This is a genomic window from Roseateles flavus, from assembly GCF_039872765.1.
GTDB classification, from domain to species: domain Bacteria; phylum Pseudomonadota; class Gammaproteobacteria; order Burkholderiales; family Burkholderiaceae_C; genus Roseateles_B; species Roseateles_B flavus.
Window position 1 is genome coordinate 615,996 of sequence record NZ_JBDPZC010000001.1, and the last position, 112,740, is coordinate 728,735.

General features: G+C 69.8%; 99 protein-coding genes, 1 pseudogene and 1 riboswitch (2 of these 101 running past the window's edge). Of the genes and pseudogenes, 66 read left to right on the forward strand and 34 right to left on the reverse strand.

Features of this window, described 5'->3' with window-relative positions:
* Positions 1–1,366, forward strand: partial view of a DUF1631 family protein gene (locus tag ABDJ40_RS02785; RefSeq protein WP_347605759.1) — the 3' portion only. Its footprint begins 1,091 nt before the window's first position; 1,366 of the gene's 2,457 nt are visible here — the last part of the coding sequence; its start codon lies beyond the left edge, outside the window; its stop codon occupies positions 1,364–1,366.
* Between the two features lie 83 nt (positions 1,367–1,449).
* Here ABDJ40_RS02785 and ABDJ40_RS02790 read toward each other — a convergent pair whose 3' ends face one another.
* The 3 genes from ABDJ40_RS02790 to ABDJ40_RS02800 all read right to left on the reverse strand — a co-directional run bounded on the left by ABDJ40_RS02790 (position 1,450) and on the right by ABDJ40_RS02800 (position 4,327).
* Positions 1,450–1,902, reverse strand: coding sequence for a Smg family protein (locus ABDJ40_RS02790; protein WP_183104031.1), 453 nt, complete (start codon positions 1,900–1,902; stop codon positions 1,450–1,452).
* A gap of 95 nt (positions 1,903–1,997) precedes the next feature.
* Positions 1,998–3,128: a DNA-processing protein DprA gene (gene dprA / locus ABDJ40_RS02795; protein WP_347605762.1), complete on the reverse strand. Its 1,131-nt coding sequence runs from the start codon at positions 3,126–3,128 to the stop codon at positions 1,998–2,000.
* 32 nt (positions 3,129–3,160) lie between these two features.
* Positions 3,161–4,327: a LysM peptidoglycan-binding domain-containing protein gene (locus ABDJ40_RS02800; RefSeq protein WP_347605765.1), complete on the reverse strand. Its 1,167-nt coding sequence runs from the start codon at positions 4,325–4,327 to the stop codon at positions 3,161–3,163.
* Positions 4,328–4,617: 290 nt separating this feature from the next.
* Between ABDJ40_RS02800 and def the strand changes: the two genes are divergently transcribed.
* The 12 genes from def (at position 4,618) to ABDJ40_RS02860 (ending at position 18,198) form a co-directional block, all read left to right on the forward strand.
* Positions 4,618–5,133, forward strand: coding sequence for a peptide deformylase (gene def / locus ABDJ40_RS02805; protein ID WP_347605768.1), 516 nt, complete (start codon positions 4,618–4,620; stop codon positions 5,131–5,133).
* Positions 5,134–5,138: 5 nt separating this feature from the next.
* Entirely contained in the window at positions 5,139–6,107 is a 969-nt protein-coding gene (gene fmt / locus ABDJ40_RS02810) for a methionyl-tRNA formyltransferase (protein ID WP_269632137.1), read from the forward strand.
* Positions 6,108–6,163: 56 nt separating this feature from the next.
* On the forward strand, positions 6,164–7,012 hold the full coding sequence (gene htpX / locus ABDJ40_RS02815; protein WP_347605771.1) for a zinc metalloprotease HtpX: 849 nt from the start codon (positions 6,164–6,166) through the stop codon (positions 7,010–7,012).
* Positions 7,013–7,047: 35 nt separating this feature from the next.
* Positions 7,048–7,488, forward strand: coding sequence for a hypothetical protein (locus tag ABDJ40_RS02820; RefSeq protein WP_269631966.1), 441 nt, complete (start codon positions 7,048–7,050; stop codon positions 7,486–7,488).
* A gap of 176 nt (positions 7,489–7,664) precedes the next feature.
* A complete protein-coding gene (locus ABDJ40_RS02825; RefSeq protein ID WP_347605775.1) occupies positions 7,665–8,435 on the forward strand; it encodes a head GIN domain-containing protein in 771 nt (256 codons plus the stop codon).
* 230 nt (positions 8,436–8,665) lie between these two features.
* Positions 8,666–10,507, forward strand: a complete 1,842-nt coding sequence (locus tag ABDJ40_RS02830; RefSeq protein WP_347605778.1) for a polysaccharide biosynthesis protein — start codon at positions 8,666–8,668, stop codon at positions 10,505–10,507.
* 84 nt (positions 10,508–10,591) lie between these two features.
* Positions 10,592–11,329 carry an AzlC family ABC transporter permease gene (locus ABDJ40_RS02835; RefSeq protein ID WP_347605781.1) on the forward strand — a complete coding sequence of 246 codons (738 nt, stop codon included), beginning with the start codon at positions 10,592–10,594 and terminating at the stop codon, positions 11,327–11,329.
* Positions 11,326–11,670 (forward strand): AzlD domain-containing protein, encoded by a 345-nt coding sequence (locus ABDJ40_RS02840; protein ID WP_347605784.1) that lies wholly within the window; start codon positions 11,326–11,328, stop codon positions 11,668–11,670. The genes ABDJ40_RS02835 and ABDJ40_RS02840 overlap by 4 nt, the downstream gene beginning before the upstream one ends.
* 118 nt (positions 11,671–11,788) lie before the next feature.
* Positions 11,789–12,982, forward strand: coding sequence for a phosphoglycerate kinase (locus tag ABDJ40_RS02845; protein WP_347605787.1), 1,194 nt, complete (start codon positions 11,789–11,791; stop codon positions 12,980–12,982).
* Between the two features lie 227 nt (positions 12,983–13,209).
* A complete protein-coding gene (locus ABDJ40_RS02850; RefSeq protein WP_347605790.1) occupies positions 13,210–15,534 on the forward strand; it encodes an NADP-dependent malic enzyme in 2,325 nt (774 codons plus the stop codon).
* Positions 15,535–15,909: 375 nt separating this feature from the next.
* Complete coding sequence (gene pyk / locus ABDJ40_RS02855; protein WP_347605793.1) at positions 15,910–17,340, forward strand: pyruvate kinase; 1,431 nt, start codon at positions 15,910–15,912, stop codon at positions 17,338–17,340.
* 99 nt (positions 17,341–17,439) lie between these two features.
* Complete coding sequence (locus tag ABDJ40_RS02860) at positions 17,440–18,198, forward strand: substrate-binding periplasmic protein (RefSeq protein WP_347605796.1); 759 nt, start codon at positions 17,440–17,442, stop codon at positions 18,196–18,198.
* Positions 18,199–18,208: 10 nt separating this feature from the next.
* Here the strand turns inward: ABDJ40_RS02860 and ABDJ40_RS02865 are convergent, their stop codons facing one another.
* Positions 18,209–19,228 carry an ATP-binding protein gene (locus tag ABDJ40_RS02865; RefSeq protein WP_347605799.1) on the reverse strand — a complete coding sequence of 340 codons (1,020 nt, stop codon included), beginning with the start codon at positions 19,226–19,228 and terminating at the stop codon, positions 18,209–18,211.
* A gap of 356 nt (positions 19,229–19,584) precedes the next feature.
* Here ABDJ40_RS02865 and fba point away from each other — a divergent pair, with 356 nt between their 5' ends.
* The 3 genes from fba to ABDJ40_RS02880 all read left to right on the forward strand — a co-directional run bounded on the left by fba (position 19,585) and on the right by ABDJ40_RS02880 (position 22,908).
* Positions 19,585–20,649: a class II fructose-bisphosphate aldolase gene (gene fba, locus ABDJ40_RS02870; RefSeq protein WP_269631957.1), complete on the forward strand. Its 1,065-nt coding sequence runs from the start codon at positions 19,585–19,587 to the stop codon at positions 20,647–20,649.
* Positions 20,650–20,775: 126 nt separating this feature from the next.
* Entirely contained in the window at positions 20,776–21,672 is an 897-nt protein-coding gene (locus ABDJ40_RS02875) for a phosphoribosylaminoimidazolesuccinocarboxamide synthase (RefSeq protein ID WP_347605803.1), read from the forward strand.
* Positions 21,673–21,795: 123 nt separating this feature from the next.
* Positions 21,796–22,908 carry a hypothetical protein gene (locus ABDJ40_RS02880; protein WP_347605806.1) on the forward strand — a complete coding sequence of 371 codons (1,113 nt, stop codon included), beginning with the start codon at positions 21,796–21,798 and terminating at the stop codon, positions 22,906–22,908.
* 69 nt (positions 22,909–22,977) lie between these two features.
* Here the strand turns inward: ABDJ40_RS02880 and ABDJ40_RS02885 are convergent, their stop codons facing one another.
* From ABDJ40_RS02885 to ABDJ40_RS02895, 3 genes are all read right to left on the reverse strand, one after another.
* Entirely contained in the window at positions 22,978–23,667 is a 690-nt protein-coding gene (locus ABDJ40_RS02885) for a glutathione S-transferase family protein (protein WP_347605809.1), read from the reverse strand.
* A gap of 144 nt (positions 23,668–23,811) precedes the next feature.
* Entirely contained in the window at positions 23,812–24,765 is a 954-nt protein-coding gene (locus ABDJ40_RS02890; RefSeq protein WP_347605812.1) for a complex I NDUFA9 subunit family protein, read from the reverse strand.
* Between the two features lie 52 nt (positions 24,766–24,817).
* Positions 24,818–26,896, reverse strand: coding sequence for a lytic transglycosylase domain-containing protein (locus tag ABDJ40_RS02895; protein WP_347605815.1), 2,079 nt, complete (start codon positions 26,894–26,896; stop codon positions 24,818–24,820).
* 24 nt (positions 26,897–26,920) lie between these two features.
* Here ABDJ40_RS02895 and ABDJ40_RS02900 point away from each other — a divergent pair, with 24 nt between their 5' ends.
* Positions 26,921–27,487 (forward strand): 5-formyltetrahydrofolate cyclo-ligase, encoded by a 567-nt coding sequence (locus ABDJ40_RS02900; RefSeq protein WP_347605818.1) that lies wholly within the window; start codon positions 26,921–26,923, stop codon positions 27,485–27,487.
* Between the two features lie 3 nt (positions 27,488–27,490).
* Here the strand turns inward: ABDJ40_RS02900 and ABDJ40_RS02905 are convergent, their stop codons facing one another.
* Positions 27,491–28,483: a LysR substrate-binding domain-containing protein gene (locus tag ABDJ40_RS02905; RefSeq protein WP_347605821.1), complete on the reverse strand. Its 993-nt coding sequence runs from the start codon at positions 28,481–28,483 to the stop codon at positions 27,491–27,493.
* Positions 28,484–28,615: 132 nt separating this feature from the next.
* Here ABDJ40_RS02905 and ABDJ40_RS02910 point away from each other — a divergent pair, with 132 nt between their 5' ends.
* Positions 28,616–28,975 (forward strand): DUF2917 domain-containing protein, encoded by a 360-nt coding sequence (locus ABDJ40_RS02910; RefSeq protein WP_347605824.1) that lies wholly within the window; start codon positions 28,616–28,618, stop codon positions 28,973–28,975.
* A gap of 2 nt (positions 28,976–28,977) precedes the next feature.
* Positions 28,978–29,445 carry a cupin domain-containing protein gene (locus ABDJ40_RS02915; RefSeq protein ID WP_347605827.1) on the forward strand — a complete coding sequence of 156 codons (468 nt, stop codon included), beginning with the start codon at positions 28,978–28,980 and terminating at the stop codon, positions 29,443–29,445.
* A 22-nt stretch (positions 29,446–29,467) separates the two neighbouring features.
* On the opposite strand, the gene ABDJ40_RS02920 is transcribed toward ABDJ40_RS02915, so the two are convergent.
* The gene (locus ABDJ40_RS02920) at positions 29,468–29,845 is read right to left on the reverse strand and encodes a TfoX/Sxy family protein (RefSeq protein WP_347605830.1); all 378 of its coding nucleotides are present in this window, start codon (positions 29,843–29,845) and stop codon (positions 29,468–29,470) included.
* Between the two features lie 70 nt (positions 29,846–29,915).
* On the opposite strand from ABDJ40_RS02920, the gene ABDJ40_RS02925 reads away from it, so the two are divergent.
* Both ABDJ40_RS02925 and pepQ read left to right on the forward strand, forming a co-directional pair.
* Positions 29,916–30,518: a 5-formyltetrahydrofolate cyclo-ligase gene (locus ABDJ40_RS02925; protein ID WP_347605833.1), complete on the forward strand. Its 603-nt coding sequence runs from the start codon at positions 29,916–29,918 to the stop codon at positions 30,516–30,518.
* Between the two features lie 106 nt (positions 30,519–30,624).
* Positions 30,625–31,974, forward strand: coding sequence for a Xaa-Pro dipeptidase (gene pepQ, locus ABDJ40_RS02930; RefSeq protein WP_347605836.1), 1,350 nt, complete (start codon positions 30,625–30,627; stop codon positions 31,972–31,974).
* A gap of 9 nt (positions 31,975–31,983) precedes the next feature.
* Here pepQ and ABDJ40_RS02935 read toward each other — a convergent pair whose 3' ends face one another.
* The 7 genes from ABDJ40_RS02935 to ABDJ40_RS02965 all read right to left on the reverse strand — a co-directional run bounded on the left by ABDJ40_RS02935 (position 31,984) and on the right by ABDJ40_RS02965 (position 39,662).
* Complete coding sequence (locus ABDJ40_RS02935) at positions 31,984–33,027, reverse strand: FemAB family XrtA/PEP-CTERM system-associated protein (RefSeq protein WP_347605839.1); 1,044 nt, start codon at positions 33,025–33,027, stop codon at positions 31,984–31,986.
* 174 nt (positions 33,028–33,201) lie between these two features.
* Positions 33,202–33,813, reverse strand: coding sequence for an OmpW/AlkL family protein (locus ABDJ40_RS02940; protein ID WP_347605842.1), 612 nt, complete (start codon positions 33,811–33,813; stop codon positions 33,202–33,204).
* A 148-nt stretch (positions 33,814–33,961) separates the two neighbouring features.
* Positions 33,962–34,819, reverse strand: coding sequence for a methylenetetrahydrofolate reductase [NAD(P)H] (gene metF, locus ABDJ40_RS02945; RefSeq protein ID WP_347605845.1), 858 nt, complete (start codon positions 34,817–34,819; stop codon positions 33,962–33,964).
* Positions 34,816–35,577, reverse strand: a complete 762-nt coding sequence (locus ABDJ40_RS02950) for a TlyA family RNA methyltransferase (protein WP_347605848.1) — start codon at positions 35,575–35,577, stop codon at positions 34,816–34,818. The genes metF and ABDJ40_RS02950 overlap by 4 nt, the downstream gene beginning before the upstream one ends.
* Before the next feature lie 189 nt (positions 35,578–35,766).
* Positions 35,767–37,188: an adenosylhomocysteinase gene (gene ahcY, locus ABDJ40_RS02955; protein WP_269631940.1), complete on the reverse strand. Its 1,422-nt coding sequence runs from the start codon at positions 37,186–37,188 to the stop codon at positions 35,767–35,769.
* A gap of 83 nt (positions 37,189–37,271) precedes the next feature.
* Positions 37,272–37,388, reverse strand: a riboswitch (S-adenosyl-L-homocysteine riboswitch).
* Between the two features lie 63 nt (positions 37,389–37,451).
* On the reverse strand, positions 37,452–38,570 hold the full coding sequence (locus tag ABDJ40_RS02960; protein WP_347605852.1) for a DNA glycosylase AlkZ-like family protein: 1,119 nt from the start codon (positions 38,568–38,570) through the stop codon (positions 37,452–37,454).
* Positions 38,571–38,651: 81 nt separating this feature from the next.
* Positions 38,652–39,662: a GGDEF domain-containing response regulator gene (locus ABDJ40_RS02965; protein WP_269631938.1), complete on the reverse strand. Its 1,011-nt coding sequence runs from the start codon at positions 39,660–39,662 to the stop codon at positions 38,652–38,654.
* Positions 39,663–39,960: 298 nt separating this feature from the next.
* On the opposite strand from ABDJ40_RS02965, the gene ABDJ40_RS02970 reads away from it, so the two are divergent.
* Together ABDJ40_RS02970 and ABDJ40_RS02975 are read left to right on the forward strand one after the other, a co-directional pair.
* Complete coding sequence (locus ABDJ40_RS02970; RefSeq protein ID WP_347605857.1) at positions 39,961–40,926, forward strand: chemotaxis protein CheX; 966 nt, start codon at positions 39,961–39,963, stop codon at positions 40,924–40,926.
* 52 nt (positions 40,927–40,978) lie between these two features.
* The gene (locus tag ABDJ40_RS02975) at positions 40,979–41,350 is read left to right on the forward strand and encodes a response regulator (RefSeq protein WP_183104062.1); all 372 of its coding nucleotides are present in this window, start codon (positions 40,979–40,981) and stop codon (positions 41,348–41,350) included.
* A 273-nt stretch (positions 41,351–41,623) separates the two neighbouring features.
* On the opposite strand, the gene metK is transcribed toward ABDJ40_RS02975, so the two are convergent.
* Positions 41,624–42,805 carry a methionine adenosyltransferase gene (gene metK, locus ABDJ40_RS02980; protein ID WP_269631936.1) on the reverse strand — a complete coding sequence of 394 codons (1,182 nt, stop codon included), beginning with the start codon at positions 42,803–42,805 and terminating at the stop codon, positions 41,624–41,626.
* Between the two features lie 179 nt (positions 42,806–42,984).
* On the opposite strand from metK, the gene ABDJ40_RS02985 reads away from it, so the two are divergent.
* From ABDJ40_RS02985 to ABDJ40_RS03020, 8 genes are all read left to right on the forward strand, one after another.
* A complete protein-coding gene (locus ABDJ40_RS02985; RefSeq protein ID WP_347605861.1) occupies positions 42,985–43,833 on the forward strand; it encodes a lysophospholipid acyltransferase family protein in 849 nt (282 codons plus the stop codon).
* Positions 43,830–44,705 (forward strand): LpxL/LpxP family acyltransferase, encoded by an 876-nt coding sequence (locus ABDJ40_RS02990; RefSeq protein WP_347605864.1) that lies wholly within the window; start codon positions 43,830–43,832, stop codon positions 44,703–44,705. Before ABDJ40_RS02985 ends, ABDJ40_RS02990 begins: the two co-directional genes overlap by 4 nt.
* Positions 44,706–44,722: 17 nt before the next feature.
* On the forward strand, positions 44,723–45,589 hold the full coding sequence (gene dapF, locus ABDJ40_RS02995) for a diaminopimelate epimerase (RefSeq protein WP_347605867.1): 867 nt from the start codon (positions 44,723–44,725) through the stop codon (positions 45,587–45,589).
* Positions 45,586–46,290, forward strand: coding sequence for a DUF484 family protein (locus ABDJ40_RS03000; protein WP_347605870.1), 705 nt, complete (start codon positions 45,586–45,588; stop codon positions 46,288–46,290). The genes dapF and ABDJ40_RS03000 overlap by 4 nt, the downstream gene beginning before the upstream one ends.
* Complete coding sequence (locus ABDJ40_RS03005) at positions 46,271–47,230, forward strand: tyrosine recombinase XerC (RefSeq protein ID WP_347605873.1); 960 nt, start codon at positions 46,271–46,273, stop codon at positions 47,228–47,230. Before ABDJ40_RS03000 ends, ABDJ40_RS03005 begins: the two co-directional genes overlap by 20 nt.
* A gap of 133 nt (positions 47,231–47,363) precedes the next feature.
* Positions 47,364–48,854 (forward strand): hypothetical protein, encoded by a 1,491-nt coding sequence (locus ABDJ40_RS03010; protein ID WP_347605876.1) that lies wholly within the window; start codon positions 47,364–47,366, stop codon positions 48,852–48,854.
* 32 nt (positions 48,855–48,886) lie between these two features.
* Positions 48,887–50,068, forward strand: coding sequence for a class I SAM-dependent rRNA methyltransferase (locus tag ABDJ40_RS03015; protein ID WP_269631929.1), 1,182 nt, complete (start codon positions 48,887–48,889; stop codon positions 50,066–50,068).
* 156 nt (positions 50,069–50,224) lie between these two features.
* A complete protein-coding gene (locus ABDJ40_RS03020) occupies positions 50,225–51,316 on the forward strand; it encodes a trypsin-like serine protease (protein WP_347605880.1) in 1,092 nt (363 codons plus the stop codon).
* A 90-nt stretch (positions 51,317–51,406) separates the two neighbouring features.
* Here the strand turns inward: ABDJ40_RS03020 and ABDJ40_RS03025 are convergent, their stop codons facing one another.
* Positions 51,407–51,874 carry an Lrp/AsnC family transcriptional regulator gene (locus ABDJ40_RS03025; protein WP_347607343.1) on the reverse strand — a complete coding sequence of 156 codons (468 nt, stop codon included), beginning with the start codon at positions 51,872–51,874 and terminating at the stop codon, positions 51,407–51,409.
* A gap of 164 nt (positions 51,875–52,038) precedes the next feature.
* Between ABDJ40_RS03025 and glmS the strand changes: the two genes are divergently transcribed.
* The 4 genes from glmS (at position 52,039) to ABDJ40_RS03045 (ending at position 57,008) form a co-directional block, all read left to right on the forward strand.
* Entirely contained in the window at positions 52,039–53,910 is a 1,872-nt protein-coding gene (gene glmS, locus ABDJ40_RS03030) for a glutamine--fructose-6-phosphate transaminase (isomerizing) (RefSeq protein ID WP_347605883.1), read from the forward strand.
* A 345-nt stretch (positions 53,911–54,255) separates the two neighbouring features.
* Positions 54,256–54,561, forward strand: coding sequence for a hypothetical protein (locus ABDJ40_RS03035; protein ID WP_347605886.1), 306 nt, complete (start codon positions 54,256–54,258; stop codon positions 54,559–54,561).
* A gap of 387 nt (positions 54,562–54,948) precedes the next feature.
* Positions 54,949–55,827 (forward strand): RNA ligase family protein, encoded by an 879-nt coding sequence (locus ABDJ40_RS03040; RefSeq protein WP_347605889.1) that lies wholly within the window; start codon positions 54,949–54,951, stop codon positions 55,825–55,827.
* A gap of 23 nt (positions 55,828–55,850) precedes the next feature.
* The gene (locus tag ABDJ40_RS03045) at positions 55,851–57,008 is read left to right on the forward strand and encodes an AAA family ATPase (protein ID WP_347605892.1); all 1,158 of its coding nucleotides are present in this window, start codon (positions 55,851–55,853) and stop codon (positions 57,006–57,008) included.
* A gap of 556 nt (positions 57,009–57,564) precedes the next feature.
* Here the strand turns inward: ABDJ40_RS03045 and ABDJ40_RS03050 are convergent.
* Complete coding sequence (locus tag ABDJ40_RS03050) at positions 57,565–58,005, reverse strand: hypothetical protein (RefSeq protein WP_347605895.1); 441 nt, start codon at positions 58,003–58,005, stop codon at positions 57,565–57,567.
* A 141-nt stretch (positions 58,006–58,146) separates the two neighbouring features.
* Between ABDJ40_RS03050 and truD the strand changes: the two genes are divergently transcribed.
* The 3 genes from truD (at position 58,147) to ABDJ40_RS03065 (ending at position 61,193) form a co-directional block, all read left to right on the forward strand.
* Positions 58,147–59,160, forward strand: a complete 1,014-nt coding sequence (gene truD / locus ABDJ40_RS03055; RefSeq protein ID WP_347605898.1) for a tRNA pseudouridine(13) synthase TruD — start codon at positions 58,147–58,149, stop codon at positions 59,158–59,160.
* Positions 59,161–59,583: 423 nt separating this feature from the next.
* Positions 59,584–60,054 (forward strand): hypothetical protein, encoded by a 471-nt coding sequence (locus tag ABDJ40_RS03060; RefSeq protein ID WP_347605901.1) that lies wholly within the window; start codon positions 59,584–59,586, stop codon positions 60,052–60,054.
* Entirely contained in the window at positions 60,051–61,193 is a 1,143-nt protein-coding gene (locus tag ABDJ40_RS03065) for a hypothetical protein (protein ID WP_347605904.1), read from the forward strand. The genes ABDJ40_RS03060 and ABDJ40_RS03065 overlap by 4 nt, the downstream gene beginning before the upstream one ends.
* Before the next feature lie 39 nt (positions 61,194–61,232).
* On the opposite strand, the gene ABDJ40_RS03070 is transcribed toward ABDJ40_RS03065, so the two are convergent.
* The 3 genes from ABDJ40_RS03070 to ABDJ40_RS03080 form a co-directional block, all read right to left on the reverse strand.
* Positions 61,233–61,862: a hypothetical protein gene (locus ABDJ40_RS03070; protein ID WP_347605907.1), complete on the reverse strand. Its 630-nt coding sequence runs from the start codon at positions 61,860–61,862 to the stop codon at positions 61,233–61,235.
* Entirely contained in the window at positions 61,859–64,957 is a 3,099-nt protein-coding gene (locus tag ABDJ40_RS03075; RefSeq protein ID WP_347605910.1) for a chitobiase/beta-hexosaminidase C-terminal domain-containing protein, read from the reverse strand. The genes ABDJ40_RS03070 and ABDJ40_RS03075 overlap by 4 nt, the downstream gene beginning before the upstream one ends.
* A gap of 272 nt (positions 64,958–65,229) precedes the next feature.
* Positions 65,230–65,739: an Lrp/AsnC family transcriptional regulator gene (locus ABDJ40_RS03080; protein ID WP_347605913.1), complete on the reverse strand. Its 510-nt coding sequence runs from the start codon at positions 65,737–65,739 to the stop codon at positions 65,230–65,232.
* Positions 65,740–65,854: 115 nt separating this feature from the next.
* On the opposite strand from ABDJ40_RS03080, the pseudogene ABDJ40_RS03085 reads away from it, so the two are divergent.
* From ABDJ40_RS03085 to ABDJ40_RS03105, 5 genes and pseudogenes are all read left to right on the forward strand, one after another.
* A pseudogene (locus tag ABDJ40_RS03085) lies at positions 65,855–67,031 on the forward strand (amidohydrolase).
* A 45-nt stretch (positions 67,032–67,076) separates the two neighbouring features.
* Complete coding sequence (locus ABDJ40_RS03090; protein WP_347605916.1) at positions 67,077–69,515, forward strand: diaminopropionate ammonia-lyase; 2,439 nt, start codon at positions 67,077–67,079, stop codon at positions 69,513–69,515.
* Between the two features lie 112 nt (positions 69,516–69,627).
* Positions 69,628–70,212, forward strand: a complete 585-nt coding sequence (locus ABDJ40_RS03095; protein ID WP_269631890.1) for a peroxidase-related enzyme — start codon at positions 69,628–69,630, stop codon at positions 70,210–70,212.
* Positions 70,213–70,286: 74 nt separating this feature from the next.
* Positions 70,287–71,537 (forward strand): alpha/beta fold hydrolase, encoded by a 1,251-nt coding sequence (locus tag ABDJ40_RS03100; protein WP_347605920.1) that lies wholly within the window; start codon positions 70,287–70,289, stop codon positions 71,535–71,537.
* A 133-nt stretch (positions 71,538–71,670) separates the two neighbouring features.
* Positions 71,671–71,946, forward strand: a complete 276-nt coding sequence (locus ABDJ40_RS03105; protein WP_269631888.1) for an HU family DNA-binding protein — start codon at positions 71,671–71,673, stop codon at positions 71,944–71,946.
* Between the two features lie 109 nt (positions 71,947–72,055).
* On the opposite strand, the gene ABDJ40_RS03110 is transcribed toward ABDJ40_RS03105, so the two are convergent.
* Positions 72,056–74,086, reverse strand: coding sequence for a DEAD/DEAH box helicase (locus tag ABDJ40_RS03110; protein WP_347605923.1), 2,031 nt, complete (start codon positions 74,084–74,086; stop codon positions 72,056–72,058).
* Positions 74,083–74,718 carry a TetR/AcrR family transcriptional regulator gene (locus ABDJ40_RS03115; protein ID WP_347605926.1) on the reverse strand — a complete coding sequence of 212 codons (636 nt, stop codon included), beginning with the start codon at positions 74,716–74,718 and terminating at the stop codon, positions 74,083–74,085. Before ABDJ40_RS03115 ends, ABDJ40_RS03110 begins: the two co-directional genes overlap by 4 nt.
* Before the next feature lie 141 nt (positions 74,719–74,859).
* On the opposite strand from ABDJ40_RS03115, the gene ABDJ40_RS03120 reads away from it, so the two are divergent.
* The 8 genes from ABDJ40_RS03120 to ABDJ40_RS03155 all read left to right on the forward strand — a co-directional run bounded on the left by ABDJ40_RS03120 (position 74,860) and on the right by ABDJ40_RS03155 (position 81,954).
* On the forward strand, positions 74,860–76,179 hold the full coding sequence (locus ABDJ40_RS03120) for an NAD(P)/FAD-dependent oxidoreductase (RefSeq protein WP_347605929.1): 1,320 nt from the start codon (positions 74,860–74,862) through the stop codon (positions 76,177–76,179).
* Positions 76,176–76,949: a DUF1365 domain-containing protein gene (locus tag ABDJ40_RS03125; RefSeq protein WP_347605932.1), complete on the forward strand. Its 774-nt coding sequence runs from the start codon at positions 76,176–76,178 to the stop codon at positions 76,947–76,949. The genes ABDJ40_RS03120 and ABDJ40_RS03125 overlap by 4 nt, the downstream gene beginning before the upstream one ends.
* The gene (locus ABDJ40_RS03130) at positions 76,946–78,217 is read left to right on the forward strand and encodes a class I SAM-dependent methyltransferase (RefSeq protein ID WP_347605935.1); all 1,272 of its coding nucleotides are present in this window, start codon (positions 76,946–76,948) and stop codon (positions 78,215–78,217) included. Before ABDJ40_RS03125 ends, ABDJ40_RS03130 begins: the two co-directional genes overlap by 4 nt.
* Before the next feature lie 128 nt (positions 78,218–78,345).
* Entirely contained in the window at positions 78,346–78,816 is a 471-nt protein-coding gene (locus ABDJ40_RS03135; protein WP_347607346.1) for a chalcone isomerase family protein, read from the forward strand.
* A gap of 8 nt (positions 78,817–78,824) precedes the next feature.
* Entirely contained in the window at positions 78,825–80,138 is a 1,314-nt protein-coding gene (locus ABDJ40_RS03140) for an MFS transporter (RefSeq protein ID WP_347605938.1), read from the forward strand.
* Entirely contained in the window at positions 80,135–80,698 is a 564-nt protein-coding gene (locus ABDJ40_RS03145) for a DUF3833 domain-containing protein (protein ID WP_347605940.1), read from the forward strand. Before ABDJ40_RS03140 ends, ABDJ40_RS03145 begins: the two co-directional genes overlap by 4 nt.
* Complete coding sequence (locus tag ABDJ40_RS03150) at positions 80,689–81,465, forward strand: SDR family NAD(P)-dependent oxidoreductase (RefSeq protein ID WP_347605943.1); 777 nt, start codon at positions 80,689–80,691, stop codon at positions 81,463–81,465. The genes ABDJ40_RS03145 and ABDJ40_RS03150 overlap by 10 nt, the downstream gene beginning before the upstream one ends.
* 39 nt (positions 81,466–81,504) lie before the next feature.
* Positions 81,505–81,954, forward strand: a complete 450-nt coding sequence (locus ABDJ40_RS03155) for a nuclear transport factor 2 family protein (RefSeq protein WP_347605946.1) — start codon at positions 81,505–81,507, stop codon at positions 81,952–81,954.
* Here the strand turns inward: ABDJ40_RS03155 and ABDJ40_RS03160 are convergent.
* From ABDJ40_RS03160 to ABDJ40_RS03175, 4 genes are all read right to left on the reverse strand, one after another.
* Positions 81,896–82,921, reverse strand: a complete 1,026-nt coding sequence (locus ABDJ40_RS03160; protein ID WP_347605949.1) for a diguanylate cyclase — start codon at positions 82,919–82,921, stop codon at positions 81,896–81,898. The two genes, ABDJ40_RS03155 and ABDJ40_RS03160, sit on opposite strands and share 59 nt — an antisense overlap.
* Entirely contained in the window at positions 82,914–87,773 is a 4,860-nt protein-coding gene (locus tag ABDJ40_RS03165; RefSeq protein WP_347605951.1) for a PAS domain S-box protein, read from the reverse strand. The genes ABDJ40_RS03160 and ABDJ40_RS03165 overlap by 8 nt, the downstream gene beginning before the upstream one ends.
* Before the next feature lie 5 nt (positions 87,774–87,778).
* The gene (locus ABDJ40_RS03170; protein WP_269631875.1) at positions 87,779–88,156 is read right to left on the reverse strand and encodes a response regulator; all 378 of its coding nucleotides are present in this window, start codon (positions 88,154–88,156) and stop codon (positions 87,779–87,781) included.
* A gap of 91 nt (positions 88,157–88,247) precedes the next feature.
* On the reverse strand, positions 88,248–88,763 hold the full coding sequence (locus tag ABDJ40_RS03175; protein ID WP_347605955.1) for a c-type cytochrome: 516 nt from the start codon (positions 88,761–88,763) through the stop codon (positions 88,248–88,250).
* 154 nt (positions 88,764–88,917) lie between these two features.
* Here ABDJ40_RS03175 and ABDJ40_RS03180 point away from each other — a divergent pair, with 154 nt between their 5' ends.
* Positions 88,918–91,473 (forward strand): cation-translocating P-type ATPase, encoded by a 2,556-nt coding sequence (locus ABDJ40_RS03180; RefSeq protein ID WP_347605958.1) that lies wholly within the window; start codon positions 88,918–88,920, stop codon positions 91,471–91,473.
* Between the two features lie 6 nt (positions 91,474–91,479).
* Here ABDJ40_RS03180 and ABDJ40_RS03185 read toward each other — a convergent pair whose 3' ends face one another.
* Positions 91,480–92,070 carry a lysozyme gene (locus ABDJ40_RS03185; protein WP_347605960.1) on the reverse strand — a complete coding sequence of 197 codons (591 nt, stop codon included), beginning with the start codon at positions 92,068–92,070 and terminating at the stop codon, positions 91,480–91,482.
* Positions 92,071–92,274: 204 nt separating this feature from the next.
* On the opposite strand from ABDJ40_RS03185, the gene ABDJ40_RS03190 reads away from it, so the two are divergent.
* Positions 92,275–92,523, forward strand: coding sequence for a DUF3297 family protein (locus ABDJ40_RS03190; protein WP_269631871.1), 249 nt, complete (start codon positions 92,275–92,277; stop codon positions 92,521–92,523).
* Between the two features lie 100 nt (positions 92,524–92,623).
* Positions 92,624–94,363 carry a hypothetical protein gene (locus ABDJ40_RS03195; RefSeq protein ID WP_347605964.1) on the forward strand — a complete coding sequence of 580 codons (1,740 nt, stop codon included), beginning with the start codon at positions 92,624–92,626 and terminating at the stop codon, positions 94,361–94,363.
* Between the two features lie 17 nt (positions 94,364–94,380).
* Here the strand turns inward: ABDJ40_RS03195 and ABDJ40_RS03200 are convergent, their stop codons facing one another.
* The gene (locus tag ABDJ40_RS03200) at positions 94,381–94,791 is read right to left on the reverse strand and encodes a PaaI family thioesterase (RefSeq protein WP_347605967.1); all 411 of its coding nucleotides are present in this window, start codon (positions 94,789–94,791) and stop codon (positions 94,381–94,383) included.
* A gap of 97 nt (positions 94,792–94,888) precedes the next feature.
* Positions 94,889–95,107: a DUF3079 domain-containing protein gene (locus tag ABDJ40_RS03205; RefSeq protein ID WP_347605970.1), complete on the reverse strand. Its 219-nt coding sequence runs from the start codon at positions 95,105–95,107 to the stop codon at positions 94,889–94,891.
* Positions 95,108–95,258: 151 nt separating this feature from the next.
* On the opposite strand from ABDJ40_RS03205, the gene ABDJ40_RS03210 reads away from it, so the two are divergent.
* From ABDJ40_RS03210 to ABDJ40_RS03230, 5 genes are all read left to right on the forward strand, one after another.
* A complete protein-coding gene (locus ABDJ40_RS03210) occupies positions 95,259–96,425 on the forward strand; it encodes a tetratricopeptide repeat protein (protein WP_347605973.1) in 1,167 nt (388 codons plus the stop codon).
* Positions 96,426–96,541: 116 nt separating this feature from the next.
* On the forward strand, positions 96,542–96,853 hold the full coding sequence (locus tag ABDJ40_RS03215; RefSeq protein WP_269631866.1) for a hypothetical protein: 312 nt from the start codon (positions 96,542–96,544) through the stop codon (positions 96,851–96,853).
* A 110-nt stretch (positions 96,854–96,963) separates the two neighbouring features.
* A complete protein-coding gene (locus ABDJ40_RS03220; RefSeq protein ID WP_347605976.1) occupies positions 96,964–97,737 on the forward strand; it encodes a ubiquinone/menaquinone biosynthesis methyltransferase in 774 nt (257 codons plus the stop codon).
* A 106-nt stretch (positions 97,738–97,843) separates the two neighbouring features.
* Entirely contained in the window at positions 97,844–98,374 is a 531-nt protein-coding gene (locus tag ABDJ40_RS03225) for a GNAT family N-acetyltransferase (RefSeq protein WP_347605987.1), read from the forward strand.
* Positions 98,375–98,395: 21 nt separating this feature from the next.
* A complete protein-coding gene (locus tag ABDJ40_RS03230) occupies positions 98,396–98,920 on the forward strand; it encodes a hypothetical protein (RefSeq protein WP_347605989.1) in 525 nt (174 codons plus the stop codon).
* A 100-nt stretch (positions 98,921–99,020) separates the two neighbouring features.
* Here ABDJ40_RS03230 and ABDJ40_RS03235 read toward each other — a convergent pair whose 3' ends face one another.
* Positions 99,021–101,846 carry a TonB-dependent receptor gene (locus ABDJ40_RS03235; RefSeq protein WP_347605992.1) on the reverse strand — a complete coding sequence of 942 codons (2,826 nt, stop codon included), beginning with the start codon at positions 101,844–101,846 and terminating at the stop codon, positions 99,021–99,023.
* A 217-nt stretch (positions 101,847–102,063) separates the two neighbouring features.
* On the opposite strand from ABDJ40_RS03235, the gene ABDJ40_RS03240 reads away from it, so the two are divergent.
* The 5 genes from ABDJ40_RS03240 to ABDJ40_RS03260 all read left to right on the forward strand — a co-directional run bounded on the left by ABDJ40_RS03240 (position 102,064) and on the right by ABDJ40_RS03260 (position 104,949).
* Positions 102,064–102,189 (forward strand): hypothetical protein, encoded by a 126-nt coding sequence (locus ABDJ40_RS03240; protein ID WP_347605995.1) that lies wholly within the window; start codon positions 102,064–102,066, stop codon positions 102,187–102,189.
* Between the two features lie 223 nt (positions 102,190–102,412).
* A complete protein-coding gene (locus tag ABDJ40_RS03245; RefSeq protein ID WP_347605998.1) occupies positions 102,413–102,847 on the forward strand; it encodes a hypothetical protein in 435 nt (144 codons plus the stop codon).
* Positions 102,848–102,916: 69 nt separating this feature from the next.
* On the forward strand, positions 102,917–103,339 hold the full coding sequence (locus tag ABDJ40_RS03250) for a hypothetical protein (RefSeq protein ID WP_347606001.1): 423 nt from the start codon (positions 102,917–102,919) through the stop codon (positions 103,337–103,339).
* Positions 103,340–103,394: 55 nt separating this feature from the next.
* Complete coding sequence (locus ABDJ40_RS03255; RefSeq protein ID WP_347606004.1) at positions 103,395–103,946, forward strand: hypothetical protein; 552 nt, start codon at positions 103,395–103,397, stop codon at positions 103,944–103,946.
* A 166-nt stretch (positions 103,947–104,112) separates the two neighbouring features.
* On the forward strand, positions 104,113–104,949 hold the full coding sequence (locus ABDJ40_RS03260) for a hypothetical protein (protein WP_347606007.1): 837 nt from the start codon (positions 104,113–104,115) through the stop codon (positions 104,947–104,949).
* A gap of 132 nt (positions 104,950–105,081) precedes the next feature.
* On the opposite strand, the gene cphA is transcribed toward ABDJ40_RS03260, so the two are convergent.
* Both cphA and ABDJ40_RS03270 read right to left on the reverse strand, forming a co-directional pair.
* Complete coding sequence (gene cphA, locus ABDJ40_RS03265; RefSeq protein ID WP_347606010.1) at positions 105,082–107,643, reverse strand: cyanophycin synthetase; 2,562 nt, start codon at positions 107,641–107,643, stop codon at positions 105,082–105,084.
* Between the two features lie 45 nt (positions 107,644–107,688).
* Complete coding sequence (locus ABDJ40_RS03270) at positions 107,689–109,866, reverse strand: cyanophycin synthetase (RefSeq protein WP_347606013.1); 2,178 nt, start codon at positions 109,864–109,866, stop codon at positions 107,689–107,691.
* 222 nt (positions 109,867–110,088) lie between these two features.
* On the opposite strand from ABDJ40_RS03270, the gene ABDJ40_RS03275 reads away from it, so the two are divergent.
* Both ABDJ40_RS03275 and ABDJ40_RS03280 read left to right on the forward strand, forming a co-directional pair.
* Positions 110,089–112,368: a cyanophycin metabolism-associated ABC transporter gene (locus ABDJ40_RS03275; protein ID WP_347606015.1), complete on the forward strand. Its 2,280-nt coding sequence runs from the start codon at positions 110,089–110,091 to the stop codon at positions 112,366–112,368.
* A gap of 17 nt (positions 112,369–112,385) precedes the next feature.
* A protein-coding gene (locus ABDJ40_RS03280; protein WP_347606018.1) for a cyanophycin metabolism-associated DUF1854 family protein crosses the window boundary here: on the forward strand, positions 112,386–112,740 show its 5' portion. The gene runs 116 nt beyond the window's last position; only the first 355 of its 471 coding nucleotides appear in the window; its start codon is at positions 112,386–112,388; the stop codon falls past the right edge of the window.

The following is a 112,740-nucleotide window of genomic DNA, read 5'->3' on the forward strand; positions in this document are numbered from 1 at the left end:
CACGGGCGGTACCGCCAGCGTGTCGCCCAGCACCGGAGCCTCGGTGCGCGAGGTGCCGCTGCCCCAGCAGCTCGAGGAGCTCAAGGCCCGCAACCTGGCCGTCAAGCAGGTGCTCAAGCAGGCCGCGGACACCCCGGCCGAGCGCGCCACCATCGAGGTTGTGGCCCTGCTGTTCCAGTCCATCCTCACCGAGGAGCGCATCCCCGCGACCGTCCGTGTGTGGTTTGCCCGGCTGCAGATGCCGGTGCTGCGCGTGGCCATCAGCGAGCCTGATTTCTTCGCGACGACCGACCACCCCGCGCGCCGCCTGATCGACCGCATGGGCGCCTGCGTGATGGGGTTCAATACCTCGGCCGGCGGCGATGTCAGCGAGGCCGTGGAGCGTGAGATCAAGCGTGTGGTGCAGGTGGTGGAGGCCTATCCCGACACCGGTCGCCGCGTCTTCCAGACGGTGCTGACCGAGTTCGAGAAGTTCCTGGCCCACTACTTCGAGCAGGAGAACAGCGCCAGCATCAAGGGCGTTTCCCTGGCTCAGCAGGTGGAGCAGCGGGAGACCCTGGCCATCCAGTACACCATCGAGCTGCGCAAGATGCTCAACCAGGTGCCCGTGCAGGACGGCGTGCGCGACTTCCTGTTCCAGACCTGGGCCGATGTGCTGGCGGTGACCGCCGTGCGGGCCGGCGCCCAGGCCGACGTGACCAAGCAGATGAAGCGCGCCGCGGCCGACCTCATCTGGTCCGCCACGGCCAAGGTGTCGCGCGAGGAGCGTGCCGAGGTCATCCGGCGTCTCCCGCCACTCCTGAAGGTCCTGCGCGAGGGCATGGGCCACGCCGGCCTGTCCGCCCAGAAGCAGGACGAACAGATCCGCGCCCTGAACAACTCCCTGGCCGCGGCCTTCACCGCCAAGACCGCCACCATCCCGCCGGACCGGCTGGAAGAGCTGATGAGCCAGCTGGAGACGCTGGAGGCCATGCTGCCTGACACCGCGGGCGGAGAGCTGGATGAGACGCTGATGCGCGATCTCTCCACCCACGAGTCCGAGGACCTGGAGGTGGTGGCCGAAGGGGGCGCGCCGCCGTCGGCGGCCATGCTGGCCTGGGCGCAGGAGCTGCAGGTGGGCTCCTGGTACATGCTGGACTACCGGGGCCGCAACGAGCCCGTGCAGCTGGCCTGGCGCGGCCTGCGACACCACCTCATCCTCTTCGTTACGTCCAAGGGGCGTGGGGTGCTGTTCCAGCAGAGCCGTCTGGCGGCCTTCCTGCAGGCTGGCCTGCTGCTGCCGGCTCAGGACGAGGCGCTCACCGTCAAGGCCACCCGCAACGCGCTGGCCAAGCTGGACGCCGATCCCGAGCGCCTGCTGAGCTGAGGGCCTCTAACGAGGCATGCGGCGGCGGTCGTGGAGCGACTTGCCCTTGCGGCGAACGGCTGGCGAGCCCGGCGCGGGCAGCCTCAGTGGATCAGGCGATCCTCGGGGGCGACGAAAAGCTCGTCCAGGATCAGGGCGTCCGGCTCTTCACCCAGGCTCCAGAACACCATCAGCACGATGATCTTGAGGTCTTCCAGGTCCAGCGGTGCGCCGGGGATGGCCATGGCTCGATCGACCACCATCTCGCGCATGGGCGGAGGCAGCACGCCGGCCGATTCCAGGAAGCTGATGAAGCCCACGGAGGCCTCCCCCAGGTGCTCGAGTTCGTCCTTGGAGTAGATGCGCAGGCTCAGCGCGCCTTGCTCGCCATGGTGAGACTGCGCGGCCACCGCCAGGCCATCCAGCCAGGAGAGGGCTTCCTGGATTTCGTCCGTCTCGAAGCCTACGGCTGACAGTTTGCGTGTCAGCTGGGCGTGATCCGGACAGGCATCCGGCCGCCAGTAGGTCTCATAGAGATAGACGAGGACGTCAAACATGGACTGACTATACCCCAGCCGCTCGCGGCACCGATGCGCGGAAACGGCGGGGCCGGGCAGGGCTTTTACCGGGCTGCCGGGCGGGAAAGCGGGGGTCAGCCGCGCATCCGGCGTTGCAGCAGGCCGCCGGGGAGCCGGGCCACCAGACCATCCAGTTCCAGGTCCAGTAGCAAGGCCTGGAGCTGCTCCGTGGGCCAGCCTCCCCGGGCCTGCAGCGCATCCAGGCTGACAGGCTCCAGCGACATGGCGGCGAGCAGGCGCTGGTGCTCGCCGGCTCCGGCAAGCTCGGGCAGGGCGGCGTCCGCAGGGGTGTCGTCGCGAGGCATGCTGCTGTGCCGGGGCAGTTCCTCGATGACGTCTCCGGCCGATTCGACCAGCTTGGCGCCCTGACGGATGAGCGCATGGCAGCCGCGGCTCAAGGGCGAGTGGATGGATCCGGGGATGGCGAACACCTCGCGCCCGGCCTCGCCGGCCAGGCGTGCCGTGATCAGCGAGCCGCTCTGCAGGGCTGCCTCGACCACCAGGCAGCCTTCCGAGAGTCCGGCAATGATGCGGTTGCGCACGGGGAAGTGCGGTGCCAGGGCGGGGGTGTCCAGGGCGTATTCGCTCATCAGGAGGCCGTGCTCCACGATGCGCATGGCCAGGCCGGCATTGCGGCGGGGATAGAGCTCGTTGAGCCCGGTCCCCAGCACCGCCAGCGTGCCGCCTGCGGCCGAGAGTGCGCCCTCATGGGCCGCCGCGTCGATGCCCAGGGCCAGGCCTGACACCACGCAATAGCCGCTTTCGCTGAAGCTGCGAGCGAAGGTGAGGGCGTGGTCCAGGCCCTGGGGCGTGGCGTTGCGGCTGCCGACGATGGCCAGCATGGGGCGGCGCAGGAGCTCGCGCTGACCCCAGAGGTACATCAGCAGCGGCGGGTCGGCGGTCTCGAGCAGGGCCTGCGGGTAGTCGGGGTCGCCCAGCAGCAGCAGGCTGCGGCGCCGGTCTTCCTTGAGCCATTGGCGGGTGCGCTCCAGCAGCATTTCCAGCTGCTCGGGAGGGCGACCGAGGGCCTGGGCCCCTTGCGGGCCCACCACACGGGCCCACTCGGCCGGCGGACGTTCGAAGAGGGTGCGGGGCTCGCCGAAGGCTGTCAGCAGGCGCCGCAGGGAGGAGCGGCCCAGGCCGGGCGTCTCCACCAGGCGCAGCCAGGCCGACAGCTCACCGGGGTCGCGAAGAGGTGAAGGCATGCCGGGAGGCCTTGGGGCCTGGACGCGCGGCCTCAGGGCTGGCTGAAGCGGTCGCCGGCGCTGGCGGGCTGCTGCACCGAGAGGATCAGGGCATAGGACACGCGGCGGAAGGTCTGGAAGACCAGCAGCTTGCCATGCTGCTCGTCCGGCAGGCGAATGGCCTCCGGGCGGCCTTGGGGCGTCGTGGTGTCGCGGACTTCCTGGCCGGTCCGCCACAGGGCCAGCACATGGCCCCGCTCCATGCCATCCTGCGATCCCTTGTTGATCGAGACGATCTGGTTCTTGCCCGCGTTCACGGCCTCGCCGTAGACGGCGATGACCCGGCCATCGAACGCCCGGTTCGGGGCATGCGGCACGAAGCTGCCGAAGCTGCGCGGCGGCACGGGTGCCAGGCGGTCGCCGGTGTTGACTTCCTGACGCACCTGCTTGACCAGGAAGGTGGCAGGCACCTCCAGGGTCTTGCCCGCGGCCGGGGAGCCCGGACGCAGGAACTCGACCGTGCCGACATAGGCGGCCTCGTAGCCCAGCACTTCCTTGGTGACCGGATCGCGCAGCGGCTTGGCGCTGCGGAACACCCGGTAGTCGCCTTGTTGATTGGGCAGCGAACCGCGCACATAGGCCAGATCGCCCCGGCTCAGCAGCGCGCGGCCTTCCTGGGTGGCGGCCACGCGGGGGGCGGCCGCGAGGCTGTCGCTGTCCAGCACCACGGCTTCGTTGAGGAAGGGCTCGATCAGATTCATGGGGATGGCAGGGATGCCATCGTCGCCGAGCTGCTGCACGCGGGCGCGCGGCGTGAGCTTGACGGTGCCGTCCGGACCGGTGACCTGCTGGGCGAGCTCGAGGCGGGCACGGCCGTCAACCTTGACCAGCACCAGGTGCTGGCCGGGGTAGATCAGGTGGGGGTTGCTGATCTGGTCCTGGTTCATGCCCCAGAGTTCAGGCCAGCGCCAGGGGCTCTTGAGGAAGAGGGTGGAGATGGCCCACAGCGTGTCACCCTTCTTGACGGTGTAGCTGTCGGGGGCATCCGGTGCCAGCTCGGACAGGGGGACGCCCGCCTGTGCCACTTTCTGTGCCGTGTCCCGCTGGGACTGGGTGACCGGGAAATCGGTGGCCAGTGCTGGCGTTGCGCCGACGAGGGCGGCCGCAGCCCAGAGGGCGGTGGCGAGAGGGGCGGGGCGCAGCATGGGCCATGAAGTCATCGGTCGTTCTCCTGCGGTGTGCCGGGCCGTCTTGCGAGGCGCCGGAGCCGCCATTTATTTGCCTGTCAGTGATGCCTGAGAGAGTGCCTGGGAAGGGCGCCGGCTCGAAGGGCGATCGACCCGGACGCTGAAGTCCTGCAGCAGATCGGCGAAAATCCCCTCAGCTTGCGATGATTCTGCCCCCAAAGAGGGTGGGTGTTGCAATGATTCCCGCCGGAGCGTCCTTGCTCTTGCAGGCACTTACAAAGCCGCGTTGTGCATTGTCCACAGCACGGCATTGGAACCCCGAGATGGCCAAACTGAATATCCTGCGTTACCCCGACCCGCGACTGCATACTGTGGCCCAGCCGGTGGCCCTTGTGGACGATCGTATCCGCCAGCTGGTGGACGACATGCTTGAGACCATGTATGCCGCCGAGGGCGTGGGCCTGGCAGCGACCCAGGTGGACGTGCACGAGCGCGTGGTGGTGATCGACACCTCGGAGGAGCGCAACGAGCCCCGCGTGCTGATCAACCCCGAGATCATCGAGACCGGTGGCGCCCTGCGCGACGGCGAGGAAGGCTGCCTCAGCGTCCCGACCGTCTATGACAAGGTGGCCCGCCATGAGCGGGTGAAGGTCCGGGCCCTGGGCCGAGATGGCCAGCCCTACGAGTTCGAGGCCGAGGGCCTGCTCTCGGTGTGCGTGCAGCACGAGCTGGACCACCTCAAGGGCAAGGTCTTCGTCGAGTACCTCAGCTCGCTCAAGCGCGATCGCATCAAGACCAAGCTGGCCAAGAAGGCCCGCGAAGACCAGCAGCGTCGCTGATGGGACTGCGCGTTGCCTTCGCCGGTACGCCGGAATTCGCCGCCGTCGCGCTGCAGGCCCTGCTGCAGGCCGGCTTCGAGGTGCCCCTGGTGCTGACCCAGCCGGACCGCCCGGCCGGGCGGGGCATGAAGCTGCAGGCCTCGCCCGTCAAGCAGCTGGCCCAGCAGCACGGCCTGGCCCTGAGCCAGCCGATGAGCCTGCGCCTGGACGGCAAGTACCCGGACGAGGCCGCCGCGTCGCGCGAGGCCCTGCTGGCCGCGAAGCCCGACCTCCTGGTGGTGGCGGCCTACGGCCTGATCCTGCCCCAGTGGGTGCTGGACCTGCCGCGCCTGGGCTGCCTCAACATCCACGCCTCGCTGCTGCCCCGCTGGCGCGGCGCGGCGCCGATCCACCGAGCCATTGAGGCCGGTGACGCCGAGACGGGCATCACCATCATGCAGATGGATGCCGGCCTGGATACCGGCGACATGCTCCTGATCGAGCGCCTGCCCATTGCGGCCGACGACACCACCGCCACCCTGCATGACAAGCTGGCGGTCCTGGGCGGCCGGCTGATCGTCGAGGCGCTGGAGTTGGCGGCCTGCGGCGGATTCCATCCCGAGCGACAGCCGGAGGCGGGCGTCTGCTATGCCCACAAGATCGACAAGGCCGAGAGCGAGATCGACTGGACCCTGCCGGCCGCCGCCATCGAGCGGCGCCTGCGGGCCTTCGACCCCTTCCCCGGCGGGCTCAGCCAGCTGGAGGGCGAGCCACTCAAGATCTGGAAGTCGCGCCTGGCCGAAGGGCGGGGCCAGCCCGGCGAGGTGCTGGCGGCCGATGCTGCCGGCCTGCTGGTGGCCTGTGGCGAAGGCGCGCTGCGCCTGACGGAGCTGCAACGTGCCGGGGGCAAGCGCCTGCCGGCGGCGGCTTTTCTGCAGTCCCGGCCTGTGGGCGTCGGCACGGTCTTGAAACCCGCGGTGGGCAGCCCCAACTGATTGGTAGCGGCCCCGCGTGGCGGCGGCCTGTGTGTGCCTTGTCCAAGGAGTGAGCGATGTTCAACATGATGAAGACAGCCATCCTGATGGCCGCCATCACCGCGCTGTTCATGGCGATCGGCTCGGTGCTGGGCGGGCGCCAGGGCATGCTGCTGGCCCTGGTGATCGCGCTGGGCATGAACTTCTTCAGCTACTGGTTCTCGGACAAGATGGTCCTGCGCATGTACAACGCGCAGGAGGTCGATGAGAGCAGCGCGCCGCAGTTCTACCGCATGGTGCGCGAACTGGCTCAGCGGGCCGGACTGCCCATGCCGCGCGTCTACCTGATCGAGGAAGATGCCCCCAACGCCTTCGCCACGGGCCGCAACCCCGAGCATGCGGCCGTGGCCGCAACCACGGGCATCCTGCGCGTGCTCTCGGAGCGCGAGCTGCGCGGCGTGATGGCCCACGAGCTGGCCCATGTGCAGCACCGGGACATCCTCATTTCCACCATCAGCGCCACCATGGCCGGTGCCATCGGCATGCTGGGCAACTTCGCCATGCTGTTCGGCGGGCGTGACAGCGAGGGGCGCCAGACCAATCCGCTGGTCGGCCTCATCGTGATGATCCTGGCGCCCATCGCGGCCAGCCTGATCCAGATGGCCATCAGCCGCGCCCGCGAGTTCGAGGCCGACCGTGGCGGTGCCGAAATCTCCGGCGACCCCGCAGCCCTGGCTTCGGCGCTGGACAAGATCCACCGTTACGCCCAGGGCATGCCGCTGGAGGCCGCCGAGCGCCACCCCGAGACGGCGCAGATGATGATCATGAACCCGCTCTCCGGCAGCGGCATCAAGAGCCTGTTCTCCACCCATCCGCCCACCGAGGAGCGCATTGCGCGCCTGATGGAGCTGGCGCGCCAGCGCTGACTCAAGACTGCAGCCGACCGGCCGATATGCCTGGCATGACGCGCATTTCTTCCCCCCTGCGGTGGCGCCTGGCCGTCGGCCTGCTGCTCCTGCCGCTGGCCGGCTGCGAGTGGCTGGGCATCGACGATCCGGTCAAGCTGGCCGCTGCCAAGGAGGCCGAGGGCAAGGCCGTGGGCAGCGCCTGCCGCCACGCGCAGCGTGCCATCGAGGACTGCTACACGCTCAATCCCAAGGCCCAGAAGGCCGCCGTCTTCGCGGGCTGGAAGGAGATGGACGAGTACATGCGGGAGAACAAGCTGGAAGGCATCGCCCCCGTGGTGCCCCGGCCCGGCACGGCCAAGCCCGCTGACGAGGAGGCCGCCGCTGAGGCCAAGCCGGCGGACAAGGGCGGCGAGAAGCCGGCCGACAAGCCCTCCGACAAGGCCGGAAAGACCGACAAGCCCGCCGACAAGGCCGGCGCCAAGGCCTCCCACTGAGGCACCGCCCAGCCGGCCTGGCGGGCCGGCCTGCACCGCATCCGGCCCGTGGCATGGCGCCCGCCTGCTTGCATCTGGTGCCGCAGTTCCTGCAGTTCGTCATCGCCTGCTCGCCAGGCCTCCGCGGGATTTGCATCATGCGTCCATCGTCAACGCATGAGACAAGGATTCCCGCCATGAACAGCAACAAGCGCCGCTTCCTCGCCGCCTCCCTGCTCGGAGCCGCCGCCCTGCTCGGCACGGGCGCTGCCCAGGCCTGGTCCTGGAAGTGGGGCCACGGCGAGCGTGTCACCGGCGAGGGTGAGGTGACCAGCGAGCGCCGCGACGTCAGCGGCTACGAGGCCGTCGCCCTGGAGAGCGATTTCAAGGTGCTGATCCGTCAGGGCAGCAGCCACAAGCTGGAACTGCGTGCCGAGCGCAACCTGCTGCCCTACATCGAGACCCGCGTGGTCGAGAGTGGCAGGGGCCGCACCCTGGAGGTCCAGACCAAGCGCGGCTACTACATCAGCAGCAAGCAGACGCCGGTCATCGAGATCGAGATGCCCACGCTGCGCGGGGTGTCCATCGCCGGCTCGGGCAACATCAAGGTGGACTCGATGAACACGCAGGAGCTCAAGGCCAGCATCAGCGGCTCGGGCGAGATCACGCTGAACGGCGTGAAGAGCGAGCGCATGGCCATGAGCATCTCGGGCAGCGGCGACATCATCGCCAGCGGCAGCGCGAACACGCTCAGCGTGTCGGTGGCGGGCACCGGCGACATCAAGGCGCGCGAGCTGCAAGCCGAGGAGGCCAAGGTCAGCATCGCCGGCAGCGGCGACGTGATGCTGGCGGCCAGCAAGCAGCTCAAGGTCTCGATTGCAGGCTCGGGCGACGTGGCCTATGTGGGCAATCCGGAGCTGAGCCTCTCCACTGCCGGCAGCGGCAAGGTTCGCAAGCTCAACAACTGAGCCAGCCCCGCCTCCTTCCCATCGAGCAAAGGGCCGGCCCCCAGGGGGTGCCGGCCCTTTCAGCTGCTGGCGCCCCTCGAGGGCGTGGCGTGGCCGGCGCTCCTTAGAATCACGCCCAGTCCCGGGGCCTGAAGCCAGGCCCCGGCAGCATCAGTCACACGGGGAACGGCTTGGGCCAGGTCAGCCAGGGGAAGGCAGCAGGGAGTGAGGCACGGGGCCTGGGGCGTCTGGTGGGCCTGCCGCCGTGGGCCAAGACCGCGCTGCTGGTAGCTGGCGATGCGCTCTTCCTGCCGCTGTGCATGTTCACCTCGGTGGTGCTGCGCCTGGGCACCCTGGACGAGGCCCTGCAGACCGCCCTGCCGGCGCAGATCCTCTTCGCCTGGCTTGCGATCCCGGTGCTGGCCGCGGCGGGGCTGTACCGCTCCGTCGTGCGCTATCTGGACCTTCGCGTGATCGCCCGCTGCAGCGCGGCCCTGGCGGTGGAGGTCCTGCTCGTGTACAGCCTGGCCCAGCTGGCCGATCTGCGCATGCTGCCGCGCTCGTCCATGCTGATCTTCTGGTTCATCACCTTCGCCTATGTGCTGATCTCGCGCTTCATGGCGCGGGCGCTCCTGTGGGGCGCCCTGCAGCGCCATGGTCGCCCCCTGGTGCGCACGCTCATCTACGGCGCGGGCGCCGCCGGCGCCCAGCTCGCGCAGAGCATGCAGTTCAGCCCCGAGTACCGCGCCGTCGGCTTTGTCGACGATGACGCTGCGCTGCACGGCAAGAAAGTGGCGGGCCTGGACGTGCTGCCCGCCGCGCGCCTGAAGAGCGTGGCCGACAAGCTGGCCGTCGACCTCATCGTGGTGGCCGTTCCATCCGCGACCCCTGCGGTGCGCCGGCGCATCATCGAGCTCTCCGAAGGGACGGGGCGGCCGGTCAAGACCCTGCCGGGGCTGGTCGACCTGGTGCAGGGCGATGTGCGCGTGTCCGACATCCGCGAGGTCGCGCTGCCGGACCTGCTGGGCCGCGAGGCCGTGCCGCCCGATGCCAGCCTCTTCAGCCGCAACATCCGCGGCAAGGCCGTGCTGGTGACGGGGGCCGGGGGCTCCATCGGCAGCGAGCTGTGCCGGCAGATCATGAGCCAGCGCCCCGCCGTGCTGGTGCTGCTGGACCACTCCGAGTTCGCGCTCTACAGCATCGAGCAGGAGCTGCGCCCGCTGGCGCAAGACCTGACCCTGGAGGCTGTGCTCGGCAGCGTGCTGGACGAGGACCTGCTGCTGCAGCTGATGCGCCGGCACCGGGTCGACACCGTCTACCACGCCGCCGCCTACAAGCACGTGCCTCTGGTGGAGGCCAATGTGCTGCGCGGCATCAGCAACAACGTCTTCGGTTCGCAGGCCGTGGCGCGCTGCGCGGCCCAGGCCGGCGTGGCCACCTGCGTGCTGGTGTCCACCGACAAGGCCGTGCGCCCCACCAACATCATGGGCAGCACCAAGCGGGCGGCGGAGCTGATCTTTCAGGCTGCCGCCCTGGAGACCTCCCATCGCACCACTTTCGCGATGGTGCGCTTCGGCAACGTGCTGGGCTCCTCCGGTTCCGTGGTGCCGCTGTTCAAGCGCCAGATCCTGGATGGCGGACCGATCACCATCACCCATCCGGACATCATCCGCTACTTCATGCTGATCCCGGAGGCGGCCCAGCTGGTGATCCAGGCCGGTGCCATGGCCAAGGGCGGCGAGGTCTTCGTGCTCGACATGGGCGAGCCCGTGCGCATCGTGGACCTGGCGCGCACGCTGATCCGGCTGTCCGGCCTCACCGAGCGCACCGAGCGTCAGCCGGACGGCGACATCGCCATCGAGTTCGTGGGCTTGCGCCCGGGCGAGAAGCTCTACGAGGAGCTGCTGATCGGCGACGGCGTCACCCCCAGCGCCCATCCGCGCATCCTGTGTGCCCATGAGCGCCTGCTTGAGCCCGCCGTGCTGGAAACGCTGCTGGCCCAGTTGCGTGAGGCTTGCCGGGCCGGCGACCCCGAGGAGGCCATTGCCCGGCTGCGCCTGCTGGTACCGGAATACCAGCCCGCCGCCCAGTAGCCTTCTGCTGCAGAGAAGGGCGCACTGCGGGCTTGCGATGCCCCAGCGCCAGCGCCGTGATAGCCGGCTGGCGACAATGCGCACATGAGCAGTACCTTGTCGGCGTTGCGGCGCCATCCTGAATTCGGCCAGGGCGCCCGCGACATGCTGGGCATCACCCTGGGCATCTCGGCCTGGGGCCTGGTCACCGGCGTGGCCATGATCAAGAGCGGCCTGTCGCTTCCGCTGGCCCTGATGATGAGCCTGACGGTCTTCGCCGGCAGCTCGCAGCTGGCCGCGCTGCCCCTGCTGGCCGCGGGGGCGCCGCTGTGGGTGTTGTGGGCCACAGCCTTCTGCGTGAACCTGCGCTTTGTGATCTTCAGTGCGCAGTGGCGCTTCTACCTGGGCCACCTGCCACTGCGCTGGCGGCTGTTCACCGGCTATTTCGCGGCCGACCTGAACTACGTGGCCTTCATGCGCCGCTACCCCGATCCCAAGCCGGCCGACGATCCCGCCCTGGCCTATTTCTGGGGCGGCGTGGCGCTGAACTGGTGCGCGTGGCAGGTTCCGTCCATCGCCGGCATCCTGCTGGCCGACCGTGTGCCCACCGAATGGGGCCTGGGCTTTGCCGGCGTGCTGGCGCTGCTGGGCCTGACCTATTCGCTGCTGTCGGACCGCAAGAGCTGGATCTCCGCCGCCATGGCCGGCTGCGCGGCGGTGGCCAGCTATGCGCTGCCGCTGAAGCTCAACATCGTGGTGGCCATCGCGGCGGCGGTAGCCATGGGCCTGCTGCTGGACCACTGGATGCCCGACACCAAGAAGCCCGAGGAGGCCGTCAAATGAGCAGTCCGATGAGTGACTGGATGACCGCCCTGGCCATCCTCGGCCTGGCGCTGATCACCGTGCTGACCCGCAGCTTCTTCATGATCCCCAAGCGCGAGGTGCCCATGCCCGACTGGGCCAAGCAGGGCCTGCGCTATGCACCGCTGGCCGCCCTGGCCGCCGTGGTGCTGCCGCAGATCGTGATGACACAGGACGGCCAGCTCCTGCACACCTGGCGGGACGCGCGCCTCTACGCGGCGGCCGTCGGCACGGCCTATTTCTTCTGGAAGCGCGGCATCCTGGGCACGATTCTCAGCGGCACGGCGGTGATGCTGGCCCTGCGCATCGGCCTGGGCTGGTAAGCGCCTTGTCCTCGGGTACGTGGGCGGTACGGCAAGGCGGCGCCGGAGCGGCTTGGTAAGCTAGAGGGCTTGCGCTGCCGCGGCAGCCCCCGAATTCCACACAAACTCCGAGAGACTCATGAACGTCCTGCGTTTTTCCGACCTCGTGGCCGCCGGCAAGGTCGCTGGCCAGCGTGTCTTTATCCGTGCCGACCTGAACGTCCCCCAGGACGATGCTGGCAACATCACGGAAGACACCCGCATCCGCGCCTCCATTCCTGCCATCGAGATGGCCCTCAAGGCCGGCGCTGCCGTGATGGTCACCTCCCACCTGGGCCGTCCCACCGAGGGCGAGTTCAAGCCCGCGGACTCCCTGGCCCCCATCGCCAAGCGCATGGGCGAGCTGATGGGCCGTGACGTGCCCCTCGTGGCCAACTGGGTGGACGGCGTGAGCGTCGCCCCCGGCCAGCTGGTGCTGCTGGAGAACTGCCGCGTCAACAAGGGCGAGAAGAAGAACAACGAAGAGCTGGCGAAGAAGATGGCCGCCCTGTGCGACATCTACGTGAATGACGCCTTCGGCACCGCCCACCGCGCCGAGGGCACGACCTACGGCATTGCGCAGTTCGCCAAGATCGCCTGCGCCGGCCCGCTGCTGGCCGCCGAGATCGACGCCATCACCAAGGCCCTGGCCGCCCCGAAGCGCCCGCTGGTCGCCATCGTGGCCGGCTCCAAGGTCTCGACCAAGCTGACCATCCTGCAGTCGCTGTCGAAGAACGTCGACGGCCTCGTGGTGGGTGGCGGCATCGCCAACACCTTCATGCTGGCCGCCGGCCTGAAGATCGGCAAGTCGCTGGCCGAGCCGGATCTGGTGGGCGAGGCCACCGCCGTGATCGAGTCCATGAAGGCCCGTGGCGCCGCCGTGCCCATCCCCGTGGACGTGGTGACCGCCAAGACCTTCGCCGCCGACGCCCCGGCCACCGTCAAGGCCGCCACCGACGTGGCCGACGACGACCTCATCCTGGACATCGGCCCCAAGACGGCCGCCATCCTGGCCGAGCAGCTCAAGGCCGCCGGCACCATCGTGTGGAACGGCCCGGTGGGCGTGTTCGAGTTCGACGCCTTCGCCCACGGCACCGAGACCATCGCCCGCGCCATCGCCGAGAGCAGTGCCTTCAGCATTGCCGGCGGTGGCGACACCCTGGCCGCGATCGCCAAGTACGGCATCGAGAAGGACGTGGGCTACATCTCCACCGGCGGCGGCGCTTTCCTGGAGGTGCTGGAGGGCAAGACGCTGCCGGCCTTCGAGATCCTGGCCAAGCGCGCCCAGGGCTGATCGCCCCGCCCGCTCCCTGGAAAGCCCGGCTCGTCCGGGCTTTTTCTTTGCCCAGGCCGCTACTTGGCGGAAGCTCGCTTGCCTTGTCGCGAAGGCCACCAGGCCGGTGTTTGCGATTTGTGCATGAGGGGCAAAGGACTCGGCATCAGCGGGGCATGAAACCGCCATGTACCCGGGAGTAAGCTGGCCGGCCCTGCAGTCCATACAGCTACAAGAGGAGACCCCGGATGGCTGAGAAAGAGCCCTTGTCGCCCGCCGAGCGCGCCCTGCGCGACGCCGCGCTGGAATACCACCGCGCACCGACCCGCGGCAAGATCGCCGTCACGCCCACCAAGGCCCTGTCCAACCAGCGCGACCTCTCGCTGGCCTACTCGCCTGGCGTGGCCTATGCCTGCCTGGCCATCGAGGAGGACCCCAGCCTCGCTGCGGAGTACACCTCGCGCGCCAACCTCGTGGGCGTGATCACCAATGGCACGGCCGTGCTGGGCCTCGGGGACATCGGCCCCCTGGCTGGCAAGCCCGTGATGGAAGGCAAGGGCTGCCTCTTCAAGAAATTCGCGGGCGTCGACGTCTTTGACATCGAGTTGGCCGAGCGCGACCCCGACAAGCTGGTGGACATCATCGCCGCGATGGAACCCACGCTGGGCGGCGTGAACCTCGAGGACATCAAGGCGCCCGAGTGCTTCTACATCGAGAAGAAGCTGTCGGAGCGCATGAACATCCCCGTCTTCCACGACGACCAGCACGGCACGGCCATCATCAGCAGCGCCGCCCTGCTCAACGGCCTGGAGCTGGTGAGCAAGGACATTGGGCAGGTGAAGCTGGCCGTCTCCGGCGCAGGCGCCGCGGCCATCGCCTGCCTGGACGTGATGGTGGGCCTGGGCGTGAAGCGCGAGAACGTCTTCGTCTGCGATTCCAAGGGCCTGATCCAGAGCGAGCGTGCCGATGCGCTGGCGGGCAAGCTCGATGAATCCAAGCAGCGCTACTGCCAGGTCACGAGCGCCCGCACGCTGGCCGACGTGGTGGCCGGTGCGGACGTCTTCCTGGGCTGCTCGGCCGCGGGCGTGCTGACGCAGGACATGGTCGTGACGATGGCCGACAAGCCCATCATCCTGGCCCTGGCCAACCCCGAGCCCGAGATCCGCCCCGAGCTGGCCAAGGCCGTGCGCCCGGACTGCATCATCGCCACAGGCCGCTCGGACTACCCGAACCAGGTCAACAACGTCCTGTGCTTCCCCTACATCTTCCGCGGCGCCCTGGACTGCGGGGCGACCAAGATCACCGAGGCCATGAAGCTGGCCTGCGTGCGCGAGATCGCGGCCCTGGCCAAGGCCGAGATGAGCGATGAGGTGGCGGCGGCCTACGCCGGCCAGGAGCTGGCCTTCGGCCCGGATTACCTCATCCCCAAGCCCTTCGACGCCCGCCTGATCCTGCGCATCGCGCCCGCCGTGGCCGAGGCCGCCGCGGCGTCGGGCGTGGCCACGCGGCCCATCGCGGACCTCGCGGCCTACCGCGAGCAGCTCTCGCGCTTCGTCTACCAGACCGGCATGTTCATGCGCCCGGTCTTCGCCGCCGCCAAGGCCGAGTACCAGGAGGGCCAGGCCCGCGTGATCTACGCCGAGGGCGAGGACGAGCGCGTGCTGCGCGCCGTGCAGGTGGCCCTCGACGAGAAGCTCACCCGCCCGACCCTGATCGGCCGCCCCGAGGTCATTCAGATGCGCCTCCAGCGCGCCGGCCTGCGCATGAAGCTGGGCGAGGACGTCCAGGTCATCGACCCCGACAACGACGCCCGCTTCCGCCACTACTGGGAACGCTACCACCAGGTCATGGGCCGCCGCGGCGTGACGCCCGAGATGGCCAAGGCCGCGGTGCGTCGCTCGGCCACCACCATCGGCGCGCTGGCCATCCAGCTGGGCGATGCCGACGCGATGATCTGCGGCATGGTGGGGCGTTTCGACTCCCACCTGGAGCATGTGTCCGACCTCATCGGGCTCAAGGCCGGCGTGCAGAACTTCGCCACGCTCAACGCGCTGATGCTGGAGCAGCACACGCTCTTCATCACCGACACCTTCGTCAACGAGGACCCGACGGCCGAGCAGCTGGCCGAGATCGCCGCCATGGCCGCCGAGGAGATGCGCCGCTTCGGCTTGCCGCCCAAGGTGGCCTTCCTCTCGCACTCGATGTTCGGCTCCAGCAAGCGCGCCTCGGCCCAGAAGATGCGTCGTGCGCGGGAGCTCTTCGTGCAGCATGCCCCTGACGTGGAATGCGATGGCGAGATGCATGGCGACGCGGCGCTCAGCGAATCGGTGCGCGCCACCTTCCTGCCGGACAGCACGCTCAAGGGCGCGGCCAATCTGCTGGTGCTGCCCAGCCTGGACTCGGCCAACATCCTCTTCAACGTGCTGAAGATCACCAGCGGGCAGGGCGTCACCGTCGGGCCCATGCTGCTCGGCGCGGCCAAGCCGGTGCACATCCTGACGCCTTCAGCGACGGTTCGCCGCATCGTCAACATGACCGCTTTGGCCGTGGCCGAGGTTCGTGCTGGTCGATGACCACCCCCTGCCGGCTTCGCCGGCCCCCTCAAGAGGGCACGCCTGACGGCCCGGCAGAGCCGGATCCGCAGGCGTCGCTCTGAACGAAACCCGCCGAGTTGCACCGGCGGGTTTCTTTTTTTGGGGAGGCCGGCCTCATGGGGGGGAGCCAGGACACGGATCAATCCCGTGCCTCGCAGCCTGGCGATGCTCGGTCGTCGTGTTGCGGGTTGCGTGTTGCGGTGAGGTGAGCGGTTTGCATGTCCGGCGCCGTCTCGTTTCCCTGAAGGACGACGCCCCCTCGCCGCGCCCCTCTTGGTAACCTCATGAAATCGACTTCCCGCTCTAAATGCGGCACATAATCGTTTCCTGTAACTTAATTTCAGCGAGCTGCCCATGACCCGCGCCACCAAGATCGTTGCCACCCTCGGTCCCGCTTCCTCCACCCCCGAGGTGCTGGAGCGCATGATCCGGGCGGGGGTGGACGTGGTGCGGCTGAACTTCTCGCATGGCAAGGCGCAGGACCACATCGACCGTGCCCGCATGGTGCGCGAGGCGGCGGCGGCGGTGGGCAAGGAGGTGGCCATCATGGCCGACCTGCAGGGCCCCAAGATCCGCGTCGGCAAGTTCGAGAACGGCAAGATCGAGCTGGTCAACGGCACCCGCTTCATCCTCGATGCCAATCGCACCGAGCTGGGCAACGAAGAGATCGTGGGCCTGGACTACAAGGAGCTGCCCCGCGACGTGAAGCCCGGCGACACCCTGCTGCTCAACGACGGCCTGCTGGTGCTGACCGTCGAGGCCGTGCGCGGCGCGCAGGTGCACACCATCGTCAAGCTGGGCGGCGAGCTGTCCAACAACAAGGGCATCAACAAGCAGGGGGGGGGGCTCACCGCCCCGGCCCTGACCGCCAAGGACATGGAGGACATCAAGACCGCCATGTCCTTCCAGTGCGAATACCTGGCCGTGAGCTTCCCCAAGAACGCGACCGACATGGAGATGGCCCGCCAGCTGGCCAACGTGGCCGGTGAACCCTGGCGCCACAAGCCCGGCATGATCGCCAAGATCGAGCGCAGCGAGGCCATCCCGCACCTCGAGGCCATCCTGAAGGCCTCCGACGGCATCATGGTGGCCCGCGGCGACCTGGCCGTGGAAGTGGGCAACGCCGCCGTGCCGGCCCTGCAGAAACGCATGATCCGCATGGCCCGCGAGCTGGACAAGGTGGCCATCACCGCGACCCAGATGATGGAGTCCATGATCGTCAATCCGGTGCCCACGCGCGCCGAGGTGTCTGACGTGGCCAATGCGGTGCTGGACGGCACCGACGCCGTGATGCTCTCCGCCGAGACCGCCGCCGGCAAGTTCCCCGTGGAGACCATCGAGCAGATGGCGGCCATCGCGCTGGAGGCCGAGATCGCCGAGTTCGTCACTATCGACACCGACTTCACCAACCGCCAGTTCGGCCGCATCGACCAGGCCATCGCCATGGGCGCGCTGTTCACGGCGCACCACCTCGGCTGCAAGGCCATCCTGGCGTTGACCGAGTCCGGCTCCACCGCGCTGTGGATGAGCCGCCATCGCATCCACGTGCCCATCTTCGGCCTGACCACCACGCCGCAGTCGCAGCGCAAGATGACGCTCTACCGCAATGTGCGCCCGCTGCTGATGCCCAAGTACGAGGACCGCGACGTGGCCCTGAAGGCGGCCGAGCAGCTGCTGGTCGAGCGCGGCGTGCTGATGCCCGGCGACACCTATGCCATCACCTGCGGCGAGCCCATGGGCTATCCCGGTGGCACCAACATGCTGAAGGTCTGCCGCGTCGAGTAAGCGCAGGACGCAGGGCAGGGCCCGATGCGGGGCCGCCCTTCGCCGCACTATGCTTGAAGGCAGCAGACCGGCATCCCGTCCGGTCGGGGCGCACCAGGCATGAATGATCTCCAGGAAGCCCGGCTTCCAGACCTGCAGCGGCGCCACCTCCTGGGCGTCCTGACGGGCCTGGGCCTGGGCGCCCGTGAGGCAACGGCCGCCGTGCCCCGCGTGCCGCTGGCTGTCGGCGAGCATGTGAACCGCGCCTTCGTGATGCCCCTGCTGCAGCTGCTGGAGCAGGGCGCGGGCTGGATCTGGGACCTGCAGTTCGCCCCCATGGGCCGCGTGCTGGCGCTTGCGGAACGCGGGCAGAGCCTGGCCTTCGGCCTCGGGCGAACGCCTGCCCGTGAAACGGTGATGGCCTTCAGCGACCCCCTGTTCAGCTCACGCGTCTGGCCCGTCCTGCGGCGGGACCGCGGCCTGCGGCTGCGCAGCGTCGAGGACCTGCACGGGCTGACCGTCTGCCTGGCTCGTTCCATGAGCTATGGGGCGGCCGTGGATGCGGCCAAGGGCCAGGACTTCCAGGTCGAGTACGCCGACGGCGACCCCATGACCCGGCTGCGCATGCTCGCCGCCCAGCGCTGCGACGTGGTGCTGATGAGCCATCGCAGCGCCGACCCCTGGCTGCTGGAGCGCCGGCTGCGCAGCGCGGCCGGCTATTCGGCCCTCATCGAGGTGGGCGCCGTGCCCCTGGTCACCGAGCCCGTGCACGTGGCCTGCGCCCTGGGCAGCCCGCTGCTGCGCTACCTGCCTCAGCTCAATGCGGCCCTTCGCCGTCAGCACCAGGCCATCCAGGCCCTGGTCGACAGCGAACTCTGAGGCCTCGGGCTCAGGACTTCTGCGCGCTGCGCACCAGTGCCTCGATGCGCGGCGTCATGTGCGTGGGCACCAGCTCCACTTCCTGATGGGCCCGGGCGAAGACGCGGAAGAGTTCGTCCGTGAAGCCATGCCCGACGTCCTCCACGCCCTCGAAGCTCACCTCGGCGCGCTTGAACTGCGGCAGCCGGGCGGCCACGCGCCGGGCCTGAGCGCGTGAGTCCAGGGCCTGGCCCGGGCCGGCCACCAGGCGCAGGTAGATCTTGGTCTGGTCGAACTCGATGCCCGTGCCGTCGGTGCTCCAGGCCTCCAGGACCTGGTCCAGGGTGCGGGTGCTGTCCAGCGCGATGGACATGTAGATGGAGCTGCCCTGGCGCGGCAGCGGCCGGCCGGGCTGCCAGCCGGTGGACTCCCAGGCACGGCGCTGGAAGGCCGTGCCATTGGCGTGGATGTCGAAGACATCGGCCAACTGCGAGCTGAAGAAGAGCCCGCGGCCGGTGTGCATCTGCGGCTGGCTGGTCAGGCGGCCCTTGGACAGCTCCAGCATCGCGTGCTGAGGGTCGGTGATGTCGAAGGACTCGCAGATGCGGTTGAACACGCCGCAGCCATCGTCCGAGACCAGCAGCTGCACGTGGCTGGGCGTCTGGCGCAGCGAGACCGTCACGCTGGCGCCGCCGCTGTGGTCCACCGCGTTGTTGACCAGCTCCGTGAAGCCGTGCTGCACCATGCGGGCGACATGCCTGGGCAAGGCGAAGTTGGGGGCGAAGTCGCGCTGCCAGGGCAGGTCTTCCTGAAGGCCGTGCAGGCTGTAGGTGCGCACGACCTGGCGCAGCACGCCAGGGCCGTAGACCGGCCGGCGGGTGCTGCCCTCGCGCGTGAGCCATTGCGCGTCGACCAGGCGGCGCAGGGCCGACAGCACGGCGCGGTGGCTGGCGCCCGTGCGCTCTTCCACATGCGCGGGCAGGTCCAGCGCATGCTCCCGGGCGGCAGCGGTGATCCACAGCGTCAGGTGGTCGATGGACAGACGGGTCATGAACGCTCCATGAGAGGGCTGCCAGTGTCGCCGCAAGCGCCGGCCGGGCAGCGGCGCAACAGGACGGGGAAGGCGGTCCAGCCCGACGCTTGGGGTGGGCGCAACACACCAGTGGCGGACCAGTTGCGAGACTAGCCGCAGCCTCGTCCGCTCGCAAGCGACCCAACCCGGGCCGGCTGCACCCGAATCGCGGGGGCGGGTGCCCGGCTTGCCGGAGCGGGACGCCGGTTTGCAGGCCCCCGCCGCTAGAATCCCGGGCAGTTACGGCGCGGTTACGGCGCAGACTGCAGGGGCGGCCCCTGCGAGTCGCGCCCCGGCCGCGTCCTCAGGATCTTTCACTTCCTCGGAGTCTCATCATGGCCCTCGTTTCCATGCGCCAGCTGTTGGACCATGCCGCCGAGCACGGCTACGGCATCCCGGCCTTCAACGTCAACAACCTGGAGCAGGTGCAGGCCGTGATGGCCGCGGCTGACGAGGTCGGCGCCCCGGTGATCCTGCAGGCCAGCGCCGGTGCCCGCAAGTACGCCGGCGAAAGCTTCATCAAGCACCTGATCCAGGCTGCCGTCGAAGCCTACCCGCACATCCCCCTGGTGATGCACCAGGACCACGGCACCAGCCCCAAGGTCTGCGCCGGCGCCATCGACCTGGGCTTCGGCTCGGTGATGATGGACGGCTCGCTGATGGAAGACGGCAAGACGCCCTCGTCCTTCGACTACAACGTGGACGTCACCCGCAAGGTCGTCGAGATGGCCCACAAGGTCGGCGTGACCGTGGAAGGCGAGCTGGGCTGCCTGGGCAACCTGGAAACCGGTGATGCCGGTGAGGAAGACGGCATCGGCGCCGCCGGCAAGCTGGACCACAGCCAGATGCTGACCGACCCCGAAGAGGCCGCCACCTTCGTGAAGGCCACCCAGCTGGACGCCCTGGCCATCGCCATCGGCACCAGCCACGGCGCCTACAAGTTCTCGCGCAAGCCCACCGGCGACATCCTGGCCATCAGCCGCGTCAAGGAAATCCACAAGCGCATTCCCAACACCCACCTGGTGATGCACGGCTCGTCCTCGGTGCCTGCCGAGCTGCTGGCCATCATCAACCAGTACGGCGGCAAGATGAAGGAAACCTACGGCGTGCCCGTCGAGGAAATCCAGGAAGCCATCAAGCACGGCGTGCGCAAGATCAACATCGACACCGACATCCGCCTGGCCATGACCGGCGCGGTGCGCAAGTTCCTGTTCGAGAACCCGGACAAGTTCGACGCCCGCGAATGGCTCAAGCCCGCCCGCGAGGCCGCCAAGCTGGTCTGCAAGGCCCGCTATCTGGAGTTCGGCTGCGAAGGCCAGGCCGCGAAGATCAAGCCCCTGAGCCTGGTGCAGGTGGCCGAGGCCTATGCGCGCGGCGAGCTCGCGCAGGTCGTGCAGTGATGCAGTGATGCAGTGATGCAGTGACGGCAACGGCTCCGTCAACGAGACCCGCTGGTCCAGAGGCCCGCGGGTCTTTTTTTGCCCGCGGCGCCCGTAAAATCGGCGCCTCTTCGACGGATGCCCACCATGACCGCTGCCCTGCTGAACTCCTCCCTCACCTCGCTTCCCCTCCTGGCCCGCGGCAAGGTGCGCGAGAACTACGCAGTCGGTGAGGGCCGCATCCTGATGATCGCGAGCGACCGCATCTCGGCCTACGACGTCATCATGGGCGAGCCCATCCCGGGCAAGGGCGCACTGCTGACCAAGATGGCGCTGTTCTGGTTCGACAAGCTGCAGGGCATCGTCCCCAACCACCTGACGGGCGAAGACCCGCTGTCCGTGGTCAGCGAGGCCGAGCGCGAGCAGGTGCGCGACCGCGCCATGCTGGTCAAGCGCCTGAAGCCCCTGCCCATCGAGGCCGTGGTGCGTGGCTACCTGGCCGGCAGCGGCTGGGCCGAGTACAAGGAGAGCGGCAAGGTCTGTGGTGTCGAGCTGCCGGCCGGCCTGCAGAACGCCTCCAAGCTGCCCCAGCCCATCTTCACGCCGGCCACCAAGGCCGAGATGGGCGACCACGACGAGAACATCGACTTCGAGCGCTGCGCTGCCATCATCGGCCGCGAGATGGCCGAGAAGGTTCGCGACATCGCCATCCAGCTCTACCAGCGTGCCGCCGACTACGCCCTCACCAAGGGCATCATCATCGCCGACACCAAGTTCGAGTTCGGCCTGGACGCAGACGGCACCCTGACCCTCATGGACGAGGTGCTGACCCCCGACTCCTCCCGCTACTGGCCAGCCGAGAGCTATGCCGTGGGCAGCAACCCGCCCAGCTACGACAAGCAGTTCCTGCGCGACTGGCTGGAGCAGGCCCAGGTGGATGGCAAGCCCTGGGGCAAGGTCGCCCCTGCGCCGCAGCTGCCTGCCGAGGTGATCGAGAAGACCGCCGCCAAGTACCAGGAAGCCCTGGAGCGCCTGACGCGCTGAATTTGATCCAGACCGGGCCCGCGCTGGCCCTCCGTCTGGCAAGCTGTACCCGGATCGAATCAACCGGCGAACCCTGGGGTACGCCTGGCGCCCCGATGGCGCGCCGAAGCGAGGGAGTCTTGCATGGAGATCAAGTCGCGCCTGCTCAAGCAGTTGGACAAGGACATCGCGGCGGCGAAGAGCCCGGTGCCGGCGGCCTGCCTGAAGGCACGGCGAGCCATCCTGCTGGCCCGCCACGGCGCCCTCAACGAGGCCCGCGAGCAGCTGACCGTGCTGCACCAGCTGGCTTTCCAGCATCCGCATCCCGAGGTGGGCGCCTGGCTCCATCTGGCCGAGGGCCTGATGAGCTACTACACCGACTTCGGCAGCAGCGCCCAGGAGAAGATCCAGCGCGCGCTGAGCATCTCCCGCAGCATCGGGCAGACCGAGGTCGAGGCCCTGGCCCATGCCTGGCTCACGCAGCTGGCTTATGTGCGGCATGACCTGCCGGTGGTGCTCAGCCATGCCGCCGAATGCCTGCGCGTGGCCGCGCCGGAGCACCACGTGGCCCGCGGCCGGGTGCACATGGTGATGGGCGTGTGCTGGCAGTACGCCGGCCAGCTGGAGCAGGCGCTGCCCTGGTTCCAGCGCTCCCGCGCCTATGCTGCGGCCGATGGCGACGACGCCACCATCTCGGCCCTCATGTACAACATGGCCGTGATGCGCACGGCCCAGGTGCGCTGGAAGGCGCTGTCCAGCACGGCCGCCCTGGCGCCCGAGCTGCTGCTGGGCGTGGACTCCGTCAAGCACTACGACGCCGCCGTCGGCGCCGCGGTGCTGGCGGAACTGACCCCGCTGCTGCGGGCGCAGATCCTCGCTATCCAGGGTGACTTCGCTCAGGCCAAGGCGCTCTACGAGGAGCACCTGCCCCTGGCCATCTCGCGCGGCCTGGCCCGCCTGGGCAGCAGCCTGCTGTCCGACCTCGCCTGGTGCCGCCTGAATTGCGATGAGACCGAGGCCGCCGTGCAGCAGGCCCGGGAGGCCGCGGTCGAGCTGGATCCGCTGTGCGATGTCGACGACCGCGCGGCCACCCACACCCGGCTGGCGCAGATCTTTGCCGCCGTGGGCGAGACCGCCGCAGCAGCCCATCACCAGGAGCGCGCTGCGGCCGAGTGGGCTGAATTCGCGCGCCAGCAGCAGGCGTGGGGCGAGGCGCTCGCCGCCTCCGGCCTCCAGGCGGACCCGCTGCGGCGCTGAGCCGCGGCGTCCGGCGCGCTCCCGCGGCCGGACGCCTGGCGACGCCCAGGTCGTGTGCTCAGACTGGGCTCAGGCCGGTGCCGTGCGGTAGGGCTCGTCGTCCGCGATGAAATCGTGCTCGGCCAGGGCATCGGTGATCCACTCGCGCACGCCGGGCGCCGAGGCCAGGCGGTCGAGGTAGGCGCCGACCACGGGCGGCACCGGCAGCCCATAGCTGCGGATGCGCATGGCCACCGGAGCGTAGAAGGCGTCGGCCGCGCAGAAGGTGCCGAACAGGAAGGGGCCGCGACTTGCAGCCAGCGCGCCTTGCAGCAGCTCGCTGATGCGGGCGAGGTCCTTGCCCAGGCCGGGTTCGCTGGCCAGCAGCTCGGCGCCCTTGGCCTGCAGCGCCGCCTCGATGTTCATGGGACACAGCGAGCGCAGCTGGCCGAAGCCCGAGTGCATCTCGGCACACAGGCTGCGGGCGCGCGCACGCTGGCGGGCATCGGCAGGCCACACGCCCGCTTCGGGATGTCGCTCGGCCAGGTACTCCGTGATGGCCAGCGTGTCCCAGACGGCAAAGCCGTCGTCCTCCACCAGCACCGGCACCTTGCCCGCCGGCGTGTGCTTGGCAAGCGCCTGGTAGAAAGGCGAACCGGCGTTGAAGTCGAAGCGCAGCTTGACCTCCTCGAAGGGAATGCCCAGTCCCTTGGCCAGGACCCAGGGCCGCATGGACCAGGACGAGTAGTTCTTGTTGCCGATCACCAGCTTCATGGGCATTCCTCGGAGTTCAGGGGTTCATGGAATCAGGACGCTGAAGCTTAGCGGCATGACCCGCGCAGCACTGCTGAGAAATCGGCATGGGATTGATGCGCCGCGCGTATGGGCCGGTGCCAGGGGAGGGCGCGCGCCGGCGGCACCGGCTCAGGGGTGCGAGTCTCGCCGCCAGTCGTCCAGGCTTTGCGCCCGCGGCCGGGCCTCCAGCACGCCGGCCACGCTGCGCGGCCTCAGGTCCAGCTCCGCCAGGCCGGGCAGCAGACCGCTGGCGACGTTGGGCACCCGCATCGAGGCCAGGTTGTCGCGGGACATCATCGGCTCGCCCGGCATGCATTCCAGCAACAGGGCCTGCAGCCAGGCCAGGGCGTGGGGCAGGGGCACAATGGGGCGAGGGCGGCTCAGCAGCTGCCCCGCCAGCTGCACCAGCTCGCGAAGGCTCAGCACCTGCGGGCCGGCGGCCTCGAAGACCTGGCCCGCGGCCTCGGGTCGCTCGATCAGCTGGCGCAGGGCCGCGGCGACGTCCTCCACCCACACCGGCTGGAACTGCGCCGTCGCGCCGGCCAGGGGCAGGACCGGCAAGACCTGCTGCAGCTCGGCGAAGAGGTTCAGGAAGCGGTCCTCGGCGCCGAAGATCACCGAGGGCCGCAGCAGCCGCCAGTCCAGGCCGCTGGCGCGGATCACGGCTTCACCCCGGGCCTTGGAGCGCAGGTAGCGCGAGGGTGCGTCCTCGGCCACGCCCAGGGCGCTGACATGCACCAGGCGCCGCCCGCCCGCGGCCTCGCAGGCCTGCACCAGGCGCCGGGGCCAGCGCACATGCGTGGCCTCGAAGGCGGCCTCGCTCCCCTGCAGGATGGCGATCAGGTTGACGACCACATCCGCGCCCGCCACCAGGGCCTGCAGGGTGTCGTCGTCGAGCGGCCGGGTCTCCAGTACCGTGACCCCGGGCAGCACGCTCAAGGCCTTGGCATGCGCGCGATGGCGCGTGGGCACGGTGATGCGGGCGTATCCCGCCGCCACCAGCTGGCGGCAGAGGGCGCGGCCGACAAAGCCGCTGCCGCCGAAGATCAGCAGGCGAGTGTCCGGGTCTGGTGTGGTCTTCATGGGGGTGTCGGGGCAAGCATCGGGCGAGGATCCGGCGCGCTTCATGCGCCGGTCATGGCAGATCCTGGTTGGCCTGTGGCGCCGCGGCTTCGCGCGGGCCGATGGTGGCGCCCAGGCGTTCCCGCAGCGAGCTGCGGGGCGAACCCATCAGGCGTGCATAGACCGTGGCGTTGGCCAGCACCTTCTTCACGTAGTCGCGGGTCTCGTTGAAGGGGACGTTCTCGGTCCACAGCGAGGCGTCCAGCACCTGGCCCTCGCGCCAGCGGCGCGGGCGGTTGGGCCCGGCGTTGTAGGCCGCGGCGGCCAGGGGCATGGCGCCGCCGAAGTCGTCCAGCACCAGCTTCAGGTAGCCGGTACCGATGCGCAGGTTGAAGTCACGGTCCGTCAGGAATTCGGGGCGGTAGTCCACGCCCAGCTTCCGGGCCGTCCATTTGGCCGTGGCCGGCATCACCTGCATCAGGCCGCTGGCGCCCACATGCGAGCGGGCATCCTGGATGAAGCGGGATTCCTGCCGGATGAGGCCGTAGACATAGGGCAGGTCCAGCCCCGCCTCGGCCGCCTTGGCGCCGAGCTCCTTGGCGAGGGGCTGGGGGAAGCGCTGGCTGAGGTCGATCTCGCTGCGGGTGCGCTCGCTGCTGTTGATGCAGCGGTCCCAGACCTCTCGATCGCAGGCCAGCTGCGCCGCGGCCAGCAGCTCGCGGTCGCTCATGCCGCGCAGGCTGAAGTTCCATTCCCTGACGCCTTCGTTGCGCAGCCCCAGGCTGATCAGCGCCAGGGCACGGTTGAGCCCGCCGTGGGCGAAGGCGACACCGCGCTCATGCGGAGAGAGCGGCGCCGGCGCCGGCGGCAGGGGCAGGGTCAGGCCCAGGTCCTCGGCGGCCAGTTGGCCGTAGAAATGCAGCGGGTTGGCGATGGCCTGCAGCGCGGCGCGCGCCTGCTGGCGCTGGGCTTCGCCCGCCGAGCCCGCCGGGGCCTGGCTCAGCTGCAGACGGGCGCGCCAGTAGGCCCAGACGGGCTCCTTGGCCTCGAAGGCCTGCAGGGCCTCGTGGGCGGCGTTGAAGAGTGCCGGGCGGCCGCGGCCCTGGTCGGCACGCAGGGCGGCGCGGGCGATCCAGGCCCAACTGTCCTCGCTCCAGTCACGGGCGGGCGCGCGCCCTTGCAGCTTGAGCGCCTGCTCGGCGTAGTCGGCCGCTTCGGGCTGGAGGCGGAAGGCCGATTGCTTGGCGACCTGCGCCCAGGCCCAGGCGGCCAGCTCGGAAGGGAGGGCCTGGGCCCAGCGCTGCTGCAGGGCGTCGGCGGCCTGGGCCGGGTCACTGCCCGCCAGCTTGACCAGCCCCAGCGTGGCGAGCTCGGCCTGCGACCGGCCCAGGCCGGCGACCTTGCGGGCCATGAAGCGGGCGTTGCTCTCCAGGGCGTCCTGGATGCCCTGCTGCACGGGCTTGGGCAGCAGCTCGGTGGCCTGGCGGATCGCCCGGGGGCGGGCGTACTCGACGGACAGGCGCAACTTGGTCCAGACATCGGCCGCACTGAACTTGCGTGCCTCGAACAGGGCGGTGGCCAGGGCCGCGCAGCCCTCGTCGCCGTCCTTCTGAGCCAGCCACGCGGCGCGGGCACGGTCGCGGACGTCCCGGCCCTGGGCATGCTCGGCGAGCAGGCCGTAGCAGACCACCTCGCGGTCGTCCGCCATCTTGAAGCGGGGCAGCTCGCGCTGGAAGTTGGACCAGTCACGGCGGCGCCCCAGCTCCAGCAGCCAGTCGTTGCGCAGGCGGTCCTCCACGTAAGTGCCGGGGAAGCGGGCGTAGAAGTCCTCGAGATCGGCCTGGCCCAGCTCGCCCAGGCGCAGGCCGTAGTCCCAGTAGGCCACCCAGGAGGCCAGGGGATGCTGGCTGGCGTAGGCCTGCTGCGCGGCGGCCTGCAGGCGCTTTCTGTCACGCGCCTTGAGGGCCTCGCGCGCTTCGGTGAGCAGGTCGGTCTGCGGCGCGTTCAGGGGCAGGGGGATGGCCTGCGTGCGGGCCTCGGCGCCGGCCAGGGCCAGCAGGCCGGTCAGCGTCCAGCCGAGCAGGCGGCCCGCGCCCTTGCGTGTCCCCGATGGGCCCGGCGCTGCGCCGGGCGCTCCATATACTGCGTTCAATGCGTGTCCTTGATGGGGTGTCCCGTGACGACCAGTGCCGCGCCCGATCGGGCAAGTCTGCGTAAAGAGCTGCTGCGGCAGCGCCGCGAATTCATCGCCTCGCCCGCCTTTGCCGACGCCGAAGCGCAGCTGGGCCGGAGCCTGCTGAGCCTGCTGGCGCAGCTGGAGCCGCAGTGCCTGGGGCTTTACTGGCCTCTCGAAGGCGAATTTAACGCAGCTGCGCTGCTCCAGGCGGCCGAGGGCCTTGAGGACTGCACCCTGGCTCTGCCTTTTGCGCGCAAGGCGAACCGCCACATGGACTTCCGCCGCTGGGACGGGCAGCCGCCGGCCGTCAAGGACGAATGCGGCATTCCGAGCAGCGAAGGGGCCGTGGTCCTGCCGGATGTGCTGCTGGTGCCCTGCGTGGGCTTCAGCCCGGCGGGCTACCGCCTGGGCTATGGCGGCGGCTACTACGACCGCTGGCTGGCGGCGCATCCCGGCGTGACGACGGTCGGCCTGGCCTGGCAGCTGGGGGCGATCGAGCTGGATGTGCAGCCCCATGACCAGGCGCTGACCGTCATCCTGACCGAGTCGGCGCTGCTGGCGCCCTGAGCCTCAGTCGCCGCCCAGGCCCTCTTCGTTCTCGCCCACCGGGCCGTCGCCGATGGCCTCGCGGGTGAGTGCGGCCTGTTCCTGCACCCAGCGCGCGAACTCCAGCGCCTCGGGCCGCTGCCGGCCCTGGCGAGAGATCACCAGCCAGTAGGCCGAGGGCGCGTCAATGCGGGCCTCGGGGCCGAAGGGCTCCACCAGCTCCTTGCGCTGCAGGGACTCGCTCACCAGGGCCAGCCGCGCCAGTGCCACGGCCTGGCCTGACAGCGCCGCCTGCACCTGCTGGTAGGTGAAGTTGAGGTACATCCAGCGCCGCGGCTGCAGGTCCTTCTGACCCTGCTGGGCCAGCCAGCGCCGCCAGCTGACGTAGACGCCGGAGGGGCGCTGGTCGTCCTCCTCGGCCAGGGTGTGCAGGGCCAGGTCGCTGGCCTGGCGCAGGGGCGGCAGTTGCCCCTGCTGCGCCTGCTGCAGCAGCCAGGGGCTGACCACGGGGGTCAGGATCTCGCCGAAGAGGCGCTGGGCATCTACCGGCATCTCGCTGGTGGTGTCATAGCGCAGGGCCAGGTCCATCTCGCTGTCGTCGAGCTCGATGATCTGGTCATGGGCCGAGACCCGGATGTCCATGTCCGGATGCAGGCGGTGGAACGCCTCCAGGCGAGGCAGCAGCCACAGCGAGGCAAAGGAGGCGAAGGTGGTCACGTTGACCACCTTGCGCCCCTGGCTCTGGCGGATCTGCCGCACCGTGGTGTCCAGCCGGTCCAGCACCCCGCGGACCGTGCCCAGCAGCAGGGAGCCGTGGCTGCTCAGCTCCACATGCCGGGTGCCGCGCAGCAGGAGCTGGCAGCCGACCTCCTCCTCCAGCGAGCGGATCTGCCGGCTGATGGCGGACTGCGTCAGGTGCAGCTCTTCGGCCGCGGCGCGGAAGCTCAAGTGCCGTGCGACAGCCTCGAAGGCGCGCAGCGGGCCGATGGCAAGGGGGCGTTGGCGGCTTGGATTCATGAATGAAACGCATCAATACGGCGCAATGATCTCATTGGACGCTGATCAGTGGAGACCCTAGTATCCCTCCACGTTCCCGATTTTTACGGGCCTCTATTGAATCAAGGGCCGGCGGGAGCAGAGGGGAAAGCCATGTTCAGCCGTATCACTGCCGCAGAATCCGCATCAATCCATCGGGCCGCCGATCACGGCGCCGACTGGCGCCTGGCCCAGGGCGAGGCCCTGAAGCTGCCCATCGGCCCGGGCCCGCGCGAGTTGCAGGTGCTGGAAGGCCGGGTCTGGCTGACCCGTGACGGCCGCATGAACCGCCCGGCCCTGGACGTCTGGCTCGAAGCCGGGGACAGCCTGACCGTGCCCTCGGGCGCCGAACTGGTCCTGGAAGCCTGGCCACAGGCCCGCTTCCAGCTGCTGGTGCCACCCCTGGCCTGCCCGGACGTGCAGCGCCGCCCGGTGACGGTCAACCAGCGCAGTCACGGCCTGGTGATCGCCTGATCATGGCAGGGCCTCGCGCACTGTTGAGCCGTGCGGCCATCGAGGCCCTGCCGGTGCAGGAGAAGACGCACCTGCTGGATCCCCATGCCGTGCGCCAGGCCCGTTTTCTGTCCCCGGCCACCGGGATGGAGCAGCTGGGCTGCCAGCTGATGAGCCTGGCGCCCGGTCGCTCCTCGGCCGAGTACCACCGCCACCTGTACGAGGAGCAGTGCTTCTATGTGCTGAGCGGCGAGGGTCGGGTGCTGATCGAGGACCAGTGGCACCCGCTGCGCACCGGTGACTTCCTGGGCTTCGCGGCCCGGGGCGAGGCGCACAGCATCCACAACAGCGGCAGCGAGCCGCTGCTGATGTTCGCCGCCCGCATCCACCTGGAGCAGGACGTCTGCGACTACCCGCACCAGGGCAAGCGCCTCTACATGAATGGCGAGGAGGAGGTGCTGGTGGCGCTGGCCGAGGTGCGGCGCGCCTAGGCCCCGCGCCATCGCCTGGCGATCAGTACTTGCGGCTGGTTGAGGAGGAGGGCTTCGGCTTGCGTGCCGCCGGCTTCTGTCGCGCCCGCAGCGCCGCCTCCAGGGCCAGCTGCGCCCACGGCCGCATCAGAGCCGGCGACTCCATCGCATCCTCCGGCGGGCTGAAATAGCGCAGCCCAGCCATCTTGCCCTCGCGCTCGTACTCGAAACGCCGGCAGCCGGCGGCCTCGAAGCGGGGGAGGGTCACGTCGTCCGCCTTCAGGAACAGCTGGTCGAAGGCGATGATGGCGATGAAGAGGTCCTCCACATAGATGCCCCAGCCGCCGAACATGCGGCGGCTGCGCAGCGAGCCCAGCGGGGCCAGCAGCTCCAGGGCATGGTCAAGCAGTTCCTTGGACATCGGCCCATGATAGGCGCAAGCGCCACCGCTCTGACGGTCAGGCTGGCAGCAAGGCCTGACCCCGGCTAGGATGCAGGCTTCCTGCCATGCAAGGGTCTTGCCTGTGGATTTGAACGACAAGGTCGCGCTGCGCCGCAAGCTCATCCAGGACCGCCTGGACCTGCCCCATCGCCTCGAACTCGCGGCCGACCTGCAGGAGGTCCTGCGCGTCTGGCTGGTGACGCGCCGCGAGATGACCATCGGTGCCTACTGGCCCATCAAGGGCGAGTTCGATCCGCTGCCGGCGCTCTACCGCTGGAGCGAGGCCCACGAGGACCGTCGCATCGGCCTGCCGGTGGTGGACAAGGCGCACGGCACCCTGCGCTTCCACGTCTGGTACCCGGGCTGCCCCATGGAAGAAGACGCCTACGGCATCCCGAAGCCCAAGGACACCGAGGTCTTCGAGCCCCAGTTGCTGGTCGTGCCCTGCGTGGGCTTCGGGCCTTGCGGCCTGCGGCTGGGCTACGGTGGCGGTTTCATGGACCGGACGCTGGCGGCGCTGAAGCCGCGTCCCGCGACCGTGGGCGTGGGCTATGCCCATGGCTTCCTGCCGCTGCTGAAGGCCGAGCCGCACGACGTGCCCCTGCAGGCCATGATCACCGAGGAAGGCGTGGTCTGGGACGAGCGCGGCTGAACCGGGCGGCCCCCGGGCATGACCGGGGTCAAGCGGCGGCCGCCTGACCGAGAATGCGGGCTTCACAAGAACGCCACCGAGCGCCACCGCGCCCCGCCCAGTCGCCATGAGCCATGCCGCCCAAGACCCCCGCATTGCCTCGCTCTACGCCGAGCACCTCCAGACCTGCCAGGCCCGCGCCGAGCGTGCGCTGAGCCTCAGCGGCCATGAGGCCCTGCTGATCGCCTCGGGCGTCGAGAAGTACGCTTTCCTGGACGACCGCCCCTATCTCTTCCAGCCCAACCCGCACTTCAAGGCCTGGCTGCCGCTCGTGGCTCACCCATACAGCTGGCTGCTGGTGCGCCCGGGCGCGAAGCCACTGCTGGTCTACTACCAGCCCGACGACTACTGGCACGTGCCCCCCGCACCGCCGGCCGGCTACTGGGTGGACCAGGTCGAGCTGCGCGTGATCAGCGAGCCCGAGCAGGCGCTGCAGCACCTGCCGGCGGACATCAGCCGTCTGGCCATCGTCGGCGAGGTCGATGCGGCCCTGCAGCACCTGGTGCCCAACAATCCCGAGGCCCTGGTCCACAGCCTGCACTGGGCCCGCGCGTGCAAGACACCCTATGAGCAGCAATGCCTGCGCGAGGCCTCGCTGATCGGGGCGCGTGCGCATCTGGCGGCGCGTGATGCCTTCCTGGCGGGCGGCTCCGAGGCCGAGATCCACCGTGCCTACCTGATCGCCGCCGGTCACACCGACCGCGACCTGCCCTACAGCAATATCGTGGGCGTCAACGAGCATGCCGCCGTGCTGCACTACCAGTACCAGGACACGGCGCGCCCCGCGCAACACCGGTCCTTGCTGGTGGATGCGGGCGCGCAGGTGGCGGGTTATGCCTCGGACATCACCCGCACCTGGACCCGTGGCGATGCCGGCAGCGCCGAGTTCGACGCGCTGCTCGCCGCCATGGAATCGGCGCAGCTGGCCCTGGTCGACGAGGTCCGGCAGGGCGTGGACTACCGCGAGATCCACCTCAGCACCCACCGCCACATCGCCCGCATCCTGCGCGAGCAGCAGCTGGTGGCCATGAGCGAGGAGGCGATGCTGGCCGAGCGCGTGACCAGCACCTTCTTCCCGCATGGCATCGGTCACTTCCTGGGCCTGCAGGTGCATGACGTGGGCGGATTCATGGCCAGCGAGGCGGGTGGCACGCGGGGCAAGCCGGACGGGCATCCCTATCTGCGCCTGACCCGCGACCTGGCCGCCGGCATGTGCGTGACCATCGAGCCGGGCCTCTACTTCATCCCCACGCTGCTGAACAAGCTGCGCGCCACGCCGGCCGCGAAGGCCGTGGACTGGGCGAAGGTGGAGCGTCTGGCGCGCTTTGGCGGCATCCGCATCGAGGACGACGTGGTGTGCCGTGCCGACGGCGCCCCCGAGAACCTCACGCGCGACGCCTTCGCCGCACTCGCTTGATTCGATCGATCAGGGGATGCCGCGCACGATGTGCGGCCCCAGCAGGCTGCTGAACCACACCGGCAGCTTCTGCCAGGCCCGCACCAGCAGGGCGAACTTGCCGTTGCTGGGGCGGGCGTCGCCCACCGAACCCTTGAAGGAGTGGTACTGCCAGTAGGCCGGATGGGCCGTGGCGCCCCACTGCTGCTTGAACTTGTAGGTGCCGCTGTCCACCGTGCTGCGGCCGAAGTCGAACAAGGGCTGGCCGCGCTGGATGCTGCGCTCCAGCACCCGCCAGTACATCAGCACATTGACGCTGAGGTGGTTGTACTCGCGCAGCGCGCTGGCGCTGGGGATCAGGGTGCAGCCCGGCGCATGCAGCAGGAAGCCCGCGGCCACCGCGCGGCCCTCGTGGCGCAGCACGGCGATCTCGGCCTCGGCGGGGAACTGCGCCAGCATCTGGGCGAAGAGGGCCCGGCCGTAGGGCGGCGTGCCCAGGTCGCGCATATTGCGGGCGAAGACGCGGTAGAACTCGTCCAGCAGCTCCTCGCGCCCGAAGGCCATGCTGAAGCGATCATCGGACAGCGGCTTGCGGATCTGGCTGCGCAGCTTGGACTTGATGCCCTTCTCCCACAGCAGCTCCGGCGTGGCCGGCAGGGGCAGGCGCATGTGGACCTTTTCGGTCACCAGCGCATTGAAGGACGGGTGCTGCAGCTCGCGCTCATGGCGCAGTTCCAGGTGCTTGACATCCAGGCGCCGGGCCAGCTCGACGGCGGCCTCGACCAGCCGGGCTTCGTCCGCGGGGCTGTCAGCCAGCACGCCGCCGGTGTTGAGATAGGGCTGGCTCACCAGGTAGCGCCCGAAGAGGGGGCCGCTCACCAGTTGCAGGGGCAGCACGCCGACGATGGCCTCGCCGCGCGTCAGCCACAGGAAGTGCGGCTCATGGCGCAGGGCCTGCCGCAGGACTGCCGACCACTCCTGGCGCAGATGGAAGCCGTCATAGCCGAAGCGCTGCAGGTATGCATTCCAGCCGGCGGGCGGCTGCGGGGCCTGGTGCAGGGTCGTGTCGGGCATGCGTGGGCGGTGCTGGGGCGCGTTGAAGGGCCCCGCATCCTATGTCATCCCCTGCGGGCGCTGCACCGCCCGACTCAGGGTCCGAGGTGTGCAGACGTAAAAAGGCCGCCGGGCCCGGCCGGGCGCGGCGGCTCAAAACAAAGAGGATTGCTCAGAAGAAAACGCGGGGCTCGCTCAGAAGCGGAAGCCCAGACCCACGCCCACCAGCAGCGGGTCGACCTTGAACTTGCCGACTTCGGTGCCCTTGGAGTAGACCTTGGTGCCGATCTGCACCTTCTTGATGTCCACGTTCAGGTACAGGTTCTTGCTGATCTCGTAGTCGAAGCCGACCTGGAAGGACAGGCCCACGCTGGTGTGCTTGACGCTGGGCGACAGGGCGGTATCCACGGCCGGGATGAATTCCACGTTCGAGAAGATCGTGTAGTTCAGGCCGGCGCCCACGTAGGGACGGAAGGTGTCATTGGGGGCGAAGTGGTACTGCAGGCTCAGGGTGGGCGGCAGGTGCTTCAGGGTACCGATCTCGGTGCCACCGGCCGACAGCGTGTGCTTCTGCGGATAGGTCAGGATCAGCTCAGCGGCCAGGTTGGGGCTGAAGAAGTAGCTGAAGTCGACTTCGGGGATGACCTTGTTGTTGACGCTCAGGTCCAGACCGGTCGTGTCCTTGTTGGCCGAGTCGAGGTTCACGGCACGCACGCGCATCAGCCAGGGGCTCTCGGCGGCCTGGGCGGCAAAGGCGCCGGCGGCCAGGGTGGCGGCGATCAGGGTGCGTGCAACAAGCTTGCTCATCTCAATAGCTCCTTCAAAGAATGGGAACGTTCCCGATGAAGCTATTGGAGAGGCCGCGCGAGGGTTATCCCTTGATGTGACGCAACTCCGGGGGCGCCTTGCCCCCAGGATTCATGTGGACATCAGGACGACTTGATCCGGCGCAAGCTCAGGCGCCCAGACCGAGGCGTTTGCACAACTCCAGCACCAGGCCGCTCTGGTTGAGCGTATAGAAGTGGATGCCCGGGGCGCCGCCGGCGATCAGGCGTTCGCACACCCGCGTGACCACGTCCAGGCCGAAGGCGCGGATGGAGGCGGTGTCGTCCATATAGCCTTCCATCTTCAGCGCGACCCAGCGCGGGATCTCGATGCCGTCACGGGCGGCGAACTGCGCGATGCGGCCGTAGTTGTGGAAGGGCATGATGCCCGGCACGATGGGCGCGGTGACGCCCAGCCGGCGGGCCTCGTCCACGAAGTGGAAGTAGGCGTCCGGGTTGAAGAAGAACTGGGTGATGGCGCCGCTTGCGCCGGCCTTCATCTTGTCCGCGAAGTGCTGGAGGTCCCGTGCGGCATAACGCTGTTGTGGGTGGTACTCCGGATAGGCGGCCACCTCGATCTGCCAGTCCGCGCCTTGCGTCTCGCGGATGAACTGCACCAGCTCGGCGGCATAGCGGAACTCGCCGGCCGTGGCCGTGCCGCTGGGCAGATCGCCTCGCAGGGCCACGACACGGCGGATGTTCTGCGCGCGGTAGGTGGCCAGGATCTCGGCGATGTTCTCGCGGGTCGAGCCCACGCAGGAGAGGTGCGGTGCGGCCTCATGGCCGGCCGCGGCGATCTCGCTGACGGTGGCCAGGGTCTTCTCGCGGGTGGAGCCGCCGGCGCCGTAAGTCACGCTGAAGTAGTGCGGCTGCACGGCGCTCAGCTCCTGCACGACGGTGCGCAGCTTCTCGGTGCCCACGGGCGTGTTGGGAGGGAAGAACTCGAAGCTGACCGGCGGCTTGGCCGGCGTGGTGTTCGTGAGGCTCATGGCGATGCCTTTCCTGTGGCTGTGGGGTGGCCGCTCGTCTTGCGGGCCCACAGAAAGAATTCCGTGTTGCCATCACCGCCGGTGATGGCGCTGCTGAAGTAGCCCTGCACCTGCCAGCCCAGTCCTTGAGCGGCGTTGCGGGCCTGCTGTTCCAGTTGCGGGTACAGCGAAGGGTCCTTGACCAGTCCGCCCCTGGAGAGGGCCTTGGGGCCCAGCTCGAACTGCGGCTTGATCAGGAGCAAGACCTGACCCTCCGCCGCGAGCCAGGGGTCCAGTTGCGCGAAGGCGCCCGTCATGGAGATGAAGCTCAGGTCTCCCACGATCAGCGGGAAGCCGCCGCTCGGCACATGGGAAGTCAGGGCCGAGCCCGCCAGCTCGCGCACATGCAGGCCCTCGAGCGCGGTGACGCGCGCATCGGTCTGCAGGGTCGCATGCAGCTGCCCATGCCCCACGTCCACGCCCACGACACGGGCGGCGCCGTGCTTGAGCAGGCAGTCGGTGAAGCCGCCGGTGCTCTGGCCCATGTCCAGCACCGTGAGGCCTTGCACTGCAATGCCGCTGGCCTGCAGCGCGCCTTCCAGCTTCAGGCCGCCGCGGGAGATGTAGCGCAGCTCCGCGTCGTCCGTCACCGCCAGCACCTCGCGCTCGCCCACGTCCTCGCCCGCCTTCCTCACCTTCGCCCCCGACGCCCGCAGCACCGCGCCCCGCTCGATCAGCCGCTGGGCGGCCGAGCGCGTGGGCGCGAGTTGCAGGGTCATGAGGCGTTGGTCGGCGCGCATTGAGGAAGTTTGGGGTTTGTCGTGGCAGCGTTCGGTGGTGCCGGGCGTAGCGAGCGGACTTCAGGCTAGGCGCGGGAGGATCCGCAGACCGGAACGTAGCGGCGCTACGTGAGGATCTGCGGAGGGGCCCGCAACGACGCATGAAGTTCGCGCAGTAGCCCGCAGAGATCAGTAGCGGTAGGTGTCGGGCTTGTAGGGGCCCTGCTTGGGCACACCGATATACGCCGCCTGCTCCTCCGTCAGCTCCGTCAGCTGCGCATTCAGCGTGGTCAGCTGCAGGCGCGCCACCTTCTCGTCCAGGTGCTTGGGCAGCACATAGACCTTGCCGATGTCGTAGGCGTCGCGGTGGGCGAACAGCTCGATCTGGGCGATGGTCTGGTTGGCGAAGGACGAGCTCATCACATAGCTCGGATGACCCGTGCCGCAGCCCAGGTTCACCAGGCGGCCCTTGGCGAGCAGGATGATGCGCTTGCCGTCGGGGAAGATGACGTGGTCCACCTGCGGCTTGATCTCCTCCCACTGGTACTTCTCCAGCGAGGCGACGTCAATCTCGTTGTCGAAGTGACCGATGTTGCAGACGATGGCGTTGTTCTTCATCGCGGCCATGTGCTCGTGGCGGATGACGTTCTTGTTGCCGGTGGTGGTCACGAAGATGTCGGCCTTGTCGGCGGCGTACTCCATGGTCACGACGCGATAGCCTTCCATCGCGGCCTGCAGCGCGCAGATGGGGTCGATCTCGGTCACCCACACTTGCGCGGACAGGGCGCGCAGGGCCTGTGCCGAGCCCTTGCCCACGTCGCCATAGCCGGCCACCACGGCGATCTTGCCGGCCACCATCACGTCGGTGGCGCGCTTGATGCCGTCCACGAGGGACTCGCGGCAGCCATAGAGGTTGTCGAACTTGCTCTTGGTGACGGAGTCGTTGACGTTGATGGCGCGGAACAGCAGCGTGCCCTTGGCGCTCATCTCCTTCAGGCGGTGCACGCCGGTGGTGGTTTCCTCGGTCACGCCGATGATCTCGGCGCTCTTGCGGGTGTACCAGGTGGGGTCCTGGGCGACCTTGGCCTTGATGGCGGCGAAGAGGATTCGCTCTTCCTCGCTGCCCGGGTTGGCCAGCACGGAGAGGTCCTTCTCGGCCTTCTGGCCCAGGTGCATCAGCAGGGTGGCATCGCCGCCGTCGTCCAGGATCATGTTGGGGCCTTCGCCCGCTTCACCCTTGCCGGCGAATTCGAAGATGCGATGGGTGTAGTCCCAGTAGTCTTCCAGCGTCTCGCCCTTGTAGGCGAAGACGGGCGTGCCGCGCGCGGCCAGGGCGGCCGCGGCATGGTCTTGCGTGGAGAAGATGTTGCAGGACGCCCAGCGCACTTCGGCGCCCAGTGCCTGCAGGGTCTCGACCAGCACGCCGGTCTGGATGGTCATGTGCAGCGAGCCGGCGATGCGTGCGCCCTTGAGGGGCTGGCTGGCGGCGTATTCCTTGCGGATGGCCATCAGCGCGGGCATCTCGTGCTCGGCGATGTTGAGTTCCTTGCGACCCCAGTCAGCGAGGGACAGGTCGGCGATCTTGTAGTTGTCGGTGGCAGCGGCGTTCATGGGCAGGCTCCTTCATGGTCTGAAGCCGCTGACGCCGGGCAGGGGAGGGGTCGAGGAAGACGCGATCACCCAGGCCAGACGGCAGCGGGTGAGCGCGGTTGCAAGAGGTCGGGTCCAGGAGGTGGATCGCTCGACCGGTTCCGAGCCTGGCCTTCAGGCGCCCGTATCAGGCAGTGAAGGTTGCAACGCTCCTCGGATCAGCGCGGATTGTAGGGGCTGCGCGCCGCACGGTGCGTGAATTTGGGCCTGGACGATGCGGCAATTCAGCCTTCGCCCGCACCGTCCTCCAGGCCCAGGAAGCGTGACAGGTGCGCCAGCGCCTGATCCAGTGCTTCTTCGAAAGGCGCGCCACGCGGACGTTCACCGACGAAGCCGGTCTTGCACTGCAGCCGGCCATCGACCACCTTGAGATTGGCCCAGCCGGGCACCTCTTCGCCCCACAGGAGCGGGAGGGCGTAATGGCCCATCTTGCGCCGCGCGGCGGGCGTGTAGGCCTCGAAGCGATAGGGCCAGCCCCAGAACAGCTCGAAGCGGTGGCGGTCCCACACGACCGGGTCGAAGGGTGCCAGCAGGCGCAGCGATTCATGCGGGCGGTGCCGGCGCGCGTGCGGGTCTTCGTCGGCCGGCCAGAACCAGACCTGACCCTCGACCTCGGCATGCGGATAGCGCTGCCGGGCCTTCTTGAGCAGCAGGCGGATCTCGGGCTGCAGATGCGGGGCGCCGTAGCGCAGCAGGGTGCCCAGGTAGCCGAAGCTGCGGGCGGGCAGCGGGGCGTAGAGCTTCAGCACCATGTCCAGCAGCCTCTCGGCGCGGGCCAGGCGGGCGGCTGGGCTGTCGTCCTGGGGCGGGTGCTGGACGGCCTCGTAGACGCGCGTCCCGCTGTCGCGCCGGTGCACGCGCAGCAGGCCGCGGTAATGCATGCCGTCCAGCAGATGCGTCACGCCATTGGACTGCCCGCCCCAGTAGCCGCGCACCTGGCCGTGATCGAACAGGGCCTGGACCTGGGCGGGATGCTGGGGGCCGGCCTCGGTGATATGGGCCAGCAGCTCCTGCGCGCGGGCCTGGGTCTCGCGGTCCCAGGGCTTGCGGGCGGTGCGCGGATGCATCAGCGCCAGGTGCTCGCGCGGCAGGAAGCCGTAGTTGACGAAGCAGTCCTCCTCGACGGCCAGGCGGCGGTAGCGGCTTTCGAGCTCGCCGGCGCGGTAGTCCTTGACCCGCCAGGCCAGGATCAGGTCCTGGGCCCGCGCCGGCGCGCGCATGGGGTCGGCCTGCACAAAGCCCAGGCGGCGGATGGCCTGGGGCAGGGTGGTGGGCGCGAAGAGGCTGCGCGCGATGGCGTAGCGGCGGAGTTGCTCGAGGCTGGGCGGGCGGGTACGGCTCACGGTGGGCGGCAGGGGCATCGGTCAGGATGACCGGCAGCTTGCCTGGAGGCTGTGATTTTGTACAGTGCCGTTTGCCCGGCTTCAGCGTCCGCCGCGCAGGGCCTGGCGCTGCTCGTCGGTGTCCATCTGCATCTCGTAGCTGAAGAAGCGGTTCCGGCCGTAGGCCTTGGCGTTGTAGAGCGCGTCGTCGGCACGCATGAGCAGACCTTCGGCGTTCGTCGTTTCGTCGGGAATGCAAGTGGTGATGCCGCCCGAGAGCGTGATGTGGCTGGCGATGGGCGAATCCGGATGGGGCAGCTGCCCCTGTGCCAGCGTGCGCAGCAGGGCGCGGGCGTAGGTCATGGCGCCGGAGCGCGGCGTGTTGGGCAGCAGCAGGGCGAACTCCTCGCCGCCGTAGCGGGCCGCGCAGTCGGCAGGGCGGCGGCAGAGGTCCTTCAGCAGCCGGGCCACATGGCGCAGGCACTGGTCGCCCTCCACATGGCCCAGGGCGTCGTTGTAGCGCTTGAAGTGGTCGACGTCGCACAGCATCAGCGTCAGGGGCTGGCCGCTGCGCCGAGCCGCGGCGATCTCCTGCTGCAGCCGCGCGTCCAGGCCGCGGCGGTTCATCAGCCCGGTCAGTGAATCGACCTGGCTGAGCTCATGCAGCTGCGCATTGGCCTGGCGCAGCTCCTCGGAGACCGAGACCAGGCGCTGGCGCATGTGCGAGAGCCGCTGCATCGCCCGCAGCTTGGCGTGCAGGATCATGGGCGTGACGGGCTTGACGAGGTAGTCGTCCCCGCCGGCCTCAATGCCCTTCCAGACATTGGCATCCTGGCTGTGCTGCGAGAGGAAGATGATGGGCGTCCAGCCGCCGGGTTCGGCGCTGCGCATGGCGCGGGCGGCCCAGTAGCCGTCCTTCTCGGGCATCTCCACATCCAGCAGGACCAGGTCCGGCCGGTAGCGTTCGAAGAGCTGCAGGCCCCAGTCGGCGCTGGCGGCCTCCAGGACGCGGTGGCCGGCACGGTCCAGCTCCGCGGCCAGGGCGACCCGGGTGGCATTCTGGTCGTCGACGATCAGGATGGTCAGGGGGGCGGCTTGGAAGTGCGTGCTCATGAGGCGATTGCCGGCGGAGGCAGGTCACTAGAGTAGCGCCACTACGGTCCGGCTGCCATGGGATGCCCACAAGCCTGATGCAGTCGCGGCGAAGGGGGGTCCAAAGCCGTGAATCCTGCACGAGGCGGCCTCTGTTCAATCGCCGCTGCAGGCGTAGCATGGGCCGAGGTCCGTGGGGCGCTTGCAGGCGCCGCTCGAGCCCCGGGCATGCCCCTGGCTGCACCAGGCCGGCATGCCCGCCGTACAAGCCCGACCGCCCCGGCGGTCTTAGCGGACAGGGCCCGACCCTGCTGAGCCCATGACGGAAACCACGCAACTGGAAGCCAAGGTGCTGCTGCTGGAGCATGAGCCCGAGCAGTACCGGCGCCTGTCTGACTTCTGTGCCCAGGTCGGTCTGGTCGCCCTGCCGCGCTCCGCGGGAGATGCGCTGCCGACGCTGTCCCAGCACAAGGACCTCGGCGGCGTGCTGCTGGCCGAGAACCTGCCCTGCGAGGGACCCGACGGCCTGACCCTGGCGCGTGCCATCCACAAGCTGCGGCCCGAGCTGCCCATCTTCCTGCGCCGCACCAGCGAGCGCCCGCTGAGCCCGGAGGAACAGGGCACGCTGCGCCACGAGTGGCGCTCCGGCGAGATGGAGCCCCTGCGCGAGGCGGTGGAACGCGCCATCTTCAGCCTGCGCTACCCGACCAGCCTGGTCAACGGCATCGTGCAGCTGACCTGCTCGGCGCTGGGCTCCATGTTTCCCAATGCGCTGGTGACGGCGGAGTCGCCGTATGTCGTGCACGACCGCATCATTCATGGCGAGGTGTCCACGCTGATCGCCATCGAGAGCACCTGGTGCCGCGGCTACATGATGCTGCAGACCGAGGAGAGCGCCCTTCGCCAGGGCCTGATCCAGGGTTTCGGCTACGAGGGCGTGGGCGGTGACCTCAACTTCCGCGAGCTCAACAACATGCTGGGCGAGACCACCAACCTGATCTGGGGTGCCTTCAAGAACCGCTACATCCCGCCCAAGGCCTTTGCCAACCAGCAGACGCAGGTGCCCATCGTGATCAACCACGAGCACAAGTACATCTCCTTCGGCTCGCAGGATCCGCAGCTGTGCATCCGCTACCAGCTCTCCGACCCCAAGCGGCCGGGCCTGCCGCCCCTGATGATCGTGCAGCGCTTCATCTTCAACCTGCATTGGTCGCCCGAAGAGTTCGCCGAGTTCGACAGCGCCCCGCCCGACGTGGCGCCTACGGGCGAGCTGGAACTCTTCTGACCGACCCTGCCGAACAACGCGACCGAACGAAGTTCCCGAGGAGACCCCCGATATGGCTCACATTCTCGTGGTGGACGATTCCAGCACCATGCGAGAGATCGTCGCCAGCTTCCTGAGCAAGAACGGCTTCGAGGTGGCTGTGGCTACTGACGGCCGCGATGGCCTGCACCAGCTGCAGAAGGACCCCGGCATCAAGCTGGTGGTCAGCGACGTCAATATGCCCAATATGGACGGCCTGACCATGGCCGAGAAGATACGCACCGAGCTGGGCAACAAGCAGGTGCGCATCGTGATGCTGACCACGGAAGACAACCAGAACATGCGCGAGCGCGGCAAGGCCATCGGCGTGACCGGCTGGATCGTCAAGCCCTTCAAGGGCGAGGCGGTGCTGGGGCCGTTCAGGAAGCTGTGCGGGATGGCGTGAGGGCGTTTCAATCCTTGCAGGAAAAAAGCCGCCCGAGGGCGGCTTTTGCTTGAAGAGGAAACCTTGCAGCCTTATCGGACCGTTGGTCTCTGCTCACGTTGCTGCGCAACATGAGCATCGCCCGCGAACCGATGCCTCGCTCGCGCGAGGTGGGCTTACAGCCCCGCTGCAGCACGCAGTGCTGCAGCCTTATCGGCCCGTTGGTCTCTGCTCACGTTGCTGCGCAACATGAGCATCGCCCGCGAACCGATGCCTCGCTCGCGCGAGGTGGGCTTACAGCCCTGCTGCAGCACGCAGTGCTGCAGCCTTATCGGTTCGCTCCCAGGTGAATTCCGGCTCTTCGCGGCCGAAGTGACCATAGGCCGCGGTCTTGGAGTAGATCGGGCGCAGCAGGTCCAGCATCTGGATGATGCCCTTGGGGCGCAGGTCGAAGTGCTCCTGGACGAGCTTGGCGATCTGCTCGTCGGGGATGACGCCGGTGCCTTCGGTGTAGACCGTGACGTTCATCGGGCGGGCCACGCCGATGGCGTAGGCGACCTGGATCTGGCACTGGCGAGCCAGGCCGGCGGCCACGATGTTCTTGGCCACGTAACGGGCGGCATAGGCGGCCGAGCGGTCGACCTTCGTCGGGTCCTTGCCCGAGAAGGCGCCACCGCCGTGCGGGCAGGCACCGCCGTAGGTGTCGACGATGATCTTGCGGCCGGTGAGGCCGCAGTCGCCCTGCGGGCCGCCGATGACGAAGCGGCCGGTCGGGTTGACCAGGTACTTGGTCTCCTGCAGCCATTCCTTGGGCAGCACGGGCTTGATGATCTCCTCGATGACGGCCTCGTAGAACTCGGGCTTCATCTTGTCGCCCAGGCTCATCTCGGGGGCGTGCTGGGTGGAGAGCACCACGGTGTCGATGCTGTGCGGCTTGCCGTCGACATAGCGCATCGTGACCTGGCTCTTGGCGTCCGGGCGCAGGAAGGGCAGGCGGCCGTCCTTGCGCAGCTGGGCCTGGCGCTCCACGAGGCGGTGGGCGTAGTAGATGGGCGCGGGCATCAGCTCGGGCGTCTCGTCGCAGGCGTAGCCGAACATCAGGCCCTGGTCGCCGGCGCCAGTGTTCAGGTGGTCGTCGCTGGCATGGTCTACGCCCTGGGCGATGTCATTGGACTGCTTGTCGTAGGCGACCAGCACGGCGCAGCCCTTGTAGTCAATGCCGTACTCGGTGTTGTCGTAGCCGATGCGCTTGATGGTGTCCCGCGCGACCTGGATGTAGTCGACATGGGCGTTGGTGGTGATCTCGCCCGCCAGCACCACGAGGCCCGTGTTGCAGAGGGTCTCTGCCGCTACGCGCGAACGGGGATCCTGGGTGAAGATGGCATCGAGGATCGCGTCTGAGATCTGGTCCGCGACCTTGTCGGGGTGGCCTTCCGAGACCGACTCCGAAGTGAAGAGAAAATCGCTGTTCGCCACGTTTTTAAACTCCAGTGTGTTAGTCCATCGGCGTTGCCGTGCTGGTGGAGTCAGGCGGCGAACGCTTTAGCGGCATTTGTGGAGCCTTTCAGCCCGGCGGCCCAGGTGATCTCTCGATCCGGACCGCATCGCCCCGCAAGTTGTCCAAGTTAACTCGGCGATCTGTTCATTATAGAAACATGCTCCTGCTGCGCTTGCTGTCTCGGTGTCCCCTGTGGTTTTTGCACGGCCTGGGCGCCTGCGTGGGCTGGCTCAGCTGGCTGCTGAGCCCGTCCTACCGCCGCCGCATCCGCGAGCACCGGGCGCTGGCGGGCCTGCGGGGCTGGCAGGGCATGGGCGCGGTGGCGGAGGCGGGTCGCATGCTCGCCGAGCTGCCGTGGCTGTGGCTGCGGCCCGCGGATCGCCCACTGGGCACCCGTGTGCGATGGGAGGGCGATGAGCACATCCGTGCCCTGCCGCCGGGCCGCGGCCTGCTCTTCCTCACGCCGCACATGGGCTGCTTCGAGGTCACGGCCCAGGCCTATGCCGAGCAGTTCGCTGCCAGCCACGGCGCCATCACCGTGCTCTACCGCCCAGCGCGCAAGGCCTGGATGCGCGGCATCGTCGCGGCCTCGCGCCAGCGGCCGGGCCTGGAGGCGGCGCCGGCCACGCTGTCCGGCGTGCGCCAGATGCTGCGCGCCCTGCGCCAGGGCCAGACCGTGGGCCTGCTGCCGGACCAGGTGCCGCCGCTGGGACAGGGCGTCTGGGCGCCCTTCTTCGGCAAGCCGGCCTACACCATGACCCTCGCCCAGCGTCTGGCCCTGCAGACCGGCGCCAGCGTGCTGCTGGCCTGGGGTGAGCGTCTCTCCTGGGGGCGAGGCTATGTGGTGCATGTGCGACCCGGTCCGCAAATCCCGGCCGATTCCAGTCCAGAATGCGCGGCCGAGCTCATCAACCAGTCCATGCAAGCCTTGATCCTGGAAGCGCCCGACCAATACCTCTGGGGCTACAACCGCTACAAGTCGCCCCGCGAAGGCGGGCTCGAATGAGTGCGCGCCTGCTGATCGGCCTGCTGTGGCTGCTGCATTTCCTGCCGCTGGGCTTGCTGGCCGCCCTGGGCCGCGGCCTGGGCCGGCTGCTGTGGTGGCTGGCCGGGAGCCGGCGTCGCATCGCCCTCAAGAACCTGGAGCTGTGCTTTCCCGAGCTGGCGGCGGCCGAGCGCGAGGCCCTGGCCCGCGAGCACTTCGCCATGGTGGGGCGCAGCCTGCTGGAGCGCGGCCTGCTGTGGTTCGCCTCGCCCGAGCGCCTGCAGCGGCTGATCCGCATCAAGGGCAACATCCGCCTGGCCGAGCAGACCCCCGGTGCCATGATGTGGCTGCTGCCGCATTTCGTGGGCCTGGAATGGGTGGGCCCGGCCCTGATGCTCAACCAGAAGCGGCCCGGCGTGGACGTCTACCAGCCGCAGAGCAACGCCGTGCTTGACGCCCGCATCCTGGCCGGGCGCTCGCGCTTCGGGACCACGGCCTTCGTCGACCGGCATGACGGCATCCGCCCCGTGCTGCGCCTGATCAAGCAGGGCTATGCCTTCCTCAATGCCCCCGACCTGGACCATGGCGAGAAGGACTCCGCCTTCGTGCCCTTCTTCGGCGTGCCGGCCTGCACACTGCTCGCCCCGGCCCGCATGGCGGCCAGCCAGGGCATGGTGGTGCAGCCCCTGGTGGTGACCATGTTGCCGGGCGGGCAGGGCTATGAGGTCGAGGCCTGCGAGCCCATCCCGGGCTACCCGAGCGAGGACCCGCTGGCGGACGCGCACACCGTCAATGCCTGGCTGGAGGCCCGCGTGCGGCGCCATCCGGCCCAGTACTTCTGGGTCCACAAGCGCTTCAAGACGCGCCCGGCCGGCGAGCCGCCCGTCTACTGACGCCTGATAATGGCCGCATGAAGCTGCGATTCACCAAGATGCAGGGCGCCGGCAATGACTTCGTGGTCATCGACGCCACCCGCGAGCCCCTGGGCCTGAGCCCCGAGCAGATCCGCCACCTGGGCGACCGCCGCTTCGGCGTGGGCTGCGATCAGATCCTGGTGATCGAGTCCAGCAATGAGCCCGGCGTGGACTTCCGCTACCGCATCTTCAACAACACCGGCGACGAGGTCGAGCACTGCGGCAATGGCGCACGCTGCTTCGTGCGCTACGTGTCCGAGAAGGGCCTGTCCGACAAGCGCAGCGTCAAGGTGCGCACCGTCAACCGGCTGCTCGAGCTGCATCTGCGCGACGACGGCCGGGTCAGCGTGGACATGGGGGCACCGGCCTTCGACCACCCCTCGCTGCCCTTCGACCCCGCGGGCCTTGTGGCGCGCAAGGAAGGGCAGGGCGAGCTGTGGTCCCTGCCCTTGGCCGACGGCGACGCCTGCGAGGTGGCCGTCCTGTCCATGGGCAATCCTCATGCGGTGCAGCGCGTGGCAGACGTCGACCACGCCCCCGTGTCCCAGCGCGGCCCGCAGGTCGAGGGCCATGTCGCCTTCGCGCGCCGCGTCAACGCCGGCTTCCTGCAGGTCATCGACCGCGGCCATGTGAAGTTGCGCGTCTATGAGCGCGATGCGGGCGAGACGCTGACCTGCGGCACCGGCGCCTGCGCGGCCGTGGTGGCCGGCATCCGCCTGGGCTGGCTGGACGAAGCCGTGGAAGTGCAGACGCGCGGCGGCCAGCTGCGCATCGAATGGGCCGGCCTGAGCCAGGGCCCGCAGGCCCCGGTCTGGATGACCGGCCCGGCCGAGACCGTGTTTGAAGGAGAGATCTCGCTGTGAGCACCCAAGACGACGCCCCGCAGGGCCTGACCGAGCAGGACCTCGCCCAGTACCTGCTGCGCAACCCCGGCTTCTTCCAGCGCCACGCCGAGCTGCTGGCCAGCGTGCAGCTGAGCCATCCGCACGGTCAGCGGGCGGTGAGCCTGCAGGAGCGCCAGGCCGAGATGCTGCGCGAGAAGATCAAGGGGCTGGAGCACAAGCTCATCGAGATGATCCGCAACGGCCAGGAGAACGTTGCCATTGCCGACCGCCTGCACGCCTGGACCCTGAGCCTGATGCTCACGGCAGACGCGGCCGCCCTGCCCGAGGTGCTGCTGCGCGAGCTGCGTCATCACTTCCTGATTCCCGCCGCGGGCCTGCGGCTGTGGGGCCTGGACGCCGCCCATGCCGCGGCCGACTACGCCCAGCCCGTCACCGAGGACCTGCGCAGCTTTGCCGCCAGCCTGGCCCAGCCCTATTGCGGCGTGAACAGCGGTTTCGAGGCCGTGCGCTGGCTGGGCGACGAGGCGGCCATCGCCTCGCTGGCCCTGATCCCTCTGCGCCGTGGCCTCGCCGCCGAACCCTTCGGCCTGCTGCTGCTGGGCTCGCCAGACCCGACGCGCTACACGGCCGAAATGGGCACCGAGTTCCTGCAGCGCATCGGCGAGCTCGCCGGCGCTGCCCTGACGCGGCTGCTGCCGGATGGACAGGCCGGCGCCTGAACCTCCAGCGCCGGTGCCGCTGCCGCTGACGCAGCAGCGCTACCTGGAACACCTTCGCGTGGAGCGCCGGCTGGCGCTGCGCACGCTGGTCCTTTACGAACAGGCCCTGCGCCGCCTGTGCCAGCTGGCCGATGAGGCGGGGGTGGCGTTGGAGCGCGTCAGCGTCCAGCAGGTGCGACGCTGGGTCGCGCGTCTGCATGGGCAAGACCTGTCCCCGCGCAGCCTGGCCCTGATGATGTCGGCCTGGCGCAGCTGGTACCGCTGGATGGGCCGCCAGGGCCTGGTCGAACTCAACCCGGTGGACGGCCTGCGCGCCCCCAAGGGCAGCAAGCTGCTGCCCAAGGCCCTGGCGGTGGATGACGCGGTGCAGCTGGCGTCCTACCGCGATGAGTCCGCGGACCCGGTGCGCGAGGCCTGTGACACGGCCCTCGTGGAGCTGCTCTACAGCTGCGGTCTGCGCGTCGGCGAGCTGGTGGGCCTGGACGTGGTGCCGGGCGCGAGCGCCCGCGGCTGGCTGGACCTGGACGGCGCCGAGGCGCATGTGCTGGGCAAGGGCAGCAAGCAGCGCATCGTGCCCATTGGCAGCGCCGCGCTCGCGGCTGTGCGCGGCTGGCTGCTGTGCCGCGGGGAATGGCTGGCCGCCGGCAGCACCGAGACGGCCCTCTTCATCGGCCCGCGCGGGGGGCGCATGGGGGCCACCCAGGTGCGCCAGCGCCTGGGCCGGCGTGCCCTGGCGGCAGGGTCGCCCAGCCACGTGCACCCGCACATGCTGCGGCATTCCTTCGCCTCCCACGTCCTGCAGTCCAGCGGGGACCTGCGCGCGGTGCAGGACCTGCTGGGCCACGCCAACATCAGCACCACCCAGGTCTATACCAAGCTGGACTTCCAGCACCTGGCCAAGGTCTATGATGCCGCCCACCCCCGGGCGCGCAAGCGTTGAACGGGCCGCCCCGCCCGCCGCCCGGGCTGCCGACGGGGCCCTTCCCCTGTGATCCAGCTCCTGCAAGACCATGCTCAAACCGCGTCCGCTTTTCTGTGCCCTGACCGCTGCCGGCCTGATGGGGGCCTTGCCCATGGCACTGCCCGGCGCGCTGGCCGCGGAGCCCCGTGCGGGCGAGCCTCTGCTGCGCCCGGCCCTGTCGAGGCCCGTGGCCTGGGAGTTCAACTGGACCTCGCTGAAGGCGTCGGACGGCTCGCCGATCACCCTGCTCGGCGGCTCGGCCATGCTGGCCGTCAATGAAGACTGGGGGCTGGGCCCCACCGTCTATGGCGCCGCAAAGGGCGACTTCGGCGGGCTCTTCGTCTTTGGCGTGACGGGCCAGCGCCGTTGGCGCCTGGGCTCGAACACCCATCTGGCGGCCAGCCTTTTCGCCGGCGGCGGCGGCGGACGCTCCTCGGACATCGTCCGTTTCGGCGGCGGCCTCATGCTGCGACCGGAGCTCTCGGTGCGCACTGAATTCGGCCGCTGGTATGTGGGCGCGGGGGTGTCCCACCTGCGTTTCACCAGCGGCAATCTGCGGGGCAGCCAGATCAGCCTCTCCTTTGGCCGCATGGGCCTGTTCGACGGCTTCGACGCCACCGGTGAAGGCGGCACCGGCGCCATGGGCATGCGCTCGGGCCTGGGTTTCGATGAGGTATCCCTCAGCAGCACGGTCTACAGCCCTTCCGCCGGCCAGAAGAGCCGCTCCGGGCGGGCCCTGGACTCGCGGCTGGGCCTCGTGGGCGCAGATTTGCGGCAGTACTTCACCCCCGGATCCTGGCTGGGGCTGGAAGCCAGTGGCGCGGCCAAGGGCGGGATCGACGGCTACATGGAAGTGCTTGGCACGGCCGGGCAGGACTGGGCGCTGGGACACACGGGGCTGCGGGTCGGCGGCCATGTGGCGCTGGGCCTGGCCGGCGGCGGCGACATGGCCACCGGCAGCGGCTGGATCTGGCGGGCAGGCCCCAATCTGCGCTGGCAGAGCCCGTGGGGGCCGGCCCTGCGGGTCGAGGCGGGCAAGGTGTGGTCCCGCGGCGCCTTCTCGGCGCCCTTCGTCCGCGCGAGCCTGTCCATGCCGCTGGAGCCCATGGCTCGGCGCGGGGAGCCCGATGCCATGCTGCAGGGCGCCGTCCGTGAGCAGACGCTCTTTGCCTCGGTGCAGCGCGTCCGCGATGTCCAGTTCAAGGATGGCAGCCGGGAAGGCATGACGCAGCAGGGCCTGCTGGTGACGCGAGCGCTGGGGCAGCATGTCTATGCGGCCGCTGCAGCAGGGGCCGCCGTCCAGGGCAAGGCCGGCGCCTATGCCTATGGGCTGTTCGGCCTGGGCCTGCGCAGCGACCTGCTCATGGGCAGCGGCTGGCGTGTCGGCGGTGAGATGCTGATCGGGGCTGGCGGCGGCGGCGGCGTGGGCCTGGGGGGCGGCGCCCTGCGCCAGTCCGAAGCCTGGCTGCAATGGCAGGGTCAGGAAGACTACAAGCCGCTGCGGGTGCGGATCGGCCTCGGCAAGTGGCAGGACCTGCGGGGTCGCGGCGAGGGCAGCACGCAGCTCAACCTGGCACTGGGCTATGCCTGGGGGACTCTGTAAGGCGCAGTCGAGCAGGCGCGACAATACGCGCCATGAAAGTCATTCGTCTGAGAGCCGGCAAGGAGCGTTCGCTGCTGCGCCGTCATCCCTGGGTCTTCCAGGGTTCCGTGGAAAAGGGCAAGGCCGACGCCGGTGAAACCGTGCGGGTGGAGTCCGACAGCGGGCAATTCCTGTGCTGGGCGTCCTTCAGCCCCAGCTCCATGATCCGGGTGCGGGCGTGGAGCTTCGACGAGTCCGAGCGCGTCGACGCCGAATTCTTCGACCGCCGTGTGCGCCGTGCCATCGCCGTGCGCGAGCGCATGCCCATCGTCTCCAACGCCCGGCGACTGATCCATGGCGAGGCCGATGGCCTGCCGGGGCTGATCGTCGATCGCTACGACGACACCCTCGTCGCCCAGTTCCTCTCCGCCGGCACCGAACGCTGGAAGCAGACCATCGCCGACAGCCTGGTAGCCGCCACCGGCCTGAGCCGCCTCTACGAACGCTCGGATTCCGGGGTGCGCCAGCTGGAAGGCCTGCCGCCCGTGACCGGCTGGCTGCGTGGCGACGGCCACACCGAGCTGACCATCGAGGAGCATGAATGGAAGCTCACACTGGACGTTCAGGAAGGCCACAAGACCGGCTACTACCTGGACCAGCGTGACAACCGCAAGAAGTTCGCCGAGACCGTACGCCAGTACGGCCTGCAGCGCGTGCTGAACTGCTACTGCTACACCGGCGGCTTCTCGGTGGCGGCGCTGGCTGGCGGCGCGGCCGAGGTGACCAGCGTGGACTCCTCCGGCCCGGCCCTGGCCCGTGCCAATGCCCACGTGACGCTCAACGGCTTCGACCCCGCCCGCCATACGGCTCTGGACGCCGACGTCAACCAGACCCTGCGCGACTTCATCAAGCAAGGCCGGACCTTCGACGCCATCGTGCTGGACCCGCCCAAGTTCGCGCCCACCGCCGCTCATGCCGAGCGCGCCGCCCGCGCCTACAAGGACATCAACCGCCTGGCCTTCAAGCTGCTGGAGCCCGGTGGCGTGCTCTTCACCTTCTCCTGCTCCGGCGGGGTGGGGCCCGAGCTCTTCCACAAGATCGTGGCGGGGGCGGGCATGGATGCAGGGGTGGATGGCTTCATCCTGGACCGCGTGGGCGCCACACCGGACCATCCGCAGACCATCTGCTTCCCGGAAGGGGAGTACCTGAAGGGACTGTTGCTGCTGAAGCGATGAAACAGGGCTTCTCAGGGTGTGCCCTATAGAGGGGACAAGACGCTTCGAGGTATACCTCCGACCTCGCGCCCAAAGATGGCAAATCCGTGAACTTCGTCACGGCAGTCCAAGCCATCCGGCAGTGCCCCGGGCGCGCAGTTCAACGAGGGAAATTCAATGAAAGTCTTGTCTTCTCTGGCGCTGGCGCTGCTGAGCGCCGGTGCCCTGTCTTCGGCCCAGGCCAGCACCGCCATCACGAACTTCGGCAAGGACCTGGTGCCCTTCACCGGCAACACCAGCGCGCCCGCTGACTGGCGCTTCCTGCCTGGCCAGAGCTTCAACGGCGTCGCCGGCGCCCTGGATGGCGTGGCCATGCTCAGCTTCCAGACCAAGGACGGCAACTCCTACGCCTGCTCCGGCTCCCTGCTGGCGGGTGGCCAGTACGTGCTGACGGCCGCTCACTGCGCCGACGACTTCGTCAAGATGAAGGTCGACTTCGGTTGGGCCGGCGGCGCCTCCACGGTGTCGCGCAGCGTGGCCGTCGGCAATGCCATCGTGCATTCCGGCTGGACCGGTGACCTGGACACGGGCGCCGACATCGCCCTGCTGCGCCTGGACGAGGCCGTCACCACCATCAAGGGCTACAAGCTCAGCAACACGCTGGACATCGGCAAGGACATCCTGGTGGCCGGCTACGGCACCACCCAGAAGGCGGACGTCAACTCGCCCACCAACTGGAACGACTGGATGTACGGCCACTACGCCTGGAACAAGATCGACGTCGACAGCAAGACCTTCAACAAGGCCGTTGGCGACGCCATCCCCGGCTGGTACGACCCCGACTACTACAAGTTCGGCATGACCTATATGTCGGACTTCGACAGCGGCTCCGAAGGCAACAACACCCTGCAGATCCTGGCAGACGCCGTCGGGACCTCGCTGTGGAGCAGCGACACCGGCCACGGCACGGATGAAGGCCTGATCGCCGGCGGCGACTCCGGTGGCGGCGACTTCGTCTGGGACGGTACCCAGTTCCTGCTGACCGGCGTGCACAGCTGGGGCTGGCAGGCCTGCCAGAGCTTCGGCCTGAGCTGTGATGCCGCCAAGAAGAACGGCTCCAGCTACGGTGACCTGTCCGGTTCCACCGCCGTCTACTCGCACCTCGCCTGGATCAATGCCCAGATGGGCATTCCCGAGCCCGGCAGCGCCGCCCTGGCCCTGCTGGCCCTGTTCGGCCTGGGCGCCGTGCGCCGCCGCCCGCGTGCCTGAGCGCCTGCTCGCCTCGCATCGAAACGGCCCCTCGGGGCCGTTTTTCGTTGTGGGCCAGGCTGGGCGCCGACGCCGCCGCGCTGTGCGGCCTCAGCCGGCCGGCAGATGCAGGCGCGGCGAGAACTTCGCCCGGTGCACGCTGAAGAAGGCCTTCACGTTGCGCACATTGCTGTCAGCGCCATAGAAGGTCTGGACCAGCTGGTGATACGCCGCCATGTCCGGCACCTGGATGACCAGCACGAAGTCCGGCCCGGGCGACACCTGGTAGCACTGCTGCACCTCCGCGCGGGCCACCGCCAGGGCCTGGAAGGCCGAGAGGGCTTCGGCCGTCTGGCGCTCCAGCGTGATCTCGACAATGGCGATGAGGCCTGCGCCCAGGAGCTCCGGGCTGAGGATGGCCACCTGCTGCTCGATCACCCCCAGCTCGCGCAGGCGCTTCACCCGGCGCAGACAGGTGGCCGGCGACACGGCCGCCCGTCGCGCCAGGTCCAGGTTGGAGAGCGAGGCGTCGTCCTGCAGCACCCCCAGGATGCGGTGATCGGTGGCGTCGAGATGAATCAAGATTTCATTGGTGAGTGATTTTTGAACAATTTCATCTTATCTTTTGATGGATGAAATTTATAGCCAAAATGGCTTGAAATTTGACTGCACATGCCGAGGATGCCCTCCTAGGATTCGCACCCATCGCAGCCCATGGGGCTGATCCAGAGGAGGTTTCATCCATGTGTGGCATCGTCGGCGCCGTTTCGCAGCGCAATATCGTCCCCATCCTGATCGAGGGCCTGAAGCGCCTGGAATACCGCGGCTATGACTCCTGCGGCGTGGCCGTGCACCAGGACGGCGAGCTGCGCCGTGCGCGCAGCACCTCGCGCGTGGCCGAGCTGCACAGCCAGACCGCCGAGGACGGCATCGCCTCCGGCACCGGCATCGCCCATACCCGCTGGGCCACGCACGGCGTGCCGGCGGTGCACAACGCCCACCCGCATTTCTCGCACGGCGCCCATGCCGCACAGGGCGCGGCCGGCCGTATCGCCCTGGTCCACAACGGCATCATCGAGAACCACGATGAGCTGCGCGCCGAGCTCAAGGCCCGCGGCTACACCTTCCACAGCCAGACCGACACCGAGGTCATCGCCCACCTGATCGACCACCTCTACCAGGGCGACCTGCTGGTGGCCGTGCAGCAGGCCGTGCAGCGACTCAAGGGGGCCTACGCCATCGCCGTGTTCAGCCGCGACGAGCCGCACCGCGTGGTCGGCGCCCGCGAGGGCTCGCCCCTGGTGCTGGGCGTGGGCACGGAAGCAGGGCAGGGCGAGTTCTTCCTGGCCTCCGATGCCATGGCGCTGGCCGGCGTCACCGACCAGATCGTCTACCTGGAAGAGGGGGACGTGGTGGACATGCAGCTGGGCCGCTACTGGATCACCCAGCGCCTGGCCGACAGTGAGCGCTTCGAGACCGTGCAGCGCGAAGTCCGCACTGTGCATGCGCACAGTGGCGCGGCCGAGCTGGGCCCCTATCGCCACTACATGCAGAAGGAGATCTTCGAGCAGCCCGTGGCCATCGCCAACACCCTGGACGCCGTGACGGGCATCAGCCCCGAGATCTTCGGTGACGGTGCCTACCGCGCCTTCAAGGAGATCGACTCCGTGCTGATCCTGGCCTGCGGCACCAGCTTCTATGCGGGCTCCACCGCGAAGTACTGGTTGGAGAGCATTGCCAAGATCCCGACCAGCGTGGAGATCGCCAGCGAGTACCGCTACCGCGACAGCGTGCCCAATCCGCGCACCCTGGTCGTCACCATCAGCCAGAGCGGCGAGACCGCCGACACCCTGGCCGCGCTGAAGCATGCGCGTGCGCAGGGCATGACGCACACCCTGACCGTCTGCAACGTTTCCACCAGCGCCATGGTGCGCGAGTGCGAGATGGCCTTCATCACCCGTGCCGGCGCCGAAATCGGCGTGGCGTCGACCAAGGCCTTCACCACGCAGCTGGTCGGTCTCTTCCTGCTGACCCTGGCCCTGGCCCAGACCCGCGGCCATCTGAGCGAGGCCCAGGAGGCCGAGCACCTCAAGGCCCTGCGCCACCTGCCCGTGGCCGTGCAGGCTGTGGTGGCCCTGGAGCCCCAGGTCATCGCCTGGAGCGAGGAGTTCGCCCGCAAGGAGAACGCCCTGTTCCTGGGTCGCGGCCTGCACTACCCCATCGCCCTGGAAGGCGCGCTGAAGCTCAAGGAGATCAGCTACATCCATGCCGAGGCCTATCCGGCCGGCGAGCTCAAGCACGGCCCCCTGGCCCTGGTGACGGCCGAGATGCCTGTGGTCACCGTGGCCCCCAACGACGCGCTGCTGGAGAAGCTCAAGAGCAATATGCAGGAAGTGCGCGCCCGCGGCGGCGAGCTCTTCGTCTTTGCCGACAGCGACACCCGGATCGAGAGCGAGCAGGGCCTGCACGTGATCCGCATGCCCGAGCACTACGGCGCCCTGAGCCCCATCCTGCATGTGATTCCGCTGCAGCTGCTGGCCTATCACACCGCCTGCGCGCGTGGCACGGACGTGGACAAGCCGCGGAATCTGGCGAAGAGTGTGACGGTGGAGTAACGCTGAAAGTAAGCGGGCATGTGACTCCAACAAATAAAGTCCGTCGGGCCCAAATAGAGCCCGTCGGACGGCTCCCACATCTTGAGATCGGTGCCAGCCAAGAGGCTCGGGGACCCATTGCGGTCAGGAGCGAACATTGCAGAGCGACGCCTGGGGGCAGCGCTCAAATGCCGGGCAAGAATTGATGACGATCCACCTGACCTGCAACCCGTTGGGCTGCAACCATTCGGTGATTCCAGGTCCACCTAGACACTCGGAACGATGGTCCGACGCGCATGGAACTTCGAGGTCGCCCGCGCGAAGGTTGGTCGCGACTGATGTCAACAAGGCCTCTCAATCTGCAGCATGATTGAAACCGTTGTGCGCCTAACTGGCCCCGATATCTGTCGCGATGGCGGCTCGCTGGGCATGTCCTTCGAAAGCGCATCGGGCGAGGAACTTGCGTTGCTCTTCCCGGTAGACATGGTGGCTACCGAGAACCAGCGCTTCGTCCGCCTGGGCTACAAGACTCCGCTTCTCCAGAGCTATGACCGTAAGTCCGTGGTCAGTCCGATTACTGGACTCGAACGGGTTGAAGTCGAGCAAGTCAGTCCAGCCCAAACATGCCGAATCTGCGGTCTAACCTATTGCTCAAAGCACGATTGCTTTTGACGTTATGCGCCCATCTCCGATGATTCACCTTTGCTCTGTCTAAGTGCACGTGGGATTGGATTCGTCCTTAGAAGCTTCAGGTTCGTTGCCCTGAGTGCGCTGCAGCCGCGTTGTCACGGCGACACGCTCTGACTTGCTCAGCCGTGGCGTCGGCCATAGACTGCGCCTCCTTCATTCACCGCTTGCCTCACGGAGCCGATCGTGTCCTGCTGCATCGCCGCCCTCTAAGCCGTCGACCGCTATCCGTCTCATGCCCAGCATGAGCACGGCCGCTGCAGCCGTTCTCCGCGTCCCTCCCGCCCACGCCATGCAGGCGACGGACGCCCAGCCCGCCAAGCACCGCGCACGCCCAGTCGTCGGTTCGTTTCATCGAACCAGGAGACGACCATGTCTGCGCACATCGGGTCGGCGCCATCCGTCGACTCTCAAATCCAATCCCTGGAGATCCTGAAGTACCCCAGGACTCCGCACATCGAAGGCTCGCGCCTGCAACCCGGCGACGAAGGCTACGAGCACGTCCGCCTCGCCACGCTGGCAGGCCGCCATGCCGTTGTCGAAGAAAAGCTCGACGGCGCCAACGTCGGCATTTCGTTCACCAGCGGTGGCGAACTGCTGCTGCAGTCCCGCGGCCATTACCTCGTCGGTGGCGGCCGTGAGCGGCAGTTCGGGCCGTTCAAGCTTTGGGCCTCCGCACACGAGTCGCGACTGCTCACGCTGCTCGAAGACCGCTACGTGATGTACGGCGAATGGCTGTATGCCAAGCACTCGGTCAGCTACGACCGCTTGCCGCATTGGTTCTGCGAGTTCGACATCTACGACCGGGTCGAGCAGGTGTTCCTCAGCACGCCGCGCCGTCACGAGATACTTGCGGGCTCGCCCATCGTCAGCGTTCCGGTGCTGCATACCGGCGGGATGCCGCGCGACGTCAAGTCGTTGCGTGCGCTTGTGCGGCCGTCCCTGGCGAAGAGTGCGCAGTGGCGCAGTGCCTTCGAGCAAAGCGTGCGGCGGCAGGATCTGGACTTGGCGCTGGCCTGGCAGCAGACCGACAAGTCGGACCTGTCCGAGGGTCTGTACATCAAAGTCGAAGACGAGCGCCAGGTGCTGAGCCGCTACAAGTGGGTGCGCCCTGACTTCGTCCAGACCATCCTCGATTCGGGATCGCATCACAGCACGCGACCGGTGATCCCCAATGGGCTGATGCCCGAGGCTGATCTCTACGCGCCGACGGCCACCGCCGGCTGGTATGAATCTTCAGCAGGCGCCTGAGGCACCCCGAGAAGGAGAAGAACATGAACTACGAAATGATTCGTACGCTGTGCCCCATGGAGGCCAACGTCGGCTACGACTGGGCCGCCTGCTGCGAGGTCTTCCCACGCCTGCACGCGCTTGAGACCACGCCCCAGAGCCCGCGCTATCACGCCGAGGGCAATGTCGGCATCCACACTCGAATGGTGTTAGACGCACTGCTGGAATGCGACCATTTCCGAGCGGCCAGCGGGATGCGGCGCGAGACGCTGTTCCTCGCTGCGCTGCTGCACGACCTGTGCAAGCCGGAAACCACGATCGTTGATCCGGTGACCGGCGAGATCAGCCAGCCCGGCCACTCGCGCCGCGGGGCGGTCGACGTGCGCGCGCTGCTCTGGCGAGCGGGCGTGCCGCCCGAACTGCGCGAGGCAGTCTGCCGCATCGTCGCCGTGCATCAGGTGCCGTTCTTCGCCTTCGATTCGCGGCGCGGCGAGTCGCCGGAGTTCATTGCGCGGAGGCTGTCATGGAGCCTGGATCTTCCCGACTTGATCTGCGTGGCTCGCGCCGACATGCGGGGCCGCGCTTGCGCCGATCAACAGGCACGTCTGGACGACATTGCGTTGTTTGAGCAACTGGCGCGTGAGGATGGCTGCTGGGGCACTCCCCGGGCGGCGGCCTCTGCACACACGCGGCTGATGTATGCGCGTGGCTCGGCGGTGCACCTGGACACGCCGCTGTTCCAGGTTCAGGGATCGCAGGTCACGGTGCTCTGCGGCCTGCCGGCCTCGGGCAAGGACAGCTGGGTGGCACGCCATGCTCGCGGCATCGAAGTCGTGTCATTCGACGACGCGAAAGCAGAGCTTGGCCTGAAGCACGGCGAGAACGATGGCCTGGCGGCGCACCGCGCGATCGACAAGGCGAAGGCACTACTGCGCCGACAGGAACCCTTCGTCTGGAACGCGACGCACTTGAGCGAGCAGATGCGCAACAAGACGCTGGACCTTCTATACGCCTACAACGCCAACGTGCGGCTGGTCTATCTCGAGGTGCCGTGCGACACGCTCTTCAAGCGCAATGCTCGCCGCGACACCACGCTCAGGAAAGCGGATCTCGAACGCATGTTGCACCGCTGGGAAGTGCCGCTGCCCTGGGAGGCGCACGAGGTGCGGTACGAGGTGGAGCCCGGTGGCCGGAGCGAGTGAGGCTGCGTCGCGCGGCACGTAGATGCCGCAGTCGAAGGATGGCAACCGCTGCAAAGCAGACCACCCCAAGACGAGACCGCCCCAGAAAGTCGCAAAGCTTTCTTCAGACATCCAACGGACTTTAATTGCAGATGTGCAACTAGGTTCAATCCATCGAGGTTCTCCGACGGACTTTCGCGATCTCCGCGCGCTCTTGAGAATCAATGATTTGCGGGCGTTGATCCCGACGGACTTTATTTGTTGGAGTCACATGAAGGAAAGAAGTCCGCCGAGACTGAGACCAGAAGGGGCCGGATGGCCCCTTCTCCGTTTTAGGTGGTTTGCTGCCGGTGGTGTTGGGATGACCGGTTGAATCCGCCAGCGCTCGCTGTTACCCGTGCAGCCCAGTCCGCGTCATGACACAACGCACATGCTGCGCGGGGCGGGGGTGATCGTGGTGCCGTCGAGGTGCTGAAGCTGAGCGTTGAAGCGTGAGAGGGTCAGGTATTGCTCAAGCCCTGACGTCGGGCCTTGCAGTTCCCGACGCTGCAACCCCGATCTCCGCCGGTTCGTCCGCTCAGACCTTGGCCAGAAAGGCGGCCGCATCCCCCGCTTCACACTTCCAGTCCGCGAAGACCCCGACCAGATTGCATTCCACGCAGTGGCAGGCGATGTAGTACCAGCGCACGTCATGGGTGCCCTCGTACACGGAGACGCCGGACATCAGTTCGAACACCTCGTTTTCGCACACGCATTCGTGTGTCTCTGGCGCGGCATCTTCAAGGTGGTCCGCGCTGTCGCCCATCAGGTGTTCCTGCCCGCAGTCGGTGCAGGTGCGGATGGCGACGCCGGCTTCTTCATCGGTCTGCAGCGCGAAGGTCCGGCACCCGCAAGCGCATTTGGACGCAGCGAACCGGACGGCCTCATGGCGATTCGCAATGCTGTAGCTGCGCAGCTCGGCTTGGGTGTCGCCTGACGTCGTCCCGTACCAGAACTCGCCCTTCTTCGTCAGTGCCATTGATGCTGCTCCATTCTTGACGGCGGGCTTCCCGGCACGGCTGACGCCAGGCTCGCCCCAATCAGCCGGATTCTGCCTGGAGGCCCGCCGGGCGAGAATCGCGACCTGTTCCCAACAAGCATGGCCGCCGCCAGCCCCCTCATGACCGACCCCCACTACACGACCCTGCCGCCCTGGCCCCATGCCTATCCGGCCAGCGGCGCCAGCGCGACCCTGAAGCGCCACAACGAGGACTTCATGGTGACGGAGCTGCCGCTGCAGCTGCCCTCCGGCGAGGGTGAACACATCTGGCTGGACGTCGAGAAGAACGGCGCCAACACGGCCTTCGTCGCCCAGCAGCTGGCCGAGGCGGCGGGTGTGAAGGAATGGGACGTGGGCTATGCCGGCCTCAAGGACCGCCATGCCGTCACCCGTCAGTGGTTCAGCATCTACCGGCCCAAGGGTGAGGTGCTCGACCTGACGCAGCTGCAGCATCCGGAGTTCAAGGTGCTGAGTCAGAGCCGGCACGTGAAGAAGCTGCGACCCGGTGATCTGCAGGGCAACCGCTTCCGCATCGTGCTGCGTGAGGTGAGCGGCGCTCGCGAGGCCATCGAGGCCAATCTGCAGGCCGTCAGGATGCAGGGCGTGCCCAACTACTTCGGCGCGCAGCGCTTCGGCCACGACGGTGGCAATGTCGAGCAGGGCCGAGCCATGCTGGCGCGCGAGATCCGCGTGCGCAATCCGAAGAAGAAGGGCATCTACCTGTCGGCGGTGCGCTCCTTCGTCTTCAATGAGGTGCTGGCGCTGCGCATCCAGCAGGGGCTCTGGGGCCAGACCTTGCCGGGGGACGTGTTGGACGAGGCCGGCCGACCCACCGGACCTCTCTGGGGGCGGGGCCGCGTGAGCACCGCCGATCAGGCGCAGGCGCTGGAGCTGGGCGTGGCTGAACGTCACGCCGCCCTGTGCGACGGCATGGAGCACGCCGGCCTGGATCAGGAGCGCCGCGCCCTGGTGGCGAGCCCGGTGGACCTGTCGTGGGACTGGCCGCAGGCCGATCAGCTGGTGCTCAGCTTCACCTTGCCCGCCGGCAACTACGCCACCTCCGTGCTGGACGAAATCCTGCGCACCACGGAGCCTGAGCGGCACACGGAGAACGAGCCCGCGGCGGCCGACTGAGGGTGGTCTCGCCCTGGCTTGAACGGGCATGCGATGCCTTGCTCCCGACGGGCCTTCCCACGAGCCGAAGGTCCTGCCGCCATCATCGAGAGGGCGCTGACTTGTGGTGCTAGCACGGCGCCTGGGCGCGCACCCTCCACGGCGCCCCCTGTCTACTCCTGCCCGAGTTCTTCTTCCTGCGTCAGATGAAGAACCGTCCCCAGAACGCGACAGCTGTCACCTGAGTCGGTCGCTTCAATTGCGCAGCGGCGACTTTCCATGCACGTTGAGCCGACGGTTCGGCGCTGCCGGCAGGGCATCGTGGGACCGCAGCGCAGGCCGCGTGCGGCCTGTGACGATCAGGGACGGTATGCATAGCAAGTCCCGGAGGCGCGGCCGTGTGGCGCACCATTCGGGGCAGGGTTCACTGTTGACTCTTGAAGCGTGGAGCTTGTCACTCGCACCCTGGGCAGCGCGGCGCTTGCTGCCCCCGTCGCCTGCATGGCGCCCGATGCGCGCGCGGATCACCTGGTCGTGGTCGTGGGGGCGTCCGGCACGGCGCCCAAGCTGAGCAGTGAGCAGGTCTCGGCCAACTTCCTGGGCAGCGTCAAGAGCTTTCCCAACGGCGAGAAGGCCATCCCCGTGGACCAGACGGCCGGCTCGCCGGCCTACGTCCAGTTCTATGTCCAGTTCTATGGCCAGGTCGCCGGACGCAGCGAGGCGCAGATCAAGGCCTACTGGTCACGCATGGTCTTCACCGGCAGGGGGGGCGCCGCCGCAGGAGGCCGGGGACGCAGCGGCCGTCAAGAAGCTGGTGGCCAGCAATCCCAACCTGGTGGGCTGTATCGACGCGTCGCTGGTCGACGGCAGCGTCAAGGTCCTGGTCGAGATCAAGTGAAAGGATGGCGAGCATGAATACCTCCAAGAACGCCGTACTGATGCTTCGGATCGCCGCACTGGGCGCTGCGCTGGGCGGAGCGGCTCCCACGCAGGCGGACGACATGCGCTTCACCTGGTCCGGCTTTGCACAGCTGACCGTGGCCAAGGTGCTCAGCGGCACCGATCGCAAGTACATGGAATGGCAATGCCCCTGCGCCATCCAGAACTGGGAATACGTGGGCGTCTACGAGAAGTCCCGGGGCTGGCAGGCCGACCAGGAATCGCTCCTGGGCCTGCAGGGCACGCTGCATGTCAATGACGCGCTGTCAGCGACGGCGCAGGTCGTTTCCAGGGCCAACAACAAGAACTACCGCCCGACCCTGGACTGGGCCTACCTCTCGTATGCGCTCAATGATTCCTGGACCCTGCAGGCGGGCCGCAAGCGCATCCCGCTGTACTACTACAGCGACTTCCTCTACATCGGCACGGCCTATCCGTGGGTGCGTCCGGCGCCGGACGTCTACGGCTGGCCCATCTACGCCTACGACGGGGCCAACCTGGCCTACAGCGGCGCACTCAAGGGCAGCTGGACCCTGGAGGGCAATGTCTGGGCGGGCAACTTCCAGAATGACAACGCGCCCTACAACACGCGCATCTACTGGGGTGACCCGACCACGGAGAAGTGGCGCAACATCCTCGGCGGCTACGTGACGGTGTCGGACGGTGTCTACAGCGCCCGCGTCATGCTCATGCGCTTCGACAACTACCAGTGGAGCGACTTGGCCGACGGCACCCGGCGCGACAACCTCCCGGGCTATCGCACCACCATTGCGGGCCTGTCCTTCAACTACGACGGCCGCGAGTGGATCCTGCGCAGCGAGATCAACCGCTTCCAGCAGGCCACCTCCGACTTCGTCTACAACTACTTCCTCGTTGGCCTCGGCTACCGGTGGCACGACTGGACCGGCATGGCGACGGTCTCGCGGTACCGCACGCAGGAGAACAACCTGGGCTTCGCCATCGAGGGGCGCCGCACGCAGAGCCTGGCCCTGCGCTACGACCTGAACAAGAGCGTGGCCCTGAAGGCGCAGTACGACGTCTCGCGGGACCAGTCCCGCTACGACTTCTTCGGCGACCACCGGCTGCTGTCCTTCTCGGTGCAGACTGCGTTCTGACCTGCTGCCCGGCGATGCGGGCCGCACGCCGGCATCGGCTCAGCGCCCCGAGCCCTGGAGCGCCTGCCAACGGGCGCTGTGGGCGGCGCGCTCGATGGCGCGCTCGACGGCACTGCTGCGCGGCGGCTCCAGACCGGGTGGACTCACGATGACGGCGGGCACCGGGGCCGGCTGGGCAGCCGGGCCGCCGGCCTCGCCTTGCACCGGGCCCGCATAGGGCAGGCGCTCCAGCTGAAGGCCGCGGCGCACGGTGATGCCGTCGACGGCGATGCGTTCGACGCGCAGGCCGCGCGCCACCACGTCGCCCGCCTGGGCCTGCCGGGGAGCGTCCTCCCCGACCTGCAGGCGCGCCAGCCAGCGGCCGCGGCTGTCCCGGTGCAGAGCCAGGATGCGGACGCTGCGTGCCTCGGGCGGTACCTGCGCCGCGGGCAGGGCCGCCGAGGAGCCGGCTGCTGGCGCCGTGCCTGACGCCAGCCCGGGCGCGAGGCCGTGGCCCGGCGTGGCCTCGCGCGCCGCTGCCGGCTGCGATGCCGGGTCAGCGCCCTCGGTCGCCCGAAGCCAGCCGCCCAGCGCCAGCAGGCCGGCGAGCAGGCCGAGGGCCCAGGCGCCGGGCCCGACCGTGGTCCCGGCGCTGCCGCCGGAACCGGGTCTCAGGGGCGAGGGGCTCACCATCCGACCGTGAAGGTCACCGTCTGCGGCGACCGCGTATGGATGGACGGGCTGCGCGACCCCACGTCGTCATAGGCAAAGCCGTAGGCGAGGGCGTTCAGGCTGTGCTCATGCCAGAAGCGGGCGAAGTGGTTGGCCGGCTGGCCCGCGGGGAAGTGCGCGGCTGGATCCCACCAGCTGTCGAAGGGCAGGTGGGCGACGCGCCGGTTCAGCGCGGCGCACAGCTGGGCCTGCAGCTGCAGCTGCTTGCCGGCGTTGCTCGTGCCGCCGCTGGTGTCGTCCAGCAGGCCATTGCCCAGCATCACCATGGCCGTGCTCGGCTTGCCGTTGATGAAGTACACGCCGCCGCTGGCATCGGTGAAGCGCATCACGTTGCCGCTGACACGGCCCCGGAACGTGCCCCAGCCATTGCGCAGGTCCAGCACCAGGTCCTGCTGGCTGTACTGGGCCCAGACGGCGCTGATGTAGTCGTCCAGGTAGTGCTCGTTGGCCTGGCCCGGCTGGAAGGTGGCGTGGGCGGGCGCCATGATGCGCATCGGCGCATAGGGTGCCTGGGCCAGGCCCTTGAACGGCGCCGGCATGTCGTTGATGAACTTGGCGAAGAGCTCGTCGCGGGTCTCGGTGAGCGATTCCCCCACCGTCTGCGTGAAGCCGTCCAGCCCTGTCACCGACAGCTGCACCGGGAAACCGAACTGGTCCACCCGCGTCGTGTTGACGAAGATGCCCTGCGGATTGCTGCCCGGCGGCAGGATGGCGAACTCGCCGAAGTCGAAGGTGACGTCGATGTTGGGATCGGTCGGGTTCTCAATGTTGGCGCCGGCATAGGCGATCCGGCCGTTGGCATCGGTGTTCACCCAGATGTACATGGGGCTGCCGACGCTGAACAGGATGCGCGCCGAATTGATCGGCGGGATGGTCACCGACTTCAGCTGCTCCAGGGTGAAGAAGTAGTTGCTGTAGGGCAGGCCGTTCTTCATCAGGGCGCCGTTGTCAGCCAGGCTCATGGGCACCAGCTGGCCCTGCGCATTGACATGCACGAACTGGTCCGTGGCCCAGTCCTTGCCGATGATGGCCCAGTAGACCTGCGCGTCGCTGAACTTCCCCCGCGTGGCGTTGACCATGCGGAAGGTGGTCTGCCCGTTCCAGACCTGGCCGCTGCCGCCACCGATGGTGTAGCTGGCCTGGCTGATAGCCGAGGGTGTCATGCCGGGCTTGTAGGCGATGGCGCGCACCGTCGTCGAGGCCAGCAGCGGAATGGGGCCGCCATAGGCCGGCGAACTGGCGCCAGGGGTGCTGCCATCGGTGGTGAAGCGGATCGTCGCGCCCACGGTGCCGCTGGACAGCGCCAGCTGGATGGGCGAGCCATAGCTGCCGCCGGCATGGGAGAACACCGGAGGCAAGACCTGACCCCCTTGGGTCTCGACGACATAGGTGCCGACGACGTTGCCCGACTGGCTGCCGTCGCTGAGCATGCTGGCGGCGGTGATGGTCAGGGCGGTGTTGACGGTGATCGGCCCCGTGTACTGGGGTGACAGCGCGGTGGGTGCCGAACCGTCGGTGGTGTAGCGGATCACGCCGCCCGGGGCCGTCGTGGACAGGCTGACGCTGACCGGGCTGGCGTAGCTGCCGCTGGCGGGGCTGAACTGGGGCTTGGGGATGTCATTGCCCGTGCCCATGACATAGCTGTAGGCCGGCGAGTCGGTCTGTGCGCCCGACGCCGGGGCATAGGTGAAGGCATAGTTGAGACGCTGGCCGAAGCCCAGGCCGCTCAGCACCGTCTCGTAGCGGCCCAGCGAGGGGTTGTAGGCCATCTTCGGATTGATCTGCGAGCCCGTGCCGATCTGGTAGTGCAGGATCACGAACTGCTGTGCCGCCGCGGGCTTGAACCAGACCGTGGCCGTGCTGCCCAGCTCCGACACGCCCTGCGAGAAGGGGCCGTTGGCGATGCTGATGGCGTAGCTGGCGCTGGTCACGGGCGAGTCCGTCAGGCCGTTGGCGCTGGCATAGGCCTTGATCGTCAGGCTGCTGCCCACGGAGATCGGGCCCGCATAGACGGGTGAGGCGCTGCTGGGCGTGCTGCCGTCGACGGTGTAGCGGATCACCGCCCCCGGCGTGCCGCTGCTGAGGCTGACCTGCTGGACACCGGCATAGCTGCCGCCGGGCAGGGAGAAGGCGGGCGCGGCCGCCGTGCCACCGCCACCCCCACCGCCACCCAGGGTGAGCACGAAGAGCGGGCTGTCCGCCGCGCCACTGCCGTTGGCAAACCAGGTGAAGCTGTACTTCACGGTGGCGCCCGCGGGCAGGGACGCCTTGTACTCGAAGCGCTGGGTGCCGCTGTTGTAGCCGCTGCGCACGTTCTGCTGGCCGCTGCCCGCGTCGTAGTGCAGGTCGACCCAGGCGGTGCTGGCCAGCTCACGGGCGAACCAGAAGGTGGCCACGCCGCCGGCGTAGTCCACGCCCTGGGTGTAGCCGGTGCCGCCGCTGCTGCCCAGGGTGTAGCTGGCGCTGCTGACCGCCGAGCTCAGGCCGTTGAGCAGGGCAATGGCCTTGACCGTGGCGCTGGCATTGAGCGTCAGCGGGCCCGTGTAGGCGGTCGAGCCGGCGCCGGGCGTGCTGCCGTCCAGCGTGTAGCGGATCGTGGCGCCGCTGCTGCTGCTGCTGAGGCTGAGGCTCAGCGGCGCTGCATAGCTGCCCGCGGGCACCGAGAAGCTCGGGGCGGCCGGCGCGCCGCCGCCTCCACCGCCCTGCAGCGTGGTGCTGCCCGTGGCCGAGTCATAGGCCGCGCCACTGGTGAAGTAGGTGAAGCTGTGGGTGACGGACTGACCGGCGCTGGCGGGGAAGGACGTCTCGAAGCGCGCCGAGCTGCTGTTGTAGGCCATGCGCACATTCATCTGCGCGCCGCCGGACACGCTGTAGTGGGCGTCGACCCAGCTGGCGCTGGCGGCGGGCTTGAACCACAGCGTGGCGGTGCTGCCCGAGAGTTCGGCGCCGGCCGTGTACTCGGCGGCGCGGGCGGCCTGGGGCAGCAGCCCCAGGGACAGGGCCAGGACGGCGCAGAGCAGCCGGCCTATGAGCCCGAAGAAGGTGTGAGTCATGCTTGTCTCCAGTCTGTTGTGGGGGATCCCCCCAGGCGCCTTGGGGCGCTCGTCTTGGTCAGTACTGCAGCCGGAATTCTGGATTGAAAGCGCTTTCTTGAATAGCTTGGTGTTGACCCGGAGTTTTAAAGAAATATATGTTTGTATATCAATATGAAAGCGATTTCATGCTTTCATGGCGCCGACCTTGGGCTGAGGGTGGGGTCTCGGCCCCGGGCGCGCGGGGTGGCCGCCGGCCCGCGCCGGGCAGACGCGCGGCGACTGCTGCGGCCTCAGCGGCCGGCCGTCGCGCGCAGCGGCACGCGGGTCTCGAACTTGGAGCAGTTCATGGCGAACATGCTCTTGAAGTTGCGCACGTTGTGGCTGGAGGAAAAAGCCTCGCGGGTGAAGGCGTGGAACTGCTCCATGGACTCCGCGCTGACGATCAGCAGGAAGTCGAACTCGCCCGAGACCTCGTAGCAGGCCATCACGGCGTCCTCGGCGGCCATGCGCTGCTCGAACTGCGTCAGCAGGGCGGCATTCTGCCTGTCCAGCTCCACCGACACGAAGACCGTCAGCGGCCGCCCCACGAGGCGGCGGTCCACGATGGCCACCTGGCGCTGTAGCACGCCGGATTCGCGGAGCTGCGCCATGCGCCGCTGGCAGGTGGCCGGCGAGGTGCCCAGCCGGTCCGCCAGGGTGCGCACGGGCAGGGAGGCGTCGCGCTGCAGGAGGTCCAGCAGGGCGGCGTCCAGGGCATCCAGCGCGGCGGGCTGGGCCTTCGGCAGTGGCGCTTGAGACATCGGGCGTGACATGGGTCGATGGGTGAGACAAACCATCCATCGCGGCCGCAACGGCGATGAATCTGCTCGCGATGATGCCTCAACAATCCTTCCAGCAACTGCAGGGAGCCACCCCATGGACAGGACCGAGGACGAGACGCTGGAAGCCGCTTGGGTGCGCTGGCGCCATGAGTTCCACCGCTTTCCCGAGACGGGTTTCCAGGAGTACCGCACCGCCGACCGGGGTGGCTCAGCTCCTGCAGGCCATGGGCCTGGAGGTGGCCCGCGGTGTCGGCGGCACCGGCGTGGTGGGCTCGCTGCGGGCGGGGCGGGGCGCCGGCACCATCGGGCTGCGGGCGGACATGGACGCCCTGGCCTTGAGCGAGGCCGCTCCGGGCCGTGCGCATGCCTCCGTCAACGCCGGCTGCATGCATGCCTGCGGGCATGACGGTCACATGGCCATGCTGCTGGGGGCGGCCCAGCTGCTGGCCGCGCAGCGCGACTTCGACGGCACGGTGCGCTTCATCTTCCAGCCCGCCGAGGAGCACGGCCGGGGCGCCGCCGCCATGCTGGCGGACGGCCTGCTGGAGCGATTTCCCATGGACGAGATCTATGGCGCCCACAACATCCCCGGCATGCCCGCCGGTCATTTCGCGACCCGCGTGGGCGGCCTGATGGCCAGCGAGGACAACTTCGTGATCCGCATCACCGGGCGCGGCGGCCATGCGGCGCGCCCCCACACGACCATCGACCCGCTGGTGATCGGCGCGGAGGTCGTGCTGGCGCTGCAGACCGTGGTCGCCCGCTCGGTGGACCCGCGCCACCCGGCCGTGCTGTCCTGCACCGAGTTCGTCACCGACGGCATCCGCAACGCCATTGCGGGCGAGGTGGTGATCAAGGGCGACACCCGCAGCTACGAGCCCGAGGTGCAGGCCCTGCTGGAGCGGCGCATCCGCGAACTCTGCGAGGGCATCTGCCACGCGCATGGGGCGGGCTGCGCGGTCGAGTACACCCACGAGTTCGCGCCGACGGTGAACTGGGCCTCCTGCGTGCCGGTGGCGGTGCGGGCGGCGCTGGCCGTGGCCGGGCCAGAGCGGGTGGATGCCGACACGCCGCCGCTGATGATCTCCGAGGACTTCGGCCGCTTCCTGCAGCACATCCCCGGCGCCTTCGTGTTCATCGGCAATGGCGAGGGCGAGGCAGACGGCGGCGTGCCACTGCACAACGCCCGCTACGACTTCAACGATCGCATCGTGCCCATCGGCGCGCGCTACTTCGCCGAGCTGGTCCGCCAGCGCCTGCCCGCGGCCTGAGCGGCCCGCCTGAGCCTTCCTCCTGCGCCTTCCTCCGAGCTCCCCATGTTCTTCCCCAACCCGCATGCCGCACGGCGCGCCTACGACGCCGAGCTTCAATCCCTGCTGAGCCTGTCCGAGGGCCGCGCCGCGGGGCAGCGCCTCGCGGGCTGGCCCGGCGTGTCCGCACAGCCGACGACGGCCTGGTCCCTGCCCGGCCTGGCGCAGGCGCTGGGCATCGCGCAGCTGACGATCAAGGACGAGAGCCGCCGCTCCGTCCTGGGCAGCTTCAAGGCACTGGGCGCGCCCAATGCACTGGTCAAGCTGGTGCAGCGGCGCTTCGGGAAAGCCGGCTGGAGCGGCACGGAGCTGCTCGCCGGCCGCCATGCCGAGGCGCTGTCGGGCTTCACCGTGATCAGCGCCACCGACGGCAACCACGGCCGCGCCCTGGCCGCCGCGGCGCAGAGCGTGGGCTGCCGCTGCGTGATCGTGCTGCATGCCCATGTCAGCGCCGAGCGCGAGCAGGCCATTGCGGCCTATGGCGCCGAGATCGTGCGCATCCGCGGCAACTACGACGACTCGGTCACCGAGGCCGCGCGCCTGGCGCGCGAGCAGGGTTGGGAGGTGGTGTCCGACACCTCCTACGAAGGCTACGAAGAGGTGCCGCGCGATGTCATGCAGGGCTACGGCCTGATCGCCGCAGAGCTGCTGGCCGGCCTGGACCCCGCGGACGCCTGCCCCTGGACCCACGTGATCCTGCAGGGCGGGGTGGGCGGCCTGGCGGCGGGGCTCGTCAGCGGCTTCTGGGACCGCTTCGGCGCTGGCCGCCCCTGCGTCATCGTGGTTGAGCCCGAGCAGGCGGACTGCCTGCTGCAGAGCGCCATCGCGGGGCGGCCGGCGCGGGCCGCGGGCAGCGTCGACTCGGTGATGGCCGGCCTGGCCTGCGGCGAGGCCTCGCCCCTGGCCTGGCGCTTCCTGCTGCCCGCCGTCGACGCCTTCATGACGGTCAGCGACACGCAGGCCGAGGCCGCCATGCGCCTGCTGGCGGACGGCCCGCACGGCGACGTGCCCCTGGTGGCCGGCGAGTCCGGCGTGGCGGGGCTGGCCGCGCTGCAGCGGCTGGCAGCCCGGCCCTCGGAGCGCCAGGCCGTGGGCCTCGATGCGGGCGCGCGGGTGCTGCTCATCAGCACGGAAGGGGCCACCGCGCCGGGTGTCTACGCCGGCATCGTGGGCCGCACGGCGGCGCACGTGCAGGCCGCGCAGCGCGACTGGCTGCGGCGCGCGGGGCTGTCGCAGGAGCGGCTGATGCAGAGGCTGGAGGCCCATGCGGCCCTGGGTGCCATCGAGGGCGGCGGCGTGTGCCGCCTCGCGCTCACCGATGCCGACCGCCAGGGCCGCGATCAGCTCGTGCACTGGATGCGCGAGCTGGGTCTGGAGGTGCGGGTGGATGGCATCGGCAACATCTTCGGCATCCGCGCCGGGCGGACGCAGGCGGCGCCCGTGATGACGGGCTCGCACATCGACACCGTGGCCACCGGCGGCCGCTATGACGGCATCTATGGCGTGATGGCGGGGCTGGAGGTGGTGCGCTGGCTCAACGAGCATGGGATCGAGCTGGCGCGGCCCCTGGTGGTGGCCGCCTTCAGCAACGAGGAGGGCGTGCGTTTCCAGCCGGACATGATGGGCTCCCTGGTCCACGCCGGGGGCCTGCCGCTGCAGCAGGCCCTGGACACGGTGGGCATCGACGGCCTGCGCTGCGGTGACGAGCTCGCCCGCATCGGCTATGCCGGCGACCTGCCCTGTGGCAGCCTGCGGCCCCATGCCTTCGTGGAGCTGCACATCGAGCAGGGGCCGGTGCTGGAGGCCGAGGGCGCGTGCATCGGCGCCGTGCAGGATCTGCAGGGCATCTCCTGGCAGGAGTTCCGCTTCACCGGCCAGTCCAACCATGCCGGCACCACGCCCATGCACCTGCGCCGCGACGCGGGCTACTGCGCAGCGGCCGTGGCGGTGTTCGTGCGCGAGCTGGCGCGGCGCTACGGCGGCAGCCAGGTGGCCACGGCGGGCGCGGTGCAGCTGCATCCGAACCTGATCAACGTCATCGCCGCGCGTGCCACCGTGGCCGTGGACCTGCGCAACACCGACGAAGCGACGCTGCAGCGCGCCGAACAGGAGCTGGCCGCCTACGTGCGGCAGCTGTGCGAGGCGGAGTCCGTGACGGTGCAGACGCGCCGGCTCGCACGCTTCGAGCCGGTGCGCTTCGACGCCGGCCTGGTCCGCCTGATCGAGGACTGCGCCGGGGCACGCGGCCACCGCACGCGGCGCATGAGCTCGGGCGCAGGCCACGACGCGCAGATGATGGCCAGGATCTGCCCCGCGGCGATGATCTTCGTGCCCAGCGCCGGGGGCATCAGCCACAACCCGCGCGAGCACACCGAGCCGGCCGATCTGCTGCGCGGGGCGAACGTGCTGCTCGATGCCTTGCTGACGCTGGCCGGGCAGGGCTGAGCCGCCTCCGGGCCGCCCATGACCGGCCCTCGACCCGCCCTCGACCCGCCCTCGACCCGCGTTACGCTCCACCCCCGGACCTTCCCCCAACCCCGATCCCGCAAGGAGCGCCATGTCCACCCCTGCCCCGTTCAGCATCAGCCGCTTCCCCGTGCCCGAGCTCGCGGACCTGCCCGAGGACCTCCGCGCGCGCATCCTCGCCGTGCAGGAGAAGTCGGGCTTCGTGCCCCATGTCTTCCTGGTGCTGGCCCACCGGCCCGACGAGTTCCGCGCTTTCTTCGCCTATCACGACGCCCTGATGGACAAGCCCGGCGCGCTGAGCAAGGCCGAGCGCGAGATGATCGTGGTCGCCACCAGCAGCGCCAACCAGTGCCAGTACTGCGTCGTCGCGCATGGAGCCATCCTGCGCATCCGGGCGAAGAACCCGCTGATCGCGGACCAGGTCGCCATCAACTACCGCAAGGCCGACATCACGCCCCGCCAGAAGGCCATGCTGGACTTCGCGATGAAGGTGTCGACCGCCTCGCATGCCGTGGGTGACGAGGACTTCGCGGCCTTGCAGGCCCAGGGCTTCGGCATGGAGGAGGCCTGGGATATCGCGGCCATCGCCGCCTTCTTCGGCCTCTCCAACCGCATGGCCAACGTCAGCAGCATGCGGCCCAATGACGAGTTCTACACCCTGGGTCGCGGGGGCTGACGGCGGCGCCGGCGCCGGGCGGTCCGCCGAAACTCGATTAGGCTTGCGCCACGCTCACCGCCAGGGGTTTCGCCATGCAGCTCTGCGTCTACTTCGCCACCAACCGGGGCCACGAAGGGCCGGAACGGTTCGCGCCCCGGCGCTACGGCAGCCGCTTCTCCAGCGACGGCATGGAGAACCTGCGCTTCGGGCGGGTGCTCTTCGAGGCTGACGAAGTGCAGGTGAGGGCGCTGCTGGACCAGCGCCGCGAGCACACCGGCGCGGGCGACGGCGAGGCGCTGCAGGACTACCTCGGCAAGTGCGTCGCCGCCAGCCAGCGCATCGAGTGCTACCAGGAAAGCATCCCCGATCATCAGGTCAACGAGCGGGCCCAGGGGCAGGCCGTGAAGCTGGGTTCCGCCGCCCTGTTCTCCGAGCTGCAGCAAGACATGCAGCAGGGGCGCGACCTGCTGGTGCTGGTGCATGGCTTCAACGTCAGCTGGGAGGAGGCGGTGGCCACGGCCGCGGCCTTCGAGGCCATGGTCAACCGCGTGGAGCCCGCGCTGGACGAGGGCCTGCCGGCCAAGTCGGTGCGCGTGCTGCTCTTCACCTGGCCCAGTGACGGCGCGGCACTGCCCTGGGCCAGCTACAAGAGCGACCGCGCCGATGCCCGCGGCACCTCGGGTGCGCTGGGGCGGGCCTTCCTGAAGCTGCGCGACCAGCTGCATGCGCTGGGCCGCGAGGTGCGCCAGAACAGCTCGCGCGTGCGGGCGCTGCGTGAGGCCATGGCCGATCGCCCGCAGGCCGAGGTCGAGCGCGCCATCGCGCAGCTGGAGGCCACCGAGCTGTGCGGCCAGAAGCTGCACCTGCTCGCGCACTCCATGGGCAACTACGTGCTGCAGAACGCGCTGGCACGGGTCTATGAATTCAGCCCGGGGAACCAGCTGCCGCGCCTCTTCGACAACGTCTTCCTCTGCGCGCCCGACGTCGACGACGACGCCCTGGAAGGCGAGGCCCCGCTGGCCCGGGTGCACCAGGTCTCGCAGTCGGTGGCGATCTATCACAACCGCAACGACATGGCGCTGAAGATCTCGGACTACACCAAGGGCAACCCCGACCGCCTGGGGCAGGGCGGGGCCGCGCGGCCGCAGCTGCTGCACCAGAAGGTCTACCAGGTGGACTGCGCGGCCCTGGTCACCGGCCTGACGCAGCACAGCTACTACACCAACGGGCTGGTGGCCCGTGACATCCGGCTTGCGCTGTCAGGCCTGACGCCGCGGGAGCGCGGCCTGCAGGGCACCGGCCAGGCGCCCAACACCTGGGCCCTGGCCCGCCGCCCGTGCTGAGCCCCGGGCGGTGCGGTTCGTGCCGCGCGGCAGGGTCGGCAGGGCCTGCCGAGGCCCGTCCGGGCAGGCCCTGGCGCCTTTCCGTGATAATTCGGCCCCTTTGCCCCCTTCGGGCGTCAACGGAAGCATTTGCATGAACAAGAGTGAACTGATCGACAGCATCGCCACCAAGGCCGGCATCACCCGCGCCGCCGCCGGTACGGCTCTGGAAGCCACGCTGGCCAGCATCAGCGAGGCCCTGGTGGCTGGCGATGCCATCGCCCTGGTGGGCTTCGGCACCTTCAAGGTGAGCGAGCGCGCCGCCCGCACCGGCAAGAACCCCGCCACCGGTGCCACCCTGGAAATCGCCGCCTCCAAGTCGGCCAAGTTCACGCCGGGCAAGTCCCTGAAGGACGCGCTGAACGCCTGAGCGTTCCGGCGCTGACGTCCCGGGCCGGTCCGCCTCGTGCGGACCGGCCCTTGTCATTTCTGCCGGACCGACTTCTGCGGTGCCGGCCCGTGGCACGTCTGCCGGGCCGTCAGGAGGCGAGGCCGGCCTTGGCACGCCAGAAGGCGGCATCCAGTGGCAGGGCCGCGCCATTGCGCTCGTTGACCAGCCACAGCTGGCGGCCGTCCGGGCTGAGGCGCTGGACCTCGCCCGTGACACGGCCGGCGCTGACCCGCAGGCCCAGGGCATTGCGCGGAAACGCCGGTGCCGCGGCCAGGACCTGCAGGGGGATGACGGCGCGGCGGTCGTCGGCCAGGCGCAGGCGCTGCACCAGCGGGGCCAGCAGCGGGCTGGCGGCATCCGCGTCGGAGAGGTACAGCAGCACCTTGGCCTGCGCCCGGCTGAGGGCCACGTTGAGCAGGCGGCGGGCGTCTTGCGTCTGCAGGAAGGGCAGCTTGGCGTCCACCGGGTCGAAGAAGACCACCGGGGCCTCGCTGCCCTGGGCCCGGTGCACCGTGCTGACGCGCACGCCCTCGGCCTCGGCAATGCCCCGGGCCTCGAGACCGCGCCGGATCAGCGCGCGCTGGGCGCGGAAGGGCGTGAGCACCACCAGCTCGCGGGGCTGCCAGGTGCCGCTCTCCAGGGCCAGGGCAACGGCCTCGACCACGGCCTCGGCCGAGGCCGGCCGCTGCGGTCCGTGGTCCTGGGCCGACCAGCGCCCGGGGCCCTTCACCGGCCGCACGATCACGTGGTCCGCGGCAGGCAGGTCCGCCAGCGGGCGCTGGCGCCGGGCCAGCCACTCCGGGGTCTGCAGCGCATCGGTGGCGACCTTCAGCGCGCCCTCGTAGAACACCTCGCTGACCAGGGCGCAGATGGGCGGGGCCATGCGCGACTGCTCGTCCAGCAGCACCACGGACGGACCCTGGTGCGGCATGTCGGCAAAGGCCGAGCGGCCCAGCCAGCGCTGGGCGGCGGGCTCGCGGCTGCGCAGCACGGGCGCCAGCTGCTGCGGGTCGCCCGCGAACAGGGCCGCGGCGCCCAGGGGCATCAGCAGCAGGGTCTGGGCCAGGCTCAGCTGGCTGGCTTCGTCGAAGACCAGCAGGTCGAAGGGCGGCTCGCCGGCACCACGCTCGTCCAGCGAGCGCAGCAGGCCCAGGCCGGCCGTCGCGCGGCTGGCCGTCATGGCGGCCAGGCGGGCCTGGCGCAAGGCGCGGCGGGTGTCGGCGCGCTGCTGCTCGCGCAGGCCCGCGAGGCGGTCGCTCCAGGCCTTGAGCGCCTGCGCATCCCCGCTGCGCGGGCGGGCCGCCTCCACGCGGCTGAGCGTGGCCAGCAGGGCCGGGTCGGAGCCCGGCAGCAGGTGCTCCCGGCCCTCGTAGGCGGCGGGGTCGAAGCGCGTGCCCAGGCGCTGCAGCGCGCCGCGCAGGGCCTCGCGCCGGCCCTTCTGCAGGGCCTTGTCGACGGCGATCAGGGCCTGGTCCACCGCCTGGTTGGTGGCCGAGACCAGGAGGATGCGGGCGGTCGGCCGGCTGTCGAGGTACTCGGCCAGCAGCACGCCCAGGGTGGTGGTCTTGCCCGTGCCGGGCGGGCCCCACAGATAGCCGCAGCGCTGCGTGGGCAGGGTCTGCAGGGCTCGGCGCTGGGCCTCGCGCAGCCAGCGAAAAGGGGCGCCGCTGAGGGCCGGGCCGGGCGGCGCGGCTTCCGGGCGCGAGAGGGCGGGCCGCAGCGCCAGGGCGGCCTCGGCCCAGGGGGTGTCCCAGGCCGCCTCGACCAGGGCCTTGAGGAAGCGCGGCGGATACAGGCGGATCAGCTGCTCCGGCCCTGGCGGCGCGCTGCTGGCGTTCTGCAGCAGCAGCTGGTCTTCCTCCAGCCGCAGGGCCAGCACGCTGGCATGGCCCTTGACGGGGGCGCCCCACCAGGCGGAGGCGCCGTCCAGGCTGTCGTCCAGCAGGCCCAGGGCCGCGGCCTGGCCGGGCGGCTGGCCCTCGGCAAAGACATAGCCCGGCTCCAGCGTCACGCGCCACAGCGCGCCCTCGCGCTCGCTGCGCAGGACCTTGAAGTCGTAGTACTCGGGCGTGGCGGCCAGCTCGGCGTCCAGGGCGGCCCGCAGGTCGGCCAGGCTCACTGCGCCGCGGGTGTGCCCAGGCCCTGGAAGGTGCTGGCCATCACCCAGTCGATGATCTGGGCATGGGTGTACTGGCCGGAGTCCTTGAGCAGGCCCACGACGGGGTCGCAGGCGCGCGCGAAGAGGGTGTAGAGCACCATCTCCGGCGGGAACCGGTCCTGGATCTGCCCGCTGGTCTGGGCCTCGGCGATCCAGATGCTGAGCCGGTTGCTGAGGGACAGCAGGCGGTCCATGTAGTCGTCGTTGGACTGCAGGGAGGTGCTGAGGCTGGTGTTCTGCGCGGGCAGGGACGGCATCTCGCCCTCCAGCTGGGTCTGCATGGCCCAGCGGGTGACGGCCTCCAGCTGCGCGCGCGCGCTGACCGGCTCGGCCGAGCTGGCGGCCTGCTCGCGCAGGCCGTCCACGAAGGCCAGGGCCCGGTCCAGCACGGCCACCATGGCGGCCCCGGCCAGCTCCTCCTTCGAGGCAAAGAGCTTGTAGAGGCTGGCCTTGGCCATGCCGGCCTCGGCGGCCACCTCATCCACCGTCATGGCGTCATAGCCCTTGGTCGCCAGCAGGCGGTTCACTGCCGTGACGATGGCTTCCTGGCGCATGCGCTGCACCTGCTCTCGGATCGAAGGTCGGGCTCCCATGGCCTGCATTCTAGACCGGCTGGGGTGTCGTAAATACCCGATAGTGCAAAATTGAGACTGGCGAGTTATATTTCTGAACTAATGAGTTCATAAATTGGCCGACCGGGTACAGCCGGCGGTCCTGCAACAGGGAGCAGGCCCATGCGACGCATCGCAGTCATTGGTTCCGGGGTGGCGGGTCTGGCGGCCGCCTGGCGCTTGAGCGCGCCGGGCGCGCCCCATCGCGTGACCCTGTTCGAGGCGGACAGCCACTTCGGCGGCCACGCCCACACGGTGGACCTGTGCCTGGACGGCGTCAGCCATGGCGTGGACACGGGCTTCCTGGTCTTCAACCACCGCACCTATCCCCTGCTGACCGAGCTGTTCCAGACGCTGGGGGTCGAGACGGCGGCTTCGGACATGTCCTTCTCGGTGCAGGTGCCCCACAGCGATGGCCGCGAGGGCCTGGAGTGGAGCGGCAGCTCGCTCAACACCGTCTTCGCGCAGCGCCGCAACCTGCTGCGGCCGGACTTCTGGCGCCTGCTGGGCGAGATCCTGCGCTTCAACCGGCTCTGCACGGACCTGGCCGTCCGCGGGGACGAGGTCCAGCTGGACGGCACCATCGAGGACTTCCTCGCCGGGCATCAGTTCGATCGTGCCTTCCAGGACCACTACCTGCTGCCCATGGTGGGCTGCATCTGGAGCTGCCCCACGGACCAGATGCTGCGCTTCCCCATCCGCACCCTGATCCGCTTCTGTCACAACCACGGGCTCATCCAGGTCAACGACCGCCCGCAATGGCACACCGTGCGCGGCGGCTCGCGCCAGTATGTGCGCCAGCTGCTGCAGCGCCTGAACGACGCCCGCCTGAACATGCCGGTGCTGGGCGTGCAGCGCCAGGCCCAGGGGGCGCGGGTGCTGACGGTGCAGGGGGCGGAGTCCTTCGACGCCGTGGTCATGGCCTGCCACACCGACCAGGCCCTGGCCCTGCTGGGCGACGACGCCACGCCCGAGGAGCGCGCCCTGCTCGGTGCCATCCGCTACCAGCCCAACGAGGCCGTGCTGCACACCGATGCCTCAGTGCTGCCGCGGCGCCGTCTGGCCTGGGCCGCCTGGAACTACGAGCGCGCGGCCGAGGCCGGCCGGGAGGGCGCCCAGGTCTGCCTGCACTACCTGCTCAACCGCCTGCAGCCGTTGCCCTGGGCACAGCCGGTGGTGGTTTCGCTGAACCCCGCCCGCCCGATCGACGAGCGCCAGGTCCACCGCCGCATCAGCTACGCCCACCCGGTGTTCGACCGGGCGGCCATGCAGGCCCAGGGCCGGCTGCCGCAGCTGCAGGGCCAGCGTCACACCTGGTTCTGCGGCGCCTGGAGCGGCTATGGCTTCCATGAGGACGGCCTGCGCTCGGGCTTCGAGGTGGCCGATGCCGTGCAAGCCAAGCTGGCCCGGCGCGACGCCCTGGCGGAACGGGGGGCTGCATGAGCCCGCCCGGCGCCCAGCTGGGCCTGGGGACGGTGTGGCACCGTCGCCTGCGGCCGGCCCTGCATGCCTTCCATTACCCTGGCTACTTCCTGCTGCTGCCTCTGCGCCAGCTGCGCGCCAGGCCCTGTGACGCCCTGCGGCGCAACCGCCGCGGCCTGCTGAGCTTCCACGACCGGGACCATGGCGACGGCGGCGGCGATGCCCTGGCCTGGTTCGACCGCCTGCTGCTGGCAGAAGGCGTGTCCGACGCCACCGGCGAAGTCTGGCTGCAGACCTTCCCGCGCGTGCTGGGCTTTGCCTTCAAGCCTGTGAGCTTCTGGTACGCCCACCGCGAAGACGGCAGCCTGGCCGCGGTGGTGGCGGAGGTCAATAACACCTTCGGTGAGCGTCACGTCTATCTGCTGGACGGGCCTGGCCTGGCCTTCGGGCAGCCGCAGTCGGCGCGCAAGGTCTTCCATGTCTCGCCGTTTTGCCGCGTCGAGGGGGACTACACCTTCCGCTTCGACCGGCGCCTGGATGCGCAGGGGCAGCCCGCCTGGTGCCGGGCCGCCGTGGACCTGCGCGATGCCCAGGGCCTGTTGCTGCAGACCAGCCAGGCCGGCCTGCTGCAGCCGCTCACGCCCGGCGCCGTCCGTCGTGCCTTCTGGGGCCTGCCCTTGATGACCTTCGGCGTGGTGCTGCGCATCCACTGGCAGGCGCTGCGCCTTCTGTGCAAGCGCGTGCCCTTCTTCTCCAAGCCATCCGCCCCGTCTGAACTGGTGAGTCGATGACCATGAGCCAAGAGACCTTCCTGAACAGCGCGGCCGTGCATCGCCGCGCGACCGTCCCGTCCACGGCCCGGCGCGTGCTGCGCCTGCTGCAGCGCCTGCCGCAGGGCCAGCTGAGCCTGCAGCTGCCCGACGGCGACACGCTGCTGCTCGGCAACCCCAGCCACAGCGGCGAGGCTGCGCTGCGGGCGCAGCTGGTGGTGCACGACTGGCAGGTCTTCGAGCGCACGCTCAAGGCCGGCGACATCGGCCTGGCCGAGAGCTTCATCGACGGCCAGTGGGACACGCCCGACCTCGCCGCCCTGCTGCGTCTGTGCATCGTCAACCGCGAGCACATCGAGCAGCTGGTCTACGGCCGCTGGTGGGGGCGTCTGCTGTACCGCCTCAAGCACCTGCGCCAGCGCAATTCACGGGCCGGCAGCGAGAAGAACATCCACGCCCACTACGACCTGGGCAATGACTTCTACCGCCTCTGGCTGGACCCGGGCATGAGCTACAGCGCCGCCTGGTTCGAGGGCCGGGAGCCCCGCGAGGTGGCCCTGATCGACGCGCAGGACGCCAAGCTGCGCCGCACCCTGCGCGAGGCGCGGGTGGCGCCGGGGCATCGCGTGCTGGAGATCGGTTGCGGCTGGGGCGGCCTGGCCGAGCTGGCGGCGCGCGAGTTCGGTGCCGAGGTGACGGGCGTGACCCTGTCCCGCGAGCAGCTGCAATGGGGCCGCGAGCGCATCGCCGCGGCCGGCCTGCAGGACCGGGTGGACCTGCGCTACCAGGACTACCGCGACCTGCCCGCGCAGCACCGCGAGCAGCCCTTCGATGCCATCGTCTCCATCGAGATGTTCGAGGCCGTGGGTCATGAATACTGGCGCGGCTACTTCCAGACGCTGTGGGATTGCCTCAAGCCCGGCGGCCATGCCTGCATCCAGAGCATCACCCTTCGCGACGACCTCTTCCCGCGCTACCTGCGCTCGACGGACTTCATCCAGCAGTACATCTTCCCCGGCGGCCTGCTGCCCAGCCCCTCGGCCTTCGAGGCGGAGGCGCGCCGCGCGGGCTTCGTGGTCGAGAACCGCCTGGCCTTCGGGCGCGACTACGCCGAGACCCTGCGCCGCTGGCATGCCGACTTCCTGCGCACGCTGCCCCAGGTCCGTGCCTTGGGCTTCGATGCGCGCTTCGAGAAGATCTGGACCTTCTACTTGGCCTACTGCGAAGCTGCCTTCGACACCGGCAACACCGATGTGATGCAGTTCACCCTCAGAAAGCCCGCCCCATGAACCCCCGCCGCCTGCACCGCCGTGCGCTGTGTGCGGCACTCTGCTCGATGCCCTGGACGCTTATGGCCACCACCGCTTCCCCCGCTCCCCCGGCTGCTGCCGGCCCGGCCTCGACCGCCCCGCCTGCCATGCCCGAGGAGCTCCAGCCCCTGCTGCCCGAGGCGCGCCTGCGGGGCAGCGGCGTGCTGCGCTTCTTCGGCCTGCGGGTCTACGAGGCCCGACTCTGGACCTTGCCCGCCTTCACGCCGGAGGACTACGCCAGCCAGCGCCTGGGCCTGGTGCTCAGCTATGACCGGCGCCTGGAGGGCGGTGCCATCGCCGAGCGCTCCATCGCCGAGATGCGCCGCGTGGGCTCCTTCAGCGAGGCGCAGGCCCAGCAATGGCTGGCCCTCATGAGGAAGGCCTTCCCCGACGTCAAGCCGGGCGACCGCTTGCTGGGCTGGCATGACGGCCAGGGCGGCGTGCGCTTCTTCCACAACGGCCGGCCGACCGCGGAGCTGGCGGACCCGCTCTATGCGCGCCTCTTCTTTGGCATCTGGCTGGCGCCGCAGAGCTCGGCACCGGCTCTGCGCCAGTCGCTGCTGGGCCTGCCCGGCTGAGCCTGTCCATGGACGCGGCCCGCCCTTCGCTCGAACCGAGGCCCGCCGGCGCCGATGTGGCGTCGCTGGCCTGGCGTCAGGGCCTGGCCTACGGCGCGCTGGCCCTGCCCCTGGCCTTCGTGTCCCTGCCGCTTTACGTGAGCCTGCCGCATCACTACGCCACGCAGGCGGGCGTGCCCCTGGGCGTGCTGGGCGCCACCTTGCTGGGCCTGCGGGCCCTGGATGCCGTGGTCGACCCCTGGCTCGGCCGGCGTGCCGACGGCCTGCTGCAGCGAGGGGCCGGGCCCGCCTGGCGTGCGGCGGCCCTGCTGGCCCTGATGCTCGCCCTGGCCTTTGCCGCGCTGTGGCAGCCGCCCGCCGGCGACTGGCACCGCGCCTGGGTCTGGCTGATGGCCAGCCTGACCGTCTGCACCCTGGCCTTCAGCGCCCTGAGCCTGCTGCACCAGGGCTGGGGCACGCGCTGGGGCGGCAGCGTGGCCTGGCGCGCGCGGGTCACCGCCTGGCGCGAGGGCGCCACCCTGCTGGGCGTGCTGGTGGCCAGCGGCCTGCCCTGGTGGCTGGGCACGGGCGGCAGCAGCCTGGTCCTGGCGGGCGCCCTGGTCGTGGGGCTGTGGGGCCTGCACAGGCTGGCGGCGCCGACCCCGCCGTCCCTGCCGCCGGCCCGGCACGGCGCGAGGCCGCGCTCGCCCTGGCGGCAGGCCGACTTCCGTCACCTGCTCGCCGTCTTCCTGATCAATGGCACGGCCAGTGCGATCCCCGCCACGCTGCTGCCCTTCTTCGTCAGCGACCGGCTGATGGCCGCCGAATGGCAGCCGGCGCTGCTGCTGGCCTACTTCGCCGCTGGCGCCCTGGGCCTGCCCGCCTGGGCAGCGCTGGCCTCGCGCGTGGGCCTGGCCCCGGCCTGGCGTGCGGGCATGGCGCTCAGCGTGCTGGGCTTCGCGGCCACGCCCTGGCTGGCCGCAGGTGATGCGCCCGCCTTTCTGCTCGTGTGCCTGGCCAGCGGGCTGGCGCTGGGGGCGGACCTGGCGCTGCCCGCCGCGCTGCTGACCGGCCTGATCCATCGCCATCCTGACGGCCCGGGCCGGGAAGGCCAGTTCCTCGGCTGGTGGACCTGCGCCAGCAAGCTCAACCTCGCCCTGGCCGCGGGCCTGGCGCTGCCGGCGCTGGGCAGTCTGGGCTATGCCCCCGGCACGCGCGATGCCGCCGCACTGGACACCCTGGCCTGGGCCTACGCCGGCCTGCCCTGTGCGCTCAAGGGTCTTGCGCTGGCCCTGCTATGGCGGCTGGAGCGGGCCCACCCTTCCTGGAGTACGACCACATGAAGCTCAAGCGCCCCCTCAGCCTCTTCGCGCCGTTGGTCCTGGCGGCCGCCCTCAGCGGCTGCGCCGGCCCGCAGGTGCAGGACTATGCCCAGGAGCAGCCCACGCTGGACCTGCGCAGCTATCTGCAGGGCTGCCTGCAGGCGCAGGGGCTGTTCACGGACCGCGCCGGCCGCGTCGTCAAGCGCTTCCACGTGCGCATGGAAGGCCGCTGGCAGGGCGAGGAGGGCACGCTTGACGAGCACTTCACCTACAGCGACGGCAGCACCCAGCGCCGCGTCTGGCGCCTGCGCCACCTGGGCCAGGGCCGCTACAGCGGGCAGGCGGACGATGTCGTGGGCGAAGCCCGCGGCGCGCAGGCAGGCAATGCCTTCCAGTGGAAGTACACCCTGGCCCTGCCTGTGGACGGTCGCGTCTGGGAGGTCGCTCTGGACGACTGGATGTTCCGCATGGACGAGCGCACCGTGCTCAACCGTTCGGCCATGAGCAAGTGGGGCCTGCACCTGGGCGACGTGACCCTGGTGTTCACCAAGGACGAGCCGGGGGCCACGACATGCCGCTGAACCCGCCCCTGCGCGACTGGGCCGGCCAGTGGGTCTGGCTGGTGGGCGCCTCCACGGGCATCGGCCGGGCGCTGGCCGAGGCGCTGCATCGCGAGGGCGCTCGCGTGATCGTGTCCGCGCGTAGCGAGCGGGCCCTGCGTGAGTTCGCGGCGGCGCACCCCGGCAGCCATGCCCTGCCGCTCAACGTGACGGATGCGCAATCCCTGCAGCAGGCCGCGGCCCAGGTGCTGGCCTGGGCGGGCGGCGCGCCGGCCCTGGTGGTCTACTGCGCCGGCCACTACCGGCCGCAGCATGCGACGGCGCTGGACCCCGTCGAGCTGCAGAAGCACCTGGACGTCAACTACCGCGGCGCCCTGCACCTGCTGGGGACCATCCTGCCGCCCCTGCTGGCCGCGGGTGCGGGGCACCTGAGCTTCGTGGGCAGCGTGGCGGGCTACCGCGGCCTGCCCAGGGCCCTGGCCTACGGGCCCACCAAGGCCGCGCTGCAGAACCTGGCCGAGGTCCTGCACCTGGACCTGCGGCCGCGCGGCCTGGGCGTGTCCATCGTCAACCCCGGCTTCGTGGCCACGCCCCTGACGCGGCAGAATGACTTCGAGATGCCGGCTTTGATCAGTGCCGAAGAGGCAGCGCAGGAGATGCTGCGCGGCTGGGCGCAGGGCCGCTTCGAGATCCACTTCCCCCGGCGCTTCACCCGCTGGATGCGCTGGCTGCGCTTCCTGCCGGATGCCTGGTACTTCGCTGCGGTCCGGCGTGCCACCGGCGCCTGAGGCCCGGGCCGCAGCACCGCCCCACTGACGAGACCGCCCATGTCCGCCCTGTCCCTGGATCCCCGCACCGCCCGCCTCGTGCAGGCCTACGAGGCCCTCAGCCCCTCGACGCTGCCGGCGCTGATGCAGCTCTACGACGAGGGCGCCACCTTCAAGGACCCCTTCAACGAGGTCCGTGGCCGCGCGCCCATCCAGCGCATCTTCGGCCACATGTTCGAGGTGCTCGTGGCCCCGCGCTTCACGGTGCAGCACACCGTCACCGAGGGCGACATGGCCTTCATCACCTGGGACTTCGAGTTCGGTCGCGAGGCTGGGGGCAAGACCTGGCACATCCACGGCGCCAGCTGCATCCGCTATGGGGCGCAGGGCCAGGTGCTGGCGCACCGCGACTACTGGGATGCCGCCGAGGAGCTCTACGAGAAGCTGCCGCTCATCGGCCGTCTGATGCGCTGGCTGCGTGGCCGGCTGGCGACGCCGGCCGCAGGCTGAGCCCGCGCCCGTCTCCAGTGCCCGGCGCGGCCAGAGGCTCGACCAGGGCGCGCGCGCGGCCCTGGGCCTTGGCGAGGTAGAGCTGCTGGTCGGCCTGCAGCATCCAGTCGGCGAGGGTCAGGTCTTGCGCTGCCGTGCTGCAGACGCCGCCGATGCTGACGCTCAGCACCGGCGCGGCCTCGGACCGCGCATGCGGCATCGCCAGCGCGCGCACCGCGGCTTCGAGAGCCTGCGCGACCAGGCGGGCGCCCTCGAGCCCGGTCTCCGCCAGCAGCACGGCGAACTCCTCGCCGCCGTAGCGGAAGGCCAGGTCGCCCGGGCGCCTCAGCTGGCCGCGCAGGGCCGTGGCCACCGCGCGCAAGGCGTCGTCGCCGGCCAGGTGGCCGTAGTGGTCGTTGTAGCGCTTGAAGAAGTCCACGTCGACCAGCATCAGGGCCAGGCTGCTGCCGTTGCGCTGGGCGCGCTGCAGCTCCGCCTGGGCCCGCGTGTCGAAGAAGCGGCGGTTGTAGAGCCCGGTCAGGCCGTCGATCAGGGCCTGCTGGCGCAGCAGGTCGGTCTGGAACTTGAGGGTCAGGTGGGTCTTGACCCGGCTGCGCATCACCGAGGGCCGGAAGGGCTTGGTGACGAAGTCCACGGCACCGCATTCCAGACCGCGCTCCTCGGTGGCCTCGTCCTGGTCGGCGGTCAGGAAGATCACCGGGATGTCGACCAGGGCGGGATCGGCCTTGATGCGGCGGCAGACCTCGAAGCCGTCCATGCCCGGCATCATCAGGTCCAGCAGGATGAGGTCGGGCTGCTGGCGAGCGCACAGTGCCAAGGCCTGCTCGCCGCTGGTGGCCATCAGCACCTGGCAGTCGGCCGCGAAGACCTGGTGCAGGGCCTGGATGTTCAGCGGCAGGTCGTCCACCAGCAGCAGGCGCGGCTTGCGGTCCAGGGGCAGCTTGAAGTCGAAGAGGCGCTCAGTCATGAGGCAGGGCGTCCAGCATCTGCGCGCAGCTGTGGTCAGCGCTCACGAAATCCAGGAGGGCCATGGATCGGTCCAGGGCATCGAAGGGCTCGGCCAGCTCGGGCCGCGCCTCGCACAGGGGACGCAGCTGCTCCAGCTGGTCGAATGCTGCCATATCGGATTCAGCCAGGCGAGCGCGCAGGGTGGCCAGGGCCTCACGCAAGGGCTGCGGATCGAAGGCGGCCGCTGCCTCGCTGGTCGGTCCCGCAGATGCCTGCAAAGCCTGCGCCAGCGGCAGCAGCTCCCCGGCCAGGGTGGCCGCCTGCAGCAGGGCCTGGACCTCCGCCGGCGGCGGCGCCTCGCCCTTCTTGAAGTCCTGCTCGCAGCGGAAGGCCAGATCGGCCACGCGGCGCGCGCCCACGGTGGCGGCCAGGCCGCGCAGGCCGTGCAGCAGCGCGGCCGCGTCGGTCCAGCGGCTGGCGTCCAGCAGCGGCTGCAGGCGCGGTGCCAGGGCGGCGGCATCGTCCACGAAGCCCCGGCAGATGCGCAGGTAACGCTCCGGCCGGCCCATCAGGCGGGCGAGGCCGTCGGCCAGATCCAGGCCCAGCGCCAGGCCCCGGGCCTGCAGTGCTGGCGGTACCTGGGTCGTGCCGGACGGAGCGGCCACCACCGGGGCGTCCGTGGCCGGCATGCGCCCCAGGCGGCGGTTGATCACGGCCACCAGCTCGTCCAGCTCGAAGGGCTTGCCCACATGCCCGTCCATGCCGGCGGCGCGCGCGGCCTCGCGGTCGCTCTCCATGGTGTTGGCGGTCATGGCGATGACGGGCAGATGGGCCAGGCGGGCGTCGGCGCGGAGGGCGCGCGTGGCGGTGTAGCCGTCCATCTCGGGCATCTGCACGTCCATCAGGATGAGGTCGAAGGCGGCGTCCTCCGCCAGGCGCTGCAGGGCCAGGGCGCCGTTGCCGGCCACCTCGATGCGGGCGCCCTCGTCCTCCAGCAGCTCGCGGGCCACCTGCTGGTTGATGCGGTTGTCCTCGACCACCAGCAGGCGCAGTCCCTGCAGCCGCGAGCTGCCGACCGGCGCGGCGCTGTGCGTGGGCGCGGGCAGCTGGGCGGGGTCGGCCTCCGGCAGGGCCAGGCTGAAGAAGAACTCGCTGCCCTGGCCCGGCGTGCTGTGCAGCTGCAGCTGGCCTCCCATCAGCTGCACCAGGCGCTGGCTGATGGACAGACCCAGACCGGTGCCGCCGAAGCGACGGGTGGTCGAGGCCTCGGCCTGGGTGAAGCCTTCGAAGATCTTCTGCTGATGCGCCGGATCGATGCCGATGCCGCTATCGCTGACCCGGAACTCCATTCGCACACTGCCCGGCGGGTCCCCGGCCAGGGGCGGCTCACGCCGCAGGCTCACCTGCACCTGACCCTCGGGCGTGAACTTGATCGCGTTGCCACCCAGGTTGATCAACACCTGCTGCAGGCGCAGGCTGTCGCCCAGCAGGGCCGGCGGCAGGGTCGGGTCCAGCTCGAAGTGCAGGGCCAGCGGCCGGTGCCGCACGTTGCCGGTGAGGATGACGCGCAGGTCGTCCAGCAGGGTCTGGGGCGAGAAGGGGTGGCTGTCCACCTGCATCTTGCCGGCCTCGATCTTGGAGAAGTCCAGGATGTCGTTGAGCAGGCCCAGCAGCGAGCGCCCGGCGCGCTCGGTCTTGCTGACGTAGTCGCGCTGGCGCTCGTCCAGCGGCGTGCGCTGCAGCAGCTGCAGCAGGCCCAGCACCGCATTCATGGGCGTGCGGATCTCGTGGCTCATATTGGCCAGGAACTGGCCCATGGCGGCGCTGGCGGCCTCGGCGGTGGCGGTGGCCTCGCGCAGCTCGGCCTCGGTCTGCTTCTGGCGGCTGATGTCGAAGCCCACGCCCAGGTAGCCGAAGAGCTCGCCGTCGGGCGTGCGCATCTCGGTGACCACGCGCAGGGCCGGGAAGCTGCTGCCGTCCTTGCGCACATAGTGGCACTCCACCTCGCGGCCCAGCTGCGAGGGGTGCACGAGGGCGGCGAATCCGCTGAGCGGCTCGCCCACCTGCGTCGAGATCTCGCGGCCGTAGGCCTCCAGCTCCGCGGGATCGAACAGGGTGCTGGCACTGGCCTTGCCTATCATCTCGGCCGCGCTGTAGCCGGTCATCAGCTCGGCGCCCTTGTTGAAGACGTTGACGATGCGCTGGCGGTTGGAGCCCATGATGGCCACCTTGCTCGAGGCGTCCATCACGGCCTTCTGCAGCAGCAGGGCCTTGGCCAGTTCCTGGGCGGCGTGGCGCTGCTGGGTCACGTCGATGTAGGTGGTGACGAAGCCGCCGCCGGGCATGGGGGCGCCGCGGATGTCCAGCACCGTGCCGTCGGGCCGTGTGCGCTCGAACTGGTGCAGGGTCGGCTGGCGGGCCCGCTCGATGATGGCGTCCACCGTGGCCTCCAGGTCCTGGCTTTCGCCGTATTCGCCGCGCTGCGCGTTGAAGCGGATGATCTCCTCGAACCGGACCGGCTCGCCGCGCAGCTCGGCCTCGAAGAGCTGGGGCGGGAAGGCCAACAGATCGCGGAAGAGCTGATTGTCGGCGACCAGATGCAATTGCGCATCGAAGACGCTGAGGCCGCAGGGCAGGTTGTCCAGCACGCTGCGCAGCACGTCGTGGTTGCGGCGCAGGGAGTCCTCCAGGCGCCGCCGCTCGGTGATGTCCTGCAGCGTGCCGACGATGCGCACCACGCGCCCGCCATCGAACTCCGGCTGGGTCACGGAGCGCACCCAGATCTCGCGCCCCCGGGCCGTGAGGAGGCGCAGCTCCAGGTCCTGGGGCGTTCCCTCGCTCACCAGCGCCTGGGTGGCCGTGTTGATCTGAGCGCGGGTCTCGGCGTCGAAGAAACGCAGGGCTTCCTCGGGGTTGGGCTGGGGCGATGCGGGGTCCAGGTCATGGATCCGGAACATCTGCGCGCTCCAGTGCAGGCGCTGCGGCTTCAGCTCCAGCTGCCAGGCGCCGAGGCCCGCGATGCGGCCCGCCTGCTCGAGGACAGCCTCGTTGTTGCGCAGATCCTGCTCGACGCGCTTGCGCCCGCTGATGTCCAGGTGCGTGCCAGCGACGAGCAGCGGCTGCCCCTGCGCGTCGCGGGCGGCGACCTTGCCGCGCGTCATGACCCAGACCCAGTGCCCGTCCCGGTGGCGCAGGCGCATCTCGGTCTCGTACTGCGGCGTCGCGCCCTGCAGGTGGTCCTTGAGGACGCGCGTGGCCCGTTGCAGGTCCCCGGGGTGGGTCAGGCGCTCCCAGGTCTGCTTGGTGATGGGCTCCAGGTCGGCCAGGGTGTAGCCCAGCATCTGGGCCCATTCCTCGTTGAAGCGCACGGTGTCATGGGCGAGGTCCCACTCCCAGGTGCCGGCGCCGGTGCCGTCGATGATGCTTTGCAGGCGCAGCTGCTCGCGCGCCAGCTGTTCGGCGGCGGCCTTGCGCTCGGTGATGTCCAGGGCGATCTCGATGAAGCCGGTCAGGGAGCCGTCCTCGTCACGCACGGGCTGCAGCTCGGTGTCCACCCAGTTGAGCCGGCCGTCCTTGCGGCGGTTGAGGATCTCCACTCGGCAGCCCTTGCCCTCGCGCGCGGCCTCCGCCAGGGTGTGCAGGGTCTCAGGCGCGGCCAGGCCGCTGCTGAGGACCTCGGCCGGCGTGCGGCCCAGGACCTCCTCGGCGTCGTAGCCGGTGATGCGGGTGAAGCCCTCGTTGACCCAGTTGATGCGCAGTTGCGCGTCCGTGGCGATCACCGCATTGGAGGTGCCGCGGGCAACCAGGGCCAGGCGCTGCAGATCAGCGGTCATGGCATGGGCCAGGGTTTCGGCGCGCTGGCGGGCGGAGGCCAGCAGCCAGGTCGCGAAGGCGAGGGCGGCGCTCAGCAGGGCGCCCCCGACGACGACGCCCGTCCAGGCCATGCTCACCGAGGACTGCTCGAAAACCGGCGTGCTGAGGCCCTGCACGCTGAGCCGGCGCTGGGCGACGGTGAGGGTGTGCCAGGTCCTGAAGGCGGCGCCCTGCTCGTCCAGCTCGGGCTCGGAGCGGTGGATCAGCTGTGCCGCGTCCGCCTGTTCGCCGTCGTAGAGGGACACGGCCAACTGGCCGTCGGTGACGTAGCCCAGCTGCTCGAACATCTCGTGCGCGACCAGGGGGGCGAAGAGCAGGCCCATGAGGGCCCGCCGCCGCTGCTCCGAGGTCTGCGGGTCGCTGCCTGGCCGGTAGAAGGGCACCAGCAGCAGAAAGCCCACGGACTGGGAGGCATCCTGGCGCAGGACCAGCCGCTCGCTGAGCACGGGCCGGCCGGTGTCGATGGCCTGCTCGACGGCCTGGCGGCGCGTGGCGTCCCCTGCCAGGTCCAGGCCCAGGGCTGGGCGGTTGGGGGCCAGCGGCTCGAGGTACTTGATCAGGTAATGGGGGCTGCCGGGCGGTCCGAGGTCCTGCACGGCGTAGTCGGTCTGGCCTTCGCGCCACCGGGCGTCGATGAAGGACGCCAACGCCTCATGCGGTACCCGCTCGATCAGCCCGAAGCCGCGAATGCCCGGGAACTCCTGCTCCAGCTGCCGCGATTCCACATAGGCCCGGAACTGGGGCAGGGTGACCTGCCCCGTGGCCGCGAACAGCCCGCGCGCGCCGTGCATGCCATAGACCGGCAGCTGCAGGCGCCGCGCCACCTCGCGCTCCACTCTTTCGCCCAGGCGATCGAAGCGCGCCTGGGCGCTGCGGGTCTCGCGCTGCTCAATCCAGATGCCCGAGCAGGCGGCGATGACCAGCCCCAGCAGCAACACCGTGGCCGCCAGGCCGTCCGGACGGCGCAGCAGCAGCCAGCGCGATGTGAATCGCGGCATGGGGGTCAGGTCTTGCTCAGCAGGGCCTGGACCTGCCGGTCGAGCTCGACCGGACTGAAGGGTTTGGAGAGGTAGGCATCAGCGCCGGCGTCCAGGGCGGCCAGCCGGTCCTTGGGGTCGGCATTGGCCGAGAGGATGAGCACGCGCAGCGTGGCCAGTTCGGCGTCGGCGCGGAACTGGCGGCAGAGGGCGAGGCCGTCGGTGTCCCCGGGGAGCACCACGTCAAGGATCACGAGGTCGGGATGCAGGGCGCGGGCCAGCTGCAGGGCACCGGCGGCATTGGCGGCCTCGTGCAGGGTGAAGCCGTTGTCCGTGAGACCCCAGCGGACCAGCCTGCGGGTCTCCGCCTGGTCGTCCACGATCAGGATACGCTTGGCGGGCATCGTTCCTCCTCGGAATCATCTCGCGGTGATGACGGCAGCATAGCCGCCGTCGCGCCTGGGACTGTCACGGCATCGCAACGCGGGCGGCGGGTCAGGGCGCCGGGCGCCCCGGGCCCTGCGAGCCGTCCGCGCGGGCGGCCAGGTAGGCATAGAGGTCAGCGATGTGAGCGGTCACCACCGGCTCGCCCTGCCAGGCGGGCATGGTCAGCGCGCCCTGGCGGCCTTGCAGCACGGCCTCGAGCTGGGCCTCGCGACCGGTGGCATCGGTGCCGGCGGGCAGGGCCCAGTCGTAGCGGCTCAGCACCAGGGCCATGAAGCGGCGGGCGCCCATGTCGCGCACCCGCAGGCTCAGGTCCGGCGCCTGGGCGCTGCCGCTGGCGTCGGCGCCATGGCAGCGGGCGCACTTGTCCTGGAAGACCCGCCAGCCGGTGTAGACGGTGCCGGGGGCCTTGTTCTGGCGCGCCAGGGCCTCGGCAGGCAGGCGGTTCTGTACGGTGACGCCGCAGCCGGCCAGGGCCAGCGCGATCGACAGGCCCAGGGCCGTCAAGGGGCGGCGGCGCGAGGCGGCAGTCCGGGGCAGCGGGGGCAGGGGGGTCAGGTCTTGCATGGGGCTCTCCCAAGGATGCCTGCAGGGCGGATGCGGTCCAGCATGCCACGTAGTGCCGGACGCAGCTTGAGCCATGTCAAGCGCTTGTCTGGCGTCACACGCCGGGGCGCCGGATTGCCCTAGAGTCGGGCGATCACCCGCCGCCAGCATCGCCATGACGCCCACCCCCGCCACGCCTGCCCGACAAGGCCTCAGCGAAGCCCAGGCCCGCGAGCGTCGGGCCCGTTTCGGCCCCAATGTGCTCGAGGACCGCGAGCAGCAGGGCCTGCTGCAGACCCTGCGCAGCGTGGCCACCGAGCCCATGTTCCTGCTCCTGCTGCTGGCTGCGGCCGTCTACCTGCTGCTGGGGGACCTGGGCGAGGGCCTGCTGCTGAGCTTCTTCGCCCTGCTGACGGTGGGCCTGGTGGTGCTGCAGGAGCGGCGCAGCGCCCATGCCCTGGACGCCCTGCGCTCCCTGGCCCAGCCGCAGGTCCGCCTGCTGCGGGAGGGGCGCTGGCAGCGGCGTGCCGCCAGCGAGCTGGTGCCGGGGGATCTGGTCGCCGTGGGCGAGGGCGATCGCGTGTCGGCCGACGGCCGGCTCCTCGAGGCAACCGGCGTCTCGGCTGACGAGTCCCTGCTGACCGGCGAGTCCGTGCCCGTGCGCAAGAGGCCCTGGCAGGCCACGGATGCGGGCGGTGCAGCCCCGTCCCCCGGGGGCGACGACAGCCCCTGGCTGCACGCCGGCACCCTGCTCGTGGCCGGCCACGGGCTGCTGGAGGTGGACGCCACGGGGCGACGGACGCAGCTCGGCCGCATCGGCGCCTCCCTGGCCGGCATCGACAGCAGCAGCACCCCTCTGCAGCTTCAGCTGCGCCGCGTGGTGCAGGTCTTCGGTGGCGCGGCGCTGGGCACCAGCCTGCTGCTCCTGCTGTGGCATGGCTGGCGGGAGGGCGACTGGCTGCAGGGCCTGCTGTCGGGCATCGCCATCGGCATGGCCCTGCTGCCGGAAGAGTTCCCGATGGCGCTGACCGTCTTCCTGGCCCTGGGGGCCTGGCGGCTGGCGCGCATCCAGGTGCTGGCGCGGCGTCCGGCGGTGATCGAGGCCCTGGGCTCGGCCACCCTGCTGTGCGTGGACAAGACGGGTACGCTGACCGAGAACCGCATGAGCCTGCGGCGCCTCTGCGTCCCTGGCCTGGACCTCAGCCTGCAGGGGCCGGCCGACGAGGCGGCCCTGCCCGAGGCGCTGCATCGTCTGCTGGAGTTCGGCATGCTGGCCTCGCGCCGCGGCGGCGCCGATCCCATGGACCAGGCCGTGCTGCGGCGCGGTGATGCCGGCCTGGCGGGGTCCGAGCACCTGCATCCCGACTGGACGCTGCTGCACGAGTACCCGCTGAGCCCGGCCCTGCTGGCTTTCTCCCAAGTCTGGACGGCACCCGACGGCCAGCGCTGGATCGCCGCCAAGGGCGCGCCCGAGGCGGTCGCTGATCTCTGCCACCTGGACGAGGCCCGCTGGGCCGAGCTGCGTCCGCAAGTGCAGGCCCTGGCCGAGGCCGGCCTGCGCGTGCTGGCGGTGGCCGCCGGGCCGGTCGGGCCCGGCGCGATGCCGCCGCAGGCCCACGACCATCGCTTCGAATGGCAGGGCCTGCTGGGCTTCGAGGACCCGCTGCGCGCCAGCGTGCCCGCGGCCGTCGCGCAGGCGCGGGCCGCCGGCGTGCAGGTGGCGATGATCACCGGCGACCACGCGGCGACCGCACTGGCTATCGCTGGCCAGGCCGGCATCGAGGTGCAGGCCGGCGCGCTGACGGGCGAGCAGATGGCCGCGCTGGATGACGCCGCGCTGGACCAGGCCCTGCGCCGGGTGCGGGTCTTCGCCCGCGTCATGCCGGAGCAGAAGCTGCGCCTGGTCCAGGCCTTCCAGCGCCTGGGCGAGACCGTGGCCATGACGGGCGACGGCGTCAACGATGCCCCGGCCCTGAAGGCGGCGCACGTGGGCATCGCCATGGGCCAGCGTGGCACCGACGTGGCCCGCGAGGCGGCCGGCCTGGTGCTGCTGGACGAGGACTTCGGCCGCATCGTGGGCGGCATCCGCATGGGGCGGCGCATCTTCGACAACCTGCGCCGGGTGATGGCCTACATCGTCGCCATCCACGTGCCGATCGCGGGCCTGGCCCTGCTGCCCGTGCTGCTGGGCCTGCCGCCCTTGCTGATGCCTGCGCATGTGGTGCTGACGGAAATGGTGATCGACCCCATCTGCTCCCTGGCCTTCGAGGGCGCACCCGAGCATCCGCGCCTGATGCAGCGGCCGCCGCGCCGGCGGGACGAGGGCCTGCTGGCGCCGCGCCTGCTGCTGATGGCGCTGATGCAGGGCGCCCTCCTGCTGCTCGCAACCCTGGGCCTCTATGCCTGGGCCCTGGAGGTCGGACGCTCGACCGAGCAGGCCCGCACCCTCGCCCTGCTGGCGCTGACCCTGGGCAATCTGGGCCTGGTGGGCCTGGACCTCAGCCTGGGCCTGGGCTGGCGCTCCCTGCTGGGGCCGGCCGCCCGCACCTTCTGGGCGGTGAGCGCGGCTGCCCTGCTGGTGCTGGGCGTGGCGCTGTGGCTGCCCGCCCTGCGCCAGCTGCTGCACCTGGCCTTGCTGCCCTGGGGGGATGCGCTGTGGCTGCTTGGCAGCACGGCGGCCACCCTGCTGGTGACAGGCACGCTCACGGCCCGCCTGCAGGGCAGGGATTGAGCGGGCTCAGAACGCCGGCCAGTCGGAGAGGTCGTCGATCTCGCGCCAGGCCCGCACGCAGGCATTGGTGGCGTCCATGCCGCTGAAGATGGCGGCCTCGGCCCATCGCCGGCGCAGCAGGCCCAGCATGGGGCGGCCCTCCTGCATGATCCACTTGCGCATTTCGGCCGGCACCTCGGACTTGCGGTTCGCGTTCAGGCGCAGCAGCATCGTGGACTTGGCCAGGTTGCCCGCCCCCAGGTTGTAGACCCAGGAGATCAGGGCCGCGGCCTCGCAGGTCAGCAGCGGCACCTGCACCCGCTGCTGGACATCGCGGGCGGCCCCGGCCATGTCCCGGCGCAGCAGCTGCTCGGCCTCGGCCTCGGTGATGGGCGGTGTCTGCGGCGTGACGCGGCGGCCCTGGGCGTCGATGATGGTGCCGTAGCCGATGGTCCAGGTGCCGCCGGGCTGGGCGCCGTTGTCGTCATAGGGATGGGCGAAGAAGCCCTCGATGCGCTTGACCACCGCCGTGGCAGCGGCGGGGACGGCGCCGTCCCAGGGGCTGGCATCGGGGGAGGCCTGGGCCGATGAGACGGGGGCGGACTTCCTGCTGGCCATGCGCGACTCCTGGCGGGCGATGGCCCCAAGGTAGCGCCAAATGCCGCCGGGCGCTACCAAGGTCTAGGGATGGCGGCCGGCCATGCACCCGGCTACCCCTCCTTCCGGCTTCAGACCTGACCCCGTCCGATGCGGGCCCCGGCCCGGCCGAAGGTGGGACGAACGTTGGACAATAGCGCCTTTGACCACTCACCCCTCCTCACCATGAGCGCTGCCGAGAACGCCCCCGCCCTGCCCGACCACCTGTCCGTCGACCCTGCCAGCCCGCACTTCGTGGCCGCCGTGTTCGAGCATGACGTCGGCATCAAGTTCAACGGCAAGGAGCGTTTCGATGTTGAGGAGTACTGCATCAGCGAAGGCTGGGTGAAGGTGCCGGCCGGCAAGACGGTGGACCGCCGCGGCCGCCCGGTGCTGATCAAGCTGAAGGGCCAGGTCGAGGCCTTCTACCGCTGACACCCGCCGGCCGGGCGCAGTCCGCCCCTGGCCCTGGGGTTTGCCTGGGGCCCGATGGACGCGCAGCGCGAGCGGCGGCACACTGCGCAGCAAGCCGGGCATGCCGCCGCCGTCCGGGTCCCTGCCCATTTCCGTGTCCCTGTCTCTTTCCGCCCCCGCCTCGTTGATGCCGCCCGCGGCTCGCCAGCAGCGCCCGCAGCTCAAGGACGAGCAGCTCAAGCGCAGCCTGCTGCTGGCCGGCCTGCTGCATGTCTGGCTGGCCGTGCTCGTCGGCACCGCCCCGGGCGATGCGCGGCAGGACGAACAGGCCGGTGGTGGCCGGCTGACCGTGCGGCTCCAGGGCGCTGCCACCGCCCAGCCCGGCGGCGCACCCGACAGCCAGGCCGACCGCGGCCCCGTGGGCGACGCCCCCAGCCGTCGCTTCGGCGGCGTGGTCCGCCGCGAGGACGAACCGGCCCCGCCCGACCAGCCCGGCGCCGCCCGCGAGGGCGATTGGGCGCCGCAGCCCAGCAGCGTCAAGCAGCTGCAGGACACCCCCGACAGCGCCAGGCCCCGGGCCGAGCCCCTCCAACCGCTCGCCCCGCCCCGCAGCGAGGCCCTGCGCAGCGAGCTGCCGACCCCGCCTGCCGAGGTCGATCCGCGCGTCACCCGCCAGCTGGACAGCGCCCCGCCCACGCCGGCCCAGGTGCAGGCGGCCCGGGTCGAGCCCCTGGCACGCCCCCTGGAGCGCCTGCAGCCGGTGGCGCGCCCCAGCCTGCCGGCGCAGTCGGCGGAGCGGCTGGACACCCAGGTGAGCCCGGCTCGCATCGAGGTTCCGCAGCGCCTGGAGCGGCTCTCGGCGCCCAGCCCCACCGAACTCCGCGCGCTGCCGCCCCTGGAGGCGCCCGCGCCCCGCGTGAGCACCCTGCAGAGTCCCAGCCAGCCCAGCCCCCTGACACAGGCCGTGCGTCCCCAGGCCCTGGGGACGCTCAGCAGTACGCCCGCCACGATCGCCGCCAGCCCGACGCTGAGCCTGCCGGAGCGTTCGACCGGCCGCCTCAGCGCGGACAGCCTGCGTCCTGCCGACAAGGTCCAGGCCGCCGCCCTGGCGCCGCTGGCCGCCGAGCAGGGCGCGCGCGCCCAGGACCTGCCCGCCAGCCCCGGCCTGGCGCCCTCCGAGCATGCCGTGGCCCAGCTGCCGGCCGAGGCGGCCAGCAGTGCGGCCCGCATCAGCGCGCCGCAGCCCCTGGGGCGCCTGACGCCCAGCGCCGCGGCGCAGTCCAGCCTGCAGGGTCTCCAGCCGATGAGCGTGCCCAGCGAGCAGGCGGGCAGCGGTGCCGCTGCTGCCACGCCGGCGGGAAGCGCGGCGGCGTCGAGCGCCACGGGCAGGGCCTCCGAGCGCACGCCCGGCACCGCCGCCCAGCCCCAGGCAGGCGAGCGCTCACTGACAGGCAATGCCACGGCCTCGACGGCACCGGGAGCCCAGGTGGCGCCCGCACCCGGCAAGGTCAGCCTCACGGGCGCCGATCCCAGCCAGGGCCCGTCCGCGCTGCCTCAGCCGGGTTCGCCGGACGCCGGCGCCCAGCGCGGCCGCGACGTCGCCACCGCGCCCTCGGCGCCGGCCAGCGCGCCGCGCCTGAACCTGGACCTGCCCACCTCCCAGCGCGGTCCGGTGGCCAGCAGCCGTTCGCGGGCCCTGCTGGAGATTGCGCCCAATCCGCCGGAGCTCAAGACCAAGCTGCAGAAGGACATGGAAAAGGCCTTGCGCGAGGACTGCCGCAAGGCCTATGCCGAGAACGGCCTGCTGGCCCTGGGCGCGATGGCACTGGACGCGCTGCGGGCCAAGGGCTGCAAGTTCTGACCAGGGCCGCGGTGGCTTCAGCCCCGCGGATACAGCACCATCTGGGTGCAGCGGAACAGCGCCAGGGTCTTGCCGGTGTCGGCATGCGTGACCTTGGCGTCCCACAGCTGGGTGCTGCGGCCGGCGTGCACCAGGGTGGCGGTGCAGCGCAGCAGGCCCTCGCGGGCGGTGGCCAGGTGGTTGGACTTGATCTCCAGCGTCGTGAAGCTCTGCGCGCCTTCGGGCAGGTTGGACATGCAGCCGAAGCCGGCGGCGGTGTCGGCCAGCGTCAGGATGCTGCCGGCATGCAGGTAGCCGTTGGGCGCCATCAGGTGCGGGGCGACGGGCAGTTCGGCCTCGATCTCGCCCGGGCGCTGCGCAGTGATGACGATGCCCAGATGGCCGGGCAGGGTGCCCTGGCTGCGGGCGTTGAGTGCTTCGATGGACATGGCGGCAGGGCGCGCGAGGCGCCGGGCTGGAGGATCAGCCGGGCAGCATAAGCGGCTTCGGCCGGGCGTGCAGGCGCGGGGTCACGCGAGCGCCGGCTCAGTCGACGGGGGCCGGCGCGGGCGTGGGCACCGGCGGTTCCGACGCCGTCGTCTCGGGCCGCAGGCCCAGCGCCCAGTCCTCGCCGAAGAGCTCGCTGGGGTGCGGGGTGCGCACCGAGCCGTTGCCGCAGCGCATGCTCTCGCTGGGGCAGTAGAGGTCGCAGCCCCAGCAGACGCGCTGTGGCTGGGCGGGCAGGAGGGGGAACTTCTTCGCCATGCTGGCACTGTGGAGGGCTGTCGCCCGCAGGGTTTTGCGCCAGCGCAAGCTCGCGTGGCCTCCGGCACGGGGGCCCGGGCGCGCTAGGATCGGGCCCTCTGCCCAGCGGCGGCATCCGGCTGCCTGGGGCCGAGTTGCTGGAGGAATGATGATGAAGACTGCATCCCGTCGCCACGCCTGGGTGCTTGCGGCCGTCCTGCTGTGTTCGGCCGGCCTGGCCCAGGCCGGGACCAAGGAGGACATCGCGGCCGACATGCGCGCCCAGCGCTGGACGCAGGCCGAGCAGAAGCTCGACGGCGTGCTGCGCAAGCATCCGGAGAACGCGCTGGCGCATTTCTGGCTGGCCGAGGTGAAGTTCGAGCAGGGTCAGATCGATGCCGCCAAGGCCGAGCTGCAGAAGGCCCGTGAGCTGGATCCCAGCGAGAGCTTCGCCAGCAAGAAGGTCATGATCCAGCGCATCGACCAGGCCCAGGGCGGCCCCATCCGCCTGGACGCCCCGGCCCGGCCGCAGGCCCTGCCGCAGCCCGCGCCCGCGGCCGTGCCGGCCGCCGAGGTGCCGCGCGGGGTGGCGCGCGAAGAGACGCGCGAAGAGCGCCGCGAGGCCTCGTCCGGCGGCATCTCCTGGTTCTGGCTGCTGGTGCTGGGCGGCGTGGGCTTTGTGCTGTGGCGCAAGCTGCGCCGCAGCGTGGCGGGCAACACCCCGGCCGATGTCGAGCGCTGGCGCGGCGCCCTGATGGAAGCCCACAAGGACCTGGGCGATGCCGTCGCCGCGGCGGACGCCAACCCCGCCTTCAGCCCCGAGCAGAAGCTCGCCACCTACGACCGCGTGCGCAAGGCGCAGGCCGACATCAGTGCCCACATCGGCACGCTGGCCACGCGGCGCGACTTCGCCGAGACCGAGAGCCTGATCCTGCGTTCCCGCGACATCGCCGCCGAGATCCGCGGCGAGGAGAAGCCCAGCGACAAGGCCCTGCGCATGCAGGAGGCCCGCATGCAGGCCGAGGCGCAGGCCCGCGCACAGGGGCCGGGCTATGGCTACGGCGGCCAGCCTGGCTACGGGGGCGGCGGCCTGGGCGGCGCCCTGGGCACGGCCGCCGCGGTGGGCGTGGGCGTGGCGATCGGCTCCATGATGAGCGGCAGCGCCGAGGCCTCGGAGCGGCATCGCCGTCATGCGGACGATGGCAGCGGCGGTGGCGGCTACATCCCCTTCGACAACGGCTCCTCCAACGACCTGGACCTCGGGGGCAGTGATGCCGGCGCCAGCTGGGACAGCGGCGGCAGCGACATCGACGTGGGCGGTGGCGGCGACTTCGACTGAGGCGCCCGACCGACGCGACCGCGTGCACATCGGATCACGCAGGGGCGCCGCAGGGCGCCCTTCGCCCTCTGGCCTCGGGCCGGCCCCGACACCTCAACGACTCTGAAGGAAGCCCCATGGGACAAGCCAAGCTCCGCGGCACCCCCGAACAGCGCAAGCAGGCCGCGATCGAGCGCCAGCTGTCGCTGCGACCGAAGTACATCCGCTGCAACAACTGCCAGGCCGAGCTCAACGAGATGACCCCCATGGACATCTCCGACATCCGGGGCATCGAGGCCGCCTTCATGGCGCACTGCCCGCACTGCGGCCACGACACCTACGCCATCAAGGGCGAGCGCGAGGCCGTGGCCCAGATGCACATGGCCATCGAGGATGCCGTGGGCGCGCAGAGCCAGGCCGGCGTCGTGCCCGCGGCCCATCGTCGTTGAGATACGCCGCTGAGCCACGCCGGTGCTTGGGGCCGACGCAGGCATGAACAGGCTCGACAGCCTCGCGGCCCGGCGGCCGGCGGCCACGGGCTGAAAGCCAGGACGTTCCCGTGCCTGGCCTTGAACCGCTCGCACCCACGCCAGCGCCCACGCCCGGGAATGCCGCCGACTTCTCCTGGCAGCAGGACGACGTCTTCGGCCGCATCGCCTCCCGCTACGACCGGCTCTGCGACCTCTTCAGCCTGGGCCTGCACCGGCTGTGGAAGCGCCGGGTCGCCCGCGTGATCGCCGACGAGCCCTGGACCACGCTGCTGGACGGCGCCACGGGCACCGGCGACATCATCCTGCGCCTGCTGGCGCATGAGCGCGTCGCCGGCCGTACCGTCATCGCTTCCGACATCAGCGAGGCCATGCTCGCCCGTGCCCGGCAGCGCCTGGCGTGCCACCCGGCCCACTTGCAGTTCGAGGTGCTGAATCTCGAGTCCATGCCTTCGATGGCCGATGCCAGCGTCGACGCCTATTCGATCTCCCTGGCCCTCAAGATCTGCGATCGCCCGGCGGCCCTGCAGGAAGCGCTGCGGGTGCTGAAGCCCGGCGGTCGCCTCATCCTGCTGGAAGCCTCGACCCTGCGGCCGGCCTGGCTGCAGCGCGCCTACCTCACCTACATGGCCTTGTGCATGCCCCTGCTGGGCTGGCTGGCCACCGGGGGCGATGCCTCGGCCTACCGCTACCTGCTGCTGGGCATCCGCGGCTTCCCCTCGGCCGAGCAGCTGGCCGCCGAGCTGGAGGGGATGGGTTTCGAGGAGCTCGGTTTCGAGCGCCTGTCGCTGGGCATTGTGGCCATCCACACGGCGCGCAAGCCGCGGTATGGGCCGCGTGCCTGAGCCTGCGGCGCCTTGCTACCATCGCGCCCCTGATGAAGTGGGATCGGCTGGGCCCCGCCACGCCCAGCCCGCGCCCGGCTCGAACGATCTTCACGGACGGACTCCCATGCCACCAGACACCTCGCCCCTGCTGCATGTCCGACCCTACGTGGCCGCGGACCGCCCGGCCTGCCTGGCCCTCTTCGCCAGCAATGTGCCGCGCTATTTCGCGCCTGAGGAAGTGGCGGAGTTCGAGGCCTTTCTGCGGGCGCCGGCGGGGGACTACGTCGTCGTCGAACGCGAGGGCGAGGTCCTGGCCTGCGGGGGCTGCTATGTGCGGGAAGGCATCGGCCGGCTGAGCTGGGGGCTGGTGTCACGGGCGCATCACGGCCAGTCCCTGGGACGGGCGCTGCTGGCCTGGCGCCTGCAGCGGCTGTGGGTGGATCACGGCGTGAGCGAGGTGGCGATCGACACCAGCCAGCACACGGCCGGCTTCTTCGCGCGGCATGGCTTCCGGGTGACGCGGCAGCTCGCCGATGGCTTCGGCCCGGGCCTGGACCTGGTGGCCATGACGCTGCGGCGCGAGGACTGGCTGGCCCGGGCCGACGGAGCCGCCGCGGCCCTCCGCCCCTCATCCTCGATCGAACCCCGTGCCTGACGCCCATGGTGCGCGCCCGCCATGACCCTGCCTGCGCTTGTCCCTGACGACTTCTCGGTGCCCCGCCAGTTCCAGGCGGCGGGCTTCCAGCTCCAGGTGCTGTCCCCGGCCCATGCCGAGGCGGACTTCGACGCCGTGCGCACCAGCGCCGATCGCATCCGCCATGTGTTCGGCCCGCACAATGGCTGGCCCGCGGCGGACCTCGGCTTCGAGGAGAACCTCGCGGACCTGAACCGCCATGCGGGCGAGTTCGAGCGCCGCGAGGCCTTTGCCTATGCCCTGCTGGACCCGGGCGGCACGGCCTACCTGGGCTGCCTCTATCTCAAGCGCATCAAGTCCCGGCTGGAGGACGACCGGCGCAAGAGGCTGTTCCAGGCGCAGGCCTTCTTCTGGCTGTCCGAGGCGGGACTGGTCCTCGATGCGGAGGCCGTGCTGGCTTGCCTCGCGCGCTGGCTGCAGCAGGACTGGCCCTTTGCCGCCGTGGCATTCCCTGGGCGTGTCCAGAGCTGGGCCACATGGGAGGCGATGGCCGCCCCGGCGGCGTGAGCCGGCGAGCCGTCCTGCGCAAGGCAAATGAAAAAGGGCGGCCCCTCGAGGCCGCCCTTGCGCTGCAGGGGCACCGCCCTTTGCGGTGCCTGCACAGGCTTTACATGAACTGGTACTTCGCGCCGATCTTGAAGTAGCGGCCCGTGGCGCCGCTGGCGTCCAAGGGGTTGTAGCTCATGCCGCCATAGGTCAGGGGATCCAGCGGCGCGACGCGGTCGGTCGCGTTCTGGATGGAGCCGAAGACCTGCAGGCGCTTGCTGGCCTGGTAGCGCACCGAGAGGTCCAGCGTGGCGAAGGAAGACAGGCGGCAGCCGTTGGGGGCGTCGCTGCCGTCCGCCAGCTTGGAGGCGCAGCCGTCGCCCTTGAAGTAGCGGTTCTCCATGGCCGAGCGGTAGTTGATGTTGCCGGTCACGCTCCAGTCGCCGCGGTCCCAGGTGGTCGAGAAGTTGACCTTGTCGCGCGGCGTGCCGGCGCAGTTGGAGGTGTCGCAGTTGCCATGGGTGCCGACGTACTCGTACTGGGCGCCCTTGACCACGGTGCCCGCCGCGTTGACGGTGTCGGGCTCGACGCGCTTCCAGGTGTTCAGGTGGGTCCAGTTGATCCCGACGGTCAGGCGGCCGGCCTCACCCAGGGCGATGCGCTGCTTCAGGTCGATGTCCACGCCCTTGACCTGGGTGTAGCTGCTGTTGCGGTACGGGGCCTTGGAGATCAGCAGGGTGCCGGTGTTGGGCTGCACCACGCCGTTCACCACGAGGTTGTTGTCCGCACGGATGGCCGTGGGCAGGGCGGCGGCCTCTGCATAGGCCATGGGGTTGATCTCGTTGCTGCGCTTGATCTGCCAGACGTCGACGGCCAGGCTGGTGTTGGTCGGGAGATCCCACACCAGGCCCAGCGTGCCGCCCTTGGACTTCTCGGGCTGCAGATTGGGATTGCCCACCTTCACGGCGGCAATGGTGATCTGGCAGTCGCCGGTGGTGGCACCGCCGGCTGCCGGCGTGCCGCCGGGGCAGCGCACCGGATCACGCACGGCCGAGGAGCCGGTGCTCTGGCTTTCGCTGCCGGCTTCGGCGGCACCCGGCGCACGGAAGCCCTCGGCATAGGTGCCGCGCACGGCCAGGGACTTCAGCGGCGTCCACTTCACGCCCAGCTTGGGGGTGTTGGAGCTGAACTTGTCGTAGGCGTCATGACGGATGGCCGCGGAGATCTCCAGCTCCTTGAACACCGGCGCCAGCAGCTCGGCATACACGGCCTTGACCGTGTTGCTGCCCTTGGCGGCGACGTAGCTGGCATTGACCGAGCCGTCCTCGGTGCCGGACAGCGAGGGCGCGTCCAGCGACTCGCGGCGGTACTCGCCGCCCACGGCCAGGGACAGGGCGCCGCCAGGCAGGTTCATCAGCTCGCGCGAGCCCTTGATGTCGATCATGTCCAGCTTGGTGGAGATGTCGGCCGTGCTGTGGCGCACCATGGCGTCATACAGCGACTGGGGGTTCTTGGAGGCTTCGGCGCCGATGTAGTACGGGAAGTACTTGCTGTTGGGATTGCCCAGCGCGTCCTTCAGCACGTTCATGTTGAGCATGGCGCTGTAGTCGAGGGCCAGCTGGCTTTCCGAGTGCACGAAGGCGGTGTCGAAGTCCCAGCCCCAGGCGCTGCCCTTCAGGCCGGCCACGAAGCGGCTGAAGCCGTTGTCGGCCTTGCGTTCCTGCGGGCCCACGTCGAAGGCGGCGTAGCGCACGCGCACCGGCACGCCATAGGGGTTCTGCGGGTGGTTGGCGGCCAGCACGATGGTGGTGCCTGCGCCGGAGCCGTAGTTGATCACGCCGGACGGGTTGCCCGCATTGGGCGGGAAGGCCACGGTCGGGGTGATCGAGGGCGGCGTCATCATGAACGAGGTCTGGCGGCTGGAGTAGCCGGCCTCGGCATAGGCCTGCAGGTCGTCGTTGATCTTCCAGGTGCCGCCGGCGAACAGGTTCACGGCATCGATGGCGGGCTGCATCGAGCGGAACTGGTCCTGATGCCACAGGCAGCCACCCTTGGGATCCTGCGGGCTGGCGTTCGAGAGGCTGGAGCAGCCCGGCAGCGAGACGTAGTCCAGGGTCTTGGGGTCGCGGATGGAACCGGCCGGGCTGGCCGCCGCATTGTTGTTGCCCGTGATGTAGCCCGAGGCGAACTGCGTGTTGATCGCATAGCCCCAGGGGCGCAGGTCACCCTTGCCGATCCAGGCACGCGAGGCGCGGTCGCTGTTGGCCAGCGCTTCGGAGTGCGAGACCTCGAAGTTGAAGGTGTAGTTGTGGCCGTCCTTCATCAGGTCGCCGAAGCCGGCGGTGATGCTGGCCTTGTGCTGCTGCATGTCTCCGTAGCGCGAGAAGCCGGTGCTGGCCTGGCCGGTGACGCCCTGGAAGTCCTTGCGGGTGATGATGTTCACCACGCCGGCGATGGCGTCGGCGCCATAGACCGAGGAGGCGCCGTCCTTCAGGATTTCGATGCGCTCGACCAGCTCCATGGGCATGGTGGACAAGTCGGTGAAGGTCTTCTGGCCATCATCGGCACGGCCGAAGGCGGCCATGCGGCGGCCGTTCAGCAGCACCAGGGTGGAGGTGGCGCCCAGACCGCGCAGGGAGATGGCGGTGGAGCCGGCCGCGAAGCCGTTGCCAAAGCCCGTGGGCAGGGAGCCGGCGCCGTCCACGCCCAGGGTCTGCAGGTACTCGGCCACGGTGGCCTTGCCGGACTTGGCGATGTCCATCGCCGTGATCAGCTGGACCGGCGAGGCGGTCTCGGCGGCCACGCGCTTGATGTTGGTGCCCGTCACCTCCACGCGCTGCAGCTGCTGCGTCTCCTGCGCCTGCGCCGCCAGGCTCATGGCCAGCAGTGCACCTGCGCACAGCAGCGTGGTGCCGCTGCTGATCGGGGTCTTCTTGAAATGCTTCATGGGTACGTCCTTTGGCTTGCGCCTTCCCGCGACGCGGGCGCAGCGCTTGTCTCGCCTGTGTCAAAAAGAGGTGCGAAGACTAGCTGGCGCCAACACGGGTGCTTGTCGACATGGGTCCAAAAACCCGCGTATTGATCGCTTTTTGCGACACCGGGATTTCCCTTGATATCGGTGGCGGAGCCTTGTGATATCGGCAACCTTTCATGGAAATGCGGCGATGTCTTGGGCCAGGTGGCGCGGCACCCTGATCGGCGTGAAGGAGGGGCGGGTCTGGGTCCGCACGGTCGGCGCAGTGACGGCGGTGGATCCGGCCAGCGTCCAGTACCAGACGAGCGCGAACTGAATCCGGCGGGCCGGCCGGGGGAGGGCGACGGCGCAAGGGCCAGCGTCCCTGCCATGCTCTGGATCACGCGGCAAGGAATGCCTGGCCGCCACCCGCCTGCCTGTCATTCTTCATGGAGGCAGGCGCGTTGCTGAGGCCCCAGCCCTCGCCGATGCGCAGCGCGGCCCGAGGGCATCGGCGAAGATCGGCCTCGTCGCATCCCCAACACCGGAGCTCCCCGCACATGCCTGCACTGCACGTTGCCTCCGCGCTCGAAGGCCTGATTGCCGTCGTCGCAGCGCTGCTGCTCGTCGTGCTGTGCTGGCGAGCCCGGGCACGCACGGGCTCCTGGCGCGCAGGGCTGCTGGACCTGGCCAGGCGTACCGGGCGACCGCTGCAAGGCCTGATGACGGTGGCGCTGCTGCTGGTCGGGGCCGAGCTGCTGCTGCCGGCCGAGCGCATCTCCGCAGAGGTCTCTCACCTGCAGGTCCTCGAGGGCGGGGCCGCCGAGCTGTCCTATTCGCTGTGCTGCACCGGTGGCGGCATGGACGCCTGCGTGGTGCCCGGCGGCGCGGCCCTGCGGCCGGGCCAGCCCATCGAGCTGCGAAGGACCCGTCTCCTGGGGCGGTGCAGCGCGCGCGTGCTGGATGGCCCGCCGGCGCCCTGCCGCTGCAGCTAGACCGGGCGGAGGATCCGCTGGGCCGCTGCTTCTGCCTTGAATGACGCCCGAGCTGCTATCGTTTGCGCCATGCCACGGAACATCCATGTCATCACAGCGCTTGCCCCGCTTGCTGCCGTCCTGCTGGGCGGCCTGTTCGCGGCCCCTGCCGCCGCCGTCGAGCCCATGCGGGTGTCGATCGATGCCCGCATCGGCACAGAGGCCCGAGGCCGCGAGCGCGGCGAGCAGGCGGCTCAGGCCGACATCGCGGCGGGCACACTGAAACTGTTCGAGTCGACGGGGCTCGAGACGGTCGGGGACTTGCCGCGCCGGCGCGTGCGGGAGCGGCTGCTGCGCGCCAAGGGCATCCGCCTGGATCACGGCCCCGGCTGCACGGATGCGGCCGAGCAGCGCGGCTACGCTGCGGCCTACAACGAGCGCATGACCGGCGAGGTGCAGCGTCGCTTCGGCCCCGACTTCTGGACGCAGCTGGACAGGAACGTCGACCGGTAGCTGCGCGCGGGCGGCAGCACGAAGGACCGGCCTCGGGAAGTCGTGGGCCGAGCCGGTGAACAGAACGACCTGGCTGGCCGGCGTCTGCGCCATGCTGATGACCGTGCTCAGCTTCTTCGGGACCAATGCCCTGTTCGGTCCGCTCCAGCTGGTGTCGGGCCTGTGCCTGCTGGCCGTGATCGGGCTGCTGCTGGCCGGCGCGCTCTCGGGGGTGCGGGGCCTGCTCGCCGGCCAGGGCCCTCGCGTGCTGCTGCGTGCCCTGGGCACTTGTCTGCTGCTCGCGGTGATCCTTGCCGTGCAGCCCATGGTGCATGAGCTCGGCCTTCGCTGCCTCATCGCCCTTCATCGCGGAGCCCTGGAGACGGCCGCCCAGGAGGCGCTGGCCACGGCCAAGGACGACGAGAACCTGTGGCGACCCGCCTTCGAAATCTGGCCCTCGCTCCTGGGGCCGACCCGTGCCGCCGCCTGGCGCGAGGGCGAGCTGCTCTTCCTCGACTTCGAGGGATCCCCGGGGCAGGCCGTCGGGCTTTGCTACAACCCGCGGCACCTTCAGCACAGGGACTGCAGCACGCCGCTGGGCGGCCCCTGGTACCGCTACCACTCATGAAGAGTGGTCGAAGCGCACGGCCCTGGCATGACGTACATGGCGTTAGTCCCGTCACGCACAGCCCGCCCTGGCCGCCACAATCCGCGGCCAGGGCGGCCCCGCGAGCCGTCGCGGATTGCCGGGATGCCGCATCGCGCAGGCTCGGCCTGACAAGGAGTCAGTCACCATGTTCAAGCCCCTTGCTCTGCTGTTCTCGGTCCTGCTCCTGCTGGCCGGCTGCAACATGGCTGCAACGTTCGAGTCCCTGATGCCCCATGAGGAAGTGCAGGTGGCGAAGGACCTCGTCGCCAAGCTGGCCGCGCGTGACTTCGCGCCGATCGAGGCGGCGCTGGATCCCCAGTACCGGACGCCGGAGCTCCCGGCCCAGCTGGAGACGATAGCCCGGACCCTGCCGGCGGCCGCGCCGACCTCGGTCCAGGCGGTCGGGGCGCACACCTTGACCAAGGCAGGGGTCACCACCTACACGATCACGCTGGAGTACAGCTATCCCTCCGCCTGGAAGCTCGCCACGGTGGTGCTGGAACGCAAGGAGGCTCAGCTGGTGCTCAAGGGCATCACCTTCCAGCCCAGAACCCGGAGCTTGGCCTCGGAGAATGACTTCACCCTGGACGGCAAGGGGCCGTTTCACTTCCTGGTGCTGGTGATGTCCGCGCTCATCCCGCTCTTCATCCTCTATGCGCTGGTGGTCTGCCTGCGCAGCCGCTTCGAGCGGCGCAAGTGGCTGTGGGTGCTGTTCGTGGCCTGCGGGCTGGTCCAGTTCCAGTTCAACTGGAGCTCGGGGGACTGGGGCGTGCAGTTGCTCAGCGTGCTGTTGTTGGGCGCGGGTTTCGCGAAGGGTGGGCCAGTGGCGCCGTGGGTGTTCACCCTGTCCCTGCCCGTGGGGGCCATGCTCTTCCTGCTGCGGCGGCACCGGGATCCGGACTGGCCGGGCCCCCAGAGGGCACCGGACCCCGTGCCCCAGCCGGCGCTGCAACCCGTGGCCGAGGACGCCGGCCAGGGTTGAGCCCCGGGGTCGTCGTGCGGGGCGCCCAGGCCCATGGCGGGCGCGGTGCTCAGCGCCCCCGGCATGGGTCGCTCGTGAAAAAGCCCTGGCGGCCGCAGCGCACCAGGGCTTGCAGACGGGGTCAGGTCTTGATCAGCCCTGGCTGATGCGCTGAGCCAGATGCGCCAGCGCCTCCTCCACCTGGTCCACCAGCACCAGGCACAGATCGCCCGGCTGCAGGCGCTCCAGGGCGCGGTCGATGGCGACGAACTCGCCGCGGATCTCCTCGATGTGGGAGGTGCGCGTGGCGCCTTCCAGGCCCTGGCGCAGGAGCTTGAGCACCTCGCCGTCTTCCCGGCCGCGCTGGCAGGCGTCCTGGAAGAGGAGGGCGTCGTCGAAGGCGGCGCCCAGGATCTGGGTCTGGATGCGGATGTCCTCGTCACGGCGGTCGCCCGCGCCGGAGATCACCACCGAGCGGCGCTTGGCCGGCAGGGCTTCCACGGCGGCCACGAGGGCGCGCATGGCATCGCCGTTGTGGCCGTAGTCGGCGATCACGGTGGCGCCGCGGTAGTCCATCACATTGAAACGGCCGGGGACGTTGTCGCTGTCGCTGTTGAAGCTGGCCAGGCCGCGGCGGATGGTGTCCCAGTCCAGCCCGACGCCCCAGGCCGCCGCCACGGAGGCCATGGCGTTCTCGACCTGGAAGGGGATCATGCCGCCGCGCGTGAAGGGGATGTCGCGCAGCGGGATGCTCTCGCGCCAGGCGCCTTGAGCGGCCACGAGCTGGTCGCCGTCGATGAAGACGCAGCGCTTGCCCTGGGCGCGGTGCGCGGCCATCAGCGCATGATGGCGGTCGGCGGTGAAGAAGATGATCTGGCCGGGGCAGACGCCCGCCATGTTTGCCACCACCGGGTCGGAAGCGTTGAGCACCGCGTAGCCGCTGGGGGCCACGTTCTGCACGATCACGCGCTTGACCAGGGCCAGCTCCTCGACGGTGTTGAGGAAGTTCATGCCGAGGTGGTCGCCGTCACCGAGGTTGGTCACCACGGCGACCTGGCAGCGGTCGAAGCCCAGGCCCTCGCGCAGGATGCCGCCGCGGGCGGTCTCGAAGACGGCGGCCTCGACGTCCGGGTGCATCAGCACATTGCGGGCGCTCTTGGGGCCGGAGCAGTCGCCGCTGTCGATCTGGCGGCCGTCGACGTAGACGCCGTCGGTGTTGGTCATGCCCACGCGCAGGCCGCAGGTCGCGAACATGTGCGCGATCAGCCGGGTGGTGGTGGTCTTGCCGTTGGTGCCGGTCACGGCGACCACGGGGATGCGGCCGTCCTCGCTCTTGTGGCCGTGGCCGTAGAGGTGGTTGACGATGGCCTCGCCCACATTGCGGCCCTTGCCGAAGCTGGGCGAGAGGTGCATGCGCAGGCCCGGCGCGGCGTTGACCTCGACGATGCCGCCGCTGATCTCCTCCAGCGGGCGCAGCACGCTCTCGGCCACCACGTCCACGCCGCAGACATGCAGGCCCACGACCTGCGCGGCCGCGATGGCGCGGGCGGCGACGTCGGGGTGGACGTCATCGGTCACGTCCGTGGCGGTGCCGCCGGTGCTGAGGTTGGCGTTGTTGCGCAGGATCACGCGCTGGCCCTTGGCCGGAATGGACTCGGGGGTCAGGTCTTGCTGGGTGAGACGCGCGACGGCGATGTCGTCGAAGCGGATCTTGGTCAGCGAGGTGGCGTGGCCGTCGCCGCGACGCGGGTCGGCGTTGACCTTGTCGACCAGCTGCTTGACGGTCAGCACGCCATCACCGATCACATGGGGCGGGTCGCGGCGGGCGGCGGCCACGAGCTTGTCGCCCACCACCAGCAGGCGGTAGTCGGAGCCGGGCAGGAACTTCTCGACCATCACGTGGCCGATCTCGTCCGCCGCCTTGTACGCGGCCTCCAGCTGCTCGCGGGTGGTGACGTTGACGGTCACGCCCTTGCCCTGGTTGCCGTCCTGGGGCTTGACCACCACGGGCAGGCCGATCTCCTGGGCGACGTCCCAGGCGTCGTCGACGGACTCGACCGGGCGGCCGGTGGGCACCGGCACGCCGGCGGACTGCAGCAGCTGCTTGCACAGGTCCTTGTCCTGGGCGATGGACTCGCTCACCGCGCTGGTGGCGTCGACCTCGGCCGCCCAGATGCGGCGCTGCTTGGCGCCCCAGCCGAACTGCACCAGGCTGCCCTGGGTCAGGCGGCGGAAGGGGATGCCGCGCTTGACCGCGGCGTCGACGATGGAGCCGGTGGACGGGCCCAGGCGCACGTCTTCATCGGTCTCGCGCAGGCGCTTCAGGCATTCGTCGATGTCGAAGCTGCCTTCGCCCATGGCGGCCAGGACCAGGCGCGTGGCGTCGTCCATGGCCATGCGGCCGACGTCTTCCTCGCTGTACTCGACCACCACCTGGCAGGTGCCGGGCTCATTGGTGACGTGGGTGTGGCTGAAGGTGACCGGGCAGCCCGCCTGGGCCTGCAGGGCCAGCGCGGCCTGCTCCAGGACCTGGGCCAGGCTCATCTCGGCACGCAGGGCGCCGACACCGGGGAAGAGGGCGCGCAGCCGCCCTTCGAAGCCGGCCAGGCCGCTGATCGCGCGTTCGGCTTCCGTGCAGTGCACCACCGCTTCCATGGCGGTGTGGCGGCTCCACATATTGGGGCCTCGGAGGGCGCGGATGCGAGAGACTTCCATGTTCGCGTCGTCTTTCGGGAGATTCGGTTGAGGGCGCGGGGCGCCTTATTGCGCCAGATCCGGCACGAAGGTGTCGAGGCCGGCCGAGATGAGTTCGGGCGAGATGTTCATGGCCCAGGCGGTGGCAACGGCGGCCAGCAGGGTGGCTTCGTCGGTCGGCTGGCCGGCCTTGGCGAAGCGCTGGACCAGGGCGGCGATATTGGCCCCGACGGTCTCGCTGGAGCCTTGCGCCAGCACCGCGGTGCCCCCCTGCAGGAAGACCGCGCGGCCGCCCTTGGCGCGGTGCGCCTGCAGGGCCTCGTTGCCTTCCTCGCGGGCGTAGAGCAGCACCTCGCCATCGCTGAGCTCGGCCATCTCCACGAGGCGGGGCTCGGCGGCGTTGAGCACCGCCGCACCTTCGGCCAGCACCACGTCGATCTGGGTGCGCAGCACCTTGAAGCGCTGGTCTTCGGTGAGGGTGTCGAAGTGGCTGAGGTCGACCGAGGCGGCCATGTCCGTCACCACGCCGACCTGGCAGCGGTCGTAGGCCAGGCCGTCCTTGAGGATGGAGGCGGCGTCGTTCTGCACCACCACGGCGTCGACCACGCGGTTCATCAGCAGGCGGTGGGCGGCGTCCCAGCGGGCGCTGGAGCGCTTCTCGACACGGCGCGGGCCCAGGAAGAGGCCGTCGCTGCAGGCCAGGCCCACGTGGCGGCCGTTGAGGTGCAGCAGCCAGGCCACGAGGCGGGTGATGTGGTTGCCGCCCTGCGAGGCCAGCACGCCGACCACGGGGATGCGGCCGGTCTCGTCTTCGTCGAAGAGGTGGTCGATGATGGCCTGGCCCACCGGCTGGGGCATGCCCTCGGCGGGCTTCAGGTGCATCAGCAGGCCCGGGCCGGCATTGACCTCGACGATGGCGCCGCCGGTCTCGGACAGGGGCTTGGAAATGTCGGTGCTGACCAGGTCCACGCCGGCGATGTCCAGGCCGATGGTGCGGGCCGCCAGCGAGACGGCGTGCGCCACCTCAGGGTGGACCTGCGCCGTGCAGTCGATGGCGACGTTGCCGTTGCGCTGGATCAGCACGCGCTGGCCCGCGGCCGGCACGGCCTCGGGCGTCACGCCCTGGCGCTGCAGGTCCAGCAGCACGACGGCGTCTTCGCCGATCGTGATGCGGTTGAGGGGGAAGTCCTCGGTCAGGCCGCGGCGCGGGTCGGTGTTGATCTGGAGGTCGACCAGCTGCGTGACGGTGTGCTGGCCGTCGCCGGTGATCCAGGCCTCGTCGCCGCGGGCGGCGGCCACGACCTGCCCGCCCACCACCAGCAGGCGGTGCTCGTTGCCGGGGATGTAGCTCTCGACCAGGACCTCGGAGCCTTCCTTGTCGGCCAGCTCGAAGGCGGCGGCGACGTCGGCCGCCTGGCGCAGGTCCAGGGTGACGCCGCGGCCGTGGTTGCCGTCGGAGGGCTTGACCACCACGGGCAGGCCGATGTCCTGTGCGGCTTCCCAGGCCTCGGCGGCCGTCTTGACCGCGGTGCCGGCCGGCACGGGCACGCCCACGCTCTTGAGCAGGCTCTTGGTGAGGTCCTTGTCCCGGGCGATGCCTTCGGCGATCGCGCTGGTCATGTCGGTCTCGGCGGTCCAGATGCGGCGCTGGCGGGCGCCGTGGCCCAGCTGCACGAGGTTGCCGTCGTTCAGGCGGATGTGGGGGATGCGTCGATCGGTGGCGGCGGCCACGATGGCGGCGGTGGAGGGGCCCAGGTAGCAGTCGTCGACCTTGTCGCGGATGCGGTCCACGGCGGCCTTCACGTCGAAGGTCTCGGCATTGATCATGGCCATGATCAGGGCGTGGCCCTCGGCCAGGGCGGCGCGGGCCACCTGCTCGTCACGGGCCCGGAAGACCATGCGGTAGACGCCCGTCTTGGAGGTCGAGCGGGTCTGGCCGAAGCCGGTGGGCATGCCGGAGAGGTTGAGCAGCTCGATGACGATGTGCTCCAGCACATGGCCCATCCAGGTGCCTTCGGTGAGGCGCTGCAGGAAGCCGCCGCGCTCGCCCACGCCGCAGTGGTGCTCGACCAGGGCGGGCAGGGCGGCCGTCAGCCGCTCGTTGAAGCCCTCGAGCTTGTGGGAGGGAAATTCCTCCAGCCGGCCCAGGTCCAGCCAGACCTCCAGGACGGGGCGGTAGGTCCACATATTGGGACCACGCAGGTAGTTGACGCGCAAAAGCTGGATGTCGTCGTGTCGGCTCATGGGGCGGGGCATGGACGGATCGGGAGGAGGAAGGCCGGCCAGGGCCGGGATGTGCGTCTGGCGACCAGGCGCCATTTTGCTCTCAGTTTGGGGTGGCTTTGCCCGTTCGGTGAGTGAGGACCTGCTCGCCTGTCATCGATTGGGCGGCGGGAGCGTTGCAGGATGCGCGAAAATCGCGCGGTCGCCGGCAGCCGCCCCGGGGGCGTTCAGAACGAAAGAACAATGCAGCATCAACATCCTGTGGACGACGCGTCCGCCAAGCATCCCGAGTGGGCGACTCTGACTTCGCGTCTCTTGAAGGGCGAGAACGTCCTGGCCAGCCTGGAGGTTGACCTCGACGGTCAATTGCGCTTCGGCGTGGGCCTGCTGGCCCTCACCCGGCAGCGCCTGCTGGCCTTCGACGCCGGCAGCCGCCAGTGGTCCGAATGGCCCCTGCACCCCGGCCTGGAGCTGCGTCTCACCGACCACGCCGGCGTGGGCTGCCTGGAATTGGTGGACGCCAGCGGCCGCCTGGCCTTCTGGCGCTTCACCCTGGCGATCAACCTGCAGGCCCAGCGCTTCCAGGAGGCCTTCGAGCGCCGGGACGATGGCCCGCGCACCGAGGCCGAGGAGGTGGGCTTCTGCCCCAGCTGCAAGGCCCCGCTGCCTCCGGAGAGCGAGGAATGCCCCACCTGCGAGCGTGAACTGCACACGCCGCCCTCCACCTGGGTGCTGCTGCGCCTGTGGCGCTTCGCCCGGCCCTATCAGGGCCAGCTGCTGCTGGGCTTCCTGCTGATGCTGGGGGCCACCGGGGCCACGCTGGTCGGCCCCTACCTCTACCGCCCGCTGATGGACGAGGTGCTGATCCCCTTCCAGCAGGGCCACAAGATCGACCCCTGGCTGGTGGCCTACTACCTGGGCGGCCTGCTGGGCGCCGGGCTGGTGTCCTGGATCCTGGGCTGGGCTAAGACCTACATCCTGGCCCTGGTGTCCGAGCGCATCGCCGCTGACATGCGCACCGCCACCTTCGAGCACCTGCTGTCGCTGTCCCTGGAGTACTTCGGCAACAAGCGCACGGGCGACCTGATGTCCCGCATCGGCTCGGAGACCGACCGCATCAGCGTTTTCCTGTCCCTGCACGCCCTGGACTTCATCACCGACGTGCTCATGCTGGGCATGACGGCCATCATCCTCTTCTCCATCAACCACTGGCTGGCCCTGGCCACCCTGCTGCCGCTGCCCTTCATCGCCTGGATGATCCACCTGGTGCGGGACCGCCTGCGCACCGGCTTCGAGAAGATCGACCGCGTCTGGGGCGAGGTCACCAGCGTGCTGGCGGACACCATTCCCGGCATCCGCGTGGTCAAGGCCTTCGCCCAGGAGCGCCGCGAGGCCAAGCGCTTCAAGGAAGCCAACCAGAACAACCTCAAGGTCAACGACCGCCTCAACAAGACCTGGAGCCTGTTCACGCCCACGGTCTCGCTGCTGACGGAAATCGGCCTGCTGGTGGTGTGGGCCTTCGGCATCTACCTGGTCTCCGACGGCGACATCACGGTGGGCGTGCTGACCTCCTTCCTGGCCTACATCGGCCGCTTCTACGGCCGCATGGACTCCATGAGCCGCATCGTCTCCGTCACCCAGAAGGCGGCGGCCGGCGCCAAGCGCATCTTCGACATCCTGGACCACCAGTCCAACGTGCCCGACCCCGCCAATCCGGTGAAGCTCGGTGGGGTGACGGGCGGCCTGCAGATCCAGGACATCGGCTTCCGCTACGGCAACCGCGCGGTGATCCGCGGGCTCTCGCTGGACATCCAGCCCGGCGAGATGATCGGCCTGGTGGGCCACTCCGGCTCGGGCAAGAGCACCCTGGTCAACCTGATCTGCCGCTTCTATGACGTCACGGAGGGCTCGATCCGCATCGACGGCACCGACCTGCGCCGCGTGACGGTGGCCGACTACCGCCGCCACATCGGCCTGGTGCTGCAGGAGCCCTTCCTCTTCTTCGGCACCATTGCCGAGAACATCGCCTACGGCAAGCCGGACGCCTCGCGCGAGGAGATCGTCGCCGCGGCCCGCGCCGCCCATGCGCACGAGTTCATCCTGCGCCTGCCCCATGGCTACGACAGCCTGGTGGGCGAGCGTGGCCAGGGCCTCTCCGGCGGCGAGCGCCAGCGCATCTCCATCGCCCGCGCCCTGCTGATCAACCCGCGCCTGCTGATCCTCGACGAAGCCACTTCGGCCGTGGACACCGAGACCGAGAAGGAAATCCAGAAGGCCCTGGACAACCTCGTGAAGGGCCGCACCACCATCGCCATCGCCCACCGCCTGTCCACCCTGCGCAAGGCGGACCGCCTGGTGGTGATGGACCGCGGGCAGATCGTCGAGGTCGGCCCGCACGACGAGCTGATGGAGAAGAAGGGCGCCTACTGGCGGCTCTATGAGGCCCAGGCCCGCCGCGTCGACGCTGAAGAGGCCGAGCCCATGACCCTGCCCAACCCCAACGCCCACACGGTCAGCGCCTGATGAGCAGCGAGAGCCCCATGACGACCCCCTACCAGCGACTCTCCCGCAATGCCTTCGGCCGCCTCGACCTGGTCGACACCGACGGCCAGTGCCACGCCAGCGTGACCCCGGTGCGCGCCCATCCCATCTCCGCGCCGGACGAGGGCGTCTCCCTCGTGGGCCAGGACGGTCACGAGCTGGCCTGGATCCCGCGCCTCTCGGCGCTGCCGCCGGCCGACCGCGCGCTGCTGGAAGCCGAGTTCGAGGTGCGCGAGTTCATGCCCACGGTGCAGGCCCTGCTGGCCGTGAGCACCTTCTCGACGCCCAGCCAGTGGACGGTGCAGACCGAGCGCGGCGAGGCCCAGTTCATCCTCAAGACCGAAGAGGACATCC

Coding starts and splice junctions, on each gene's coding strand:
- ABDJ40_RS02885 (WP_347605809.1), bottom strand. CDS start 23,667: ATGCCCATGAAGCTGGTGATCGGCAACAAGAACTACTCGTCCTGGTCC.
- ABDJ40_RS02790 (WP_183104031.1), bottom strand. CDS start 1,902: ATGTTTGACGTCCTCGTCTATCTCTATGAGACCTACTGGCGGCCGGAT.
- ABDJ40_RS02800 (WP_347605765.1), bottom strand. CDS start 4,327: ATGACTTCATGGCCCATGCTGCGCCCCGCCCCTCTCGCCACCGCCCTC.
- ABDJ40_RS03130 (WP_347605935.1), top strand. CDS start 76,946: ATGACCATGAGCCAAGAGACCTTCCTGAACAGCGCGGCCGTGCATCGC.
- ABDJ40_RS02820 (WP_269631966.1), top strand. CDS start 7,048: ATGACGCGCATTTCTTCCCCCCTGCGGTGGCGCCTGGCCGTCGGCCTG.
- ABDJ40_RS03275 (WP_347606015.1), top strand. CDS start 110,089: ATGCAGCATCAACATCCTGTGGACGACGCGTCCGCCAAGCATCCCGAG.
- cphA (WP_347606010.1), bottom strand. CDS start 107,643: ATGGAAGTCTCTCGCATCCGCGCCCTCCGAGGCCCCAATATGTGGAGC.
- fba (WP_269631957.1), top strand. CDS start 19,585: ATGGCCCTCGTTTCCATGCGCCAGCTGTTGGACCATGCCGCCGAGCAC.
- ABDJ40_RS03115 (WP_347605926.1), bottom strand. CDS start 74,718: ATGGGAGCCCGACCTTCGATCCGAGAGCAGGTGCAGCGCATGCGCCAG.
- ABDJ40_RS02990 (WP_347605864.1), top strand. CDS start 43,830: ATGAGTGCGCGCCTGCTGATCGGCCTGCTGTGGCTGCTGCATTTCCTG.
- ABDJ40_RS02940 (WP_347605842.1), bottom strand. CDS start 33,813: ATGAGCAAGCTTGTTGCACGCACCCTGATCGCCGCCACCCTGGCCGCC.
- dprA (WP_347605762.1), bottom strand. CDS start 3,128: ATGCCTTCACCTCTTCGCGACCCCGGTGAGCTGTCGGCCTGGCTGCGC.
- truD (WP_347605898.1), top strand. CDS start 58,147: ATGACCGACCCCCACTACACGACCCTGCCGCCCTGGCCCCATGCCTAT.
- ABDJ40_RS03225 (WP_347605987.1), top strand. CDS start 97,844: ATGCCACCAGACACCTCGCCCCTGCTGCATGTCCGACCCTACGTGGCC.
- ABDJ40_RS03170 (WP_269631875.1), bottom strand. CDS start 88,156: ATGCCCGCCAAGCGTATCCTGATCGTGGACGACCAGGCGGAGACCCGC.
- glmS (WP_347605883.1), top strand. CDS start 52,039: ATGTGTGGCATCGTCGGCGCCGTTTCGCAGCGCAATATCGTCCCCATC.
- ABDJ40_RS03270 (WP_347606013.1), bottom strand. CDS start 109,866: ATGAGCCGACACGACGACATCCAGCTTTTGCGCGTCAACTACCTGCGT.
- ABDJ40_RS02845 (WP_347605787.1), top strand. CDS start 11,789: ATGAACGTCCTGCGTTTTTCCGACCTCGTGGCCGCCGGCAAGGTCGCT.
- metF (WP_347605845.1), bottom strand. CDS start 34,819: ATGAGCCTCACGAACACCACGCCGGCCAAGCCGCCGGTCAGCTTCGAG.
- ABDJ40_RS03050 (WP_347605895.1), bottom strand. CDS start 58,005: ATGGCACTGACGAAGAAGGGCGAGTTCTGGTACGGGACGACGTCAGGC.
- ABDJ40_RS02860 (WP_347605796.1), top strand. CDS start 17,440: ATGAATGATCTCCAGGAAGCCCGGCTTCCAGACCTGCAGCGGCGCCAC.
- ABDJ40_RS02875 (WP_347605803.1), top strand. CDS start 20,776: ATGACCGCTGCCCTGCTGAACTCCTCCCTCACCTCGCTTCCCCTCCTG.
- ABDJ40_RS03240 (WP_347605995.1), top strand. CDS start 102,064: ATGTCTTGGGCCAGGTGGCGCGGCACCCTGATCGGCGTGAAGGAGGGG.
- ABDJ40_RS02850 (WP_347605790.1), top strand. CDS start 13,210: ATGGCTGAGAAAGAGCCCTTGTCGCCCGCCGAGCGCGCCCTGCGCGAC.
- ABDJ40_RS03245 (WP_347605998.1), top strand. CDS start 102,413: ATGCCTGCACTGCACGTTGCCTCCGCGCTCGAAGGCCTGATTGCCGTC.
- ABDJ40_RS03020 (WP_347605880.1), top strand. CDS start 50,225: ATGAAAGTCTTGTCTTCTCTGGCGCTGGCGCTGCTGAGCGCCGGTGCC.
- ABDJ40_RS03215 (WP_269631866.1), top strand. CDS start 96,542: ATGGGACAAGCCAAGCTCCGCGGCACCCCCGAACAGCGCAAGCAGGCC.
- ABDJ40_RS03250 (WP_347606001.1), top strand. CDS start 102,917: ATGCCACGGAACATCCATGTCATCACAGCGCTTGCCCCGCTTGCTGCC.
- ABDJ40_RS02865 (WP_347605799.1), bottom strand. CDS start 19,228: ATGACCCGTCTGTCCATCGACCACCTGACGCTGTGGATCACCGCTGCC.
- ABDJ40_RS02840 (WP_347605784.1), top strand. CDS start 11,326: ATGAGCAGTCCGATGAGTGACTGGATGACCGCCCTGGCCATCCTCGGC.
- ABDJ40_RS03155 (WP_347605946.1), top strand. CDS start 81,505: ATGTCCGCCCTGTCCCTGGATCCCCGCACCGCCCGCCTCGTGCAGGCC.
- ABDJ40_RS03200 (WP_347605967.1), bottom strand. CDS start 94,791: ATGTCCATCGAAGCACTCAACGCCCGCAGCCAGGGCACCCTGCCCGGC.
- ABDJ40_RS03165 (WP_347605951.1), bottom strand. CDS start 87,773: ATGCCGCGATTCACATCGCGCTGGCTGCTGCTGCGCCGTCCGGACGGC.
- ABDJ40_RS03135 (WP_347607346.1), top strand. CDS start 78,346: ATGCCCGAGGAGCTCCAGCCCCTGCTGCCCGAGGCGCGCCTGCGGGGC.
- ABDJ40_RS03125 (WP_347605932.1), top strand. CDS start 76,176: ATGAGCCCGCCCGGCGCCCAGCTGGGCCTGGGGACGGTGTGGCACCGT.
- ABDJ40_RS03100 (WP_347605920.1), top strand. CDS start 70,287: ATGCAGCTCTGCGTCTACTTCGCCACCAACCGGGGCCACGAAGGGCCG.
- ABDJ40_RS03160 (WP_347605949.1), bottom strand. CDS start 82,921: ATGACTGAGCGCCTCTTCGACTTCAAGCTGCCCCTGGACCGCAAGCCG.
- ABDJ40_RS03205 (WP_347605970.1), bottom strand. CDS start 95,107: ATGGCGAAGAAGTTCCCCCTCCTGCCCGCCCAGCCACAGCGCGTCTGC.
- ABDJ40_RS03045 (WP_347605892.1), top strand. CDS start 55,851: ATGAACTACGAAATGATTCGTACGCTGTGCCCCATGGAGGCCAACGTC.
- ABDJ40_RS02920 (WP_347605830.1), bottom strand. CDS start 29,845: ATGTCCAAGGAACTGCTTGACCATGCCCTGGAGCTGCTGGCCCCGCTG.
- ahcY (WP_269631940.1), bottom strand. CDS start 37,188: ATGAACGCCGCTGCCACCGACAACTACAAGATCGCCGACCTGTCCCTC.
- ABDJ40_RS02905 (WP_347605821.1), bottom strand. CDS start 28,483: ATGAATCCAAGCCGCCAACGCCCCCTTGCCATCGGCCCGCTGCGCGCC.
- ABDJ40_RS03210 (WP_347605973.1), top strand. CDS start 95,259: ATGAAGACTGCATCCCGTCGCCACGCCTGGGTGCTTGCGGCCGTCCTG.
- pepQ (WP_347605836.1), top strand. CDS start 30,625: ATGAGCCATGCCGCCCAAGACCCCCGCATTGCCTCGCTCTACGCCGAG.
- ABDJ40_RS02965 (WP_269631938.1), bottom strand. CDS start 39,662: ATGAGCACGCACTTCCAAGCCGCCCCCCTGACCATCCTGATCGTCGAC.
- ABDJ40_RS03140 (WP_347605938.1), top strand. CDS start 78,825: ATGGACGCGGCCCGCCCTTCGCTCGAACCGAGGCCCGCCGGCGCCGAT.
- ABDJ40_RS02985 (WP_347605861.1), top strand. CDS start 42,985: ATGCTCCTGCTGCGCTTGCTGTCTCGGTGTCCCCTGTGGTTTTTGCAC.
- ABDJ40_RS03065 (WP_347605904.1), top strand. CDS start 60,051: ATGAATACCTCCAAGAACGCCGTACTGATGCTTCGGATCGCCGCACTG.
- ABDJ40_RS03080 (WP_347605913.1), bottom strand. CDS start 65,739: ATGTCTCAAGCGCCACTGCCGAAGGCCCAGCCCGCCGCGCTGGATGCC.
- ABDJ40_RS03145 (WP_347605940.1), top strand. CDS start 80,135: ATGAAGCTCAAGCGCCCCCTCAGCCTCTTCGCGCCGTTGGTCCTGGCG.
- ABDJ40_RS03015 (WP_269631929.1), top strand. CDS start 48,887: ATGAAAGTCATTCGTCTGAGAGCCGGCAAGGAGCGTTCGCTGCTGCGC.
- ABDJ40_RS02835 (WP_347605781.1), top strand. CDS start 10,592: ATGAGCAGTACCTTGTCGGCGTTGCGGCGCCATCCTGAATTCGGCCAG.
- pyk (WP_347605793.1), top strand. CDS start 15,910: ATGACCCGCGCCACCAAGATCGTTGCCACCCTCGGTCCCGCTTCCTCC.
- ABDJ40_RS03260 (WP_347606007.1), top strand. CDS start 104,113: ATGTTCAAGCCCCTTGCTCTGCTGTTCTCGGTCCTGCTCCTGCTGGCC.
- ABDJ40_RS03105 (WP_269631888.1), top strand. CDS start 71,671: ATGAACAAGAGTGAACTGATCGACAGCATCGCCACCAAGGCCGGCATC.
- ABDJ40_RS03235 (WP_347605992.1), bottom strand. CDS start 101,846: ATGAAGCATTTCAAGAAGACCCCGATCAGCAGCGGCACCACGCTGCTG.
- ABDJ40_RS02890 (WP_347605812.1), bottom strand. CDS start 24,765: ATGAAGACCACACCAGACCCGGACACTCGCCTGCTGATCTTCGGCGGC.
- ABDJ40_RS02950 (WP_347605848.1), bottom strand. CDS start 35,577: ATGACCCTGCAACTCGCGCCCACGCGCTCGGCCGCCCAGCGGCTGATC.
- ABDJ40_RS03185 (WP_347605960.1), bottom strand. CDS start 92,070: ATGGCCAGCAGGAAGTCCGCCCCCGTCTCATCGGCCCAGGCCTCCCCC.
- ABDJ40_RS03230 (WP_347605989.1), top strand. CDS start 98,396: ATGACCCTGCCTGCGCTTGTCCCTGACGACTTCTCGGTGCCCCGCCAG.
- ABDJ40_RS03180 (WP_347605958.1), top strand. CDS start 88,918: ATGACGCCCACCCCCGCCACGCCTGCCCGACAAGGCCTCAGCGAAGCC.
- ABDJ40_RS02880 (WP_347605806.1), top strand. CDS start 21,796: ATGGAGATCAAGTCGCGCCTGCTCAAGCAGTTGGACAAGGACATCGCG.
- ABDJ40_RS03195 (WP_347605964.1), top strand. CDS start 92,624: ATGCCGCCGCCGTCCGGGTCCCTGCCCATTTCCGTGTCCCTGTCTCTT.
- dapF (WP_347605867.1), top strand. CDS start 44,723: ATGAAGCTGCGATTCACCAAGATGCAGGGCGCCGGCAATGACTTCGTG.
- ABDJ40_RS03005 (WP_347605873.1), top strand. CDS start 46,271: ATGGACAGGCCGGCGCCTGAACCTCCAGCGCCGGTGCCGCTGCCGCTG.
- def (WP_347605768.1), top strand. CDS start 4,618: ATGGCCAAACTGAATATCCTGCGTTACCCCGACCCGCGACTGCATACT.
- ABDJ40_RS03095 (WP_269631890.1), top strand. CDS start 69,628: ATGTCCACCCCTGCCCCGTTCAGCATCAGCCGCTTCCCCGTGCCCGAG.
- ABDJ40_RS03150 (WP_347605943.1), top strand. CDS start 80,689: ATGCCGCTGAACCCGCCCCTGCGCGACTGGGCCGGCCAGTGGGTCTGG.
- ABDJ40_RS02970 (WP_347605857.1), top strand. CDS start 39,961: ATGACGGAAACCACGCAACTGGAAGCCAAGGTGCTGCTGCTGGAGCAT.
- ABDJ40_RS03040 (WP_347605889.1), top strand. CDS start 54,949: ATGTCTGCGCACATCGGGTCGGCGCCATCCGTCGACTCTCAAATCCAA.
- ABDJ40_RS02825 (WP_347605775.1), top strand. CDS start 7,665: ATGAACAGCAACAAGCGCCGCTTCCTCGCCGCCTCCCTGCTCGGAGCC.
- ABDJ40_RS03075 (WP_347605910.1), bottom strand. CDS start 64,957: ATGACTCACACCTTCTTCGGGCTCATAGGCCGGCTGCTCTGCGCCGTC.
- ABDJ40_RS02935 (WP_347605839.1), bottom strand. CDS start 33,027: ATGCCCGACACGACCCTGCACCAGGCCCCGCAGCCGCCCGCCGGCTGG.
- ABDJ40_RS02910 (WP_347605824.1), top strand. CDS start 28,616: ATGTTCAGCCGTATCACTGCCGCAGAATCCGCATCAATCCATCGGGCC.
- ABDJ40_RS02915 (WP_347605827.1), top strand. CDS start 28,978: ATGGCAGGGCCTCGCGCACTGTTGAGCCGTGCGGCCATCGAGGCCCTG.
- htpX (WP_347605771.1), top strand. CDS start 6,164: ATGTTCAACATGATGAAGACAGCCATCCTGATGGCCGCCATCACCGCG.
- ABDJ40_RS03035 (WP_347605886.1), top strand. CDS start 54,256: ATGATTGAAACCGTTGTGCGCCTAACTGGCCCCGATATCTGTCGCGAT.
- ABDJ40_RS02925 (WP_347605833.1), top strand. CDS start 29,916: ATGCAGGCTTCCTGCCATGCAAGGGTCTTGCCTGTGGATTTGAACGAC.
- ABDJ40_RS03090 (WP_347605916.1), top strand. CDS start 67,077: ATGTTCTTCCCCAACCCGCATGCCGCACGGCGCGCCTACGACGCCGAG.
- ABDJ40_RS02975 (WP_183104062.1), top strand. CDS start 40,979: ATGGCTCACATTCTCGTGGTGGACGATTCCAGCACCATGCGAGAGATC.
- ABDJ40_RS03190 (WP_269631871.1), top strand. CDS start 92,275: ATGAGCGCTGCCGAGAACGCCCCCGCCCTGCCCGACCACCTGTCCGTC.
- ABDJ40_RS03120 (WP_347605929.1), top strand. CDS start 74,860: ATGCGACGCATCGCAGTCATTGGTTCCGGGGTGGCGGGTCTGGCGGCC.
- ABDJ40_RS03175 (WP_347605955.1), bottom strand. CDS start 88,763: ATGCAAGACCTGACCCCCCTGCCCCCGCTGCCCCGGACTGCCGCCTCG.
- ABDJ40_RS03010 (WP_347605876.1), top strand. CDS start 47,364: ATGGCACTGCCCGGCGCGCTGGCCGCGGAGCCCCGTGCGGGCGAGCCT.